The organism is Stenotrophomonas sp. YJH_SMC_25 (assembly GCF_059369595.1).
Map to the genome: position 1 here is coordinate 222,915 of NZ_JCAFSV010000004.1, position 111,876 is coordinate 334,790.

The 111,876-nt window shown below is 67.0% G+C and carries 88 protein-coding genes and 6 pseudogenes (1 of these 94 cut by a window edge); 34 read left to right on the top strand and 60 right to left on the bottom strand.

All coding sequences use genetic code 11. From position 1 onward, the window contains the following. Positions 1–1,016, bottom strand: partial view of a DUF2341 domain-containing protein gene (locus AC5P7E_RS07610; protein ID WP_114618341.1) — the 5' portion only. The gene continues 769 nt to the left of window position 1, outside the view; only the first 1,016 of its 1,785 coding nucleotides appear in the window; the start codon lies at positions 1,014–1,016; the stop codon falls past the left edge of the window. A 38-nt stretch (positions 1,017–1,054) separates the two neighbouring features. Then, positions 1,055–2,671 (bottom strand): ShlB/FhaC/HecB family hemolysin secretion/activation protein, encoded by a 1,617-nt coding sequence (locus tag AC5P7E_RS07615; RefSeq protein ID WP_049470199.1) that lies wholly within the window; start codon positions 2,669–2,671, stop codon positions 1,055–1,057. 201 nt (positions 2,672–2,872) lie between these two features. On the opposite strand from AC5P7E_RS07615, the gene AC5P7E_RS07620 reads away from it, so the two are divergent. After that, complete coding sequence (locus tag AC5P7E_RS07620) at positions 2,873–3,208, top strand: hypothetical protein (protein WP_114618339.1); 336 nt, start codon at positions 2,873–2,875, stop codon at positions 3,206–3,208. 100 nt (positions 3,209–3,308) lie between these two features. On the opposite strand, the gene AC5P7E_RS07625 is transcribed toward AC5P7E_RS07620, so the two are convergent. Beyond that, positions 3,309–3,770 (bottom strand): general secretion pathway protein, encoded by a 462-nt coding sequence (locus AC5P7E_RS07625; protein ID WP_197589593.1) that lies wholly within the window; start codon positions 3,768–3,770, stop codon positions 3,309–3,311. A gap of 103 nt (positions 3,771–3,873) precedes the next feature. Between AC5P7E_RS07625 and gspH the strand changes: the two genes are divergently transcribed. The 3 genes from gspH to AC5P7E_RS07640 are packed head-to-tail and all read left to right on the top strand — an operon-like array spanning position 3,874 to position 5,290. Next, positions 3,874–4,320, top strand: coding sequence for a type II secretion system minor pseudopilin GspH (gene gspH / locus AC5P7E_RS07630; protein WP_114618338.1), 447 nt, complete (start codon positions 3,874–3,876; stop codon positions 4,318–4,320). An 8-nt stretch (positions 4,321–4,328) separates the two neighbouring features. After that, positions 4,329–4,679 carry a type II secretion system minor pseudopilin GspI gene (gspI, locus tag AC5P7E_RS07635; RefSeq protein WP_171956704.1) on the top strand — a complete coding sequence of 117 codons (351 nt, stop codon included), beginning with the start codon at positions 4,329–4,331 and terminating at the stop codon, positions 4,677–4,679. After that, positions 4,676–5,290 carry a prepilin-type N-terminal cleavage/methylation domain-containing protein gene (locus tag AC5P7E_RS07640; RefSeq protein ID WP_012480441.1) on the top strand — a complete coding sequence of 205 codons (615 nt, stop codon included), beginning with the start codon at positions 4,676–4,678 and terminating at the stop codon, positions 5,288–5,290. The genes gspI and AC5P7E_RS07640 overlap by 4 nt, the downstream gene beginning before the upstream one ends. Before the next feature lie 541 nt (positions 5,291–5,831). Here the strand turns inward: AC5P7E_RS07640 and AC5P7E_RS07645 are convergent. From AC5P7E_RS07645 to AC5P7E_RS07715, 15 genes are all read right to left on the bottom strand, one after another. Then, entirely contained in the window at positions 5,832–18,215 is a 12,384-nt protein-coding gene (locus AC5P7E_RS07645) for a filamentous hemagglutinin family protein (RefSeq protein WP_114618337.1), read from the bottom strand. A 199-nt stretch (positions 18,216–18,414) separates the two neighbouring features. After that, the gene (locus tag AC5P7E_RS07650; protein ID WP_005409883.1) at positions 18,415–19,590 is read right to left on the bottom strand and encodes a substrate-binding domain-containing protein; all 1,176 of its coding nucleotides are present in this window, start codon (positions 19,588–19,590) and stop codon (positions 18,415–18,417) included. 396 nt (positions 19,591–19,986) lie between these two features. Then, complete coding sequence (gspF, locus tag AC5P7E_RS07655; protein ID WP_043033313.1) at positions 19,987–21,186, bottom strand: type II secretion system inner membrane protein GspF; 1,200 nt, start codon at positions 21,184–21,186, stop codon at positions 19,987–19,989. A gap of 7 nt (positions 21,187–21,193) precedes the next feature. Further along, positions 21,194–22,627, bottom strand: a complete 1,434-nt coding sequence (gspE, locus tag AC5P7E_RS07660; RefSeq protein ID WP_099473548.1) for a type II secretion system ATPase GspE — start codon at positions 22,625–22,627, stop codon at positions 21,194–21,196. Then, positions 22,624–25,002 carry a type II secretion system secretin GspD gene (gene gspD, locus AC5P7E_RS07665; protein ID WP_114618335.1) on the bottom strand — a complete coding sequence of 793 codons (2,379 nt, stop codon included), beginning with the start codon at positions 25,000–25,002 and terminating at the stop codon, positions 22,624–22,626. Before gspD ends, gspE begins: the two co-directional genes overlap by 4 nt. Next, a complete protein-coding gene (locus tag AC5P7E_RS07670) occupies positions 24,999–25,526 on the bottom strand; it encodes a type II secretion system protein M (RefSeq protein WP_033835066.1) in 528 nt (175 codons plus the stop codon). Before AC5P7E_RS07670 ends, gspD begins: the two co-directional genes overlap by 4 nt. Further along, positions 25,523–26,686 (bottom strand): type II secretion system protein GspL, encoded by a 1,164-nt coding sequence (gspL, locus tag AC5P7E_RS07675; protein WP_012480449.1) that lies wholly within the window; start codon positions 26,684–26,686, stop codon positions 25,523–25,525. The genes AC5P7E_RS07670 and gspL overlap by 4 nt, the downstream gene beginning before the upstream one ends. Further along, a complete protein-coding gene (gspK, locus tag AC5P7E_RS07680) occupies positions 26,683–27,588 on the bottom strand; it encodes a type II secretion system minor pseudopilin GspK (RefSeq protein WP_005409889.1) in 906 nt (301 codons plus the stop codon). The genes gspL and gspK overlap by 4 nt, the downstream gene beginning before the upstream one ends. A 9-nt stretch (positions 27,589–27,597) precedes the next feature. Continuing rightward, a complete protein-coding gene (gspG, locus tag AC5P7E_RS07685) occupies positions 27,598–28,035 on the bottom strand; it encodes a type II secretion system major pseudopilin GspG (RefSeq protein WP_114618334.1) in 438 nt (145 codons plus the stop codon). A gap of 57 nt (positions 28,036–28,092) precedes the next feature. Next, complete coding sequence (locus AC5P7E_RS07690) at positions 28,093–28,677, bottom strand: hypothetical protein (protein WP_049451120.1); 585 nt, start codon at positions 28,675–28,677, stop codon at positions 28,093–28,095. A 120-nt stretch (positions 28,678–28,797) separates the two neighbouring features. Further along, on the bottom strand, positions 28,798–29,349 hold the full coding sequence (locus AC5P7E_RS07695) for a hypothetical protein (protein WP_005409892.1): 552 nt from the start codon (positions 29,347–29,349) through the stop codon (positions 28,798–28,800). A 57-nt stretch (positions 29,350–29,406) separates the two neighbouring features. Further along, on the bottom strand, positions 29,407–30,387 hold the full coding sequence (locus tag AC5P7E_RS07700) for a FecR family protein (protein WP_065183858.1): 981 nt from the start codon (positions 30,385–30,387) through the stop codon (positions 29,407–29,409). Between the two features lie 69 nt (positions 30,388–30,456). Continuing rightward, the gene (locus AC5P7E_RS07705; RefSeq protein WP_019337777.1) at positions 30,457–30,987 is read right to left on the bottom strand and encodes an RNA polymerase sigma factor; all 531 of its coding nucleotides are present in this window, start codon (positions 30,985–30,987) and stop codon (positions 30,457–30,459) included. A gap of 16 nt (positions 30,988–31,003) precedes the next feature. Further along, positions 31,004–31,684, bottom strand: coding sequence for a TonB C-terminal domain-containing protein (locus tag AC5P7E_RS07710; RefSeq protein ID WP_111173948.1), 681 nt, complete (start codon positions 31,682–31,684; stop codon positions 31,004–31,006). Between the two features lie 540 nt (positions 31,685–32,224). Then, on the bottom strand, positions 32,225–32,689 hold the full coding sequence (locus AC5P7E_RS07715) for an Lrp/AsnC family transcriptional regulator (protein WP_005413654.1): 465 nt from the start codon (positions 32,687–32,689) through the stop codon (positions 32,225–32,227). Between the two features lie 127 nt (positions 32,690–32,816). Between AC5P7E_RS07715 and AC5P7E_RS07720 the strand changes: the two genes are divergently transcribed. Together AC5P7E_RS07720 and AC5P7E_RS07725 are read left to right on the top strand one after the other, a co-directional pair. Then, positions 32,817–33,548: an AzlC family ABC transporter permease gene (locus tag AC5P7E_RS07720; RefSeq protein ID WP_005409897.1), complete on the top strand. Its 732-nt coding sequence runs from the start codon at positions 32,817–32,819 to the stop codon at positions 33,546–33,548. After that, positions 33,545–33,859, top strand: coding sequence for an AzlD family protein (locus AC5P7E_RS07725; protein WP_114618332.1), 315 nt, complete (start codon positions 33,545–33,547; stop codon positions 33,857–33,859). The genes AC5P7E_RS07720 and AC5P7E_RS07725 overlap by 4 nt, the downstream gene beginning before the upstream one ends. A 52-nt stretch (positions 33,860–33,911) precedes the next feature. Here the strand turns inward: AC5P7E_RS07725 and glgX are convergent, their stop codons facing one another. From glgX to glgA, 7 genes and pseudogenes are all read right to left on the bottom strand, one after another. Further along, complete coding sequence (gene glgX / locus AC5P7E_RS07730) at positions 33,912–36,032, bottom strand: glycogen debranching protein GlgX (protein ID WP_114618331.1); 2,121 nt, start codon at positions 36,030–36,032, stop codon at positions 33,912–33,914. Next, positions 36,019–36,189 carry a DUF2934 domain-containing protein gene (locus AC5P7E_RS07735; RefSeq protein ID WP_005413658.1) on the bottom strand — a complete coding sequence of 57 codons (171 nt, stop codon included), beginning with the start codon at positions 36,187–36,189 and terminating at the stop codon, positions 36,019–36,021. Before AC5P7E_RS07735 ends, glgX begins: the two co-directional genes overlap by 14 nt. Continuing rightward, the gene (treY, locus tag AC5P7E_RS07740) at positions 36,158–38,731 is read right to left on the bottom strand and encodes a malto-oligosyltrehalose synthase (RefSeq protein WP_495222833.1); all 2,574 of its coding nucleotides are present in this window, start codon (positions 38,729–38,731) and stop codon (positions 36,158–36,160) included. Before treY ends, AC5P7E_RS07735 begins: the two co-directional genes overlap by 32 nt. After that, positions 38,728–40,572 (bottom strand): 4-alpha-glucanotransferase, encoded by a 1,845-nt coding sequence (locus AC5P7E_RS07745; RefSeq protein ID WP_114618329.1) that lies wholly within the window; start codon positions 40,570–40,572, stop codon positions 38,728–38,730. The genes treY and AC5P7E_RS07745 overlap by 4 nt, the downstream gene beginning before the upstream one ends. Beyond that, positions 40,569–42,287, bottom strand: a complete 1,719-nt coding sequence (treZ, locus tag AC5P7E_RS07750; RefSeq protein ID WP_111188879.1) for a malto-oligosyltrehalose trehalohydrolase — start codon at positions 42,285–42,287, stop codon at positions 40,569–40,571. The genes AC5P7E_RS07745 and treZ overlap by 4 nt, the downstream gene beginning before the upstream one ends. Beyond that, complete coding sequence (locus tag AC5P7E_RS07755; protein WP_111188878.1) at positions 42,284–44,521, bottom strand: 1,4-alpha-glucan branching enzyme; 2,238 nt, start codon at positions 44,519–44,521, stop codon at positions 42,284–42,286. Before AC5P7E_RS07755 ends, treZ begins: the two co-directional genes overlap by 4 nt. Continuing rightward, positions 44,518–45,908, bottom strand: a pseudogene (glgA, locus tag AC5P7E_RS07760) (glycogen synthase GlgA). The gene AC5P7E_RS07755 and the pseudogene glgA overlap by 4 nt, the downstream one beginning before the upstream one ends. Before the next feature lie 579 nt (positions 45,909–46,487). On the opposite strand from glgA, the gene AC5P7E_RS07765 reads away from it, so the two are divergent. Further along, on the top strand, positions 46,488–46,916 hold the full coding sequence (locus tag AC5P7E_RS07765) for a PAS domain-containing protein (protein WP_005409905.1): 429 nt from the start codon (positions 46,488–46,490) through the stop codon (positions 46,914–46,916). Next, on the top strand, positions 46,913–48,442 hold the full coding sequence (locus tag AC5P7E_RS07770) for a diflavin oxidoreductase (RefSeq protein WP_114618328.1): 1,530 nt from the start codon (positions 46,913–46,915) through the stop codon (positions 48,440–48,442). The genes AC5P7E_RS07765 and AC5P7E_RS07770 overlap by 4 nt, the downstream gene beginning before the upstream one ends. 199 nt (positions 48,443–48,641) lie before the next feature. Here the strand turns inward: AC5P7E_RS07770 and AC5P7E_RS07775 are convergent, their stop codons facing one another. From AC5P7E_RS07775 to moaA, 11 genes are all read right to left on the bottom strand, one after another. Beyond that, positions 48,642–49,310: a sulfate/molybdate ABC transporter ATP-binding protein gene (locus tag AC5P7E_RS07775; protein ID WP_099473568.1), complete on the bottom strand. Its 669-nt coding sequence runs from the start codon at positions 49,308–49,310 to the stop codon at positions 48,642–48,644. Continuing rightward, positions 49,300–49,983 (bottom strand): molybdate ABC transporter permease subunit, encoded by a 684-nt coding sequence (modB, locus tag AC5P7E_RS07780; protein ID WP_005409908.1) that lies wholly within the window; start codon positions 49,981–49,983, stop codon positions 49,300–49,302. Before modB ends, AC5P7E_RS07775 begins: the two co-directional genes overlap by 11 nt. Before the next feature lie 3 nt (positions 49,984–49,986). Further along, positions 49,987–50,730 carry a molybdate ABC transporter substrate-binding protein gene (gene modA / locus AC5P7E_RS07785; RefSeq protein WP_032966866.1) on the bottom strand — a complete coding sequence of 248 codons (744 nt, stop codon included), beginning with the start codon at positions 50,728–50,730 and terminating at the stop codon, positions 49,987–49,989. 23 nt (positions 50,731–50,753) lie between these two features. Next, positions 50,754–51,530: a helix-turn-helix domain-containing protein gene (locus AC5P7E_RS07790; RefSeq protein WP_005409910.1), complete on the bottom strand. Its 777-nt coding sequence runs from the start codon at positions 51,528–51,530 to the stop codon at positions 50,754–50,756. Positions 51,531–51,598: 68 nt separating this feature from the next. Further along, positions 51,599–51,964 (bottom strand): hypothetical protein, encoded by a 366-nt coding sequence (locus tag AC5P7E_RS07795; RefSeq protein WP_005413668.1) that lies wholly within the window; start codon positions 51,962–51,964, stop codon positions 51,599–51,601. After that, on the bottom strand, positions 51,961–52,509 hold the full coding sequence (gene mobA / locus AC5P7E_RS07800; RefSeq protein WP_114618327.1) for a molybdenum cofactor guanylyltransferase: 549 nt from the start codon (positions 52,507–52,509) through the stop codon (positions 51,961–51,963). The genes AC5P7E_RS07795 and mobA overlap by 4 nt, the downstream gene beginning before the upstream one ends. A 105-nt stretch (positions 52,510–52,614) precedes the next feature. Then, positions 52,615–53,115 carry a molybdenum cofactor biosynthesis protein MoaE gene (locus AC5P7E_RS07805; protein WP_114618326.1) on the bottom strand — a complete coding sequence of 167 codons (501 nt, stop codon included), beginning with the start codon at positions 53,113–53,115 and terminating at the stop codon, positions 52,615–52,617. A 3-nt stretch (positions 53,116–53,118) separates the two neighbouring features. Beyond that, on the bottom strand, positions 53,119–53,379 hold the full coding sequence (locus AC5P7E_RS07810; RefSeq protein ID WP_114618325.1) for a MoaD/ThiS family protein: 261 nt from the start codon (positions 53,377–53,379) through the stop codon (positions 53,119–53,121). Then, positions 53,379–54,632, bottom strand: a complete 1,254-nt coding sequence (locus AC5P7E_RS07815; RefSeq protein WP_114618324.1) for a molybdopterin molybdotransferase MoeA — start codon at positions 54,630–54,632, stop codon at positions 53,379–53,381. Before AC5P7E_RS07815 ends, AC5P7E_RS07810 begins: the two co-directional genes overlap by 1 nt. Beyond that, complete coding sequence (moaCB, locus tag AC5P7E_RS07820) at positions 54,629–55,627, bottom strand: bifunctional molybdenum cofactor biosynthesis protein MoaC/MoaB (RefSeq protein WP_114618323.1); 999 nt, start codon at positions 55,625–55,627, stop codon at positions 54,629–54,631. The genes AC5P7E_RS07815 and moaCB overlap by 4 nt, the downstream gene beginning before the upstream one ends. Before the next feature lie 8 nt (positions 55,628–55,635). Next, complete coding sequence (moaA, locus tag AC5P7E_RS07825; RefSeq protein ID WP_114618322.1) at positions 55,636–56,616, bottom strand: GTP 3',8-cyclase MoaA; 981 nt, start codon at positions 56,614–56,616, stop codon at positions 55,636–55,638. A gap of 566 nt (positions 56,617–57,182) precedes the next feature. Between moaA and AC5P7E_RS07830 the strand changes: the two genes are divergently transcribed. Next, on the top strand, positions 57,183–57,557 hold the full coding sequence (locus AC5P7E_RS07830) for a hypothetical protein (protein ID WP_111203805.1): 375 nt from the start codon (positions 57,183–57,185) through the stop codon (positions 57,555–57,557). Between the two features lie 45 nt (positions 57,558–57,602). Here AC5P7E_RS07830 and AC5P7E_RS07835 read toward each other — a convergent pair. From AC5P7E_RS07835 to AC5P7E_RS07870, 8 genes and pseudogenes are all read right to left on the bottom strand, one after another. Continuing rightward, a pseudogene (locus AC5P7E_RS07835) lies at positions 57,603–57,974 on the bottom strand (DUF6984 family protein); the annotation flags it as partial. Between the two features lie 479 nt (positions 57,975–58,453). Then, positions 58,454–58,794 (bottom strand): annotated as a pseudogene (locus AC5P7E_RS07840) (RHS repeat-associated core domain-containing protein); the annotation flags it as partial. Between the two features lie 494 nt (positions 58,795–59,288). Continuing rightward, positions 59,289–59,501 carry a hypothetical protein gene (locus tag AC5P7E_RS07845; protein WP_005409921.1) on the bottom strand — a complete coding sequence of 71 codons (213 nt, stop codon included), beginning with the start codon at positions 59,499–59,501 and terminating at the stop codon, positions 59,289–59,291. Positions 59,502–59,911: 410 nt separating this feature from the next. Next, a pseudogene (locus AC5P7E_RS07850) lies at positions 59,912–60,241 on the bottom strand (RHS repeat-associated core domain-containing protein); the annotation flags it as partial. A gap of 974 nt (positions 60,242–61,215) precedes the next feature. Further along, positions 61,216–61,431, bottom strand: coding sequence for a hypothetical protein (locus AC5P7E_RS07855; RefSeq protein ID WP_114618320.1), 216 nt, complete (start codon positions 61,429–61,431; stop codon positions 61,216–61,218). Positions 61,432–61,441: 10 nt separating this feature from the next. Continuing rightward, positions 61,442–62,513, bottom strand: a pseudogene (locus AC5P7E_RS07860) (RHS repeat-associated core domain-containing protein); the annotation flags it as partial. A gap of 14 nt (positions 62,514–62,527) precedes the next feature. Next, complete coding sequence (locus tag AC5P7E_RS07865; protein ID WP_076740096.1) at positions 62,528–63,076, bottom strand: hypothetical protein; 549 nt, start codon at positions 63,074–63,076, stop codon at positions 62,528–62,530. A gap of 25 nt (positions 63,077–63,101) precedes the next feature. Next, a complete protein-coding gene (locus AC5P7E_RS07870) occupies positions 63,102–67,814 on the bottom strand; it encodes an RHS repeat-associated core domain-containing protein (protein WP_114618319.1) in 4,713 nt (1,570 codons plus the stop codon). Between the two features lie 356 nt (positions 67,815–68,170). On the opposite strand from AC5P7E_RS07870, the gene AC5P7E_RS07875 reads away from it, so the two are divergent. Continuing rightward, positions 68,171–68,992, top strand: a complete 822-nt coding sequence (locus AC5P7E_RS07875; protein ID WP_012480490.1) for an alpha/beta fold hydrolase — start codon at positions 68,171–68,173, stop codon at positions 68,990–68,992. Between the two features lie 35 nt (positions 68,993–69,027). On the opposite strand, the gene AC5P7E_RS07880 is transcribed toward AC5P7E_RS07875, so the two are convergent. Beyond that, the gene (locus AC5P7E_RS07880) at positions 69,028–69,822 is read right to left on the bottom strand and encodes an AraC family transcriptional regulator (RefSeq protein WP_012480491.1); all 795 of its coding nucleotides are present in this window, start codon (positions 69,820–69,822) and stop codon (positions 69,028–69,030) included. Positions 69,823–69,988: 166 nt separating this feature from the next. Between AC5P7E_RS07880 and AC5P7E_RS07885 the strand changes: the two genes are divergently transcribed. The 10 genes from AC5P7E_RS07885 (at position 69,989) to AC5P7E_RS07930 (ending at position 79,819) form a co-directional block, all read left to right on the top strand. Next, on the top strand, positions 69,989–71,863 hold the full coding sequence (locus tag AC5P7E_RS07885; protein ID WP_099523719.1) for an FUSC family protein: 1,875 nt from the start codon (positions 69,989–69,991) through the stop codon (positions 71,861–71,863). Positions 71,864–71,867: 4 nt separating this feature from the next. Beyond that, positions 71,868–72,077, top strand: a complete 210-nt coding sequence (locus tag AC5P7E_RS07890; protein WP_044570365.1) for a DUF1656 domain-containing protein — start codon at positions 71,868–71,870, stop codon at positions 72,075–72,077. A 1-nt stretch (position 72,078) separates the two neighbouring features. Beyond that, a complete protein-coding gene (locus AC5P7E_RS07895) occupies positions 72,079–72,963 on the top strand; it encodes an HlyD family secretion protein (RefSeq protein WP_114618318.1) in 885 nt (294 codons plus the stop codon). Next, positions 72,960–74,396 carry an efflux transporter outer membrane subunit gene (locus tag AC5P7E_RS07900; RefSeq protein WP_114618317.1) on the top strand — a complete coding sequence of 479 codons (1,437 nt, stop codon included), beginning with the start codon at positions 72,960–72,962 and terminating at the stop codon, positions 74,394–74,396. Before AC5P7E_RS07895 ends, AC5P7E_RS07900 begins: the two co-directional genes overlap by 4 nt. 134 nt (positions 74,397–74,530) lie before the next feature. Then, entirely contained in the window at positions 74,531–74,878 is a 348-nt protein-coding gene (locus AC5P7E_RS07905) for an RcnB family protein (protein ID WP_005409930.1), read from the top strand. Between the two features lie 71 nt (positions 74,879–74,949). Next, positions 74,950–75,480: a Cif family virulence factor gene (locus tag AC5P7E_RS07910; RefSeq protein ID WP_099484246.1), complete on the top strand. Its 531-nt coding sequence runs from the start codon at positions 74,950–74,952 to the stop codon at positions 75,478–75,480. Between the two features lie 104 nt (positions 75,481–75,584). Next, positions 75,585–76,259: a response regulator transcription factor gene (locus AC5P7E_RS07915; RefSeq protein WP_032962486.1), complete on the top strand. Its 675-nt coding sequence runs from the start codon at positions 75,585–75,587 to the stop codon at positions 76,257–76,259. Then, positions 76,256–77,488 (top strand): sensor histidine kinase, encoded by a 1,233-nt coding sequence (locus tag AC5P7E_RS07920; protein WP_329761754.1) that lies wholly within the window; start codon positions 76,256–76,258, stop codon positions 77,486–77,488. Before AC5P7E_RS07915 ends, AC5P7E_RS07920 begins: the two co-directional genes overlap by 4 nt. Before the next feature lie 59 nt (positions 77,489–77,547). Next, a complete protein-coding gene (locus AC5P7E_RS07925) occupies positions 77,548–77,934 on the top strand; it encodes a diacylglycerol kinase (RefSeq protein WP_012480499.1) in 387 nt (128 codons plus the stop codon). Between the two features lie 73 nt (positions 77,935–78,007). Beyond that, positions 78,008–79,819: a phosphoethanolamine--lipid A transferase gene (locus tag AC5P7E_RS07930; protein ID WP_114618316.1), complete on the top strand. Its 1,812-nt coding sequence runs from the start codon at positions 78,008–78,010 to the stop codon at positions 79,817–79,819. Here AC5P7E_RS07930 and AC5P7E_RS07935 read toward each other — a convergent pair. Next, positions 79,723–80,643, bottom strand: a complete 921-nt coding sequence (locus tag AC5P7E_RS07935; protein ID WP_005409936.1) for a M14 family metallopeptidase — start codon at positions 80,641–80,643, stop codon at positions 79,723–79,725. The genes AC5P7E_RS07930 and AC5P7E_RS07935 overlap by 97 nt on opposite strands. 145 nt (positions 80,644–80,788) lie before the next feature. On the opposite strand from AC5P7E_RS07935, the gene AC5P7E_RS07940 reads away from it, so the two are divergent. The 4 genes from AC5P7E_RS07940 to AC5P7E_RS07955 are packed head-to-tail and all read left to right on the top strand — an operon-like array spanning position 80,789 to position 84,710. Further along, entirely contained in the window at positions 80,789–81,442 is a 654-nt protein-coding gene (locus AC5P7E_RS07940) for a DUF3348 family protein (protein ID WP_024958593.1), read from the top strand. A gap of 10 nt (positions 81,443–81,452) precedes the next feature. Next, positions 81,453–83,717, top strand: coding sequence for a DUF802 domain-containing protein (locus AC5P7E_RS07945; protein WP_111193486.1), 2,265 nt, complete (start codon positions 81,453–81,455; stop codon positions 83,715–83,717). After that, positions 83,714–84,352: an OmpA family protein gene (locus tag AC5P7E_RS07950; RefSeq protein ID WP_005409939.1), complete on the top strand. Its 639-nt coding sequence runs from the start codon at positions 83,714–83,716 to the stop codon at positions 84,350–84,352. The genes AC5P7E_RS07945 and AC5P7E_RS07950 overlap by 4 nt, the downstream gene beginning before the upstream one ends. Continuing rightward, positions 84,276–84,710, top strand: coding sequence for a DUF2894 domain-containing protein (locus AC5P7E_RS07955; RefSeq protein ID WP_338091938.1), 435 nt, complete (start codon positions 84,276–84,278; stop codon positions 84,708–84,710). Before AC5P7E_RS07950 ends, AC5P7E_RS07955 begins: the two co-directional genes overlap by 77 nt. Positions 84,711–85,442: 732 nt before the next feature. Here AC5P7E_RS07955 and AC5P7E_RS07960 read toward each other — a convergent pair. The 10 genes from AC5P7E_RS07960 to AC5P7E_RS08005 all read right to left on the bottom strand — a co-directional run bounded on the left by AC5P7E_RS07960 (position 85,443) and on the right by AC5P7E_RS08005 (position 97,109). Continuing rightward, a complete protein-coding gene (locus AC5P7E_RS07960) occupies positions 85,443–85,889 on the bottom strand; it encodes an REP-associated tyrosine transposase (RefSeq protein WP_495222834.1) in 447 nt (148 codons plus the stop codon). A 133-nt stretch (positions 85,890–86,022) separates the two neighbouring features. Then, positions 86,023–86,781, bottom strand: coding sequence for a 2,3-dihydro-2,3-dihydroxybenzoate dehydrogenase (locus tag AC5P7E_RS07965; protein WP_114618315.1), 759 nt, complete (start codon positions 86,779–86,781; stop codon positions 86,023–86,025). Further along, complete coding sequence (locus AC5P7E_RS07970; RefSeq protein WP_114618314.1) at positions 86,772–90,662, bottom strand: enterobactin synthase subunit F; 3,891 nt, start codon at positions 90,660–90,662, stop codon at positions 86,772–86,774. Before AC5P7E_RS07970 ends, AC5P7E_RS07965 begins: the two co-directional genes overlap by 10 nt. Continuing rightward, positions 90,659–90,916, bottom strand: a complete 258-nt coding sequence (locus tag AC5P7E_RS07975; RefSeq protein ID WP_111189327.1) for a phosphopantetheine-binding protein — start codon at positions 90,914–90,916, stop codon at positions 90,659–90,661. Before AC5P7E_RS07975 ends, AC5P7E_RS07970 begins: the two co-directional genes overlap by 4 nt. Further along, on the bottom strand, positions 90,916–91,548 hold the full coding sequence (locus tag AC5P7E_RS07980; protein WP_099527625.1) for an isochorismatase family protein: 633 nt from the start codon (positions 91,546–91,548) through the stop codon (positions 90,916–90,918). The genes AC5P7E_RS07975 and AC5P7E_RS07980 overlap by 1 nt, the downstream gene beginning before the upstream one ends. Further along, positions 91,548–93,200: a (2,3-dihydroxybenzoyl)adenylate synthase gene (locus AC5P7E_RS07985; protein WP_114618313.1), complete on the bottom strand. Its 1,653-nt coding sequence runs from the start codon at positions 93,198–93,200 to the stop codon at positions 91,548–91,550. Before AC5P7E_RS07985 ends, AC5P7E_RS07980 begins: the two co-directional genes overlap by 1 nt. Then, positions 93,197–94,390, bottom strand: a complete 1,194-nt coding sequence (locus AC5P7E_RS07990) for an isochorismate synthase (RefSeq protein WP_111117585.1) — start codon at positions 94,388–94,390, stop codon at positions 93,197–93,199. The genes AC5P7E_RS07985 and AC5P7E_RS07990 overlap by 4 nt, the downstream gene beginning before the upstream one ends. Next, positions 94,387–95,583 (bottom strand): MFS transporter, encoded by a 1,197-nt coding sequence (locus tag AC5P7E_RS07995; protein WP_111117586.1) that lies wholly within the window; start codon positions 95,581–95,583, stop codon positions 94,387–94,389. Before AC5P7E_RS07995 ends, AC5P7E_RS07990 begins: the two co-directional genes overlap by 4 nt. Positions 95,584–95,736: 153 nt before the next feature. Next, entirely contained in the window at positions 95,737–96,048 is a 312-nt protein-coding gene (locus tag AC5P7E_RS08000; protein ID WP_005413704.1) for a DUF3817 domain-containing protein, read from the bottom strand. A gap of 125 nt (positions 96,049–96,173) precedes the next feature. After that, entirely contained in the window at positions 96,174–97,109 is a 936-nt protein-coding gene (locus AC5P7E_RS08005; RefSeq protein WP_062606206.1) for a TIGR03571 family LLM class oxidoreductase, read from the bottom strand. 66 nt (positions 97,110–97,175) lie between these two features. On the opposite strand from AC5P7E_RS08005, the gene AC5P7E_RS08010 reads away from it, so the two are divergent. From AC5P7E_RS08010 to AC5P7E_RS08030, 5 genes are all read left to right on the top strand, one after another. Continuing rightward, positions 97,176–97,625, top strand: a complete 450-nt coding sequence (locus AC5P7E_RS08010) for a GNAT family N-acetyltransferase (RefSeq protein ID WP_062606207.1) — start codon at positions 97,176–97,178, stop codon at positions 97,623–97,625. A gap of 129 nt (positions 97,626–97,754) precedes the next feature. Next, positions 97,755–99,275: a thioredoxin family protein gene (locus tag AC5P7E_RS08015; RefSeq protein WP_114618312.1), complete on the top strand. Its 1,521-nt coding sequence runs from the start codon at positions 97,755–97,757 to the stop codon at positions 99,273–99,275. A gap of 247 nt (positions 99,276–99,522) precedes the next feature. Continuing rightward, positions 99,523–100,152, top strand: a complete 630-nt coding sequence (locus AC5P7E_RS08020) for a superoxide dismutase (RefSeq protein WP_049470596.1) — start codon at positions 99,523–99,525, stop codon at positions 100,150–100,152. After that, positions 100,149–100,724, top strand: a complete 576-nt coding sequence (locus AC5P7E_RS08025; RefSeq protein WP_033833194.1) for a flavin reductase family protein — start codon at positions 100,149–100,151, stop codon at positions 100,722–100,724. The genes AC5P7E_RS08020 and AC5P7E_RS08025 overlap by 4 nt, the downstream gene beginning before the upstream one ends. Next, complete coding sequence (locus tag AC5P7E_RS08030; protein WP_005409958.1) at positions 100,724–101,059, top strand: tetratricopeptide repeat protein; 336 nt, start codon at positions 100,724–100,726, stop codon at positions 101,057–101,059. Before AC5P7E_RS08025 ends, AC5P7E_RS08030 begins: the two co-directional genes overlap by 1 nt. Before the next feature lie 5 nt (positions 101,060–101,064). Here the strand turns inward: AC5P7E_RS08030 and AC5P7E_RS08035 are convergent, their stop codons facing one another. Both AC5P7E_RS08035 and AC5P7E_RS08040 read right to left on the bottom strand, forming a co-directional pair. Further along, positions 101,065–102,213: a fatty acid desaturase family protein gene (locus AC5P7E_RS08035; protein ID WP_024957648.1), complete on the bottom strand. Its 1,149-nt coding sequence runs from the start codon at positions 102,211–102,213 to the stop codon at positions 101,065–101,067. A gap of 11 nt (positions 102,214–102,224) precedes the next feature. Continuing rightward, complete coding sequence (locus AC5P7E_RS08040; RefSeq protein ID WP_197590817.1) at positions 102,225–103,295, bottom strand: ferredoxin reductase; 1,071 nt, start codon at positions 103,293–103,295, stop codon at positions 102,225–102,227. Between the two features lie 92 nt (positions 103,296–103,387). Between AC5P7E_RS08040 and fabR the strand changes: the two genes are divergently transcribed. The 4 genes from fabR (at position 103,388) to AC5P7E_RS08060 (ending at position 109,755) form a co-directional block, all read left to right on the top strand. Beyond that, positions 103,388–104,044, top strand: a complete 657-nt coding sequence (gene fabR, locus AC5P7E_RS08045; protein WP_005409961.1) for an HTH-type transcriptional repressor FabR — start codon at positions 103,388–103,390, stop codon at positions 104,042–104,044. A gap of 365 nt (positions 104,045–104,409) precedes the next feature. Further along, on the top strand, positions 104,410–106,797 hold the full coding sequence (locus AC5P7E_RS08050; protein ID WP_114618310.1) for an autotransporter family protein: 2,388 nt from the start codon (positions 104,410–104,412) through the stop codon (positions 106,795–106,797). Between the two features lie 260 nt (positions 106,798–107,057). Continuing rightward, on the top strand, positions 107,058–109,217 hold the full coding sequence (locus AC5P7E_RS08055) for a TonB-dependent receptor plug domain-containing protein (protein ID WP_099484262.1): 2,160 nt from the start codon (positions 107,058–107,060) through the stop codon (positions 109,215–109,217). Continuing rightward, positions 109,207–109,755, top strand: a complete 549-nt coding sequence (locus AC5P7E_RS08060) for a thioredoxin-like domain-containing protein (RefSeq protein ID WP_099484263.1) — start codon at positions 109,207–109,209, stop codon at positions 109,753–109,755. The genes AC5P7E_RS08055 and AC5P7E_RS08060 overlap by 11 nt, the downstream gene beginning before the upstream one ends. Before the next feature lie 40 nt (positions 109,756–109,795). Here the strand turns inward: AC5P7E_RS08060 and mntR are convergent, their stop codons facing one another. Further along, positions 109,796–110,266: a manganese-binding transcriptional regulator MntR gene (gene mntR, locus AC5P7E_RS08065; protein ID WP_005409965.1), complete on the bottom strand. Its 471-nt coding sequence runs from the start codon at positions 110,264–110,266 to the stop codon at positions 109,796–109,798. 117 nt (positions 110,267–110,383) lie between these two features. Between mntR and AC5P7E_RS08070 the strand changes: the two genes are divergently transcribed. Next, positions 110,384–111,715 carry an Nramp family divalent metal transporter gene (locus AC5P7E_RS08070; RefSeq protein WP_099484264.1) on the top strand — a complete coding sequence of 444 codons (1,332 nt, stop codon included), beginning with the start codon at positions 110,384–110,386 and terminating at the stop codon, positions 111,713–111,715. A gap of 39 nt (positions 111,716–111,754) precedes the next feature. On the opposite strand, the pseudogene AC5P7E_RS08075 reads toward AC5P7E_RS08070, so the two are convergent. Then, positions 111,755–111,876, bottom strand: a pseudogene (locus tag AC5P7E_RS08075) (IS110 family transposase); the annotation flags it as partial.

Consider the following 111,876-nt stretch of genomic DNA (forward strand, 5'->3'; position numbering starts at 1 on the left):
TGCGCAGTGGCATCGGCCAGCAGCAGCGCGGCCGGTCGTGCCACGCGCGAAATACGCAGCTCATCCAGCGCGCCTTCGAAGCTGGCCAGCGGCTGCACCGCGCCCGGCGCATCGGCGCCCACCACCGGCGCGGTGGTCAGCGCCGGCAGCTCGCCGCTCAGCTGGGCGACCACGCGGCCATTGAGGTACAACTGCAGTGCACCCTTCTCTGCGGTCAGCGCGACATGCGCCCACTGCCCTTCCGGAATCGGCTGCGCCAGCGTGCTGCGCTGGCCATTGAGCTGCACGAACGGCACCCGGTTTTCGATACCCAGCACCAGTTCGGACGCACCGTCGCGACGCGCGTAGATCGCCTGTGCAGCGTTGTTGCTGCCTGGCTTGATCCAGGCCGAAACAGTGAGCGGCGCGCCCGCCTCCTGCGCAAGCGATGCGCTGGCCGGCAGCGGCAGCGGGGCTGCACCCAACTGAACGCCGCGGCCGATCACCGAGCCTTCCGATGGCGGCACCACGGCACCGGCATTGTTGCCATAAGCGGTGGTGTCGCGTGCCGGCGCATTGGCCTCGGCGAAGTGGTAGACCAGCGTATAGTCCGGATCGAACACCTGCTGGCCGTTGCCGCTGGCGGGGGCCTTTTCATTGCCGTAGTACATCCAGATCGTCTGCGGTGCCGCAGCGCTGACCGCCGGCACGTCCACCCAGACCAGGGCCAGGCCCAGCTTGGGATCGAACTGTTCGATCTGGTGGGCCAGCACGGTGCGGCCATCACCCGAGACAAAGCGCAGGTCGTTGCCCGCATCCTGGGTGCCGTCGAAGCCGAAGTTGCCGGTGTGCAGGCGCAGCAGCAGCGGCGTGCGACCCGGATCACCGGCCAGGCCCGCGCCCTGCGGGCCGGCGTCGACAGTGATCGGCTTGCGGTACTTCCATTCGGCGTGCCACCAATTGGCATCGGCCGCAGCGACCGGCAGCGCAACCAGCGCGGCCAGCAGCAACAACACTCGGGAAAGCAAACGGTCCATGCGAAGGGTCTCCGGAGAACGCATGTTCAAGGGAAGGGTCAGTAACTGGTGCTGATGTTGAAATGCAGGCGTGGGTCGTCCTTGCGCGTGACCGGGCCATCGGCATACGGCCAGGCGTAGTCCAGGCGCAGTTGGAGGTGTTCACCCAGGCGCAGCTGCGCGCCCAGACCGACCGAGGCCAGGTTGTACTTGTCGCGCTGTTCGGGCAGCGGCTGGCGCAGGCGCAGGTAGGCCGCGTCGGCAAAGCTGTAGACACGCAGGTCGGTGCCGCTCCACAGCGACCACGCAGGCGTGCGCCATTCCAGGCTGGCCAGGCCGCCGTAATCGCCGATCGCCTCGGCCGACAGATAGCCGCGCACGGTGTACATGCCACCAGCGGCGAACTGCTCTGCCGACACCAGCGGCGCATCGGTCACCTGCAACGAGCCGCGTGCATACCACTGCCAGTCGCTGCTGAACGTGTGCGTGTTGGCGACTTCCGCCTTGAACGCGACAAAACTGGGGTCTGCCCAGTAGCGCTTCTGCCCGAACCCGATGGCATCACTGCCATAGCCGAACAGCCGACGGGTACCGGCCACCAGCTGCGTATTGATACTCAACTGATCCTGCTCGCCCTGGCGCACACCGACAAACCCCAGGGTGATCGGCGCGTACTTCAGCGGCGTCTTCAGGCTCTCCTTGCCCATCTGCGTGTCTTCCTCGGTGTCCTTGAAGTCCACGCCGAGGCTGAGCTGGCGCCACCACTGGCTGCTGCCGGCCAGTCGATAGTTGAGTTTGAGACCGATCGAATGGCCGTTGCCGATCACATTGGTTCCGGTGCCGGTACCGACCTGTCCGCCCGCGTTCAGCACGCGGCTGTCGGACTTGTAGCCGGAACCTTCCAGGCTCCACGGCGTGCCTTCGAACGGCATCGTGTACGAGGCCGAGAACACCTTGGCCTGCTTTGTATCTTCCGGCGCCAGGTACACGCCGATGTTGGCGCTGTGCCCCCGCTTCCACAGGTTGTCGTAGGCCAGCGACGCACTCAGGCGCAGCTTCTCGGTGTCGGCGCTGTGGTCGTTGTTGAGTGACGCGCTGGCACGCCACGGCGACTTCTCTTCGACCTGCAGGTCCACATCCATCGTGCCCGGCACCTGGCCTTCGCGCACCAGCGGCATCACCTGGCGACGCCCGCCCTCATTCAGTGCGGTCAGTTCCTTCTGCGCCTGGTCGAAGTCCGGCACCTTGCCCTCGGCAAGTGCCGGTACGCGTTCGCGGATGCGTTCGGGCGATTCGTGCTTCGTCCCCACGACCCGCAGCTGGCCAATCGGTGTCTGCTGTACCTTCAGCAGCACCACGCCGCCACTGACCTGCTGCTCGGGCAACTCCACGTAGACCGACTGGTACCCCGCCTGCTGGTACAGCGCATTGACGGCATCGCGTGCCTTCTCGACATCGGCCAGGGTCTTTCCCGGACCGAGGAAGGGCTCGACCGCGCGTTCGATCTGGCGCGGATCGAGCACGGTGTTGCCGCGCACGATGTACTCATTGATGTTCACGCTGGGCGCGGGTGCCGCCTCCTGCGCGAACAGCGGCAGCGGCAGCGCCGCCAGGGCCAGCACCAGCGGATGCAGGCGCAGCGGGAGGCGGACGGCTCGGCACGGAACAGGAGTCATCGAAGGCATCGCGTCGTATCGAAGGAAAGGGCCATGGAGCGGCGCGTGGGTCTACCAACAGGACGTGTACGTCGCGTCAAAACCGCCAACAGTTTTGTGACAGCACTGTCATCTTTTGACGGCACCGCAACGCACGCAGGCGGACCCTGCCTTCTCCACACGTCTTCATTGCAGAACGTCGACTGCTGCGGAAGATTCGAGATGCGTGAATCACTGATGGTGGAACTGCGCGCTGCCCTCGCCCTTGCCTTGCTGCTGGTGTTGACACCGGTGCGCGCCGACGAGGCGAAGAAGCACGAAGACGCCGCGCCCTGCATCGAAGTACAGGTCAATGGCGAGCGCATTCCGGCCTGGGACTGCCTGCAGCGCAAACTTGCGCCAGCATCGAAAGCGGCGAGATCACCGACGCTTCCCGAGGCCGAGCGCCTGATACGGCAGCCCGGTAACCAGCTGATGCAGTACAACCTGGAAGGCACACGACAGCGCATGGGCGATGCCTTTGGTCGTTCGGTGGTACCGCAGCGTCCGGCGCGCTGAACCTCCGCCGACGTGAAGCCGAGCCCACGCCCGGCAGGATTTTGTAGATTCGAGCCATGCTTGACTGTCCTTCCAGACGCAGCCGAGCGTAGGCTGGGCTCTATGGAGCGGCCGGCACGATGCCATCGCTCGGCACCGGCGGCAGCTCAGGCACCGGCAGGCTGCGCGATTGCCCGGCCTGGTTCAATTCGACCGCGCTGGCACTGATGCTGGCCAGCACCGTGCAGGGGCCGAGTCGTTGGCCGGGCGCATACGCTTCCGCCGGGCGTCCATCCACCGAAAGCAGGGCCAAAGGCGCGTGGTCACCGGCCATCACGCCTAGCACCACCACCTCGGTCTGCACTGCACCGGGGGACAGCAGCCGCACCAGCGGCAGGCTGGCCACTGCATCGAACATCGGCCGTACCGGCGCCACGGCTTTCGCCTCGCTGGCCGCGGCCGCTGGCGCCACCGCAGACAGGGTCACGCCCCAATAGGCCACCACCGCCAGCAGCAGCGTCGCCGCCAGCAGGGTCAACATGCGATTGCGATCCCAGCGCCTGCCATCCATGTTCCGCACCATCGCCACGTTCGTGTCTGCCCACGCTAGCAGCTGCCGCTGACGCTTTTGTTTCATCATGCGGGCCTACGCTGGCAGGCATCGACCTGGACAGGAGGCAACGTCGATGCAGCACGTGCCGCGTGGCTTTACCCTGCTGGAACTGATGGTGGTGCTGGTGATCATCGGCATCTGCACGGCGGGCATCGGCCTTGGCCTGGGCAGCCTGCTCGACCCCGCGCGCCAGCTGCGGCAGGAAGCTGAACGGCTGGCGCAGCGCCTGCAGGTGGCGCGCGACCAGGCGCGCATCGATGGCCGCCCCCTGCGCTGGCAGGCCGACGCCGCCGGCTACCGCTTCAGCTGCCGCGAAGGCACCCGCTGGGTTGACGTGCAGCGCGATGACCTTCTGCGTCCGCAGCAATGGCAACCGGCGGGCATCGCGGTGCAACCGACCACGCCGATTGAACTGAGCCCGGAGTGGATCGGCGTGGCGTGGGAGCTGAGGTTGTCGTTGCAGGGCCGCCAGCTGCGTCTTCGTGATGATGGCAGCGGACAGTTGCAGGTCGTGCAGTGAAGCGGAACATGCGCGGGTTCACCCTGATCGAAGTGCTGATCGCATTGGCGATCGTTTCGATTGCGCTGGCGGCGGTGATGCGTTCGGTGGCGGTGGCGACCGATGATCAATCGCGCCTGCGCGACCGTCGGCTGGCACTGATGTGTGCGCAGGACCGCTGGCAGGAGCTGCGCCTGGCCGGGCAGCCGCCGCAGAATGCACGGCAGCGCTGCGTGCAGGGGCGCAGCAGTTTCCTGGTGCTGCAGCATATCGGCACAGGGAGTGACGGACAGCCGCAACTGGAACTCAGCGTGGTGGCCGAAGATGCACCGCGGCAATCGCTGGCGCGGATGCAGCTGCCGTGGACGGCGGCGCAATGAAGCGTACCGCAGCAGGTTTCACACTGATCGAGGTGATGATCGCGATCACCATCATGGGCGTGCTGGCACTGATCTGCTGGCGTGCGCTGGACAGCGTGGCCAGCAGCGACCAACGCCTGCGCCGGGCCGATGCCGAGACCACGACGGCGCTGCGCGTGCTGCAGCAGTTCCAGCGCGACATCGAGATGCGTGCCGACGACGCGCTGATGAACGGCGCAGTGCGCCCGGCGGATCAGCCTCAGCGCCTGCTACCCCCTTCACTGGTGAGCGAACGGCATCCGGATGGAAGCTTCGCGCTGGAGATCACCCGCAGCTTGGGCAGCGACGGGTTGCGCTGGCAACGTGTTCGCTGGTGGCGACAGGGAAGCACGCTGTGGCGGGCCAGTGGCGCTGCGACGGATCGCTACCCTTTGCCCGCACCGGATCCGTCAAAGGGGATCGCGGTGGCGCAGGATGTGCAGCGATTCGAGGTACGCGCCTGGCAGCCGGGCGCCGGGTGGGCGCTGCTACCGAGCAAAGGCGAGGTGCTGCCGGCCACCGGGCTGGAACTGCGGTTGGGCCTGCGCGATGGGCGTGGGCCGTTGAGTTACCGGCGCGTGCTGGAGCTTTAGGATTCCTTCCAGGCAAAGCATCCACGCATGGCGTGGATCTACTGCCAAGCCCGCTCTGGTGGGTGCCGACCTTGGTCGGCACTGAAGCTGGCCCAGCCATCCACGCATGGCGTGGATCTACTGCCGAGCGGCTTCTACTGCCCGGCCTGCTTTGGTGGGTGCCGACCTTGGTCGGCACTGAGGCTGGCCCAGCCATCCACGCATGGCGTGGATCTACTGCCGAGCGGCTTCTACTGCCCGGCCTGCCCTGGTGGGTGCCGACCGTTGGTCGGCACTGAGGCTGGCCCAGCCATCCACGCATGGCGCGGATCTACTGCCGAGCCTGCCGCCGGGTGCTCTCCTGCACCCGGCGGCGCCGTGTTGGTGGTCCTCACCGCTGATGGCCGCTCCCTGCCCTCCGTGCCATCCTGGCTGGGGCCGCTGCCGTTCCGTGGCGGCTGGCCCGATGCTGTTCGTTCTTTCGGCCCGGTCGCATCCACGCATGGCGTGGATCTACTGCCGACCTTGGTGGGCAGCAACATGTGCCGACCAAGGTCCGCACCTACCGGCGCTGCGTGCCCTCGTCGCGACTTGCCTGCGGGAACTGGAAGGCACTGTTGGCGTCATAACCGCTGTTGGCAGTGTTGCCACGCGCCGGCGGGTTGATGCTGCTGGTGCCACTGCCGAAGCCGAGGATCTGCACGCTGATCACCGACGGCTGGTTGCGCCGTGCATCATCCTGGCTCTTGCGCATCACATCCTGTGCGGCCTGGCTGGCGCTGTTGGCTGCCGCACTGGCCGAAGCCAGCGCATTCACGTTCACCGTGGCCAGCACCGGCAGGCCCTTGCTCTCACCCTGCACCTGGATGTTGGCTGCATTGAGTACCTGCAACGCCGCTAGGTTGATGTTGCCGGAGACACGGATACCCGCTTCGCCCGCGTCGATGGTGCCCAGCGGCGCGATCAGGTCGACGTCGCCCGGTCGTACTTCGGCGATGGGGTTCAAGGTCGCGATGCCGGCGCCACTGGCGGGAGCCTGCGGCGACAGGATCACATTGCCCCAGCCGTCATAGACGCGACGCGGTGGCGTGTACAGCAGCGTCGTCTGCGAACCGCGACCGGCATTGATGTCACCCTGCTCCGACCACGCCAGGATGTCGCCGCCGAACGTGGTCATCACCCGCGACAGGCCCAGCAGCACGCTGTCCTGGCTGAACAGGCGGATATCGCCCTGCCCCTGGGTGACAAGGCCGGCACTGGCCGGCGGCACCACACCCTGCACACCCACCACGATCTGCCCGCCCGGCGCCATCAGCTCGATGTTGCCGCCGGCTTCGGTACGCACGCCGGAGCCGCCGTACATCACGATGTCGCCGGTGCGGTCGATGGCCGTTCCGGCAGCATTCCTGTCCGGCATCAGCGTGGCGATCGCCTCGCGCCCACGGAGGTACGAACCGAAGCGCGGGCCTTCGGCATCGGTGTACTCGCGGCCACCTTCACGCAGCTCGGCGTAGTAGATCTGGCGCAGGAAGATGCGCTGCTGTTCCTGCGGCAACGCATCGAACGCAGCCAGCGCCGCGTCGCCATCGGCGGCCACGCCGAAGCGCTGCTGCAGCCACTGCTTCAGCTCCTGGTTGTAGACCTTGACTGCCTTGCCCGGCTGCGATGCAAGCGATTGCGCGGGATCGGCAAGGTTGACTGGGTCCAGATAACGGGCACGCAGGGCCGCGAAGTCGATCTGCTGGTTGCCGGCCGTCAGCGCGATGCTGGCGCCGGGACGGGTGTCGCCCTGCACGATGCCACCGAGGCTGACGATGCTGCCCGCATCCTCCTGGCGCAGCTGGCGGCCGGCACTGATCTCGGTGTTGCCGGGGCCAGCGATGGTCGCGTTCAGATGCACGATGTCGCGGCCTGCCGCCGCCACCGTGATGTCGGTGGGCGCGGTGTTCAACGCGGTCATCGACACCCCGAGGATGTCCCGGCCTGCCCGCAGTTGCACGGCGCCGGCGGCCTCGGACCAGTTCAACTGCGTGCGCTGCCCCGCGTTGGGATTCAGCGTGCGCCGGGCGCCGGTGGCCAGGCCGATAATGTCGCCCTGCACCGCGTAGAAACGGCTCGGCGCCAGGGCCGCAGACACGGAGGACAGCGGAGTATTCGGACCGAACGCAAACAGCGGAAGCGACGCGTCCGGCGATGCAATGTTGCCGTCGACCGACAGGTTGTGCCGCGTGCGGGTCACATTGCCTGCGGAATCCCCCTGCTCGGCCATGAATGCCGGGTCGAAGGGTCCCGGCAGGCGCGCGTCACTGGCCGAGCGCGCGATCTGGGTCGCGCCAGGCTGGGCGAAGATGCCGCCACCGGCCAGGACGTCCAACCGTCCTGTCGCCGAGGGTGCCAGCAGGATCACATCCTGCGTCCCCGGCGTGGTGCTGATCCGGTCCAGCTTGATGTCACCCTGCGCAGCAATCGCGCTGAAGCGCGAAGGATAGAGCCAGTAATTCAGCAGATCATCACCGCCACGCACAACAAGCTGGACCTGCTCGCGCCACAGATTGCTGCCCGTCACGTTTTCCGGCCCGGCGAGGCCTGGCGCGAGGTCACCACCGGCACTGAACAGATCCACGGCCGTGTTGGCGGTCCACAGCGAGAACCACGTACTGCCTGCAGCGCGCGCGCCATCATCCAGCAGCACCGCGCTGTAGTTGGCCAGCGGAACCCGGCCGGCATCGGCGACGCCGCCGAGCACCACATCGCCCCGCGCCTGCAGCTGCGCGACCGCATCGCCCAGCACCAGCACCGGCCCGCCCATCGGGCGAGCGGCGTCGGCGGCGAACAGATCGGCCGCACGCAGCTGGCCCAGCGTCGCGTAGCTTTCCAGGGTGACGCCCATTGCACCGATGCGTCCCGCATCCAGCTGCAGGCTGCCACGCAGATTGCTGAAGGTACCGTTGAGGTCGAGATTCTGTCCCGCCCTGGAGGCATTGAGGCTGGAGAACGTCGCCCGCAGATTCGGATTCAGTGCGCCACCGATACGCAGTTGCAGGTCGCCGCCGCCGGTCAGGTGCAGCTGGCCATCGCTGACCCGGCCGGTCGATCCCACCGCCGCGATGATCGCTCCCGAGCGCGGTGCGATCGTCGAATCCAGCGCGTCACCTATCGCATCGCGCACGCCGGCGTCATGCCCGGCCTCCAGCGTCAGGTTGCCGCCGCCCAATGTGCCGAAACCGGTGAAGCCGACCATCCGCGGAGAGGCGCCAGCAGCAGCGGACACGTTGGTGTAGGCGCCAAAGTTCACCCACCAGCTGGTCGGCACCGGCTCCACGCCGGTGGTGCTGCCGGTTCCCTGCCGCCACAGCCAATTGCCGACCGCGGCACTGGAGTACAGCGCCCAGTCGCGCTCGCTGGTGCCCGACTCTGCGCGCGCGGTCCAGACGTCACCGACGATATCGCGCCCGGCTTCGACGCGCAGGTTGCCACCATGATCGGGATACCAGGCCCGGTAGCCGGCCAACGCAGCATCATAGCTGCCCGGCACCAGGTTCGGCCCCAGCAGTGCGGTGTTCCTGGGGGCTGCTGCACGGGGCGAATTGAAGGCAGCGTCGCGGCCCTCGCCCAGCGTGGTGGGAGTGCCCGCCGTGTACACACCGAAGCCGGACTTCATCACGACATCACCGGCAGCGAGCAGTTCCAGGTCACCCTTGCCGGTGCGCAGCACGCTCCAGGCCGGCGTGCCCGCGCGCTTGCCGTAGGTGGTCACTTCGGTCTGCGTGCCGCCGCCGGCGCAGTAGGTGGGCGCGGTGCTGCAGAACTCGTCTTCGGTCATGCCAAACATCGCGGCGAAGTCCTTCGCAGGGGTGCCTACGTAGGACTCGTCGCCCCAGTAATCCAGCGAGCCCTGCGCGGCCACCTGGCGGGGGGCCGGGCCGCAGTAGTCGGCCGACATCGCGCAGAACTCGTCTTCGGTGAAGCCGAACATGTCGGCCAGCTCCGCGATCGGACGGCCTGCATAGGAGGTGTCGCCGATCCAGTCCAGCGATGCCCGCTCAGTCAACGCACGATCACCCACCCAGATGATTTCGGTCTTGACCGTACCGATCGAGCCCTGGTGGGTGTCGGCCAGCACCACGCTGCCTTCACTGCCCCAGCGCCGGCTGCGTGGGTCGGCTGCCCCGGTATCGGCACCGGCAACCACGGTCAGGTCCCAGGAGGTGGTGCCCTCGGCCAGCATCGGCGCCAGCGCCCAGTTGCGCCCCTGGTTGCCGCCGGCATCGGCCGCCCGCAGATTCACCGGCCCGTTGCCGGGCAACTCCACCTTGGTCAACGATGGGATGTACGCGCCCACCTTGAGCTCGACTTCCCGTGCCAGGCGCAACGCAACCGGCAGCGTCGCGCCGGCGGGCCATTCCTGTGCCGCCATCTGTACGGCACTGCGCAGGCGGAAGCCGGCCCCCAGGCGCGCACCGGCCGCCAACACCAGCGGCTGCTGCAGCACGGTGCCCGCCGCCAGCGTCTGCCCGGAGTCGGTGGTCACCGCCGCACCCAGCACCGTGCCCGCTGGCAGGCGCAGGTTCTGCGAGATCACCATCGGCGCGGGCAGCACGGTACCGACCGGAAGCGTTACCGATTCGACCGGCACGTCATAGTTCAGGCGGGTGCCGGCCTGGAACTCGGTGCCGGGCTGCAGCTTCACTCCGTCCACCGGCACCACCAGGCCGCCGCCAAAGGGGGTTTGCCCCGCGCTGCCATTGCGACCCTCATACAGCTGCCAGCCACCCTCATCCGGCGTGGACGGCGGCGGTGCGAACCCATCGTTGATGCTGCCGTAGACGTTGATGTTGCCTTCGGCCCGCAGCACCAGCGAGGCCGATTCGCCGAAGCCACGCCGCGATGGATCGGCGCGGTTGGCTTCGGGCCCGTAGCGGTAGCCGGACAGATCGATGTCGCCGGCAATGGTCAGGTCGCCGTCCGGGTTGGCGTCGCTGCGCCGCGCCAGCACCTGCACGCCGGGACGAAGGCGGACATCGCCCAGCGCCCGCGTGCGCTGCTGCAGACCCGCGTTGTCCAGCGCAGCATCGATCCAGGCCACGCTGTGCGGATCGACCACCTGGTCCAGCCACTGCTGGGTGACCAGCTGCGCGCGGTTGCCGCGCACGTCAGCGGTGGCTGCCAGGGGCGCATCGTCGTAGCGGCGAACACCATTGAGCTGGATGTCGGCCGCGCCATCGATGCGCAGGCCGGTGGCCGCGGCAATCGCCGCGTCGTTGCTGCCCAGCCGCGGCACATCGATCTTCAGCGTGCCGCGCGGGGTGCCATCGTTCTGGCCAGGACGTCCACCGACGGTAACATCGCTGCCCGCACGCAGGTCCAGCTGCGCCGCGCTGCCCAGGCCGACGGCACCTTCGGCGCTGCCCAGCGTGATGGTGGCCCGGTTTGGACTGTCGATGATCTTGCCATGGCTGTCCACGCGAAGGCCGGTACCGTGCGCGTCCAGCGTGCCGTCCACCTGCAACTGATCGCGGGCGTACAGGCGGATGCTGCCGACCTGCTCGCCGCTGGCATCGATGCGGCCGGCCACGGTCAGGCTGCCCGCGTCGACACTGATGTCGACCCGGCGCGCCTTCACTTCGTCGCCGATCCGCAGATCGCCCTCACCGATCTGGAAGCTGCGACCGCCGACGACGCCGCCGGCGGTCAATCGCTGGTTGAGGCCGGCGAAGTCCTGCAGCTGGCGTGCCCGCACCACCAGTTCGCCACCGTCGTAGGGCACCAGCGTGCCACCGGCATCGTAGCGACCACTGGCGGCACCCTGCAGAACACCGGCCAGATCGGCTCGGCCGGCCATTGCGGTGACCGTCAGGCGTCCGCCGCGGTTGTTGCGTGCGGAAACATCGATGCGGGAGGCCGCATCGGCGCGGATGTCACCCGTGTCGCTGGACAGCAGGACATCGCCGCCCCAGCTGAACTTGTCCACGTCGTACAGCGAGACCTTGCGTCCGGCCAGATCCAACGCGGCCCGGCTGCCAAGCGTGATGCCCTGGCGTGCGTTCGCCGCCAGCCGTCCGGACGCCAGCGCGACCGTGCTGTCCAGCGTGATCCGGTTGGCGTCGATGCTCAGCTCACTGCCCAGTGCATCGCCACCCGCCTTGCCGGTGCCCCCCTGCAGGCGGAAGTCGCCGCCGGTGCGCACGCGCAGCCGCGCGGCGGGATCGGCCGTCAACAGCGGTGTATCGATACCCAGGCTGCCTCCGCTGTACTGCCAGCCCTTGTCGGCCAGATAGTCGCCGCGCTGCTGGAACACGTCCAGCGTGCCCTGCGCGGAGAACGACAGCTGCTCCGAAGCACTCAGGTTCAGCGCACTGAATCCGAGCACCTGCCGGTTCGCAGGTACTTCAGAACTGGGACGGCTGAATGGCGCCCGCCCCAGCTGCAGCTGGCGGGTAAAGATGTCCAGCTGCCCGGCGCCGAGCCGGTCCACCATCGGATCGGCCGGCGGCACCGACGCGTCACTGCCCGGCGCTTGACTCGCCGCCAATGAGCCGTCCCAGACCAGCGTGTCCACCAGGATGCGCGCCCGGTCAGTCGCAGCACCGTAGCCGCGGATGGCCTGCGCACCAAGCACGAGCGTCTGCAGGCCACTGCGGCCGGTGGCACTGTCGCGCGCGTCCAGGTCGACGCTGCCGAACACGTTGACAGAGTCCCGCGCGACCAGGCTCAGCGTGTCCAGCGCCGGCGCGCCGGTGGCATCATTGCCGCGCAGCAGTTGCTGCAGCACGGACTGGTTCATGGTCATGCCACTGGGCAGCGCCCCTGCCGCAGCGGCCAGGGCGATCGCTTCGGCACTGCCGAGGTTCAGCGCCGCCATGCTCAGGCCGAGCTGACGGGTGCCATAGCTGGCCGAGTCGCGCATCTGCAGCGCGCCATCGGTCGCTACCGCGATGCTGCCATCGGAAACCAGCCGGGTCTGGCCGTCGCACGCCGTCTGGCACCCCCCGATGTCGATCGCCACTGGACCGGCCTCCACCCCGGTGGTGCCGGTGATCAGGTTCAGGCGCTGGTTGGACACCGCCAGCAGGCCGCCGGAGACCTGGTAAGGCAGGGTCGCGCTGGCATTCGCGTTGGCGGATGCGAACGGCAGTGTATCGAGGGTCGCACCGGCCTCGACCAGCACGCCGCTGCCACCGGAGGCCGCTGCCACCAGCACTTCCGGTGCGTTCAAGGTGACGCCGGAACGGATCGCCACGCTGCGCGCCTGGCCGGTCACCGCCACCTGCGAGGCCTCCTGGTTGAACTGCCCGCCGATCATCATCCGCGCCGGCAGGAAGGCATTGAGCGCGTCGTCGCTGAAGGTGGCACCGCGATCACGCGCCTGCGATTGCGCACCGCCGTCGACGATCTCCAGTGAACCGACCGCCGGGCTGGCCAACGTGGCTGTCAGCGTGCCGCCTCGCCCGTTGTCGGTGGCGGCGCCGAACCGCGCGGTGCCGGCGAAGCGGATGGCAGGCGTGTCTGCACGACCTGCGCCTTCGCCCAACGCAAGGGTCAACCCGAGCGCATCGATGGTCTGCCAGCCACGCGACTCGCCGCGGCGGTCGGCCACCGATTGCGCGAAGCTGTTGTAGGAGGTTTCGTTGTAGCCCGAGTGCCGGCGTACTACTGCGGCGGGGGTCAGCAGGATGTCGGTGAGCAACGGCGAGATTGCCGCGCCCAGCGCCGTGCGCTGCTGCCCGGACACACGCCAGGTGCCGGTACCGGTCGCGATGGGTTGCGCGATGCCCGAGGTGCCGGTGGCGCCCAGCTCAACCCGGAATGCACCGGGCTGCAGCGCATAGCTGGCCGGCATCAGCGTGTAGGTGCCTGCCGCCAGGCCGGGCACGCCCGCCGGCACGGTGATCTGCTGGCCCACGGCCGGTGCGGCGAATCCTTCCTCGCCGCTGGGGGCAAATGTCCCGGCGCGTCCCGGCACGATCGCATACACCGGGTTGCCCGACGCACTGAATCCATAGCGCGGATTGGCGTCGGCCAACGCCGTTCGCAGCACGTCGACAGAGCCACCGCGTCCTGACACAAAGGCGGCACCGGTCAACTCACCACCGCCGGACATGTCCAGCAGGGCCCCCGGCGCCACCTCGATCTCATTCGCCTTCAGGGTCACCCCCATCGAGGAGATGCCGGCCGGCGTCAGCGAACCCAGGCTGCGCGTACCGATCCGCCAGTCGACACCATCGACGGTGCCACCATAGGGCAGCGACAAGCCGGCGCCACTGGTCGAGGTGACGCTGCCTGGCAGCAGTTCCACCCGGCTGCCGACGGTTCCGTTCTGGATAAGGCCACCCAGCTGCAGCGTGCCCATCGGCGCCTGTACGTTGCCGCCCTGCTGCACCGTGGCAGCCACCAGGCGAAGCGTACCCAGCACCGATTCCGGCGCCGGCTTCGTGGCCGCACCGGTGCCGTGGATGCGCAGCACGGCATCCGGATCGGCCCAGTAATCAGCGGTCTGCACGGTCTGCGCCGACGCGCCGGCCACCAGCGTGCCGACCGCGCCTGTGGTGGGGTACAGGCGCGCAGCGGTCACGTCCATCGAACCAGCCGTCATCAACGCGCTGGTGTTGCCACTGCTGGCAATGCCGTTGGTCAGGCGCACGTCACTGCGGCTTTCCAGCGCCACATGCTTGAAACCCGGCAGCCAGGTGACGTCGCGGATGTCGATCAGCTCGGCCTGCACCGCCAGCGCGTGATCTTCCGGCCCGGACGAAGCGACCGCGGCGGTGCCCTGCAGGTTCTCGCCCGGCATCTGGCGCCAGCGTGCCTGCGCCAGGCGAACATAGGGCGCACTCAGTCGCAGCCCAGACGATAGCCCGGCATCCACGGCCATGCCCAGGCTCGAAGTGCCCTGGCCATGGATGCGCAGGCTCTGGGCCAGGCGCAGGTCGACGTCGCCGACCGCGCGGATGTCACCGAACACGGACAGGTTGTCGAAACCGCCGGCTTGCAGCTGCTCGACCGACAACGCGGCGTGGCCATATTCCAATGCGGCCGGCAGTGGCTGCGCCGGTGCGCTGTGCTGGCTGAGGCTGATCGCACGCGCTCGCAGTACCTCGTCGCTGGCGCCACGTGCATGGATGCTCCCGCCAAAGGCCAGGCCAAGCGTGCCGCCGCGTGCGCCGGCACCACCGGCGGCCGCGTCCATCCCGCCCTCCAGGTACAGCGCGTTGGCCGAACGCAGCACGATCTGCCCGCCGTCGCTGTCCACGCGCACGCGGCCCTGGCCATCGATGTCCAGTTCGGCCGACGCGCCGCGCGCCTGCAGGCGCGCACCGCGTTCGACCACCACGAAGGCTTCCGGTGGTCGGTTGTCGACGAATGCGGTGGTCTCCCAGTCCAGCGCCCCGCCAATCTCGATGCGCCCACCTGCGCGCACCTGCCCGCGCAGGCGGCCGCTGGGATCGGGCAGCGACATCGCGTCTGCATCGGCATCCAGCAGCGCGCCCTCGGCGAAACGCCAGGTGCGTTCGGTGCGCTGCCCGGCGTACAGCGCGTTTTCCGGGCGCACATCGTCGATCAGGATGCGGCCGCCCTTCGCGCGCAGCGTGCCTTCAACATCGATGTTGCCTGCACCGAGCAGCGAGATCGTCTGCCCTGGATCAACCGCCACCAGTGCATCCTTGCCAACCCGCAGGTCACCGCCCACGCTGTTGCGCTCCGAACGCAGGCTGATGCTCGCACCCGCGCGCTGGCTGACGCGCCCGCTCGACGGATCGGCGCTGTACAGCGGCGCGTCCCACGCTGCCAGTGCGGACGCCCGGTCGGTCGCCATCCGCGCGTCCTGGGTCAGGCGCAGGCCTGGCAGGGCAGCGACCAGCCGCGCGCCATCGGCCACCTCCACACCGTGGTGGCCATTGATGTCGTACTGCGCGAAGCCACTGCCGAACAGGCCGGGGTCCAGTCGCAGCGATGTGCCCGCCAGGTCCGCATCGCCCAGCCGCACCTGGCCACCGGTCCCCAGCGAGAAGGAACCACCGCCCTGTCCTCGACCACTGAACCGGCTTCCGTCGCCCAGTTGCACCCGGCCACTGCCGTCGGTCGTCACCGTACTGCTGTTCGCCTGCAGGCTGACGCTGCCGCCTTTGCCGATATGGGCTTTGCCGCGCAGGTCCAGCGCAGCACCGGCCTCGACGTCAACCGTTGCCTTGGCGCCCACGGCCACGTCATGACTATTGCTCAAGCTCAGGCGGCCGCCATCCGTCCAGGCACCGCTCGCGTCGCGCGGCATCGCCAGTGACGCATTGCTCCATTCACCGGAGAGATCGATCCGCGTGCCGTCGGCGATGGCGGTGCGGGCGCGGCCATCGTGCAGCAACGCCGTCGGCCGGCCCTGCACATCCAGCAGGTTGCCCGCCGACAGCTGGCCGCCGGCGATGCCGATGTCGCCTGCCAGTTCCACCTCGCTGCCGGTCAGGTTGAGCTGTCCGCCTGCCTGAAGCCGAAGGCTGCCGTCGATGCGGATGCGATCAGCGGTCGCCAGGTCGATCCGTCCCCACTGCTGGGCACTCAGCTCTGCGATATCCAGCCACACGGTGCCACGCCGCTCTTCGTTGACCGGGGCCAGCAGCGACCACGCGGCCTTCGTCCGAGCCTTGTCATCCAGGCGCACATCCGAGCCAAACACACCGCTGCGGCCCTGGCCGTCGTAGCGCCCCAGGTACAGCTGCGCATTGCGCGCGACCGCCGTCTGCGCCTGCGCATAACCCTCCAGCGCGGTATCCGGCCTGCGGTTCTGCTGCGCGCCCTGGAAGGTAGCCGTCTCAACCTTTCCATCCAGCACCGCGGTCGGTGCGGAGATGATCAGGCGTCCTGCATCGCGGCCGACCGTGTATCCGTTATCGACACGCCGCGCCGCGAATACAATCGGATCACGGAAGGTCTCGGTGATGCCCCAGCGCTCCTGCTTTACTTCATGGCCGCTGTACAGGCCATCGAACCGCATCTCCGCCGGCGCGTCATCAAGGCGGTAGACCTGGCCATCGACGCCGCGCACCCAGCTCTGCCGGATCACGCCGCTCTGCACATCCAGGCTGCCACCGGCAAGGTTGATGCGTGAGCCGCCATGCGTGATCACCTCCCTGCCGCCCAGCAGGACGGTGCCTCCCTGCGCGGCCCATTCGCCGATCGAGTGCCCCTGGTTGTCAAGGTAGCCGCCCACTTCCAGCAGGCCACCCGCCGCGTACCAGCGCTCACCCGCGTAGCCCCCGGTACCGGCCGGAACGTGGACCAGCCTGCGGCGGTCGACCCAGACCTCGCTGCTGGTCAGCTTGCCGCTGTCGCGGTTGTCCAGGGCATCGCGCAGTTCGTTGCCCTGCACCTTGACCTGGACATTGTTGCTTTCCATCGACACCTGTACGCCCACTGCGCCGGAAACATCCACGCGTGCCGCGTCGTCTACGTAGCTGCGGGCTGCCGCGTCGGCGATGATCTGGCCGCCCGTGGCAACCGTCAGCGAATCCGCACTGAAATGGATGTTGCCACCCGAGACGATCTCCACCCGCGACTGGTCCCGGCGATCATTGTGCTGGGACAGATTGTCGAAGGTTGCCGAGCGCGCGCCGGCGCGGATCGCGTCCTGCTCTGCCGACTCCTTGATGAGGCTGTTGCGCTGCGTATCCAGCACCGTGGCCTTGCCATCGTCCTCGACCAGCACCGCCGTGGTGGCTCCATCGGCAAGCGTGACGCTGCTGCCGGCATCACTGGTCGAAGCCAGAAGATGCACGGTGCCGCGCTGCGCCAGCGTGGTGCTGGCCACGGCCACACCGGCCTGCTCGACGTTGCGCCCGGCCAGGGTCACGTCACCCTCGCGGGCGCGTAGCAGACCGGTGTTGCGCACGCTGCCCGCCGTGCTGCCAGCGACGAAGCGCGGCGCGATTTCATTGCCGCGGGTGGTGGAGCTGGTATTGGTCGCCGTACCCACGCCGCGCCGGATCACGAAACTGTCACCGGCAGCGAGTTGCACCTGGCCCTTGCGCGCCTCGATATGGCCAGCATTCTCCACGCTGTGCCCGGCCAGCAGCACGTAGCCACCGCCGCGCGTCGCGCTGGTCGGCTCATGGGTCGCGATGCGGGCACCCTGCTCCACCATCACCTTGCCAAATGCATCGCTGAGCGCGCTGCTGCTGGCGTCGGGGCTGTACAGGCCGTTGTCACGGAACTGCGCATCGCTGATCCGTGCTGCAGCCGCCAGCAGATTGCGTACATTGACCTGGCTGTTGTTGCCGAACACCACCCCGTTGCGGTTGGCCACGAACACCGTGCCATTGGCCTTCAGCTGGCCCAGGATATGGCTGGGCCGCGCCTGCGGATCATTGACGCGGTTCAGGACTGCCCAGTCAGGGTTCTGCAGGAAGTTCAGCGTGGTGTTGCCGCCGATATTGAACGTCTCCCAGTTCAGGATCGCCTTGTCCGCGGTCTGCTCGACCGTAACCTGCACCCGCCCGTCGCTGCCCTGCGACTGGATCGCGTCGCGCGCATTGAGCCAGCCGCGGGTCAGCGGGTTCTGGTCGACGCTCAGGCCATCCTTACCCAGGCCATCAGCAACGATGAAGCCAGCCTCGCGGCGCGCCTGCCGCGCCTGTTCCTGCAGGCGCTGCTGCAGGGCAATCGCCTGCGCAGCCGTACCGAGGTTGTCGATCGACTGCTGCAGCTTCTGCCGTGCTGCATCCTGCTGCTGGGCCGGCAACTGGAACTGGATCGGCACCCCGTTGGGCATCCGGCCGCTCTGTGCCGCGCTGCCCTGGGCCGCGCCCCGCTCGGCGAACCAGCCCGGGCTGAACGCCTGCTGCGCCTGGCTGACCGGGGCCACCATGCTGCCCAAGGCGACCGCGATGGCCCACGCCATCGGATGATTGCGGCGCATCGGCGCGGCCGGATGAACAGCGGACGGGAGCGGGTGCGACATCGGAACCTCATCAACCTGGTGGGCCGCGGCTGCGGCGACGATCGGGGAGGCACGCGCAACGCATGCCCTGCCACTGATAGACGGTTCACGTGACACGAAGCCGACAGCGAAACACTGCGGCGGCCGCACCGTCGCGGAAATGGCGACGCCGGCCCAGGGGCCGGCGTCGGGTCAAGCAGGATTCAACCCGTGCTGCGGATTACAGCGGACGACCGATGCCGGCGCAGGTGCTGGGATTGTTCAGGCCGGCAGTGCTGCTGGCCAGCACGAAACGGTTGCGGATCGCATCGCGCCAGGCCTTGGTCAGCGGGATGAAGCCGTGGTCGGTGATCGACTTCTCATACGCGACGGTGTAGGTCGCCGGATAGTGGCGGGCCAGGAAGCCGCGCAGGCTGGTGGCGACGCTCGAATCCTTGTAGCACTGGCCGATCACCAGGTTGGTGTAGCCGGCGATCGGATAGCCGGCCGACGGGTTGCCGAACACCGGCACCCAGTTGGCGGGGTCCTCGGCAGCGGTACCGGTCGGCGGAGCGACGGTGTCCAGGGTCGCCTGCACACTCACCTGATCCGGCGAGAAGCCCTTGACCTTGGCGACCTTGGTCGCGTCGGTCACGCTCGGGATCACGTCCGGGCCAACGTAACCGATACGGCCTTCAGCAGCGTAGACAGCGTTGTACAGCGAGGTGCCACCGGTGGCCGGCGCGGCCACCAGGAACGCCGGCAGGTTGCCGTTGGCATCGCGCTTGTACAGGTCGGCGAAGGTCGACTTGATGGCGAACTTGCCACCCACCAGGTTCGAGGTACCAGCGTTCTCAGCCGCACAGGCCGCAGTCAGGAAGCGGCTGAACATTTCGCTGGTGCCGCTGCTTTCCGGGCGGTACACCACCTGGATCGGGCCGCTGCGGTTGGCATCGATGGTCGACCAGTCGCTGATCGCACCCGAGAACACGCCGCAGATCTGCGCCACGCTCAGGTCCACCGCCGAACCGGCCTTGTTGAACGGAATGGTGACCGACGTGGCCACCGACGGCACCTGGATCAGCGCGCCGTAGCGGTTGGCGTTGGTCGGCTGGTTGAAGTTGGTGGTGTAGGTGCTCAGCTCGGTGCTGCTCAGCACCGAATCGCTGCCGGCGAAGTGCACGGTGCCGGTGGTCGAGAACAGCAGCGAGTTGTTTTCCAGGAAGGCCTTCTTGCCGGTGCCCGAACCGGTCACGGCGTAGGTGAAGTTCGCTGGCAGGATGCTGTCGGACGAACCCTTGTAGAGGTCGGCCGGCAGCGAAGCGCCGCCGCCGGTAACGGTCTGCGCGGAGGCGGCGCCAACGGTAGCGAGCAGCGCGGTGGCAACCAGCGCGGCCAGGGTCTTGTACTTGATCATGATCTTCTCCTGAAGGGTTTACTGCGAAGGGAAACGCCAAGGGAGGAACGGTCACTACACGCCTGCTGCCGCCGAGGGCCTCCCAGCCCACTCTGCGGCGACGTGTCCATGCTGGTCCGCGCCGATGACACGCCGCTTAAGAAACCTGTGGAAGATCGAAAAAAGGTGTGGAGGATTGTGTGGAGAATCGACCCATGCCACATTCCAACGACGCCGCCCGATCGACTGAATTGAATCAACTGAATTGAATCGACTGAATTGAATCGACCCGATGGGATCGACTGGGTAGAGTCGACTGTTAGTCGACTGCTTTTCGCACGCGGAAACGATCTGAATGCACTCGATCTCCGCGCTGGTCGACTAACAGTCGACTCTACCTGTGATGCGCGTTGCGCATCACTGCACCAACTGGTTCATTTCCATGATCGGCATCAGTACCGCCAGCACGATCGTCAGCACCACGCCGCCCATCACCAGGATCATGGCCGGCTCCAGCAAAGCAGTCAGTGCCATCGCGCGACGTTCGATCTCGCGCGAGATGGTCTGCGCGGCGCGATCCAGCAGCGGCGCCAGCGAACCGGTCTTCTCGCCACTTGCCACCAGATGCACCAGGATCGGCGGATACACCTTCTGTACCTTCAACGCAGCACCAAGCGCAGCACCTTCGCGCACGCGCGCGGACACATCGTCGGCACAGCGCGCCAGCAGCGCATTGCCCAGGGTCTGCCGCGCCGCCTCCAGTGCACGCAGCAGCGGCACGCCGGCATCCAGCAGGATCGCCAGCGTCGAGGCGAAGCGCGCACTGTTCACACCCAGCACGAATCGCCCGACCATCGGCACCCGCATGAGCATCGCGTCCCAGCGCAGGCGCAGCTCGGGCCTGCGCAGGGCCAACCGCCAGGCCACCACCAGCGCAGCGATGCCGAGCCCTACCCACACGCCCCAGCTGCGCACGAACGCGCTGGCGCCCAGCATCATCTGCGTGAGCATCGGTAGTGTCTGCCGCGCCTGCACGAACGCGGTCACCACCTGCGGCACCACGTAGCTGAGCAGGAAGATCACGATCGCCACCGATACCAGGCTGATCGCTGCTGGGTAGATGAAGGCGGTCAGTACCTTGGCCTGCAGCGCGTTGCGTTCTTCGATGTAGTCGGCAAGGCGCTCCATCACCCGCGCCAGGTCACCGGAGTCTTCACCTGCGCCCACCAGCGCCCGATAGATCGGCGGGAAATCGCGCGGCCGCGCGGCCAGCGCAACGGTCAGGCGCTGGCCGGCACGCACGTCGGCGCGCACGGCGGTAAGCGCCTGGGCCACGTGCGGGCGTTCGGCCTGCTCGATCACCGCACTCAATGCGCCTTCCAGCGGCAGGCTGGCCGCCAACAGGCTGGCCAGCTGGCGCGTAGCCCAGGCCAACTCGCTGGCGGACAACCGGCGAGCGCCCCAGCCACTGCCGGCACTGCGCGCCGCACTCACCTGCACAGGGGTCAGCCCGCGCCCGCGCAGCAGCTGGCGAGCACCGCGCGGGCTGTCGGCATCCAACTGGCCCTTTTCGATGCGGCCCTGCGCGTTGGCAGCCTGGTAGTCGAACAGTGCCATGCAGGCCTCAATCGTCGCCGGTGACGCGCAGGATCTCTTCCAGCGTGGTTACCCCGCTGTCGACCCAGCGCTGGCCATCCTGCCGCAGGGTCCGCATGCCGGCCCGCCGGGCCGCCTCGCGCAGCGCAGGCTCGCCCTGCCCTTCATGGATCAATGCGCGCACGCGGTCGTCGACCACGAATAGTTCATGGATGCCGGTTCGCCCCCGATAGCCGCTGTTGGCGCAGGCCGCGCAGCCCACCGCGCGCCATACGGTGCGACCCTCGCCGTCCACCTCGGCACGACGGCACTGCGTGCACAGCCGCCGCACCAACCGCTGCGCCAGCACGCCGCGCAGCGACGAGGCCAGCAGGAAGGGCTCCACGCCCATGTCAGCCAGGCGGGTCACCGCCGAGATCGCATCGTTGGTGTGCAGCGAGGCCAGCACGCCATGCCCGGTCAGCGACGACTGCACCGCAATCTGCGCGGTCTCCAGGTCGCGGATCTCACCGATCATGATGGTGTCCGGATCCTGGCGCAGGATCGCACGCAGCGCGGTGCCAAAGCTCATGCCGATGCGCGCGTTGACCTGGATCTGGCCGATGCCGGCGAAGTCGTACTCCACCGGGTCTTCCACAGTGAGGATGTTGCTGGTGCTGCTGTCGAGCTGGCCCAGTGCGGCGTACAGCGACGTGGTCTTGCCGCTGCCGGTCGGCCCGGTGACCAGCACGATGCCGTGCGGCTGACGGATCAACCCGGTGAACGTGGCCAGCGTGTCATCGGCCATGCCGAGGCGCTGCAGCTGCAGGCGACCGGCATCCTTTTCCAACAGGCGCAGCACAGCACGCTCGCCATGACCGGTCGGCACCGTGGAGACACGGATATCCAGCGGCCGCCCGCCCACGCGGATGGCGATGCGCCCGTCCTGCGGCAGGCGCTTCTCGGCAATATCCAGGTGCGCCATGATCTTGATGCGTGATACCAGCGCCGCATGCAGTGCGCGCCGTGGCTTCACCATGTCGCGCAGCGTGCCGTCCACGCGGTAGCGCACCACCGAATGAGTCTCGAACGGTTCGATATGCAGATCGCTGGCGCCATCGCGTGCGGCCTGTGCCAGCAGCGCGTTGATCATGCGGATCACCGGCGCATCGTCCTGAGCATCCAGCAGATCGGTGACCTCCGGCATGTCCTGCATCAGCCGGTCCAGATCGACTTCGCTTTCGGCGGCACCCACTACGGCAGCGGCATCGCCGCCGTCACGGTACTGCTCACTCAACCGCTGTTGCCACGTCGCAGCATCCAGCGCCTGGAACGGCAGCGGGCCATGCCGACGGCGCAGTTCGGCCACGGCCCACGCCGCAGTTTCGGCGGTGCCCAGCAACACGGGCTCGCCACCAACTTCGGACAGCATCACGCCATGGCTGCGCACCCAGGCGTACGGCAGAGCTGTGGCGGCGCTCACGGCCCGATCACCAGTTCCGGCGTGTAGCCCAGCCCGCGCAGCTGCTGCAGCGCAGGGTCCAGCGTCGCCGGATCGCGCGGCAATCTCACGCGCAGGCGTTGCCCGCTCTCGCCGGGCGTCGCTTCGGCATAGGCCTGCAGGCCCAGTGCACGCACCTGCGCCACGCCCTGGCTGGCACGCGCCGGGTCCAGCCCCTGCGCGAACTGCACCAGCTGCGCGTCGCCGTCACCGGACGGGTACAGCGCCGCCAGGCTGCTGCTCTGCAGCGGCTGGCCCTGGTCATCGCGTGCATTGCCCTGGCCGAGTACAGACAGGTCCTGCGGTGGCAGCTGCGGTGCCGACAGCGCCGGCAAGGCCCAGCTCTGTGCCGGCTGCGCGCCCGCCTGCGCGTTGCGCATGTAGTCGTAGCGGTCGCGGGTCAGGCGCTGGCCGGCGGCCGGGTCACGCACCACGTGCGGGCGCAGGAACACCATCAGGTTGGTCTTGGCGCGCTTGCGCGTGTCGCTGCGGAACAAGGCGCCCAGGACCGGGATCTTTCCCAGCCCCGGCACCGCATCACGGCCATGGCTGACGCTGTCTTCCAGCAGGCCACCCAGCACCATGATCTGGCCATCGTCCAGCAGCACGCTGGTATCCAGGGCGCGCTTGTTGGTGATGATGCCGGCCGTGCTGTTCGCGCTCTGCGCGTCGATGCTGCTGACTTCCTGGTAGATGTCCAGCTTCACCGTGCCGCCCTCGGAGATCTGCGGGCGCACCCGCAGCTTCAGGCCGACGTCCTCGCGCACGATGGTCTGGAACGGGTTGTTGCTGCCGCCGCCGCCGTCGGTCACGTAGCGGCCACTGACGAACGGCACGGTCTGGCCGACCATGATGCTGGCCGCTTCGTTGTCCAGCGTCATCAGGTTCGGCGTGGACAGGATGTTGGCACCGCCCTTGCTCTGCAGCGCGTTGGCCAACGCCTTCATGTTGAGGATCTGGCCGACGCCGGGCAGGTTGATGGTGCCGTCGATCACACCGATCTTCAGGCCATCCTTGGGCAGCACGTCCAGGGTGGTGCGTGCGTTGGTGTTCAACCCGCTGCCACCGGTGGTGCCGCCGAAGTGGGTGCCGCCGAAGGTGCGGCCATTGCCCAGCATCCACTGCACGCCCAGTTCGGCCGCGTCGGTCTGGTTGACCTCCACGATCAGGCTTTCCACCAGCACCTGTGCACGGCGCTGGTCGAGCTGGTCGATCACCCGGCGCAGGTTGCGGTACACCGGCTCGGGGGCGGAGATCAGCAGCGTGTTGGTGGCCACGTCCGCCTGTACCGAGATGCCGTTCTGGCTGAAGCCGGTGCTTCCTGCATCGATCGGGTCACGGCGGCTCGGGTCCAGGCGCTGCGATTCCAGCGCATTGCCTCCGGGCTTGGCCTGCTGCGGCTGCGACGGCTGCGCGGGGGTGGAGCGGCTGGCGTCGCCGGGCAGTGGTGTGATGCCTTCGTTGCTGCCCATCGCCGGTGCATCGCTCTGCCCGGCCACCACGCCACGCAGCACACCCGCGAGCTGGTTGGCCTGGGCATTGCGCAGGTAGACCACATGCAGGTTGCCGGATTCATCCTGGGCACGGTCCAGCTTCTCCACCAGCTGCCTAGCCAGGCGGGTGCGCCCGGGACTGCTCGACCGCAGCAGCACGCTGTTGCTGCGCGGGTCGGCCATCACCACCACCTTCTGGGTGGGCTCGGCGCCCTGCGCATCCAGCAGCGGCGCGACCATCGCCGCGACGTCAACGGCAATGCCCTGCTGCAGCTTCACCACATCGGTGTCCATGCCGGCCGGTGTATCCACGCTGGCGATCACACGCGCGATGCGCTCCAGGTTGTCGGCATAGTCGGTGATCACCAGCGTGTTGTTGCCCGGATTGGCAGTGATCGGATTGTCCGGGCTGATCATCGGCCGCAGCACCGCCACCAGCGCGGCCGCGTTCTCGTAGCGCAGCGCGAAGGTGCGCGTGGCGATCTCACCCCCCGCACCGCCGCTGCCAACGCGGCCACCGAGCAGCTTGGCATCGGCCTGCGGCACCACCCGGCTGACGCCGCCGTTCTCGACCACGGCGAAGCCGCGCATGCGCAGTGCGCCCAGCAGCAACTGGTAGGCCTGGGTACGGCTGACCGGACCATCGGAAACCACTGTCATCTTGCCGGTCACCCGTGGATCGACCAGGAACTGGCGCCCGGTGAAGCGCGCTGCCATGCGCAGTACGCCACCGATATCGGTGTCGACCAGGTTCAACTGCACCGGCTCATCACGGGCGTCCTGCGCCAGTACCAGCGCCGGTGCGTGGGCCATGCACACGATCAGGGCCAGTGCGGTACTGCAGGCAAGGCAACGCGCCCTCATGGATGGGCACCCGCGGTGGCCACCATCACGATGTTTCCGGAAATCCGTGCCGCCGGCATGTTCGCATCCCCTGTGCGTGTCAGTTGCAGCTGCTGCAGTTCGATGGCCGGATCGGCCAGCACGGGCAGCAGCCAGTTCCACAGCGCGTCGGCGGGCACTGCCTGCACCTGCAGGTGCCAACGCCCGTCGCGCGCTTCGATATGCAGGCCGGCGGCAAGGCCGGCGGTCTTGATGCCATCGCGCAGCCCGGCCAGTGTCGCGTGCTGGCTCTGCGCCAGCTGCTGGCGCTCACGGGCGCGTAGCAGCGGTGCCAGTGCGCGGGACTGCGCCTGCAGCCGCGGCAGCTCGGCCTGCCAATACGTGCGCTGCTTCAGCAGTGGCTCCAGCCACAACGACCACAGGCCCGCCACCAGCAGCGCCACCACCATCACCCACAGCATCAGCCGGTCGCGCGGTGGCAGGCGTTGCCAGCGGTGCTGCAGGCCCACCAGCCCCTCGCCCAGCCATAGGGTGCGGGTCGTCACTGCCCAGCTCCGCTCACTCGCAGGTGTCCACCGGCTTCGCGCGCCAGCTGCAGGCCCTGTGCCTGAACTGCTTGCTGCCAGTGCTCAAGCCGCTGCGGATCGTCGGCCAATGCCTGGGCATCGGCATCCAGCTCCATGTCCAGCTGCCCGGGTTGGTAATGCAGGCTGCGCACTTGCCCGGCCAGCTCCGGAACAGCCTGCAGCGTGCTGGCAACCTGACGCTGCAGCGCCGGCAACGGCGGCGCCGGCAGCGGCACCGCAAGTGCTCGCCTTGCCTGCAACACCGGGTCCACCACATCGGTGATCTCCGGGAAGCGCGCGCTGAACTGGCGCGCCATGTCCCGTTGCAGGGCCTCGCCCTCGATCCGCGAACGCGAGACCTGCAGCTGCAGGCCGAGTGCAGCCAGCAGCACTGCTGCCAGTGCCAGGCCGATCGCCAGTCGCGGTGCTTTCCGGCCTGCGCCGGGCAGCGGCAATGACCAGCCTGGCAAGGGGCCAGAGGTCTGCCGTTCATGCGTGACGGCGGTGGCCGGCAGGCTGTCCGGCCACGTCGGCGGCACACTATCGATCCACTGCACGGCCAGCACGCCCGCCTGTTGCAGGCGCACGGCCAGCGCCTGCATCACCACACAGGCATCACGTCCGCCATACCATTGAACGAAACCCCGATCGCGCCCGCTGCGTACCAGCAGATGCTCGCCGCTGACCTGCAGCGTGGCCTGGCCGTCCTGCCAGGGCAGCAGCAGTGGCGTCGGATACAGCGCCTGCAGCTGCAGCCCACACGAGCCCAGCAGCTGCTGCGCCTCCGCGATGGCCTGCTGGCCGAGCCAGGCCACCGGAACCGTGCCGTCTGCCGCCTGCGCGCCGTGGGCCAGCGCCACCTCCTGCAGGTCATCCAGCAGCATCGCCTCCACCTCACCCTGCAGCGCCGACTGCAGGCGGCGCCCGGACAACGGCGGCAGCTGCAGTTCCAGCAGGATCAGGTCGTTCGGATCGAGGCAGGCACGCACCGCAGCCTGCGGATGCCGCAGGCCCAGCGTCGCCAGTGTTTCGCGGCCATGCGCCAACACCTCGCCCTTGTGCAGCTGCGCCCAGTCCACCGCGCTGTCGGCGCGCAGGTGCTCCAGCGCCGGCAGGCGCACGCGAAGCTGCACATTCATGCGCCGATCCTCGTCCACACCCGTTGCACACGCACCCCATCGTCGCGGTATTCGCGCCACAACAGCGCGCGAAAATCGACCGCACTGCCGTCAGCCTGCACCTGGCCGACGGCCAGGAACCATTCGCTATGGATACCCAGGGGAAGCACGGCCATCTGTTCGTTGCTCAGTTGGAGTCGGTTGGCGATGTCGCCGCGATTGAGCAGCCAATGGCCAGCATCGCGCTCACCGAGCAGCGCCTGCAGCCGTGCCGGCTCGACCACGGGCGTCACCGCCTGCAGAACGCGCAGGTCGCTGGTGTTGGCGTTGACCAGGGTCTGCGCCGGCAACACCACGGTGCGCCGCGCCAGCGCCTGCAACGCCACCGGATCGGCACCAGGTAGCGCTTGTTCGATCAGTGATTCGCGCGGCAGCGGCGCCTGCGCCTGCATGTCGCCATCGCGCAGGCGCGCCTGGATGTGGTCGGCGGCGGATGCGCAGGCGCCCTGGCCCAGCCCCTGCCCGGCACACAACGCGATGAACGCGCGCCGCGCCTCGGGGTCCGGCCTGCCATGCGCAAGAAGGTTGCGCAGGTTGAACATCGACTGCGCATCGACCAGCTGCAGCTGCACCGGCAACGGCGCCTGCAGCTCCAATGGGCGCGCCCAGCGCCCGCTGCGCACCGTGGTCAGCTGTTCCTTTACATCCTCACGCAGCTGCTGTGCCGCACGCTCCAGCGTTGCGTCCACCGCCATGCGTACCTGTACGCGCAGCTGGTCGCCACGCAGCGCACGCAGCTGGGCCGACTGCCGGGTCAGCAGTGCGGTGGCAATCACCGCCACCAGTGCCACCACCAGCAGGGCGACGATCACCGCCATGCCACATTGGCGGACACTCGAAACAGAACGCATCCGGGCTGACATCGGCCTGCCTCACAGCTGCCAGGAACCGATGTCCGCATTCCCGGCGTCGCCACCGGGCTTGCTGTCCGCGCCCAGCGAGAACACATCGATGTCGCCATGGGTTCCGGGAATCTGGTACTGGTACGGATGGCCCCATGGATCATTGGGCAGGCGATCCAGATAGGGCGTGACCGGCATCGCGCCACCACCCTGCGGTGGCTTCACCAGCGCCCGCAGGCCCTGCTCGGCACTGGGATAGCGCCCGTTGTCCAGCTTGAACAGTTTCAACGCCTGCATCAATGCAGCGATGTCCTGGCGCGCTGCCACCACGCGCGCCTGGTCGGGACGGTCCATCAACCGCGGCACGATCAGTGCGGCGAGGATGCCGATGATCACCACTACCACCATGATTTCGATCAGGCTGAAACCCTGCTGCCGAGCCCTGCGACCACGAACCTGCCTTGCCATTGTTCCGCCCTCGTCATCCTGAAAGAGACCGCTGCGCCATGGTCAGCGGTGCATGTGTCAGTACGATAAACATCCGCTGGAAATCCGCTGCGCGGGTCCCTGTGCAGGCGCAATACGTGCAGCCGGGGCACATGCGGACTCGAACAGGTGCTGCGGCACGCTGGCCAGCGCATCGTCGATGCAGCCGCGCAGCAACGGGTGCGCGCAGGCCTGCAGCAGGCGCACGCACTGCATCGGCGACCATGCCGTTCCATGATCGAGGCCGATGAACATCCGATAGGCCTGGTGATAGCGCAGGTCGTCGTACACGCGCTGGGCACTGTTCAGATCGCGCACGACCACCAGCAGAGCCGCGCGCTGCAGCAGCCGCGCATCGCCTGCATCAAGCGGTAGCGGGCTCATCGCCGCCTCGGGCCAGGGCCGCAGCTGCAGGTCGAGGGCTTTTCGCAGCGCCGCCAGTGGGTGCGCACTACCATCCAGTGCCGCCCAGCGCGCCGCATCCGCCCAGGCGTCGCTGGACAGCACCCAGACCCACGAGCGCCCATAGCGCTGCACGTTCAATGGTGCATGCCGTGCCTGCTCCAGTGACTGGCTCAGGTGACGATCCAGCTCCAGCATGCTGATCCTGCGACTGTCTGCCATCGGCGCCGCCCGTGCTCCACGACGCGTGGTGCGTCGTACTCTGGAGAAGACGTCAGCAAGGCAGGTGAAGCGACAGCGCGCATGCAGCTCTGTGCACTGCGTGGCGCTTCATCGACAACGTCATCGCAGCGTCATCTGCCTGCAGGCTTCGCGTTCCAGCCGCGGCGCTTCGCCTCCACAACGCCGTGCCAGTATCGCCACGTCGCTGCGCGCGGCGAATGTTGCCAGCGCATTGGACATGTCCACGTCATCGAACCATGACGCCATCGCAACGCGCAGCGCCGGCAGCTGCCAGCCGTCCATCACACCATGGGTGCCTGCTACGAACCAATGCCAGAGGCGATGGTGAAGCACCTGGTCGTGCAGCTGTGCGAGATCCTCAATGCGATGCACGTCCATCAACAGCAGTGCGCGTGCAACCGCCGCGGGCGGCAACGCACCAGCTTCAGACAGCGGAAGCGACTGCTGCTGCAGGCGCAGCAGCATCGCCAGCGGGTGAGACTGCGGATCGAAATCCAGCAGCACCGCCTGTTGCTGCCACTGCGCATCGGACACCACGCACACCCAAGGTGAGCCATAGCGATGCACCATCAATGGCCGTCGCTGCGTGGTTTCCAGCAGCGCCGACAGATTGCGACGCAGATCCAGCACACCGATGGTCTCGTTGCGCATCCTTGGCCTCTCCTCGCTTGCAACAGCCTGCGCGGCGCGCAGGGCCAGCGTCTTCATCTATCCAAGGACGGCAATGCCACCCGGAAAGCGACGCAGATCCAGCGACATCGTCAGTCGCAGCTGCTCCAGTGCCGCGTCTGGATCATCAATACGGAAGCGACCGCTGACCGGCGCGCGCGCCAACGCCGATTCTCCCAGCAGCACCTTGCCGCGGCGATAACGGTTGATCTCCTCCACCACCTCACGCAGCGGTGCGCGGCGGAACACCAGCATGCCCTCCGTCCAGGCACTCACTTCCGAGGCCACGGCCTCGGCCACCACGCCACTGAGGCGCTCGTCGTACTGGGTCTGCTGACCCGCCTGCAGCTGCAGCCGGCCCTGCGGATGCTCGATGCGGGCGCTGCCCTGCAGGCAGGTCACCCGTACCTGACCGTGGGTGTTGCGCACATCCAGACGCACCGCGCCTTCATCGGCAATCACGCAACCCGGGCCCGCGAACAGCGCCAGGCGCAGGCCGGCCAGGGTCTCGATCGCGGCCTGGCCCTGCACCAGCTCGAAGCCTTCGCCCTGCGCATCGGCGCGGCGGCGCAGGCTGCTCTGCGTATCCAGTTCGATCTTCAGCTGTGGCAAGGGCGCGATCTGCAGACGTTCACCGGTGCCGGTGTGGAAATCAGCCGTCATCGCCGTCACCGAAGGCCACAGCCCCAGCGGCGGGCGGATTGCCGCCACCACCACCAGGCTGGCCGGGGCGGCAATCGCCGCGCCCAGGAAGGCGCGCCGGCTCCAGCGCTGGGCCGGCGTCGGCGCCACCGGTTGGCGCGCGGCGGCGGGCAACTGCTCGCCGGCCAGCCGTACCTGCTCCCATTGCCGGCGCGCACGGCCAAACGCTTCGCGATGGCGCGGGTCAGCCTCACACCAGGTACGGAACCTGCGCCCGTCGGCGGCGGTCGCCTCGCCCGAGGTCAGCCGCACCACCCACGCGTGCGCCTGACGCTCGACGGCATCCAGCGGGCGTTGCGGGCGATCGTCAGGATCCATGGGGGCTCATGCCGGACCCGCACGCTGCGGGGTTCTGCTCGGCGTCAAAGTGTAGACGGATGCCGCCGTTCAGAACCGCACCTGGCGCCCCTGCCCGCTGCGCTCGGCCAGGTAGTCCTGGGCCGCCTTCAGCTCACGCTGCACCAGCCGCAGCGACACACCGAGGTGATCGGCCACATCGCGCTGCTGCAGGCCATCGACGCGGATCGCCAGCAGGATGCGGCGACGGCGCTCGGGCATGCGCTGCAGCAGGCCGACCATGTCTTCCAGCGCGAAGTCCAGTTCGGCCGCCTGCGCCGGGCCGGGCGCAGGGTCGGCCATGTCCATCAGCGTATCCACCTCCTCCAGGCTCAGCAGGCGGTGGTCAGCACGTTGGCGGTCGATCACGGTATTCATTGCCATGCGCAGCAGGTAGGCCGCGGGGTTCTGCACGGCATCCAGGCGGTCACGCCGCGCGCTCAGGCGCATCCACGTGTCCTGCAGCGCGTCGCCGGCCAGCTCCTCCGAGCCCAGCTTGCGCACCAGCCGGCGCTTCAGCTCATCGTAGGCACCCAGAAGGTGGTCCATCAGGTCAACTGCCCCAGCCGTACCGTTGCTCATGTTCGAATCCTTGAAGTCATGGAAGGGGCGCGCGCCGGCCACAGTCGTGGTCGGTACCGGAAGGACGGATCTGCAGCGTCACCGGCTGCGGCAGCGCAGCGGCATCGGGCGCCAGCACCAGGCCCTGCAGCGCCTGCAGCAGGCGCGCATCGCGGCGGGCGCTGCCACTGCCTGACAGCAGCTCGGGCTCGCTCACCTGGCCCGCGCCGTCGATGCGGAAGCGCAGCGTCGCGGCATAGCGGCCGGGCGCGATCTCCGGGTCGTCACAGAACGCCGCACGCAGCCGCTGCTGCAGGCCGCCATAGCGACGCCGACGTTCGGCCTCGGGAAGTTCGGCGCCAACACCGGCCTCGCTGGCCGAGGGTGTACCCCGGCGCAGCACCACACGCTGCTCGCCAATCACCTCGGCCTCGATACCGGAGTCCTGCAACAGCACCTGCAAGGCAGGCAGCGGCGGCAGGCTGGCGCGCAGCGCATGGCTGCTGCGGCCCGCGGCAAGATCGCCCGGGTACATCACCGACCACCCGCTGATGACGCTGAAGCGCTCGACCGCCTGTTCCAGCGGCTGCGCAGGGATGTCGTAGGCATGCACAGCGTCCTGCGCGGCAGCGGCAAAGGACAGCAGCAGCCATGCGGCGATGGCCACCTTCCAAGTTCTGACCGCATGGTGTCCATTCAGCCCCCTGACGTAGAACACATGACCCTCGGCAGCGACAGCAGCTGCAGTGGACGCGCGCCACGACCGGAACCCCGGCCCGCGCGCGACCCGCAAGCGGGCTCAAACCGTACCGGCGCCACATGTCATTGCGATGACCGCTGCCCACGGCCTGGCATCGAGCCAGGCTCCGTAAAGCCAGTCACGCATCAGGAATCAATGAATCGAACAGACCTGTTCATTTGCTCACAGGGTCAGAGCCCGTTGCGCAGCAACGGGATCCGACCCCGTACCGACCCAAACGTGTCGACCAAGGTCGACACCCACCAGGAGCAGCTCATGCCGTTCCGGCAGATCGTGGAAATCTGTCGAAGGCGGGGTGGGTCCGGTTGCGGGGGCGTGAGCCGCATGGATGCGGCGACCGAGCTACATGGACGTACTTGCAGCGTCCCCCGCAACCGGACCCACTCCGCCATCCCTCAGCAGGCCCGCTGTTGCTGTTGCTGTTGCTTCTGAGGTTGCCGGCCAGCGGCCGGCACTACCCGCGGGTGCCGGGTGCAACCCGGCCGCAAACCCCATCCCTCAAAGCGGCAGCTGGGTCGTCTGCTTGATCCGCTGCATCGGAATCTCGGTCTTGGTGTTCTGCACCCCCGCAATCCGGTTCAGGTGCTGCATCTGGAACTGCCGGTAGGCATCCAGGTCGGCCACCGCCACCCGCAGCAGGAAATCGCAGTCACCGGCCATCAGATGGCATTCAAGCACTTCCGGGAAAGACTTGATGCTGTTGATGAAATGATTGGTGGTGTCCTCGTCCTGCCCGCGCAGCCACACCCGCACGAACACCGTGAAGCCACGGCCCACCTTGGCCTCGTTCAACAAGGCCACATAGCGGTCGATGTAGCCGCCCTCCTCCAGCAGACGCACCCGGCGCAGGCAGGCCGACGGCGACAGCCCGACCAGGCGTGCCAGCTCCAGGTTCTGCAGGCGGCCGTCGCGCTGCAGGGCGTCGAGGATGCGCCGATCGAGGTTGTCCAGCTGGTACTGCATGGAATTTCACCTCTTTCACTTCTGGCCGCATGAAATATCAATCATCCAGAATCAAGTGGTATCAACGCAACCCGATTTCGCGATTGGACCGCTAGCATGGGCCACCCCCACCTTGTTGTGCCGTTCGATGGACGCCCGTACCACCCTCCCCCTGCCTGACACCTGCGATACCGCGCCGCGTGCCGAATTCTTGCGCGGCCTGCGCGCCGCCGTGCCGGTGATGATCGGCTTCATTCCGTTCGCCCTGGTGCTCGGCGCGCAGGCGGCCCAGAAGGGCCTGAGCGCACTGGAAGTACCGCTGATGACCGGCCTCAACTTCGCTGGCGGCTCGGAGTTCGCCGCCGTCGAACTGTGGACCTCGCCACCGCACATTGCACTGATCGTGGCGATCACCGCGCTGGTCAACAGCCGTCACCTGCTGATGGGCGCCAGCCTGGCCCCGCTGCTCCAGCACCTGCCGCGCCGCCGGGTGCTGCCGGCGCTGTTCTTCATGTGCGACGAAAGCTGGGCGATGGGCGTGGCCGATGCGCGCAGACGCGCGCTTGGCTTCAGCCTGGCCTACTACCTGGGCGTATCGGCAGGCCTGTACACGGTCTGGGTGGCCTGCACCACGCTGGGCGCGATCGTTGGCCCGATGCTGGGCGACATCCACGCCTATGGTTTCGACATGGCCTTCCCTGCCGTGTTCCTGGTGCTGCTGCGTGGCATGTGGCAGGGCATGAAGGCCGCGCGACCGTGGCTGGTCAGCCTGGCTGTAGCCGCTGCTACCTACCTGCTGGTGCCAGGTGCGTGGTACGTGGCCAGCGGCGCACTGGCCGGCCTGGCCGCAGCCTGGCTGCTGGCGGAGGACGCAGCATGATCTTCAATGGCCTGATCCACTGGACCTCGGTACTGACCATCGTGCTGATGGCCGCCGCCACCTACCTGACCCGCGTCGTCGGCTTCCTCGCGCTGCGCAACCGCACACTGAGCAAACGCGCAGTGACGGTGATGGAAGCCGCGCCGGGCTGCGTGCTGATCTCGGTGATCGCCCCGGACTTCGTGGCCGACAAGCCGGCCGACCTGGCCGCACTGGCCATCACCCTGCTGGCCGCCACGCGGCTGTCGATGCTGCCGACCGTGCTGATCGGCGTGGTCTCGGCGGGTGTGTTGCGCTATCTGATGGGGTAGCTACCGGTACGCCGGGCAATGCCCGGCGCACCGTAGTGGCGCAGCAGAGCAATCACGCGCTGCTGCTTGCCGCCAGCAGGCACAGGCTGCGCGGCGGCAGCGTCCAGGCGCCTTCCTCATCCGGCTCCAACGTCGTTTCGTCGGTCTGCAGGAGTACGCGCCGGAACGACAGGGCGTCGTCTGACACACAGAACCGCTGCGGCTGCTCCCCGGCGTTCAACAGCAGGGCCAGGCTGACATGCCGCCCGGGCTCGCGCAGGCCACTGTCCGGACTGCGACCGTCCAGCACGATCGCCAGCGCACGCAGCCCTGCGTCATGCCAGTCCGCTTCCTCCATGCCGCGACCATCGGGATGCCGCCAGTCGATATCGCGCAGGCCCAGCGCCTCATCGTACTCGCCGCGCAGGAACCGGTTCCGGCGCAGCAGGCCGTAGCGCCGGCGCAGTGACAGCGCCCGCCGCACGAACGCCACCTGCGCCTGTGCAGCCGGCAATGCTGCGCGCTCCCAGTCGATCCAGCTCAGTGGATTGTCCTGGCAGTAGGCGTTGTTGTTGCCCTGCTGCGAATGGCCGAACTCATCGCCCGCCAGCAGCATCGGCGTCCCCTGCGCCAGCAGCAGCGTGGCCAGCAGATTGCGCATCTGCCGCGCACGCAACGAAAGGATCGCCGCATCATCGGTGTCTCCCTCCACGCCGTGGTTGCTGGAGAGGTTGTGCGAGTGGCCGTCACGGTTGTCCTCGCCGTTGGCCTCGTTGTGGCGATCGTTGTAGCTGACCAGATCGTGCAGGGTGAATCCATCATGCGCCGTCACCAGATTGATGCTGGCCGACGGTCGCCTGCCGTGGTGTTCGAACAGGTCGGCCGAGCCAGTGAAGCGCGTGGCAAACTCCGCCAGCTGCCCGCCATCGCCACGCCACAGCGCGCGCACCGTGTCGCGGAAGCGGTCGTTCCACTCGGCCCAGCCCGGCGGAAACTGGCCCAGCTGGTAGCCGCCCGGGCCGATGTCCCATGGCTCGGCAATCAGTTTCACCTGGCTCAGGATCGGGTCCTGGCGTACCGCATCGAGGAAGCTGCCCGAGGCGTCAAAGCCATGCCGTTCGCGGCCGAGGATGGTTGCCAGGTCGAAGCGGAACCCATCCACCCGCATCTCGGTCACCCAGTAGCGCAGGGAGTCCATGACCATGCGCAGCGCACCGGCATTGGTCAGGTCGAACGTATTGCCGGTACCCGTATCGTTGATGTAATAGCGGCGATCATCGGCCAAACGGTAGTAGCTGGCGTTGTCGATGCCCTTGAACGACAGCGTAGGGCCCAGCTCGTTGCCTTCGGCCGTGTGGTTGTAGACCACGTCCAGGATGACCTCGATGCCCGCGTTGTGCAGGCGCGCGACCATCTGCTTGAACTCGGCCACGGTGCCCAGCGACAGATAGCGTGCCTGCGGCGCGAAGAAGCCGATGGTGTTGTATCCCCAGTAGTTGCGCAGCCCGCGCTCGAGCAGCTGCTGGTCATCCACGTAGGCATGCACCGGCAGCAGCTCGATGGCGGTCACCCCCAGATGGCTGAGGTGGTCGACCACCGCATCGTGCCGCAACGCGGAGAAAGTACCGCGCTCGGCCTGCGGGACGTCGGGATGCTGCATGGTCAGTCCGCGCACGTGGGCTTCGTAGATCACGGTCCGGTCCCAGGGCGTGGCAGGTGCACGCTCGACGCCCCAGCTGAAAGCCGGATCGATCACGGCACAGCGTGGCATGTAACTGGCGCTGTCGCGGCGGTCGAAACTGAGATCGCCATCGCGGTGACCCAGGGTGTAGCCGAACAGGTGTGGGGCCCACTTCAGTTCGCCGACGATCTGCTTGGCGTAGGGGTCCAGCAGCAGCTTGTTGGGATTGAAGCGATGGCCCTCTTCCGGGGCATACGGGCCGTGCACCCGGTAGCCGTAACGTTGCCCGGGCCGCACGTCCGGCAGGTAGCCGTGCCAGATCTCGTTGGTGTACTCGGGCAGCGCGATACGCTCGACTTCACGGTTGCGCGCGTCGAACAGGCAGAGTTCCACCCGGGTGGCGTGCCGAGAGTACAGCGCGAAGTTCACACCCAAGCCGTCCCAGGTCGCTCCCAGCGGGAACGGCCGGCCTTCGCGCACCCGCGAGGTCTGCGTCCACTTACGGCTGGCCATCGGTTCCCTCCTCGTCGCGCGCAGCGGCAATCTCGGCTTCCACCAGGCGCTCGGCCATGTGCCAATGCCGCTGCTGCTGGTCGTCCGGGCGCCCTTCCGCTTCCCATATCTGATGGGCCAATGCCTCAATCCGCTGCCGTCGTTCCCTGCTGTCCATTCCTGTCCGTCTCCTCGTTGATCCATACCGCCAACGGGCTGCCAGCCAGAAGCCGTGCCGCGTCCCCGGTTGCCTTGAAATGTTCGATGCGCCCGTCCAGCAGGTTGCGCATGGGGCCTGTCGGCAGCCCGTGCAGCATCAGGCCAGTGCCGACGTCGTGTGCTGCGTGCAGGCCGGGCCCGGGCACGGCGGTGGGCGAACCACGCCGCACGATCACCAGCAGCACCTGCGCCTGATGCCTGCGCGCGAATGCCAGCCAGGGCGAACGCGCCGGTACGGACAGCGGCTGCAGTTGGCCGTGCAGGAACAGCTGCGGGTGCCTGCGGCGGCACTCCAGCAAGCGCCTGAGCAGAAATGCCTTGACGCCACCGTCCCGCCAGTCCTCCAGCAGGGCGGGCCAACCGCGCGTATCGCGCAGCCACGCCTGCCGCACTGGATAGTCCACGGCACGCCGGTTGTCCGGGTCCACCAGGCTCAGGTCCCAGCCTTCCCCGCCCTGGTAGAGGTCGGGCACGCCGGGCAGGCAGTGCTGCAGGCACAGCTGTGCCAGGCCGTTGCAGGCGCCGGCCGGCGCAATGCGCGCCACGAACGTCGCCAGCGCCTCCCGCACCGGCTGCAATGGCGCTCCATGCAGCAGCGCGTGCAGCCACTGCGCGGCGGCCTCCTCCACCGCCACGTTGGGATCGGACCAGCTGCTGACCCGTTTGCCCTCGCGCAACGCCTTGGTCAGCCATTGCACCATCCTCGATGCGAAGTCGGCGCCCGGGTTACCGTGCATCGGCCACGCGGCCACGAGCGCCTGCCACAGCGCATAGGCCTCGGCACCCGGCAACGGCATCGGCGCGCCCGCGCGGGTCGACATCCGGCTCCAGCGCCGCACAGCCTCCCGCCACGCGACCGTGCAGGTGCTGAGAACCGCCAGCCGGGCCCGGCTGTCGGCCCCGCGCTTGTGATCGTGGGTCGCCAGCGCAAGCAATGTCCGCGGATGGCGCTGCAGGCGTCTCACTGCGTGTTCCAGCAGCTCGCGTCCCTCCATGCCCAGCCGCTGCGGATCACTTCCGACTTCGTTGCGCGACAGCAGCCTGAAGTAACGATAGAAGCCTGTGTCCTCCACCGACTTGGCATTCAACGGCGCGGCCAATTGCCCGAATCTCACCCGCAGCGCGCGCTCGGCCTCCGCCTCGCCGGGAAGTGCCCGCAGCAGCAGATCCAGTGCCGCGTGTGCCGTACCGTCCAGTGCCTCGCGTGCTGCTACGGCAGCGTCCACCAAGGCCTTCCGTTCACCCGCATCCTGCAGCGAATAGGGGCGGTAGGTACGGTAGTGCCGCAGCAGCGCGGCCAATGCACGGGCCAGCGCAGCGGCTCCGATATCGGCTTCGGCCAGCCGGGGCTGCAGGACCCGCTGCGCGCTGCGCAGCAGCCGCTGGAAGTCGGCGTGGAGCGACGTGCGCAGCAGCATGCTGCGGGCGTCCTGCTGCAGGTCGTCAAAGCTGCGCGCGTCACCACTCGCCGCTTGCCAGGCGCGGGAAAGCGCGGGGGCAGCTGCCGGATCATGCAGCCATGCGCCGACCTGGTCCATGAAGTCATAGCCGGTCGTGCCGTCGCAGGCCCAGCCATCGGGCAGCTGTTCGTCCTCCGCCAGAATCTTCTCCACATGCAGGCTCACCGCCTGCGGGTCACGACCGCCGGCCGCGCAGGCCTCGACGAGCGACGCACGCAGATGTTGCAGGTAGGCTCCGGGCGACGACAGGCCATCCACATGGTCAATGCGCAGGCCATCCACCCAGCCCTCGCGTACCAGCCGCAGTGGCAGTGCGTGTACTGCCTCGAACACCTCGTTGCGCTCCACCCGTAACGCGGCCAGTTCGTTGATGTCGAAGAAGCGCCGGTAGTTCACCTGATCGCCCGCCGTGCGCCACCAAGCCAGCCGGTAGTGCTGCCGCCGCAGCAGCGTGTGCAACCGTTCGACGCTGCGGTTGCAGCGTTCCGCCCATGCCGGCCACTGCGCGGGTGCCAGCGGATGGCTGCGCGGAGACAACGGCAATGCCAGCCCGTGATGACGCAGCGTCGGCCGCTCATCGTCCACTGCTACGCGCAACACGCCATCGCGCACGGCGTCGTGCAGTGGCCGGTCCAGCACTGGCAGCCAGAGCCGGCCCTCGCAGCCCGGCGCCTCCCAGTCAATGTCGAACCATCCTGCATGGGGACTTCTGCACCCGTGCAGCAGCACATCGCTCCACCAGGGCGTCTGCGGGGATGCCGCAAGATGGTTGGGTACGATGTCCAGGATCAGGCCCATGCCATGCGCACGCGCCGCTGTCGCCAGCCGCTGGAAGGCTTCTTCGCCGCCCAGTTCCGGATTGATGCGGGCCGGGTCGATGCCATCGTAGCCATGCATGGACCCTGGCATCGCAGCGCTGATCGGCGACAGGTAAAGGTGGCTGAGGCCCAGCGCGGCGTAGTACGGCAGCTGCGCCGCAGCGGCCTCGAAGTTGAAGCCTGCATGCAGCTGCAGGCGTGCGGTGGCACGCAACCGGGTCATCGTCCCGCCTTGCGTCGCGTGGCGCTGAACCGGGCAATGCGCGCATCGGCCGCGTCCGGATCCCACGCAAGCGGCAAGCGTCGGCGCCAGTTCGGGTGACCATTGACGGTACCCGGCAGGTTCACCTGCGCGCGGCTGCCCAGCGCATCTTCCAGCGGGAGCAGCGCCAGCCGTGAAGGTGCGTGCGCCACCAGTGACAGCGCACGCGCTTCCAGCGTCGCGCCCTCGCCCCGGGCGACTGCGGACAGCGCCTGTACCTCGCTGGCACGCGCGTGCAGCGCCGCGGGAAGCTCGGTCAGCTCACCCAGGCGTGCACGCCAGCGCAGGTCGCGCCCACGCAGCCAGCCGGCCAGCGGCGGCAGATCATGGGTGGAGGGCATGGCCACCGCATCGCGGCGCCACCGTGGCGCCGGCAGGAAGCGCTCACCGTTGCGGGCGAACGGCAGCACCTCCAGCCCCAGCACGCCACGGGCTGCCAGTCGCTGGCGGATACCCGGAGGAACCACGCCCAGGTCTTCGCCAATCAGCACGCAGCGATGGCGCCACGATTCCAGCACCAGCAGGTTGATCAGATCATCGAACGGATAGCGCAGATACACCCCCTGCCCGGCGCCCGCGCCACGAGGCAGCACCCACAGCCGCTGCAGGCCCAGGATGTGGTCGATGCGCAATCCACCGCGACCCGCCATCACGGCGCGCAACACGCGGATGAACGGTTCAAACCCCTCGCGCTGCAACGCAGAGGGTGACCAGCTGGTGATACCCCAGGCCTGGCCCAGCGGATTGAACGCATCCGGCGGCGCGCCCAGCTCGAGGCCCTGCAGCAGGCGGTCGCCGCCGGTCCGGGCCTCGACGCCCTGCGGTGCACAACCCACTGCCAGATCCGCGATCAGTCCGATCGACGCGCCGTCGTTGCGCAGTCCCGCCTGCACCTGCGCCCAGCCTTGCCGCGCCAACCACTGCGCAAACGCATGGTCGTCGGCGCTTCCAGTGAATCGGTCGGCGGCGTGCTGGCAATACTGCAGCAGGGGTTCGCCCTGCGCATCGCACCACGTCTGCATCTGTTCGTACTGTGCCGGCGCCTGCTGCCGCAGCCATTGGCGCCCCTGGCGCAGCCAGCGCCACTTCACTGCCGCCGAGTGCGGCCAGTCGATGCGGCGTGCTGCGGTAGCCGCTTCAACGGCCATCGCCAGTGCTTCGTCCTCGCGCAACACGCTGCCGGCGGCCTCCGGCAAAACCTGCGGCAGCGACACCTGCAGCGGATCGAGCCAGCGCCGGTCGCTGGGCGAGTAAGGACTGTAGCCCGTGCCCGGTGCCAGGCCGGCGTGCAGCGGACTCAACGCCAGTGCATCGCCGCCGTGACGGTGCAGCAGCTCGCGCCACCGCGCACAGCCGGCGCTGTCACCGATGCCGGCATCACCGGGCGCGCGCAGGCTGTAGACCTGCGCCGACAGACCCCAACCGCGCAGCAGGCCCTGCGGCCACCAGGCACGCTGCGGTGCCACCGCAACCGCCTGTTGCTGCCCGCCCTGGCGCCACTGCCAATAGCCTGGCTGATCCGGAACCCGCCAGCGCCCTTGCGCATCCGCACGTGCAGGCAACGCTGCGCCCTGCTCATCCACCCAGCACGCCGCGCCCGTTGCCTCAGGCATGGCCAGGAGCTGACCACAGCAGGCGGTGAGCAACGGGTGGGCCACCGGCGCACCGTCGCACGCGAACTCCGACAGCACGGCGCGCAGCACGTCCGGCGCAACCTCGCGCTCTGCTCCGGCCACGTCGGTCCAGCGGACCAGCAGGCCCACACGGCGAGCCGCCTCCCGCACCGCCGCATCCGTATTCATGCGGCGATCCAGCGCGCAAGCGCACCGCCGCCTGCCGGCAGCATCGCGGCCGCGTCCGGCCCAACGACGCACTCGCCGGCCGGCACCGCATGCGCCACCGGCACAGGGCCCACGTTGATCGCGATCCACCATTGGCCCGAGGGCAACTGCCAGCCCGCCTGCACCGCGCCCTGGCCCAGCACGCGCGCGCCCAGCGACCGCGCCTGCAGCAGGCCAGGCTGCAGATAGCGCCTGCGCAGGCCGAGGAACTCACCCGTGCAGCGCAGCCAGTGCTGCGACCAGGGATCATCGCCGGGCGGCGGCGTGTACGACGCCTGCAGGGTCGCCGCATCGTTCGGGTCCGGAATACGCGCGCGCGCGGCGGCGTCGGCAAAGGCACTGAAACCGGAGAACTCACGGCGACGCCCTTCACGCACCGCCTCGTCCAGCGGTGGCGCGTAGTCGGTGAAGAACAGGAATGGCGATTGCGCCTGCCACGGTTCGCCCATGAACAGCAGCGGGATCATCGGCGTCAGCAGGGTCAGGGCCAGCGCCGCGCGCAGCGGGGCAGGATCGGTCAGCATCGACAGGCGCTCGCCGAAGGCGCGGTTGCCCACCTGGTCGTGGTTCTGCGCGAATACCACAAAACGCGCGGGCGACAGGTCGACGCTGGGCTCGCCACGGGGATGGCCGTGCAGGTCCGGCTCGCCCTGCCAGGCGAATCCTTCGGCCAGGCAGCGCGCCAGGAGTGCTTCGGCGCGCCCGGCATAGGCCGCGTAATAGCCTTCCTGCTCGCCGGTCAGCATCACATGCAGCGCGTTGTGGAAGTCGTCGTTCCACTGTCCCTGATAGGCGCCGCGCAGCCACCGCACCTGGTTGCGTTCGTTCTCCAGCACCAGGTGCGCGTGAGGGGCCACCGCACGTACCTCGTCGGCAAGCTGCTGCAGGAAACGGTCATCGTCAATGGCGTGCACCGCATCCAGGCGCAGGCCGTCGACGCCATAGTCGCGCAGCCACATCAGCGCATTGTCGATGAAGAACCGCCGCACCCAGGGCTGGCGGAAGTCGATGGCCTCGCCCCACGGCGTGCTGCGATCGTCACGGAAGAACCCACACGCGTAGTCGCGCAGACGGTTCCCCTGCGGCCCGAAGTGGTTGTAGACCACATCCAGCAGCACCGAGAGCCCTGCATCGTGCGCCGCGTCGACAAAGGCCTTCAGCGCGGACGGACCGCCATAGGCCAGCGCGGGTGCATACGGGAACACGCCGTCGTAGCCCCAGTTGCGGCCACCGGGAAACTGCGCGACCGGCATCAGTTCAATGGCGGTGATGCCCAGGGCCGCCAGCATCGGCAGCTGCGCGGTCAACGCCGCGAACCCGCCGCCGGCCTCGATGTGCACTTCATAGATCACCAGGTCCTGCCAGGCATGCCCCTGCCACGTGGGCTGTGCTCCATCCGTGCCAAGCACCACCGCGCTGTCACCATCGACGCCGTCCGGTTGCCAGCGCGAGGCGGGGTCGGGCACGTCCTGGCCGGACGGCAGGCGGAACCGGTAGCGGTCACCATGCGACGCCTGTGTCCGCAGCCAGTGGCAGCCGTCCGGGTCGCGGTGCATCGGCCGCAGCACGCCCTGCAGGCACAGCGCCACGGTGCCTGCATCCGGTGCCCACACGCGGAACTCGACACCTTCACCGGCCACCGGCCATGCGCCCAGGCGCGGCGCCACTGCGGTCATGCATCAACCTGCAGGTACAGCGTGGACAGCGGCGGCAGTGTGAGCCGCAGCGACTGCGGGTGACCATGCATCGGCCTCGGCTCGGTATGCACTGCGCCGAGGTTTCCCGCGTTGCCGCCACCGTAGTAACCGCTGTCGGTGTTGAGCCGTTCGGTCCAACACCCCGGTTGCGGCACACCGACCCGGTAGCCGTCGCGACGTACCGGAGTGAAGTTGCTCACTACCAGAAGGGTGCGGCCGCTACCGGCCGGATCCCGGCGGATGAAGGCGTAGACGCTGTTGCGGCTGTCGTCGGCCACGCTCCAGTCGAAACCGCGTTCGTCGCGTTCGTCGCGGTGCAACGCGGGTTCGGAGCGCAGCACGGCATTGAGGTCGCCCACCAGGCGCGACAGGCCCTGGCCCTCGTTGCTGGCCGCCCGTGCCCAGTCCAGTGCCGCATCGTGCGACCACTCCTGTCCCTGGCCGAACTCGCCGCCCATGAACAGCAGTTTGCTGCCCGGGTGCGCCCACATGAAACCGTAGTACGCGCGGAGCTGGGCCAGCCGCTGCGCCGGCTCGCCCGCCATCTTGGCCAGCAGCGCTCCCTTGCCGTGCACCACCTCGTCATGCGAAAGCGGAAGCACGAACCGTTCGGAGAAGGCGTAGACCAGGCCGAAGCTGATCTCACTATGGTGATGCTGGCGATGAACCGGATCGCGCCCGAGGTACTGCAGGGTGTCATGCATCCAGCCCATGTTCCATTTGTGGGTGAAACCAAGCCCGCCCTGCTCCACCGGCGCGGTCACCCCTGGCCATGCGGTGGATTCCTCGGCGATCACCAGCACATCCGGGAAGCGCTCCCTCAGCGTCTGGTTCATCCGCCGTAGAAAAGCGACCGCCTGCAGGTTCTCGCGCCCGCCCTGCTCGTTGGGTATCCACTGGCCCTCGGCACGGCTGTAATCCCGGTACAGCATCGACGCCACGGCATCCACGCGCAGACCATCGATGTGGAACCGCTCCACCCACTCCAATGCACTGCCGATCAGGTAGGCGGCCACTTCGTTGCGGCCATAGTTGTAGATCAGCGTGTCCCAGTCGGCGTGCACCCCTTCGCGCGGGTCGGCATGCTCGTACAGCGCGGTGCCATCGAACCCGGCCAGGCCATGCGCATCGTTCGGGAAGTGCGCGCTCACCCAGTCCACGATCACCCCTACGCCGGCCTGATGGCAGCGGTCCACGAAGCGTGCGAAGGCCTGTGGCGTGCCATGGCGCGCGGTTGGCGCGTAGATCCCCAGTGGCTGATAGCCCCAGGAACCGCCAAAGGGATGCTCGCTGACCGGCAGCAGCTCGATGTGGGTGAAACCAAGCCCTGCCACGTACGGAATCAACCGGTCGGCCAAGGCATCCCAGTCCAGCGGCGAACCATCGTCGCTGCGCTGCCAGGAGCCCGCATGCACTTCGTAGATGGACAGCGGCGTGCAGGTTCCGGCCTGCCGCCGCGCCGCCAACCATGCGTCATCGTGCCACTGCATCGGCGCTGCCGAAGGCACCCGCGAGGCGGTGGCCGGTGGCAGCTCGGCCCAGCGCGCCATCGGATCGAACTTGTCGGGCATCACCCGGCCGTCGGCGCCGACGATGCGGAATTTGTAGCGGGCACCGGCCTGCACGCCAGGCAGGAACAGCTCCCACACGCCAGCGGTGTGGCGCAGCCGCATCGGATGGCGCCGGCCATCCCACCCGTTGAAATCGCCGACCACGGCAACCCTTCGTGCGTTGGGGGCCCACACCGCGAAGCGCACGCCGTCGATACCCTGTACCTGCATCGCTACTGCGCCCAACTGGCGCGCTGCATCAGCGTCACCGGCATGGAAATGCTGCAGCAGCGCCTCATCCAGCAGCGGACCGAAGGAATAGGCATCGTGCACCTGCTCCACACCCTGCTCGAAATGCAGGGCGAGCAGCGGCACGGGCGCTTCACCTGCTGCACCTTCGAACAGGCCGGGCAAGGGACCCGGTTGCAGATCCCAGCGCCGCTCCGGGCCCGCAATCACCTCCACGCGACGCGCGTGGGGCACCAGAACGCGCAGCTGGCGCTGGCCATCGGGCTGTTGGTGCGGCCCGAGCCAGGCAAACGCATCGGCCGCCCGTGCATGAACCAGGTCGTCCAGGACCGGAGCCACCACGCCCTCCTCCCGTCCGGCGGTCGCCATGGGCTCGTCCTCGAGGGCGACCGGCTGCAGGCTGTCGTGACTCATGCGGCCACCTGGCAGGTCTGCTGGTATAGCGCCAGATATGCGCGCCCCGCCGCATCCCAACCGCCCGGCCGCAGCATGGCCGCGCGGCGCATGGCCTGCAGCAGGCCGGGCAGGCGGAAGGTGCGCATCGCCCGTTCCACACAGCGGCGCAAGCCATCGGCATTCGCGCCGTGGAACAGGAATCCGGTCACGCCATCCTCAACGGTATCGACCAGCCCGCCGGTCGCGTGCGCGATTGGCAGGCAGCCGAAGCGCTGCGCGTACATCTGGCTCAACCCACAGGGTTCGAAACGCGAAGGCATCAGCAGGAAATCGGCGCCAGCAAACATCTGGCGGGCCAGCGCCTCTTCGAAGCCGATGAATGCGCCCACCCGTCCGGGGTAGCGCCGGGCCAGCGCCTGCACCTGCGCTTCCACCTGCGGCTCGCCGCCACCGATGATGACCAGCTGGCCGCCGGCCGCCACGATCTGCGGCGCCACGTCGCATGTGATGTCCAGGCCTTTCTGGTGCACCAGGCGGGAGACCACCGCGAACAGCGGGCCGGCCGAGGGCGCCAGGCCGAATGCACTGCGCACCGCGTGCGCATTGGTGGCGCGCCCGGTCCATTCGCCGATGCCGAAATGGGCCTTGAGGTGGATGTCGCGGCGTGGATCCCAGCTGGCGTCGATGCCGTTGACGATGCCACTCAGGTGTCCGCCGGCCGCCCGGCGCGCCAACAGGTCATGCAGCCCGCAGCCGTCATCCGGGGCGGTGATCTGTTGCGCGTAGCGCAGGCTGACCGTGTTCAGGCGCGTGGCATTGGTGATCCCGCCCTGCAGGAACGACATCTGCCCGTGGAAGTGCAGTTCATCCAGGTGTTCGACCGGTACGCCCAGCACAGGTGCAAGCGCATACGGAAACAGCCCCTGGTAAGCCAGGTTGTGGATGGTCAGCAGGGTCGGCACGGTGGTCCGGTCCCAACGCACGTAGGCTGCCGCCATGGCCACAGGCCAATCATTCAGGTGCAGCAGCTGCGGCGACCAGTCCAGCCCGGCACGCCCGGCCGCAATCTCCGTCGCCGCGTGTGAGAGCGTGGCGAAGCGAACCGCGTTGTCCTTCCACTCCTGGCCCTGCCCATCAACGTATGGCGAACCTTCGCGCTCGTACAGCTCTGGCGAGAGCAGCACGTAGATCGGAAGGCCGTCTGCCTGCACTGCCATGCCGATCCCGCACGCAGGCAGGCCCGCCCTCGCGCTGACCTGTCCCACCCGCTGCAGCTGTGGCAGGCGCTGCAGTACCTCCGGGTAGCCGGGCAGCAGCACGCGCGAATCACAGGCGCCGCGTACCGCACGCGGCAGGGCTGCGGCCACGTCGCCCAGGCCCCCGGCCTTGATGAAGTCGGCCCCATCTCGGTCGCGACGAACAACACACGCTGTACCAGCTCCGGCAGCTGCAGAGGCTGCGAGTGGCCACGCCGGGTGCCGATCGGCACGAGCGAACCGGGAGAGGTCGCAACAGATGAAGCGGACTGGACAGCGCGGGCCATGGGAGGGTCTCTCGGGTATTTCAGGCAGACGGACGCCAGCGGCGCCCGGACGGGCGCTGATGGTGGGAAGGAAGTCGACGCAGGACGTGGGGGACGTCAGCGAGAGGCTCAGGACGACAATAGCCCTGCATGCGATCAATCAACCGTGAAGCCATGGCGATTTCTTTGTGACAACACGTCATGAGCTCAGTACACATGACATGCGCCCGCCTCCTGCCCGTGTCTCCTGCGATGGGGCCGAGCCCACGCCCGGCTGTTGGCAATCCCACGTGCCGCCTGAGCCGAGCTGGATTGGTCTTTAAGAGACTCACCCTGCGACACCCGGTCGCAGGCCTTCGCGCTACGCGCTTGACCAATGTCAAACCGCCCGCCGCCGCGCGGGCGTATTCCTATGCAGGACCCGAACACGCCGGCGCGGCCGGCATCCACAAGGACCCTGCGATGAGCTACACCCCCGACAACGCCCAGCTGCTGAACGCCATGCAGAACGTCATGGTGATCTCCACCACCGACCTGCAGGGCAACATCACCTACGCCAATGACCTGTTCTGCACGCTCACCGGCTTCGCCCGCGAAGAGCTGATCGGCCAGCCGCACAGCATCGTGCGCCACCCGGACGTGCCCAAGGCCGTATACAAGGACATGTGGGACACCATCAAGGCCGGCAAGACCTGGACCGGCATCGTGCCCAACCTCGGCAAGGGCGGCGTGCTCTACGTGGTCGACACCACCGTGCAGCCGCTGTTCGACGCAGACGGCAACATCACCTCCTACATCAGCATCCGCCGCGTGGTGAACGACCTGATGCAGAACTATGACCTGGTTGAGTTCAGCAAGGAAAAGTTCGACGACTTCTACGAGGCCGCGTGAACGCTCTCCCGACCAGTACGCCCTTCAGCCGTCTGCTGGTGGGTTTCGCGTCCGAGTCGGGCAACGCCCGCGCCCTGGCCCAGCGCCTGGGCGCGGAACTGCAGCCGCATGGGCCGCAGGTGCTCCCGTTCAACGACATCGACGTAGCCAGTCTCGGCCAAGGCGATGTGCTGCTGGCGATCTCCAGTTCCTTCGGTGACGGTGAGCCGCCAGCCAATGGCGAGCAGTTCTTCGAAACGCTGCGCCAGATCCCGACGCTGAGCGGCCTGCGCTATGCAGTGTTCGGGCTCGGTGATACCGGCTACCCGAGCTTCTGCGGCTTCACCAAGGCGCTGGATGCCGCGCTGAGCGAGCGCCAGGCGCAGCCGCTGCTGCATCGGGTGGACGCCGACCTGGGCTACGAGCAGTTCTTCCAGCAATGGCAGCCGGTGCTCGGCCAGGTGCTGGATGGCGACCTCAGCGCTGGCCAGCACCTGCACCTGCAGGTCACCGCCTATGGCGAAGACAATGCCTTTGCCGCTCCCATCCTCGAACGCCGCCGCTTGAACAGCAGCGACCCGGCCGCCTGGCACCTGCAACTGGACATTGCCGGCAGTGGCATGGCCTACCGCGCGGGGGACACCCTGCACGTGGTACCCGAGAACGACCCTGCCTTGCTGCAGGCATTGGCTACCTGGTACGGCGACACCGCCGCCGTGGCCGCCCTGCACGACCGCGAGCTGCGCCTGCTGAGCAAGGGCGTGCTGCGCGAACTGGCCAAGCTCGGCAGTAGTGAGGTACTGAAGGGCCTGTTGAAGGTCAGCCAGAAGCGCGAGCTGGAAGCCTACCTGCACGGCCTGGACTTGCTGGACGTGCTGCAGGACCACGCCACGCCGGACAGCGTGCCGCTTGCCCGGCTGCGCGAACTGCTGTCACCGCGGCTGCCGCGTGCCTATTCGATCGCCTCGCACCCGTGCGACGACCAGCTGAGCCTGTGCGTGCGCGAAGTGCGCTACACCCTGCGCGGCCGCGAACGCTTCGGCACTGCCACCGGCAGCCTGCTGCATGGCGGCGAGCACGCCCGTGTGTACTGCCGCTCCAACCCTGGCTTCCACCTGCCCGATACCGGCCAGGCGCCGCTGCTGCTGGTCGGCACCGGCACCGGCATCGCACCGCTGATGGGCCTGATGCAGGAGCTGCAGGCCAACGGCTGCGAACGCGAGGTGCACCTGGTGTTTGGCGAGAAGCACCGCCAGCACGATTACCTGTATCGCGACCAGCTGCAGGACTGGCACGCGCGTGGCGTGCTGGCCGGCCTGCATACCGCGTTCTCGCGCGATGGCGCTGAAAAGATCTATGTGCAGCACGTGCTGCAGCAGCGCGCCAGCGAAGTGCGCGACGTCCTGGCCCGTGGCGGGCATCTTTACCTGTGCGGCAACAAGCACCATCTGGAAGGCGCGGTGCGCGAGGCCATCGATGCCATCGGTGGCGAAGGACACTGGGACGCGCTGCGGGGTGAAGGCCGCACGCACTGTGAGTTGTATTGATCCCTCCCACTGGACTGCACGAATCCTGGACCGGTAGAGCCGGCCGCTGGCCGGCATTACCAGAATATGTAGCCAACCATCGCCCGTGCATCACGGTAGAGCCGGCCGCTGGCCGGCTGCCCAGTATCCCTTGGTTGCCGGCCAGCGGCCGGCACTACCATCAGATGTGACCCACCGTCGCCGGTGCGTCCATCACGGGTCAATTGCCGACAATGCGGCCGTCCACCATGCGCGCCACCTGCTGACCGAACATCGCCACGTCCTGTGGATCGTGGCTGATCAACAGCAGCGGAATGCCGGTCTTGTCCAGCACGGTCTCCAGCTCCTGGCGCAGATGCTGGCGCAGGTCATGGTCCAGTGCGGAGAACGGCTCATCCAGCAGCAGCGCCTGCGGCTGCGTCACCAGGGCGCGCGCCAATGCAGTGCGCTGGCGCTGGCCACCGGAGACCTGCGACGGCAGCAGATCGCCCACCGTGTCGATGCGGAATGCGTGCAGCCACTGCTCCACCGCATCGAAACGCTGGCCGACCCGCGGATTCAGCCATCCCTTCTGCAGCCCGAACGCCACGTTCTGGCGCACGCTCAGGTGCGGGAACAACGCGTAGTCCTGGAACACGTAGCCCAGCCGGCGGCGCTGCGGCGGCAGATCCACAGCGGTGGCCGCGTCGAACAGGGTCTGCCCCTGCAGGCGCACATGGCCCTGGCCCGGCCGCAGCAGCCCGGCCACCGCCTTCAGGGTCAGGCTCTTGCCGGCGCCTGAAGGCCCGAACAGCACCACCTGCCGCTGCGTGCACTGCAGCGATACGTCCAACACGAAATCCTGGCCGGCCGCCTGCAGGCGGCGCTGCACTTGCAGGTCAAGCCACATCACGCAGCTCCCGGCGACGTCCGCCCACCAGCCGCGCTGCCAGCAACAGGATCACGATGCACACCACCGAAGTCAGGATCACCAGCGCATTGGCCTTGCCATCCTGGCCGGCCTGCACCGCCTCGTAGATGGCGATCGACAGCGTCTGCGTGCGTCCCGGAATGCTGCCCGCCACCATCAATGTCGCGCCGAATTCACCCATCGCGCGTGCGAAGGCCAGCAGCAGACCGGCAAGAATGCCGCGCCACGCCAGCGGCAGCGTGACGCGGAAGAACACCGCCGCTTCGGACACACCCAGCGTGCGCGCGGCCTGCTCCAGCTGCCCGTCCACTTCTTCGAACGCCGCGCGTGCCGGCTTGAACACCAGCGGCAGCGAAGCCACCGCCGCGGCGATCACCGCGGCCTGCCAGGTGAACACCAGGTTGATGCCGAACCACGACTGCAGCCACGCGCCGATCGGGCCGTTGCGGCCGATCAGCACCAGCAGGTAATAGCCCAGTACCGTCGGTGGCAGCACCATCGGCAGGGTCAGCAGCGAATCCAGCAGCTCGCGCCCGGGAAAGCGCCGCCGCGCCAGCAGCGCGCCCAGTGCCACGCCCAGCACCAGATTGATCGCGGTGGCCCAGCCGGCCACCTTCAGCGACAACCCCAGTGCGCTCCAGTCCAGATCCATGCGTCAGGGCTTGCCGAACCCGTGCTTGGCCAGGATCGCCTGGCCCGGCGCCGAACGCACGAAGGCGGTGAAGCGCCTGGCTTCGGCCGACTGCGCGCTGGCCCTGGTCACCGCCAGCGGATAGGCAATGCGCCCCGCCACCGGAACCGCGAAGGCGCGGCGCACCCGGTCGGGCATCGCCTGTGCATCGGTGGCATAGACGAAGCCGGCATCCACTTCACCGCGCGCCACGTAATCCAGCGACTGGCGCACGTTCTGCGTCGTGATGATCCTGCCCTGCACCGACGGCCACAGGCCCGCCGCTTCCAGCGCGCCCTTGGCATAGCGGCCGACCGGCACGCTGTCCGGGTTGCCCAGCGCAACGCGCTGCACACCGGCACCAGCCAGGTCCTTCAAGGTGCGCGGCGCGGCCTTGGCCTGCGGTGGCACCACCACCCACAGCGCGTTCACCGCGAACACCTCGCGGGTACCGGCCGCCAGCAGGTCCTGCTGCTGGGCCTGGTCCATCGTGGTTTCATCGGCCGACGCGAACACATCCACCGGTGCGCCACGGCTGATCTGCTGCAGCAGCACGCCGGATGCGGCGAAGTTGAAATCGACCTTGGTTCCCGGGTGCGCCCTCTCATACGCCGCGCCCAGCTCGCGGAAGCTCTCGGTCAGGCTCGAAGCCGCCGACACCGTCAGGTCGGCCGCCCAGGCCGGTACTGCAGCCAGCATTCCCAGCACCAACAGCCCCGCTCGCATCATGGGTCGGCCCCTCGCTTGCCTGATCAGTCCAGTCCGGATTCCCGAGCCACGGCCAACGCCGCCAGCCGTTCGGGTTGCAGCAACAGCATCTCACGTTGGTTCACCGCAATCACACCCTCGTCGCTCAAGCGGCGCAGTACCCGGCTCACCGTCTCCGGCGCCATCCGCAGGTAGTTGGCGATCTCGGTACGGGCCATGCTCAGGTTGAACCGGGTGGCGGAGAATCCGCGCCGGGCGTAGCGCTCGGAAAGATCCAGCAGGAATGCCGCCATGCGCTCCTCGGTGCGATGGTTGGCAGCCAGCGTGGCCACCTTGCCGATCTCGGCACTGAGCAGGCTGAACAGCCGCGCCTGCAACCCCGGCATGCGGGTGGCCAGCAGGCTCAATCGCGGGAACGAGATCCGGCACAGGTAGACGGTGTCCAGGGCCACGGCGTTGCAGGGAAAGCGCGCACCATGGATGGCATTGAGCCCGATCACCTCGCCCGGCAGGCTGAAACCCAGCACCTGCTCGTTGCCCTGGCTGTCATCGACAAAGGTCTTGACCATGCCCGCGCGGACCGCTGCGATCGAGTCGAACGGATCGCCCGCACGGAAAAGATAGTCGCCGGCCTGGAACGGGCCGACGTGGTCGACCAGCACATGCAGTTCGCCCAGCGCGGTCTTGTCGTAGCCCTGCGACATGCAGGCATCGGAGAACGCGCAGGTGCTGCAGAAGTGCAGCGCGTCTCCGTCGTCGGCCGCTGCCGGATTGGGCGTGGCCGGTCGGGACGCGGGCGGAGCGGAGGGGTTCAGGGGCATTGCAGCGACGCAGTAACGAAGGCCCTCATCATACGACAGCGCACCACCCGGCCCTGCGCAACCTGCGCCTACTCGGGCGCAGGTTCAGAACGCCGCTGCGGGCCACGCTGCCGCATGCTGTCGCGCACGTCCACGTCGAACTGCAGCTGCAGCATGCTGTCGTCATCCAACGCGATACCGAAGCCCAGGCCATCGCGGCAGGGCAGCCTCCCCGCCAGCGACTCGACGGCCTGGCGCGGCAGTACCAACCGGCAGAATGTACCGCCATCGAGCAGCACGGCCTGGTCGCCGGCATGCAGCGACAGCGCCACGCCCCAGCCACCGCTGCCACCAAAGCGCGTCAGGTTCTCCACCGATTCACCGGCCAGCAATCGTGCCAGTTCTTCTTCATCCACGCGCAGGCGCATCGATTGCTGTTGCAGCTGGACCTTCATGCTGTGATGGACTCCCATTCCGACGGGGTATTGCAGTTGAGCAGCAACGCCTGATCCTCCGGCGCCAGTGGCAACCGTGTCACGCCGAGGCGTTCCTGCAGGGCGCGCAGTGAACGGCGCGCCGTCGGGTCATCGATCAAGGCCTGCAGCACGCGGCGGCAATGATCATCGATCTGCAACCGCATCGGCAACGGTTCATCGTCGAATACCGTGCAGGCGCGCGCTTGATCGGCCTGCAGGCGCTGCAACAGCGCGGGTGTCACCCGCGGCGTATCGACCGGCACCACCCAGGCAGGGCCATCCGTCATCTGCATCGCCACACTGTAGAGGCCGCCCAGTGGGCCGCAGCGTGCAACCCGATCCGGGATTCCGCCAAACGCAGGGTAGTTGCCGCTGACCCAGACCTCGCGCGCGCCCGCCTGCTCCAACAGGCCGCGCATGTGTTCCAGCAATGTGCGGCCCTGCCAGGGCAGCAGTGCCTTGTCGCGACCCATGCGGGCGGACAGGCCACCGGCCAACACGATGCCGTTGATGGTTCCATTCATGGTAGAGCCACGCCATGCGTGGCTGTGTCGGCCGGACGCGCGGGAAAGGCCTCATCCACGCATGGCGTGGATCTACTGAGTCCCGCGCCCCTCCGAAGGGCGCGGTCAATGCCCGTGGTCATGCGTATGGCCATGGGAGTGCGAAGGTTCACTTTCCGCATGGCAAAGGCTGCAACCTTCGCTCCACTGGCTGTCGCCGTCCTCGTAATGCTCCTGCTTCCAGATCGGGCACTGGTGCTTGACCACCTCGATCAACTGCCGGCAGGCGCGGAACGCCTCGTCGCGGTGCGGGCTGCCTGCGGCCACCACCACCGCCACATCGCCGATGCCGAGTCGCCCCTTGGCATGGGCCACATACAGTTTCAACTTCGGACCGAACGTCGCCTCGACCTCGGCGGCCAGGCGCTTGAACTCGTTCAGCACCAGCGGTTCGAACAGATCGTAGGTAATCCCGGTCACCCGCCGGCCCACATTGACGTCGCGCACCTTGCCGATGAACACGTCGATGCCGCCGAAGCCAGGATCGGACACTGCCGCGATGCCCTCGGCCGGATCGATCGCCGCCTGCGCGCGGTCCACCACCTTGGCGATGATCATCTCGCTCATCGCTCAGCCCCCGCTCACCGGCGGCAGGATCGCCACACGGCCATCGTCGGGCAGCGCCTCGTGGTCGCGCAGCACGCGTTGCTGGTCGGCGAACGCCGAGTAATCCAGCAAACCGGCACGGAATTCCGGCCAACGCAACGGGAGCAGCTCGCGCAGCGCCTCGCGCAGATCGGCCACGGTCCCACCGGCCACATCCACGGCGATCTCGCGGCTGGCATCCAGATCGGAAAACGCACCGAACAACTGCACATTCACCTGTTTCATCACGGCTCCTGGCTCGCCAGCTGCACCGGGTCCTGATGACCCCAGCCCTGCACACGCACCGGCATGCCGGCAGGGGCGAGACCGCCCTCGCCTTCCAGCACCACCCAGGCGTTGGCCTGCAGCATGGACATCAAACGGAACGACTCCTGCCCAGCCAGCACGCGCGCACTCAGCCGGCCCTGCGCGTCCACTTCCACCCGGGCCCGCGCATGGAAGCGCAGGCCGGGCGGCGTGCGCACGTCGGCCTGCAGCGGCAACGTCAGCACCGGCTCCGGCGCCAGCCCCAGCAGGCGGCGCAGCACCGGCTCGACGAAGAAACGCTGCCCCACGGCGGCCGACACCGGGTTGCCCGGCAGGCCGAAGTACAGCGCGCCATTGGGCAGCACGGCGAACAGCAGCGGCTTGCCCGGGCGGATCGCCACCTTGTGGAACACGATGCGCGCACCGCGGCCGCGCAGCGCATCGGGAACGAAGTCGTAGCGGCCGGCCGACACCGCCCCGGTGCTGATCAACAGCTGCGCACCCGCGTCCAGCGCTTCATCCAGCACCGCGTTGAACGCGGCCACGTCGTCGCCCACCGTGCCCTGCCAGACCACTTCGGCACCGGCGGCCTGCAGGCGCCCGACCAGGTACGGCCGGTTGCTGTCACGGATCTGACCGGATTCCAGCGTCTGCGCCGCCTCGGTCACCAGCTCCTTGCCGGTAGCAATCACCGCCGCCTTTGGCCGCGCCACCACCGCCACCTCGCCCACGCCGATGGCATGCAGCAGGGTGCGCGCGTTGATGTCCAGCACCTGCCCGGCCTGCAGCACGCGCTCGCCGTCGCTTACATCCTCGCCGCGCAGGCGCACGTTCTGGCCCGGCTTCACCAATGCCTTCAGGGCAATGCGGGTCGGGCGGCCATCCTCGCTGGCGAGGATCTCCACGTTCTCGACCGGTACCACCGTATCCAGCCCGGCCGGCATGCGCGCACCGGTCATGATTTCCCAGACACCCTCGCCGCCTTCGGCGCCAGCATCGCCGGCCGCCTGCCAACCCTGCACGGCAAATTCGGTACCGGCCTCGAACGTCGCGCCGTTGGCGCGCAGCGCGAAGCCGTCCATCGCCGAATTGTCGAACGGCGGCAGCGACTGCCCACTGAGGATGTCGCTGGCCAGGGTACGGCCGCTGGCCTCATGCAGCGGCAGATGCTCGGCCGGCAGCGGCGTGGCCGCGTCCAGCAGGTGCTGCAGGGCTTCGCTGTAGGGGATCATGCGTGGCCATCCCCCTCGACCATCGCCAGGGCGTGGCCCAGTACCGGCGCCAGGATGTCCAGGCACTGCGCCGCCGCCTTCGGGCTGCCCGGCAATGCAAACACCAGCATATTGCCCAGCTGCACCACCTCGGCGCGGCTCAGCCAGGCCATCGGCGTGTGCTGTGCGCTCAGTGCCCGCACCATCTGCGCCAGGCCATGCACCGGCCGCGCATTCAACGAACGCAGCGCCTCCGGGGTCAGATCACGCGGGCCCAGCCCGGTACCACCGGTACACAGGCACAGGCGCACGCCCTCGGCGGCCAAGGCCTGCAGGCGGCCCGCCAACGGCTCGATGCCATCGGGCAACACTTCGGCGGCCACCACCTCTCCGCCCAGTGTGTTCAACCCGGTCACCAGGGTCGGGCCAGAGAGATCTTCATAGGTGCCGTCGCTGGCGCGGTCGCTCAGCGTGATCACCGCGCAGGCCGCGCCCTCCAGGCCCTTCGGCGCACGCGGCTTGAAACGCGCGCGCTCGGCCTCGTCCATGCCGTCCGGGTGCAGCCAGACACCGCGCTTGCCGCCCTCCTTGAACAGCAGGCGGATGCCTTCGATGCGCAGGGCCGGTTCCACCGGCTTGCTCAGGTCGTACAGGGTCAGCAGTGCCGCGTTGACGCCGGCCAGTGCCTCCATCTCCACGCCGGTGCGCGCCTCGCTGGCGCACTCGCACCACACGCGGATCGCCTGCCGTTCCGGCACCGGCGCGCAGAACACCTGCACCAGTTCCAGCGGCAGCGGATGGCACAGCGGCATCAGCATCGACGCCATCTTGGCGCCCTGCAGGCCGGCAATCTCGGCCATCACCAGCGCATCGCCCTTGGGCAAGCGGCGCTCGACGATCAGCGGATAGGCCACCGGACCGGCATGCAACTCGCCCACCGCCACCGCACGGCGGCGGGTAATGCGCTTGTCGCGGACATCGGCCATGTGGAAGGCCGCATTCAATTCCCCACTCATCGTGTTGCTCATCCTCCGATGGAGGCCAGGTGCGGGGTCAGCCCGGTCTGGCCCTGGTGCAGTCCATGCCCGGCCGCTTTCAGGCCAAGCTGGGTGGTGATGCGTGCCAGCAGCGCGTCATGGTCATCGTCGCTCTGCAGCAGCGGGCGCAGCGGCACGCCGAACTCGCCGAACAGGCACAGCCGCAGGTCGCCCTTGGCGGTCACCCGCAGGCGGTTGCAGCCCTTGCAGAAGTCACGCGAATACGGGGCGATGATGCCAATGCTGCCGCGATGGTCAGGGTGGCTGAACTCGCGCGCCGGGCCCGCATCGGCCGCGCGCGGGCGTTCGCGCCATCCGGCGGCCAGCAGCTGCTCGATCACCACGTCGGCGCGCAGGTGGTGGCGCTGGAAATAGGCTTCGTTGTCGCCGGTACGCATCAGTTCGATGAAGCGCACGCTGAAGGGGCGGTCGCGCAGGTAGTCCATCCACTGCGGCAGCTCGTCGTCGTTCAGGCCACGCAGCAGCACCGCATTGAGCTTGATCGCCGGCAGGCCCAGCGCCTGCGCCAGCGCCAGGCCCTGTTCGATCTCCGGCAGGCGGTCGTGGCCGGTGATGGTGTGGAAACGCTCGCGCTGCAGGCTGTCCATGCTCACGTTCAGCGCGGTCAGGCCGGCCCGGTGCCAACCCGGCAGGCGCCGCGGCAGCAGCGTGCCATTGGTGGTGATGGCCACCTTGCGGATGCCCGGCACCGCCGCCACGGTGGCGATGATCTCGTCCAGATCCTTGCGCAGGCTGGGCTCGCCGCCGGTCAGGCGGATCTTGCTCATGCCCAACGCCGCGAAGGCCCGCACCAGGCGGCCGATCTCATCCACCTGCAGGAAACGCGGGCGGCCGTCGGCCTGGTAGCCGTCGGGCAGGCAGTAGCTGCACCGGAAGTTGCAGGCTTCGGTGAGCGACAAGCGCAGGTACGGAAAGCTGCGTCCGAAGCTGTCGGTGAGTTGGCTCATGGCTGTTCCGCCTCCTGGTACCACCCTGCAGCCCTGCCCCTGAACGGGTTGTCGACCCCAACCCGCAGAGTGCGCTGGGGCGTTGAAAGCGTCAACCCGGGAGGCACGCAGCCTGAATTGGCGCCGCCTGTCGTGATAGGCCCTTCCCGCCCGTCCCGTTCGCCGTGACAACCTCGACACCTGTCGCAGATTGCACGGTGCGGGCGGATCACTACGCCAGCCAGCGCTGGCGGTGCTTAGCTGCATGGGAGAATGCCAAAAGCGTCTCCAATCGAGTGATGTTTGCAACTCTTCTGATTGGCATTGCACAGCGCCAGGGGCTCAGATGGCGTGCCACCGGAAAAGGGTGGCCGGGCTTCGAACACCCGAGTTGATGTTGATGTATGCGCTTGCCAGCCGGCGCCACCTTAGCGTGGCGCCGGCTGGCAATCCGTCTGCCGGCTATGGCGGACGGTGCGTGGGGGCCTTCGGGCCCGCCGGACTGACATCAACCCGGTGTTCGAACCACGTACCGTCCGCCACTTTTATGGGTGGCGGCTACCGATTGCCCTGCACGGAGCCTTGCCATGAACGAATCGGACTTTCCTCATCTGCACGCCTACCGCAGCACCGCCGGCGACGACGGTTCGCCACAGGCTGCGCCAACAGAGGACAGGAACACCTTCATTGCCAATCTCCACCGCATCGGCTCCGGTGCGGCGGCCGATGGACAGCCCTGGCCCGAGCGGCATCAACTGCCCGGGCGCTGCCTGGCCCTGGCCGATGCCGATTGCGCGTTGAACGGGTTGCGGGTGGTGCTGGAAATGCTGCTGGCGGCGGAGCGCACCCGGCAGAATGGCGAACCGGAAGAGTACGTGGGCGACCGGGTGATGGAGGGGTTGGTCATGGCCTGCCAGTCGTTGTGCGCGCAGGCGGTGGGGCGGTTGCAGCCCGAAGGGTGAATGCCATGTGCCACGCCCTTCAGGGAGGATCGCTTTCAGCAGGCGTCAGTGATCGCTGAAAGCGCTCCTCAGATCGACGCCGATGATCGGCGAGAAGTCCACCTTGCACAGCTCCAGCTCGAAGAGCTGATCCTGATTGTCCAGGCACAGGGTGACTCTCACCGGCACGCCGTCGGCATCGGCAAGCATCGCCGTGGCAATGTCGCTTCCGAAGACCTGGGTCGTGCTGGACAGGAACACCACGCCCCCGAATCCGACGACTTCCACGTTCTCCACCTGGACGCTGGTGGTGTTGCCCGCTGCGTCATGGCTGCGTACCTCGCCATCCACCGCAGCCAAGCGATGGCTGGTTGGGGGAAAGGTGTAGCTGGCGGTGCCTGCCGAAGTGGTCAGCGGGGTGCGATTACCGGTGGAGTCACAATTCTCAAGCCCCCTCCTCGAAGAGAGGGCCGAGAAGGAGCGCTACTCTTGTGATCTACCAGCCAAATGCTGCTTTCTCCTCAAGGCAACCAGAAAGAAGGCTGCCGCAGCCAGGAACGCGCCACACGCATCCCAGATTCGGTCAAGCCACAGCATCAAGGCCGAAAGTGCTAGCCAAATCCCAGAAAATGTAAGAAGCCACCCGCGTGTCAGTTTCATAGGGCTCACTGCAGAGTTTGAATTCCAGCCATAGCGCAGACTATAGCGGCTCCAACCTCATAGCTCGCCAGCGCTCCTCCTCCCACTGTTGCAACACCGGCAACAAAGGGCACTTCAACAAACAATGTCAGAACGGCTGCACTAGACACCGGCAAAGTCAACCATGTCGGAGGCTGAACGTAAGACATGCATGACTTGAAGTACTTGCCATATGTCTTTTGATGAATGGACGCATCAGAGCCATTATCGTCTTCGCACAATCCCAGAGAATCGGACTGTGAAATAGGATTCCCACCAACATACGCAAAGCTTGCAATCCCCCAAAGTAGTCCAATGCGATCACTCTGCGAATACAGCCCCACTGCAGGGATGTATTCCGCTGATAGTTGTAGAACAACCCACTCGCATCCGTCGCCTGCTGGCCCGGGAAGCGCAACGCAAGCTCGAACGCCACACCATCCCCATCCGGATCGGCACTCGGAATCTGGTTGCCGAACACTTCGCTCTTGTTGCTCCAATCCCAGATCGCGACATCACGCAGCGGGTCGCTGCAGGTAAACGATCTGCTGCCAGAGCGTGGTATTCCCTGCTGCGTTGGGGCTGCGCCCAGCGAGACAATTCGCTACCGTCCGCTGCCCCAGGAGCTGCCGCCGACCAATCGAGCCGTCTGAACAGACCACGTCTCCAGAAGATGCTGCGCTCCCGGTTCACCACCATTCTTCAGTACAGAATGAATCGCATTTAATCTATTTTGAATAGCATTGGACATTGGCAACTTCAAAAGCCTCTCACGCATTCCACGGAAAAAAACTCTATCCACTTCCGCACCTGCAATCCTCTGACCTAGAGATATGTGCAGGCAGGGAAAATCATCATATGTGGGAATTACGAAGGTCCATAAGTAGATAGTAGACGGTGCAGGAGCTATCGCATACCCAGAGACCACATCTCGCGTATACAAGGCAATCAAGAAATTTTCAACGGCCCGCATTCCGCTTTTCTCGGCGTCCTTTTTCAAACACCGCAGATCAAACGCTCTCATGCTATGCCACGGACCTTCCTGGAGGGCTGAGGAGCTCCCTGTTTCATGTCTCACACATTGAGAATCCGCCGGATCACCGGAGAGTCGATCAGCAGGTTCTCGCCGAGCGCTTTCGCAAGATCCTGCAACTCGGCAGACCATCCCTCAACCTGCGGAAGCGCCACCCTGGTGAACAAGGTCCTCTTCCCATCTGCCCCCACCCGAAAAACAACCAATTCCTTTGCATCTTCATCAACACAGACGAGATGGTCATACGTATTCATTGTCAATTGTTCCATGTATTCAATGGCGGAATAGGGCTTCCGCTAAGACACGCAGCATATCTCTGCGTCGCCGACGCATGACAGACCGCACCAGCTCTTGCGCCACGCACCCTGGTGATTCCATTGCAGGTATCCGTGTCAGTCCGTAGCAGGGCCTCACAATCTTCTCCCTCCTCGTCCGAACACATCGCCTGACCGGCGATATTGCCCAGAAACCCGCCGACCACCGAACCCGCGGCACCGCCGAGAGCACTCCCGCCAGCCGCGCCGCCGATGGCGCAGACTGCTGCCCCTGGGCCTGATGGACTGCAAGCCGCCGCGCCGCTGATGCCTCCCACAGCGCCTCCTCCGTAGTAGCCCGCCGCACCGCCGCAAACCGCACCTCCAGCGATGTAGGCCGCGACACACGCTCTCTTCTTTGCCAGCCCCTTCGGATCGGTAGCAATGGTTGGATTCGAATCGACATAAGCGTAAGCGCTGATGCCCCCCTTCAATCCAATAGCATCACTCTGCGAGTACCGCCCCACCGCCGGGTCGTACTCGCGCTAATAGTTGTAGAACAACCCACTCGCATCCGTGGCCTGCTGGCCCGGGAAGCGCAGCGCCAGCTCGACTGCCACACCATCCCCGTCCGGGTCGGCACTCGGAATCTGGTTGCCAAACACTTCGCTCTTTCTGCTCCGCGCCCAAGCCGGGACATCGGGCGACCGAGCGATTGCCACGCGCGGTCCACCCGGATGACATCAAGTGAGCGCGACTTCGCCTTAGCTGACCTATTGCGCAGGCGCGCTGGCCCGATGCGTGAGCATCAGAGCGCCGACATCAAGGGAGGTCCGTACTGACGGAAACAGAGCCGTCTTCCCTCAGCCAGACGTTCATGTAGGTATCTGGGGGAGGTATCCGATTGATCGACGCCCCTGCAGGAAGGATCTCCCAGCTGGTGATCGAGCCGCAAACTGTTTTATGGATCAACCTGCGACTGTCCAACCCCCGTCTGGCCAGTTCGGTAACAACCACTTCGGGAGGCTGGCGATCAAAGCCTTTGAAGGCAGTGCAAGTCTTTCCAGTCTGACCCATGGGGTACGTTGAACTCTCAGCATCATCCCGGCACCCCAGCTGGCCCAGAACGAGCGAGAAGATGGCCAGTATCCGAATGCATCGCATTGCGTGTTGCTCCTTCCTTTACTGCCCTGCTGTAGGCCTTGTCTACTGCGGCGCCTCCGAGTCCTCCATCGCGCAGCCGAGTTGCGCAGATCATCCGCTCTTGATATGCGCGACACTCAAGCTCATTGGCCAGCTGCCGTTGCTCGATCCCACCATATTCCCAGTCCTATGGGAATGCGCTTGCACCTTTAGGCCTACCCACGCAGGGCATTAGGAACCCTCTTTTCCAATAACGCCTTATGGTTTCGCTTCGGCGTCCTTTTTCAAACACCGCAGATCAAACGCTCTCATGCTATGCCACGGACCTTCCTGGAGGGCTGAGGAGCTCCATGTTTCATGTTTCATATCTTACACATCAATAATCCGGCGGATCACCGGAGAGTCGACCAGCAGGTTCTCGCTGAGCGCTCTCGCAAGATCCTGCAATCGAACAGAGAACCATTCACACCTGACACCGGATCAAGACGAATTCCAGCTAGCTGTAAATCGTGAAGTGATACCCATACAATCTGCCGCAACCATACGTCGCGCGCGAGCCCCCAGGCGGAGCTTACCGATTGGCTTTCACTCCTTTAATAATAATTGCCATAAACATGACGCAGATCAGGAGCGACCCCAGCGCCATAGGCAACATTACAAAATAATCGCCCCTCTCAAGGCGGCCAATCGCATACACCTTCAATACAAGATAGGACGAGGACCTCAAGAAGATTAGCGCAAAGAACAACAAACCAAGCCAATTAAATATTTTCTTGCGCATATTCATATCATCTCCATTATTTGCAATTGCACCCGGACCCACCCGAAACATCCCTCACCGCCTTCATGGCATCCAGTGCATCCTTGTCAGTGGCTACGCGTTGCAACAGTTTCCGTGTGGCCTTAAGGTGCCCGCTGAACGTCAAGCCAAACGACAACAGCTCTCCCGTCTTCGCGCCAACTGGCCCCAGCAACTCCCCGCCCACCTCGGTGTAGATGGATTCTCTTTCCTTTCCATCTTGAGCGGTTTGTATCGCTGACACTCCATCGTACGCCGTTGCTCCACCATTCACCATTACCAGGAATCCGGGGATTGCAACTTCGGGCTGCAGAGACAAAACACCGGCAATGGTGGCTCCTGCGCCATTCACAGCTTCCAAGCCTCCAAAGGTGACGTCTGCCACACCGAACGTCATGCCAAAGTAGTCGACGCACTCGCAGGGACACAAACCAAGTGGATCTATCAAAGACGACGGGACGCCACCTGCGTATCCGTATGTGCTGATCCCGCCCCTGAGTCCAATGCGATCACTCTGCGAATACCGCCCCACTGCAGGGTCGTATTCCCGCTGATAGTTGTAGAACAACCCACTCGCATCCGTCGCCTGCTGGCCCGGGAAGCGCAACGCAAGCTCGAACGCCACACCATCCCCATCAGGATCGGCACTCGGAATCTGGTTGCCGAACACTTCGCTCTTGTTGCTCCACTCCCAGATTGCAACATTCCGCACCGGATCGATCACCACGCGCGGCGTACCCAGATGATCTGGTTGGACGTAGGCCAGCTCCGGCACGCCGGTAGCCGGCACATTGATCAGCGCCACCGGGTAGTTATCCAGCCAGATGGCCTACTGCTGCGCCTGGCCCGTGGCCGAGTAGTTGCCCAGCCACAGCCCTACCTCGTCATACAGGGTGATCTGCGCTGCGCCACCGGCCGGGGTACGCAGCACGCGCTCACCGCGATGATTGCAGGCGTAGCTTTCCAGTACGGAATTGCCCTGCTTCACCGCGTTCATGCGGTTGGTATCGCTGCAGGTAAACGATCTGCTTCCAGAGCGTGGTATTCCCTGCTGCGTTAGGGCTGCGTGCAGCGAGACGATTCGCTACCGTCCGCTGCCCCAGGAGCTACCGCCGACTAATTGATTCGTCTGGAAAGACCACGTCTCCAAAAGATGCTGCGCGCCCGATTCACCATCATTCTTCAGCACAGAAAGAATCGCATCTAATCTACTTCTAATAGCATTGGACATTGGCAACTTCAAAAGCGTCTTCAGCGTCGCATCCGCTCCCACGAAATCGCCAAGCCGGATGGCGGATATGTATTTTACCCATTCTGAATAATCGCTTGTGAAGTCAAGACTGTCGACATAGAGCAACAAGTCTGCCGCCGTCCTCACTGCCTCAAGCTTTTTGACATGCGCCTCATGCATTCCACGGAAAAAAACTTTATCCACTTCCGCGCTTGCAATCCTCTGACCTAGAGACATGTGCAGGTAGGGCAAATCATCATATGTCGGAATTACGAAGGTCCATATATAGGTAGAGGATGGCGCAGGATCCAATGTGAAGCCTGAGATAACATCGCGCGTATGTAACGCGATCAAAAAATTGCCAACGACTCGCAGACCGCTCCTCTTGGCCTCGCGCTTCATTCTCCAAAGTGCAATGGATCTCATGCTAGGGCACCGACCTTTCCAGAACACCGCAAAGTATAGTTCCCTTGGGCAGGTGTGTGTAGTAATTGCGAATTTCTGCCGCGGTCAGACCAGCCGCTCCCGATTTCAACTCGACCACATACTTTGGGTACGCCCTGGGTCCATATATGCCGTCGGCGCGAACTGATCCTGGAGTTCCATAATCTACAACGATGCCGTTCAAGTAAGAAACTTCGGAATCGTACGGACCACCAAGGGCCTTTACATTAAATGCAAACTGTACATGAATTCGCGTTCCACGCAGCACACTGAAAGGCCATATTTTGTCGAGGGGAGAGGACGGATTCGCCAAGTAAGCAGCTCGCGCAGCCTCGCTAAATCCTGACATGCCAGGTAGCGTTCGACAAACCGATGTCTGCTCGCAAAGGCCTAGTGAATCCAAGCCAATAAGAGGGTTGCCTCCCACATAGGAATAGGTGCCAATTCCTCCCAGCAACCCAATCGGATCACTCTGTGAGTACCGCCCCACCGCAGGGTCATACTCCCGCTGATAGTTGTAGAACAGCCCACTCGCATCCGTGGCCTGCTGGCCCGGGAATCGCAGCGCCAGCTCGAACACCACACCATCGCCATCCGGGTCAGCACTCGGAATCTGGTTGCCGAATACCTCGCTCTTGTTGCTCCACTCCCAGATTGCAACATTCCGCACCGGATCGATCACTACGCGCGGCGTACCCAGATGATCTGGTTGGACGTAGGCCAGCTCCGGCACGCCGGTCGCCGGCACATTGATCAGCGCCACAGGATAGTCGTCCAGCCAGATGGCCTGCTGCTGCGCTTGGCCCGTGGCCGAGTAGTTGCCCAGCCACTGCCCGGCCTCATCGTACAGCGTGATCTGAGCTGCGCCACCGGCTGGAGTACGCAGCACGCGCTCGCCGAGATGGTTGTAACCGTAGCTTTCCAGCACGGCATCGCCCTGCTTCACCGCGTTCAGGCGGTTGGCATCGCTGTAGGTGAAGGTCTTGCTGCCGATGCTGGTGGTATTGCCCGCTGCGTCATGGGTGCGCGCTTCGCCGTCCACGGCGGTCAGCCGGTGGCTGGTTGCGGGATAGCTGTAGCTGGCGGTGCCTGCCGAGGTGGTCAGCGCGGTGCGATTGCCGGTGGCGTCATACGCATAGGTTTCAATCGGCGTGCCGGTCGCGCCGTCTTGGGTCTGGGTCAGGCGGCCCAGCGTGTCGTAGGCGTACTTGGCCAGCACCGTCGGACCTGCGCCGTTCTTCAGCTCGGTGATCGAACCGACCGGGTCGTAGCCATAGCCCAGCGACAGGCCACCTGCGGCCGAGTCATGTACCGCCTGCGGGCGGTAATCCAGATCCAACGGACGCTGCAGCTGGCGGCCGTTGCCGTAGGTCCAGCCCGTCGCCGAGCCGAAGGCCGCATAGGTCACGTTGTTCACCACGATCTGGCGCGCCTGGCCGGGGCGGGTCAGGCCGATCTGGCTGATGCGGCCCTGGGTATCGCGCACGTAGTCAGCCACGCTGCCGTCGGGGTAGGTCAACGCGGTCAGGCGGCCCGACTTGCTATAGGCGTAGCGCAGCGTGCTGGCAACGCCGTTGACGGTCTGTACCTTGCGGGTGACCTGGCCGAAGCGGTCATGGCAGTACTGGGTGCTGCCATTGGCATGCAGCACCTGCCCAAGCCGTCCCTTGGCGAAGCGCTCGTCGGCGGCACAGGCGGCAGGCGCCACGTCATAGCTGTAGCCCACGTCCAGATTGGGGTCCAGATAGGCGATGCCGATCAGGCGGTTGAGTGCATCATAGTGATAGGTGGCGGTGACGCCGCGTGCATCGGTGGCCGTCTTGCGATTGCCGGCGGCATCCACGGTGAAGCTGCTGGCACCGCTGTCCGGGCTGACTTGCCCGGTCAGATCACCGAAACCGTTATAGGCATAAGTGGTGTGCAGACCCTTCGGGTCGGTGACCTGGGTGACCTGATCCAGCGCGTTGTACTGGCTGCGGATCTCCGCCGCCACGCCGCCCACGTCCTGCAGGGTCTGCGCCAAGCGGTTCAACGGGTCGTACTGCTGGCTGGTCACGCGCTGCAGTGCGTCGGTCACGGTCTGCGGGTTGCCGTTGGCATCGTAGGCAAAGCCGGTGGCGTGATTGCTCGCGTCCTTCAGTGCGGTCAGCTGGCCGAGCGTGTTGAACGTCCGTGCCAGGGTGCGGCGCAGGGTACCGCCTGCATCGAGCGTGTCTTCCTTGAGGCGATTGCCGGCATTGTCCAGCGTGTAGTGAATCGTGTTGCCCGCGTTGTCCTCGATATCGGTCAAGCGCAGCGCCGCATCGTAGACATAGGAAACGCTGCTGCCGTCGGGCTCGGTGATCTGTTGCACCTGGCCGGTCGGCCAGTAGCTGATCTGGGTGACCCGATTCTCGGCAGTGGTCGCGCCACGCACGGTGACCGAGGTTGGCCAGCCGCGGGCATGGTAGGTGTAGTCGGTGACCACGCCGTTGGCATCCTTGACCGACAACGGCCGCCCGAACGCGTCGTAGGCCAGAGTCTCGACCGTCTGGCCCAGCGCATTGGTCACACTGCGCAGGTCGCCCTTGCGATAGGTGCAGGCGCCTCCGATCGCGCACCCTGCATCATCCGCCGAGTAATAGGCATAGGTAACGGCATCGGCCACATCCGTGCGCGGGCCATCCACACTCTTCAGCAGCCCCTCCACCGGGCAGCTGCCTGCCGCTGCCACATCAGCGGCTTCGCAGTACGTGTAGCTGGTGATGCGCGTCTGACCGGAAGCGGTGTCGGTCACCGTGTTGGCCGTCGGCTGGCGTCGGGAATTGAAGGCCGTGCGGGTTTCGCGGCTACCGATCCGGGTGGTCAGTACCGCATTGGTTTCGACGTCGCGCGCCGTGGTCGCCACACGCTGCTCGGGCAAGCCGACCGCTTCGGTCACGGTATGGATGCTGACGGCACGACCGCTTACCGGATCGGTGCCCTGCGCATAGGTGTGCTTGGTCTGGATGCCGCGGCGATCGGTGTAGGTATCCAGACGCCGGCGGAAGTCGACACTCTGGTCGTAGTAGGTCCGGCTGACGGTTCCCTGCGAATCCGTCAGGCCGGTCACCTTGCGCGACGGAGCGCTATCGCCGCCGGGTGTCAGGGTGTAGTCGGTCTGCCGCCCCAGCGCGTCGGTCACCACCGCACCGCCATTGGGGCTGTAGGCCAGTGTCACGCCATCGGCACCGCCGGCATGCTGACTGGAGATCACACGACCGATGGAATCGTAGGTGAAGGTGCTGTAGCGGCGACCGTCCTCAGCGGTGATGCCCGTCAGGTGCTGGGGGAAAGCCTGGTTCTCGTAGTGATATGTCCGCACACCGCCACCCGCATAGGTCACCGTGGCGACCTGGTTCTGCGGCGTGTAGGTATAGGTGGCGAGCGCAATGCCTTCGACCAGCACCGAACTGATCAACGCCTCATAGTCGTTTGACTGGTAAACGAACTCCAGTGTGCGGCCACTGCTGTGGGTGACCGCCGCAAGGCGGTCGCTGTCGTCGTAGATGTAGGTCAGCGACGTGCCGTCCGGGAAGCGCTTGGCGGCAAGACGCCCGTCCGCGCCGAAGGTAGAGATGGAATCCGCCGAGTACAGTGTCCAGTTGCCGTTCTGGACCAGACGGTCACCACTGTCGTCGTCCGCCTCATAGGCTTGGCCGATCTTCTTGAATGCCCGCTGGAAACCGGTGCTTTCAATGATGCCCACACTGTCAACGCCATCCAGTGCCAGGTGGGCGCCCAGCGAATGGGTCCAGCCATAGCCGAAGCCACCGGATGAGGTGGAGATGCCGGAGTGATAGAAGCGCGTCAGCGCGATCCAGCCCAGATCAAAGTCCTGCGCGATCTCATACTTCTCGCCCGTTTTAACATCACATGGGTTGCCGACATTGCCGTCGCAGGTACCGCCGTTGGAGGCCGGGTCCTTGTCGGGAATCGGACTCATGTTCGCCGCTGTATCGTTGCGGGGCATGGGGCAGCTACCGTTGCCGCCGTCCTTGTCGCACTTCTGCGACTTCGAGGTGATGGTCGCAACGAATTCCTCGTTGACGCAGGCGTTGTGCTTGTTGGACCACTGCGTAAGTGGAACAGGGCAATCAAGCCGGCGTTTGCGGCCGAAGGCCATCTGGCTCACGTAGGGAGCGCAGGGCGATTCGGCCGTGTTCTCCCCGATCATATCGGTGATTTGATAGAACCTGGACTCGACTACGCCTTCCATTTCGGGCACGCCGGAGAACCAGTCACCCTGTGGTGTAACAGCAGCACCCGGACACACAGGGTTACTTGCCTGGACTTCAGCGAGATAACTCGCGACCATCGCCTCTTCGGTCGAAAACTCCGCTGTACTCAGATAGGTCCAGTCTGGATCGGAGGGTTGTGCCTTCCCCATCCAGTAGGTGATCGACGTATTTCCGTTCAAGTCCACGACTTTCGACTTGATCTTGTCGACAGACTGCCAACCGAACTGGAACTCCGGCGGGAACGGACTCGGTGCGGGCAGGCTCTTGATCGCCTGCACCGCCTGCTGCTGGGTCTTGTACTGCGTCGAATTGCCGCCGGGCTGCGAAATACGCCAGGTGATCTTGCTTTCCTGCGCCTGTACAACAGCCGGCGCAATGCAGCCAACGGCAACGATCGCCAGCACGGCACACAAAATGGTCTTCAGTCGTTCCAACATCCCTGTTCTCCTTCCTGGACGAACACAGCGCCGGCGGGAACGAGAACGCGGAGCTGTGCCCCGCGTCATGCTTCGGATCGTCCCTGGTCCGGAATGCGGCAGTGCCACATGCCGCCTTTATCGTTGAGGACGCTTGCACGTTCAAGTGTGGAGCCGCGTAACCGATCACAGATTCAAGCATCCAACGCCATTCAGCGGTCTACGCCCCGTCCCCATGACTTTCTGCACAGGGAGTCGGTGTTATACCTCACTACATTACCAACACGACCTGTCGCGAGGTCGGCAGGCTGTGGCACTCCGCTGCAGACCTGACCCATCGGAAGGGCTGGCACGCGTCACGGCCCAGGAGAATGGCAATGAAGATCAGCCGAGTGACGTTGTGGGCGCTGGCCGCCATGATGGCCGCAGTGGGCACCGCGCACGCAGGGGAAATCCAGGTGGATCGAGGCGCTTACACACTGCAGGCCGAAGAGATGGGGGCCGGCCCGATCACCGTGGTCTTTGAATCCGGTTTCGGGCAGGGCGCGGGGGCCTGGAAGGAGGTGGTTGCCGGTCTGGGGCGCGACTACCACAGCATCACCTACGCCCGTGCGGGACTCGGCAAGTCCGGCAGCGACGGTCATCCCAAGCGCATCGATGCGCATCTGGCCGACCTCACGGCCGTGATCGATACGCTCGCTCCCGGTCGCCGCGTTGTGCTGGTGGGTCACTCCTATGGCGGCCTGCTGGCCACGGAGTTTGCACGCCGCCATCCGGAGCGCCTGCAGGGCCTGGTGCTGGTGGACCCGGCCACAATGGGGCAGCGCCATGCGTTCAAGCAGGCCGACAGTGCCCGCGTGCAGGCAGATGATGCCCAGCTGCGGGCGATGCTGCCGCCAGCCATGGCCGCCGACTACGCCGTGCTGACCGAACAGCTGGATGCACCCGGTGCGGAAACCCCGCGCACGATGCCGGACGTGCCGGTAGCGCTGCTGACTGCAACCCAGCTGGCTGCCGAACCGCTGTTCTTCGAGGAAACCGCAGCGGGCAAGGCGCTCTGGAAAGCACAGCACGCCCTGCTCTTCTCGGGATTCACGCGCGGCTCGCACCGCTACCTGGCAACCGGCCACACCCTCCAGCGCGAGGAACCCGCTGCGGTGGTGGCAGCGATTCAATCGGTCTCCGGCACCTCGAAGTAGCTGTTCCAGGCAGGGGCTTCCCGGGCTGTCCCCGGCTACTGCCCACGCAGGCGCACCGCAAAGTACCGCGCCGGGGAAAGGCCAAGCGCTTTCTTGAACATCGTGATGAAGGCCGTCACCGACTCATAGCCCAGCGTCTCGGAAACGCGTTGTACGGGTGCACCGGCGGCGAGTTCCCGAATGGCGATGAGCAGGTGCAGTTGCTGCCGCCAGCGCCCGAAGGACAGTCCCGTTTCCCGTTCGATGAGGCGGGTCAACGTGCGCTCGCCCAGGGCCAGGCGCACGGCCCACTGGCCGATGGTGCTGCGGTCTGCCGGATCCGCCGACAGCGCCGCAGCCAGCGCGCGCACCTTCGGGTGATGGCTGACCGGCAGCGACAGATGCTCAGCCGGCGTCTGCACCAGTTCGTCCAGCAGCACCCGCGCCAGCCGGTCGGTGTGGCTGCCATGCGGATAGTCCAGCGGCGCGTCGGCCAGGTGCAGGATCATCTCGCGCAGCATCGGCGAGATGGCCAGCGTCACGCACTGCGCCGGCAGGTCGACGATGCCGGGCTCGACGAACAGGTAGCACAGGCGCGCGTTGGCGGTGGCGCGGTTGCTGTGCGGCATGCCGCCCGGAATCCAGACGCCACACTGGGGCGGCACGATCCACAGCGCATTGGCCACTTCGCAGGTCACCGCCCCATGCAGCGCAAGAATGAGCTGACCCTTTCGATGCTCATGCACCGGAATTTCCGCGTCGTGCTCGGCCACCTGCAGGCGGCTGGCAACCGCCGGGCGATCGGTCTCGTCCGGGTCCAGGTCAAAGCCGGGGAGCGAAATGCGAGCCATTCTCACATTGACCGGTTTTAGCGATTGATTGTCATTGTAGCGAAATTCGCCAGTGCGGCCGGTCACTAGCATGAGCTGCATGCACTCCCCCACCCCGCTCCGCCCCCACCTGCTCCAGGCATTTGCCCGGTTTAAAAGCCCTGCCCTCAGGACCGACCAGGAGGCGGTGCTGTTCTCGCTCAAATGCCTGCTCGCCGCGTCGTTGGGGCTGTATGTCTCTCTGCGGATCGGCCTGAACCGCCCGTTCTGGGTGGTCGGCACGGTCTATCTGGTGTCGCAGCCCCTTTCCGGGGCGACACTCAGCCGCGGCCTGTTCCGCCTGCTGGGTACCGTGGGCGGGGCCGTCGCCACCGTCGCGCTGGTGCCACGTTTCGCCAATGCACCCTTGGTGCTGAGCGCCACACTCGCCACCTGGATGGCGCTGTGCCTGTACCTGGCGATGCTCGACCGCACGCCACGTGCGTACGCGTTCCTGCTGGCCGGCTATACCACCAGCCTGATCGGGTTTCCTGCGGTGATGGTGCCGGGAGAGGTGTTCACCATTGCCATCACGCGGGTGCAGGAAATCGCCATCGGCATCCTGGCCGCCACGCTGGTACATGGGTTGGTGCTGCCGCGCCGGGTCTCGATGCGCGTGCACGCACGGGTTGCTGCCGTGCTGGAGGATGCGGAACGATGGACACGCGACATGCGCGCCAGTGCATCGGACACGGTACTGGCGACGGACCGCTCGAAAGTGGCCGCCGACCTGCTCGAGCTGCATGTGCTGTCGATCCACCTGCCCTTCGACAGCGCCCACGGCGTCGCCCAGGTGCAGATCCTGCGTGCCCTGCATGACCGGATGCTGGACGTACTGATGCTGTCCAGCGCGGTGGAAGATTCCATCGCCCGGCTGCGCTCACCACAGGCCAGCGCGATGGATGCAACAGACTGGCGCGATCTGCTGCGGGCCGGCCTGGTCGCGCAACAGGCCGAGATCGACCTTGCCCACGCCGATTGCCGCGTACTGCAGGCGGAGCTGCACACTGCCCGGCCCGACTGGCGCCGGCATGTACCTGCCCGCCTTGCGCGACATACGCAGGGTGCGGCACTTCACCGGGATCATCGGCTTGCCCTGCGCAGCGCGCTGGGCGCGTTCGTCGGCATCCTGCTGAGCTGCGTTCTGTGGATCGTTACCGGCTGGTCGGACGGCGCCACGGCGGTGTCCATCATCGGCACGGCGTGCGTGCTGTTCGGCACGATCGAAGCGCCTGCGCCGCATGTCATGCGCTATCTGGTGGGGTCGTTGATCGGCGTTGGCGTCGGCCTGCTCTACGGTCTACTGATCTTCCCCGCGCTCTCCGATTTCGTCGGCCTGATGGCCGCGCTGGCGCCGGTGCTGCTGCTGTGCGGATCGTTCCTGGCCCGGCCGCCCTTCATCATGGCTGCGCTGGGCGTGGTGCTGACGTTTCCGCTCATCGCCGGCCTGGGCGCGACCAATTCGACCAACATCGTCGGCGCACTCAACAACGGCGTTGCGTTGTTCATCGGTACGACGGTGGCACTGTGCAGCATGCAGCTGTTCCAGACCGCCGATGCGGGCCGCAACCGCGCACGGCTGGAGCGTTCGATCCGTCGGGACATTGCGCGACACGCCGCCGGACAAGGCGGTGCGACCCGCGCCTGGCTCAGCCGCATGCTGGATCGAATCGGGCTGCTCGCTCCCAGGTTGCAGGGCCGTTCCAGTGCCGCACACGATCTGCGGGAATTGTTTGCGGACGTTCGTGCGGCACGTGCATCCAGCCAACTCCGCGCGCTGGAAAGGCGGCTGCACAACCCGAAGGTTCGGGCGCTTCATGCGGCGCTGGTCGAACGCATCGCTGCACATTTCAGGGTTCGCGCCCACTCGCCACGCAGTGTCGACACCCATCTTCTGGAGCTGCTGGACCGCATGCGCGAGGCAGCGGCGGCCAGCAGCGAGGCTGATCAGAGGTATCTGTCGCACCTGCTCTGCGGGTTGCGCCGTGACCTGCTGGCATCCCCGCTTACCCATCGGCACTGACCTCATGTTTTCTGACCATTCCATTGATGGCGTGCTGATCCCCGGCCTGCTCGCCGTGGCCGCCGCCGCGCTGGTGCTGTCGATGCTGAGCTCACGCCTGCTCGCCAGCCTCGGCCTGTACCGGTTGTTCGCCGCGCGGCCCTTGGTGGGCCTGTCCCTGTTCGTGATCCTGGCGGAGCTGATGATCCGGCTCTCGCCCCTGCTCGAGAAATGAAATGAAACACCTGCTTGCTGTCATCGGGCGCTGGAGCGCTACGCTGGTTGTATTCGCGATTGCTGTCGTCGCCGCACTGTCCATCTGGAAGCGTTACGAAATGCGCCCGTGGACGCGGGATGGGCGGGTGCGCGCCGATGTGGTGCGCGTTGCATCGGACATGGGGGGGCTGGTCACCCAGGTGCTGGTGCACGACAACCAGCGGGTCAGCGCCGGACAGCTGCTGCTGGTACTGGATCAACCGCGCTTCGCTGCCGCGCTTGAGAAGGCCGATGCAGCGGTCAGCAGCGCTCGCGCCACGCTGGCGCTGGACCGCCGCGAATCGACACGGGACAACGCACTTGGCAACCTGGTCGCCTCGGAGACACGCGAACGCAATGCCGCCAAGGTCGATACCGAGTTGGCAGCGCTGGCGCAGGCACAGGCCGAACAGCGCGTCGCCCAGCTCAACGTGCAACGCACCGAGGTGCGCGCAACCACCGACGGCATCGTCACCAACCTGGACCTGCACGCGGGCGACTACCTGCAACCCGGTGCGCAGGCACTGGCGCTGATCGACACCCGCAGCCTGCGTATCGAGGGCTACTTCGAGGAAACCAAACTGGGCTGCATCACCGAGGGCGATGCCGCCGTGGCGCGGCTGATGGGCGACGACCACGACGTCCGCGGACACGTGGATACCATCGCCGCCGGCATCGCCGACGATCAGCGCTCAAGCACCCACAACCTGCTGCCCGCCGTGGCGCCGACCTATACCTGGGTGAGGCTGGCACAGCGCATCCCGGTACGCATCCGTATCGATGATGCGCCGCCGGATACCCGGCTGATCGTAGGTCGCACTGCGAGTGTGACCATCACCCCCTCGGCGCAGAGAGCCTGCAAGTGAGCGTGCGGACAGTACGTGGCGGGCTGCTTGCCCTGCTGCTGCCGATGACGGCCTGCGTGTCCGGCCCCGACTATCACTTGCCGGCGAGCGCTGTCGCAGCCTCCCCACGGGCGGCGCGGGCGTTCGTCTCGGGCCAGGAGGCATCGTTCAGCCACGACGCGCCACCGGATCGATGGTGGCAACTGTATGGCGACCCCCAGCTTGACGCCTACGTACGCGATGCTCTGGCGGCCAATACCGACCTGCGCGCCGCCGATGCCAACCTCCGGCGCGCCAGCGCGACCGTGATGGAGTACCGCGCGCGCGGTGCCGTGCAAGGGGACGTGGATGCATCGGGCACGCTCGTCCATGCCGGTGGCTACACCCAGGCGTCGGCCGCGCCGCAGTCGTACGCGCTGGGCCTCCACCTCTCCTATCCGCTGGATCTCGCAGGTGGCATCCGCCGCGGCATCGAAGCCGCCAACGCGGACACGGAGGCGATTGCTGCGGCACGCGACCAGGTTCGCGTGGTCGTCGCTGCGGCCGTCACCCGTGCCTATCTCCAGGTGTGCACAAGCAATCACACGCTCGCTGCAACCCGGCAGGTGCTGGCGATACAGCGCGCCACGCTGGAGGCAACCCGACGGCTGGCTGCCGGCGGGCGCGGAACGGACTTCGATGTCAGCCGTGCCGGTGCCGCCGTCAACCGCAGCGCGGCGGGGATACCGCGCCTGCTGGCCGAACGCCAGGCCGCACTGTTCGAACTGGCCGCATTGATGGGCAGGCTCCCGGCAGACTATCCCAGGGAGGCCGAAGCATGCCCGCAGCCCCCTGAGCTGGAGCAGGCGCTACCGGTCGGTGACGGCTGGCAACTGCTCCAGCGGCGCCCTGACATACGCGCAGCCGAACGCAGGCTGGCCGCCGCAACTGCAATGATCGGCGCTGAGACGGCGGGTCTCTATCCGCAGATCACCCTGGGCGCCTCTTCGGGCGTGGCCGGCACACCGGCGCATCTGCTGTCGGCTGACGGCTTCGGTGCGAGCATCGGCCCCGTGCTGTCATGGCACTGGCCCAACCGCCGCGCGGCCAAGGCCCGCATCGCAGCGGCCGGTGCCAATGCAGATTCAGTTCTCGCGTCCTTTGACGGCATCGTGCTGCAGGCATTGCGCCAGACCGAGACCGCGCTTTCTGTCTGCACACAGGAGCTCGAACGCGAGCACAGCCTGGCGCAGGCGCGGATGGACGCAGCGCGGGCCGCCGGGCAGGCACAGCAACTCTACCGTTTCGGCAGGATCGATTTTCTCGACGTGCTTTCGGCCCAGGCCGCGCTGGCAGATGCGGAGTCCGCATTGGCTGCATCGCGCGCGGAGCGCATTGACCGGCAAATGGATCTTTTTCTGTCGTTGGGCGGAGGCTGGGCCGCAACGGACTCGGCCCCGGGCGCGGTCCAATGATCCGCTGCCTGGCGGCGACTGCAGGCCGCGCCGTCTGTTCAGAAAAGCACCGCCTACACCCGCATTCATTCACATGGATTGCCCTATATTCCCGCCACAGCGCCGCATGCTGCGGCCATGACGGAGGCATCCCCATGAAGACCACACGTTTGCTTGCCATCGCATTGAGCGCAGCCACCGCGTTGGCCGCGGCCCCCGCCTTCGCCGATCCGCCGCACCACGCCCGAGGCAACGGCCCGCCGCCGCACGCAGGCGGCCCGCACCACCGCGATGCGCCGCCGCCGGGCTGGCAGAAGAAGGCCTGGCGACGTGGCGAGCGCCTGCCGTGGGCCGAAGTGGACCGCCGCTACTGGGTAGACGATTACGCGCGCTATGACCTGCGCGAGCCGGGCCGCGACCGACGCTGGGTGCGCCAGTCCGATAACGAGTACCTGCTGGTGGAGATCGCCACCGGCTTGATTGTTGACGCGCTGCATCGTTGAATGCGGAGCGCGCCGGGGCCCTGTAGCCGTGGCCCTGGCGCGCTCCCACCACACTGCGGCCGAAATGAATGATGCGAACCACCGGATTCCAGAGCGCGTTTCTCATTGTTGGCCTCATCGCAGGCCAGCCGGCCCACGCAAGCCAGCAGCCATCAGCGGCGGATGTAAAAGCGATCGAACAGGTGGTCGAATCGTTCCGCACCTCGCTGATCAACAAGGACAAGCCGACCTACATGGGCCTGTTCTTCTCCGACAAACCGGAAGACATCGGCTGGCAGTTCGTTTCCGAGGATGTGCGCCTGCAGGACATCCGCAAGGCCAAGCCCGATGCAATCAAGGCACGGCAGATTCCCGCCAACAACTTCATCGCGCTGATCGACGGGGTGGTCGCCTCGCCGAAGCCGAAGGAGGAGACATTCTCCAACACGAAGATCGAGACGGATGGCGATGTGGCTTCGGTGTCGTTTGACTACAGCTTCCACGACGATGGGGTGAAGACCAACTGGGGCAAGGAGATGTGGCAGTTGATCCGCACCGAACAAGGCTGGAAGATCTTCTCGGTGATCTACTCGGTCCGCGATTCACGCAGCCCGGCCGATTGAACGTCGCTTGACGGGGCCGAACCCAGGCCGCGATCCATTCAGCAAGGGCATTGGCATTCGGCCAGCGATCGGGCAGAGTTCGGCCACGCGCAAGGACGCATGCCATGACCCGCCTGCTGATCATCGAAGACAACCCCGAGCTGGTTGCCAACCTGTATGCCTTCTTTGAACCGCTGGGTTACGTACTGGACGACGCCCGCGACGGCGCCAGCGGCCTGCGCCGGGCCACGCAGCACGACTACGACGCCATCCTGCTGGACCTGATGCTGCCGCGCCTGGATGGCATGACGCTGTGCCAGAAGCTGCGCCAGGAGTTCCAGAACCCGGTGCCGATCCTGATGCTGACCGCGCGCGATCCGGTCGAAGACCGCGTGCAGGGCCTGGCCTTGGGCGCGGATGACTACCTGGTCAAACCGTTCTCGCTGACGGAACTGGATGCGCGGATCAAGGCCCTGGTACGACGGGCGCAGGGTCGCCAGGTCCAGAGCGTGCTGGCGTGGAAGGACCTGCAGGTGGACACGCGCTCGCCACAAGCCTGGCGGCAAGGCCGCTGCATTGCGCTGACGCCCACGTCGCACAAGCTGCTGATGTGCCTGGTGCGTGCGGCGCCGGCCGTGGTGCGCAAGCAGGAGATGGAATACCTGGTCTGGGGCGACGAGCCACCGGACAGCGGCGCGCTGCGAACCCACATCCATGAGCTGCGCCTGCAGGTGGACCGCAGCTTCGACACCGCGCTGATCACCACGGTGCACAGCGTCGGCTGGCGCATGCAGGCGTGACCCGTGCCTCCCTCTACCGCCGCCTGAGCCTGCGCACCCGCATCACGATCTCGTTCGTGCTGTTGATGGCCGGTGCCATGGGCTTCATCGTACTGGCCGAACAGGTGGACTACGATCAGGTCCGGGCCGCTGTCGTCGCGCGGACCCAGGACAATGAAGTACGCCGTCTGCAGGACGAACTCGCCCGTGGTCGGCGTCCCGACCTGCCCGCCGGCAGCGCACTGTTCGATGCCCAGGACGTGCCTGTCGTACTGCGCCAATATGGCCCGGGATATCACGGCGAAGCAGCACCCAACGAGTGGCACCTGCGCGTGTTCGACAGTGCCGGCCAACGTTACTACCTGCTGCAGGACGCAGCGCCCTATGGCTATCTGGAATACCTGATCAATGCCTTTGCGGCACTGGTCATTTCGATCTGCGTGCTTGGCGCCTTCCTGATCGGTCGCAAGGTAGCGACCCACGTCATCGCGCCCATCACACGATTGGCCGATGCGGTGCAGGACGGCCACAAGCCCTTTCCCTACCAGGACGCACGCGATGAGATCGGCGTGCTCGCGCGCGCCTTTGCCCGCCATAGTGACGAGCTCGAACGGTTCCTGCATCGCGAACAGTGCTTCAGCGGCGATGCCAGCCACGAGCTGCGCACGCCCTTGGCCATCATCGGTGGTGCTGCCGAGACGCTGGCCTGCCAGCTTCCGGCCGACAGCCACCTGGTTCCCAGTGCCGAGCGCATCCTGCGCACCACCCAGGAGATGCAGCGCCAGCTGACCTGCCTGCTGCTGCTCTCTCGCGCCCCCAGCACCGTGCCACGCAACGAGGTGGCCCTGCGTGCGCTGATTGAATGCTGCATGGATCGCTGCCAGCCCTGGCTTTCCGGCAAGCCGGTGATCGTTGCGTTTGATGCCCTGCATGACACCGTGCTGCACACCAACGCGGATCTTGCGCGCAGCGTGATCTGGAACCTTCTGCGCAACGCCTGCCAGTACACCGAAAGCGGCGAAGTCCGGATCTCCCTCCACGACGCCGCACTCATCGTCGCCGACACGGGGCCCGGCCTGCCCTCCAGTATCGATCCACAGCTGTTCCAGCGCTTCGTACCCGCTAGCGTGCACAGCGGCGAGGGGCTGGGGTTGTCGATCGTGCAGCGCATCGTCGAGCACCTGGGTTGGAGGATGACGGTGCATTCATCGCAGCAGGGATGCCGGTTCAGCCTGGAGTGGCCCCTCTGACGATTTCCTGACGCACGCGTGCACATGCTGGGGATTGCTCACTTCACGGCGGAAACCGCATGCAGCACCCCAAGGACAGCGGCAAGTACCCGCACGGGAAGACCGGCCTGAGCCGCATCTTCCACACCCTCATCCATTCGCGTGATGGCTTCGTCGCCACCTTCCGCGGCGAGGCTGCCTTTCGCCAGCTGCTGCTTCTGCACGCGCTGTTGATCATTGCAGCGTTCGTACTGGACATCAGCGCGGTCGAGCGCGCGATAGTGCTGGCGGTCTGCTTCATCAGCCTGCTGGTGGAACTGCTCAACTCGGCGATCGAAGCGGTGGTTGATCGCATCTCCCTTGAACAGCATCCGCTGTCAAAGAACGCCAAGGATATGGGCAGCGCCGCGCAGACCACCGCACTGTTGATGGTGGGTGCTGTGTGGGGCCTCATCCTGCTGGGCTAGTCCGCCCAACCTGACAACTTCCTGATAAAGCGGTTTCGATACTGCGCGCACTCCCGCTCCACGGAACCTGCTCGTGCGTCAATGCCGCCGTTTTCCACGGCCCCATCCGATCGTTCTGGTCTGGGCCGTCGCACTGTTCTTCACCACGATTGGAAACATCGCCCTCTGGAAGACGCTGTGGGGGCTGGTCGACCTCAACAGCGTGCGCAGCGTGCTGTTCCTGGCCAGCCTGCCGGTGGTGCTGTTCTGCCTGTTCAACCTGTTGCTGACGCCACTGCTGGCACTGCCATTCCTGCGCAGGTCGCTGCTGGTGCTGCTCGTTGTCGTCAGCGCCGCCTGCAGCTACTTCATGCTGCACTACAACGTGCTGATCGATCGCAGCATGGTGCAGAACGTGTTCGAGACCAACCAGGCCGAACTGAACGCCTATCTGTCGCTGCCACTACTGTTGACCCTGCTGGCGCTGGGCGTGCTACCTGCTGCCGGGCTCGCCCTGGTGCGCACCACCAGCGGGGCCGGTTCGATACGTTCGCTGCTGGTGTGGCCGGCCAGCGCTCTGGCGTCATTGCTGGTACTGCTGGCAATCGGCTTCGCGTTCTACAAGGACTACTCCTCGCTGCTGCGCAACAACCGCTATCTCCGTGACCAGGTGCTGCCGTTGAATGTCGTGCGCCATACCCACGGTTATCTGAAAGGCCTCTACAGCGCCCGCCAGCAACCCTTGCGCCCGATCGGCATGGACGCACGGCGCGTACCGGGCCCGCGTCCGAAGCTGGTGGTCATGGTCGTCGGCGAGACCGCGCGATCACAGAACTTCCAGCTCAACGGCTACCCGCGCGCGACCAATCCCCGGCTCTCGCGCAAGGAAGGCGTCATCAGCTTCAGTGATGTTTCCTCATGCGGAACCGCAACGGCGATCTCGGTGCCGTGCATGTTCTCGCAGATGACCCGCCGCCAGTATGACGATGTACGCGCAGCGACCGAGGAGAACGTGCTCGACATCCTGCAGCGCACCGGCATCAGCGTGCTCTGGCGCAACAACAACAACGGTGGCTGCAAAGGCGTGTGCGAACGCGTGCCGACCGAGGACATGCCCGCGCTGAAGGTGGCCGGCCAATGTGTCAATGCCGACGGCACCTGCTATGACGAGGTGCTGCTGCATCAGCTCGGTACACGCATTGACGCCATGAACGGTGACGCCCTGGTCGTGCTGCACCAGCTTGGCAGCCACGGCCCGACCTACTTCGAACGCTACCCGGCACAGTCGCGGGCATTCAGTCCGACCTGCGACAGCAACCAGATCCAGCGTTGCAGCAACGAGGCGCTGATCAACACCTACGACAACACCCTGGTCCATACCGACCGCATGCTTGGCAAGACCATCGACCTGCTGCAGGGTTATGCGGACCAGCGTGATGTCGCACTGATCTATGTGTCAGACCATGGTGAGTCGCTGGGCGAACGCGGAATGTACCTGCACGGCACGCCCTACTTCATCGCCCCGCGCGAGCAGACCCAGGTGCCGATGGTGATGTGGTTCTCACCGGACTTCGGCCGCAACGCAGGCCTTGATGGGGCATGCCAGCGCGACAACGCCCTGCACAGGGCATACAGCCACGACAACGTTTTCCACTCGCTGCTGGGCCTGTTTGGCGTCAGCAGCGCGGTGTACCAACGCGATCTGGATGTCTTCGCCGGTTGCCGGACGGCGGCCACGCCATCGGTGGTCGCCTTACCGGTCAGAAAACGGCGCCGGTTGATGCCGGTCGCTGCCCGCAAAGTGGCGCGTTACTGCGCCGCCAGGGCGAAATCCAGGCCCGCACACACCGCCGCCACCTGGGCGTCGTTGCATTCCTGCGGGTTGGTGCGCGGGCTGTCCGGGTAGACCTCGGTGGTGGTGGCAAAGCGCGCGTCGGTGAAGCCGGCGCAGGCGCCGATCGACCGCGACTCACCCCACACCACGCCCGGTGACTGCAGCGGCAAGCCGACCAGGTTGCCCTCGGCGTCGGCCGGGGCGATATGGGTGACTGGCGCGACCGCAGCGATCAGGGCCTTCTGGAACTCGGCCTGCGGGTCTTCGCTGTTGCCGATCACGTAGAAGCCATCCGGAATGGTGTCGCGCTCGAACGGCTTGCCGTCGCGGGCGCAGCGCGCCGGATCGAACTCGTGCAGGTCGCTGTCGGTGGTCTCGTGCAGGTCCAGGTGCACCAGCAGGTTCGGTTTGCGCTCGGCCACCCAGGCCATCAGCGCGGCCGCTTCCTCGATCTGGCCGCCGTCACGGAAGCTGCGGTTGGGGTCGATGGCATCCGGGTTCCAGCGCTGGATGCGTTCGTAGCCCCACGGGCTGACGCACGGTGCCACGATCAGGTTCAGCCGGCCCAGGTAACGCTCAGCCTGCTGTTCCAGGAACTGCAGGGCGCCATGCACGCCGCTGGTCTCGTAGCCATGCACGCCACCGGTGATCAGTGCGGTCGGCAGCGCCGGGTTCCAGTCGTGGTTGACCACGGCGAACAGCGGGTAATGGTCCGGCGCATAGTCCAGCTGGCCGTACTGGATCACATCGAAGCTGTCGTCCAGGCGCTCGAGCGCTGCCACAACGTCATCGTGGTAGCTGCGCTGGCGCTGCTGGCGGGCCCGCCACTGTGCGCGTTCCGCGTCGCCCCAGGGCTGTCCGGGGGTGCCGATCGGGTAGAACTGCGCAACAGTCATTGGGTACTCCAGGGGTCGAACGGGATGGGTGCAGCCGGTCATTCTAAGCCTTGTCGCGCCCGCGGGTCCCCTCCCCCGGCCCCGCCTTCATCCAGCCAAGGTCATCTGGTTGTAAAATCAATGGTTTTTGGCCCCTCACCCCTTGATGGCGAAAGCAGCGCAGCCGGTCCTGGGTGGACCGGAATTCCTCCGCCTGCTCGCCCGTCTCAGCGACGGCGCGATGCCGGCCAGCAGTCCCGCCCTGACCGATCGGCTCGGCCAGTGGGTGGACTGGAGCCGTGCCGTGGCCCTGTCCGGGGCGCTCGGCGGACGCTTGCCCGAGCCCGGTGAAGCCGCCGAAGCCGTCGAGGATGTGCTGGCCGACTGCGTCCAGGCGCACACCAGCCTGCTGGCCTCGATCAGTGAGGACGCCGAGGCCGAGCGCCTGCTGGATCTGGCCGAAGCTGCCGCTGCACCCAACTTCGCCTCGCTGCGCCAGCGCTACCGGGTACTGCAGCAGGCCATCCAGACCGCCACCGGGCGCCTGCGCGGCCGCCTGCGCGACCAGCTGGTGCAGGTTTCGCCCGAGCTGGCGCGGCTGGCCGAGGTCGACGCGGTGATGGAACAGACCCTCACCCCGCGCGAGCACAGCCTGCTGGCCACTGCGCCGGCCGTGCTCGGCGCCCGTTTTGAACGCGTGCACGGCCAGCCCGGCTGGCGCGCGGCCTTCCGCCATGACATGCGCACCCTGCTGCTCGCCGAGCTGCAGCTGCGCTTCCACCCGATCGAAGGGCTGCAAGACGCCCTGCGCTCCCACTAACCGGAACACCATGTCCAGAACTGCTTTCCATGTCGTTGTTTTCCTTGTCGGCCTGCTGGCCGTGTGCTGGATCGGCATTGGCTATGTTTCGGTGCATCCGCTGGGTGCAGCGGTGGCGGCGATCATCGCGGCCTGCTACATCGCCGGTGGCGTGGAGCTGTACCGCTACCGCCAGGCCAGCAACGGCCTGCGCAGTGCACTGAACGACCTGTCCAGTGCGAAGGAGAGCCTCACTCCCTGGCTGGAGCGCGTGCCCGCAGGCCTGCGCAATGCCGTGCGCCTGCGCGTGGAGGGCGAGCGCACTGCCCTGCCCGCTCCGGTGCTGACCCCTTACCTGGTCGGCCTGCTGGTGCTGCTGGGCATGCTCGGCACCCTGCTGGGCATGATGGACACGCTGCGTGGCACCGGACTGGCCCTGCAGAGCGCGACCGACATGGCCGCGATCCGCGGCTCGCTGGCCTCGCCGGTGCAGGGCCTGGCGGTGGCATTCGGCACCTCGATCGCCGGTGTGGCCAGCTCGGCCATGCTCGGCCTGCTGGCGGCGCTGCTGCGTCGTGACCGCCTGCAGGCCGTGCAGCAGCTGGATCGCGCCATTTCCGGCGACCTGCATCCGTACTCGCAGGCCTGGCAGCGCGCCGAGTCGCTGCGCCTGCTGCAGGCACAGTCCGCGGCGCTGCCGGCGCTGGTCGACCGCCTGCAGGCGATGACCAGCACCTTTGAACAGCACAGTGCGGCCGCCAATGAGCGCCTGCTGGCCGGCCAGGCCGAGTTCCTGACCCAGAGCCAGGCACTGCAGGAACGCCTGGCGGTCTCGCTGCAGCAGTCGCTGCGCGAAGGAGCTGAAGCCAGCGCCGCCGCCATCGGTGGCGCGCTGCAGCCGATGGCCGAGACCACCCTGGCTGGCCTGGCCCATCACGGCGAAGCACTGCATGCCCGCGTCGAGCAGGCCGTGCAGCAGCAGCTGGCCGGCCTGAGCGACGGTTTTGAGCGCAGCCGCGTCGCAACCGAGGCCAGCTGGGCCAAGGTGGTGAGTGAACAGACCCAGGCACAGCAGGCACTGGTGAGCGACCTGCGCCAGCACCTGCAGGCCTTCAGCGATGGCCAGGCCACGCATGCCGAAGCGCTGGTCACACGTATCGGCGAGCGCCTGCAGGCCGATGCACAGGACAATGCGGAGGCCTTGCGTGCTGCCGCCGAACAGCAGCAGGCCCTGAATACTGCGCTGGTCGAACGTCAGCAGCAGGCGTTGATCGCCGCCAGCGAGCATCTGGACGCGCGTGCGCAGGCGCTGCTGCAGGCACTGGAGCAGCAGCACAGCGCCAGCCAGTCGCTGCTGCAGGATCACGAACTGCAGCGTTCACAGCAGTGGCAGGCAGCGCAGGCCACCGCCGCGACCGCCCACGCCGAACTGCAGGCCAGCCTGGACAGCCGCGAGCAGCAACGCCAGGCGCGCTGGGACGCGGTCAGCGCCGAGTTGCAGCAGGCCCACGCCGCCCTGCAGGCGCAGTTGCAGGCCGGCGACGAACAGCGCCTGCAGCGCTGGAGCGATGCTCTGCAGCACGTTTCCACCGAGCTGGCCGAGCGCCTGCAGGCCAATGGCGAACGCCTGGCCGCGCAGCAGCAGCGCGTCTGCGACACGCTGGCGGAGACCGCACAGCAGATCGGCGAGAACGGTCGCGCACAGGCCAGCGCCACGCTGGCCGAAGTGTCCACCCTGCTGCAGACCGCCGCCGCCGCGCCCAAGGCCGCAGCCGACGTCATCAACGAGCTGCGCAGCACGCTGTCCGAGAGCCTGGTGCGTGACAACGCGATGCTGGAAGAACGCGGACGCCTGCTGGCCACCGTGCAGACCCTGCTGGATGCGATCAACCACGCCTCGCACGAACAGCGCACCGCTGTGGACGCACTGGTCGGTGGCTCGGCCGAGTTGCTGGAACGCGTCGGCAACCGCTTCACCGACCATATCGCCGCCGAGACCGGAAAGCTGGACGGTATCGCCGCAGCGCTCCACGGCAGCGCCGGTGAAGTCGGCCAGCTGGCCAGCAGCTTCGGCGAAGCGGTCGCGCAGTTCGGCAGCGCCTCCACCGAGCTGTCCGGCCGCCTGGAACAGATCGGCGGCGCACTGGATGCCTCGCTGGCCCGCAGCGACGAGCAGCTGGCCTACTACGTGGCGCAGGCGCGCGAGGTGGTCGACCTCAGCCTGCTGTCGCAGAAGCAGGTGATGGAAGAACTGCAGCAGCTGGCCACGCGCCGCGGCAAGGCCGGTAGCGCATGAGCGACGAGCTGGAGGTCGATGGCGGTTCGCACGCCCCGATCTGGGCCGCCTTCGGCGACCTGATGTCGGTGCTACTGGGCGCGTTCGTGCTGATACTGGTCGGTGTGGTCGCGGTGCAGCTGGAGCTGTCGCAGCGGCTGGACCAGGAAGTGAAGCAGCGCCAGGCCGAAGCCAAGCGCCTGCAGACCCTCGAACAGGCGCTGGCCGGCCCGTTGGCCGCCGGTCGCGTGACGCTGGTGGATGGCCGCATCGGCATCAGCGGCAGCGTGCTGTTCGCGCTGAACTCCGACCAGCTGCAGCCGGAAGGCCAGGAGCTGCTGCGCAGCCTGGCCGCACCGCTGGCCGCCTATCTGGGCAGCCGCGAAGAGATCCTGATGGTCAGCGGCTTCACCGATGACGCACCGGTGCGCGAAGGCAACCGGCGTTTCGCCGACAACTGGGAGCTGTCCGCGCAGCGCTCGCTGACCGTAACCCGCACCCTGATCGCCGATGGCGTACCGGCTGACGCCGTGTTCGCCGCCGCGTTCGGCAGCGAGCAGCCGGTCAGTTCCAATGCCAATGAGGAAGGCCGCGCACGCAACCGCCGCGTGGAGATCGCGCCGATTCCCAAGCCCAAGGCCCCGGATGCCAAGTAAGCTTTCAGCGCTCGAAGGCCTGCGCGCACTGGTGCGCGACCTCGATGCGGGGTCGCGCTCGCTGCCGCATTACCCGCAGGTGCCGATGCTGCAGCAGGTGCAGCGCGAGTGGTCGGAGCTGCGCAGCGAACTGCAGGTGCGCCGCTCACTGCGCACCGAGGCCCCGGCCGACGGCGGCCCGCTGAACTCGGCGGTGCTGGTGCAGCGCATGCTGGACACGATGCAGGCCACCAGTCCCGGCTACCTGCGGCACTTCATCGACTATGTGGATACGTTGTCGTGGCTGCAGGCGCTGCAGGACGGCGCCGCCAGCGGTGCAGATACCGCGAAGCCGAAGCGGACACGCAAGCCGCGCTGAACATTCACTGGTAGTGCCGGCCGCTGGCCGGCATCAAACCGGACCGACCACGGCCGAAGCGCGCGCAAGCGGCGCTGAGCAGCGAATGGCCGTGCTGAACATTGACTGGTAGTGCCGGCCGCTGGCCGGCAGCTATGCATCTCCGCGCGGGTCATGGGGTTGCCGGCCAGCGGCCGGCACTACAACCGAGGGTGCTCTGTGCGCCGGAACGCATCTGCGCTGCGCTTCGCCCTTGCTTTGGTAGTGCCGGCCGCTGGCCGGCATCACAACCAGACCGACCACGGCCGAGGCGCGCGCAAGCGGCGCTGAACAGCGAATGGCTGCGCTGAACATTCACTGGTAGTGCCGGCTGCCGGCCGGCAGCCATGCATCTCCGCGCGAGTCATGGGGTTGCCGGCCAGCGGCCGGCACTACCATCGAGGGTGCTCTCTGCGCCGGAACGCAATCTGCGCTGCGCTTCGGCTTTGCTTTGGTAGCGCCGGCCGCTGGCCGGCAGCTATGCATCTCCGCGTGGGTCATGGGGTTGCCGGCCAGCGGCCGGCACTACCGTCGAGGGTGCTCTGTGCGCCGGAACGCAATCTGAGCTGCGCTGCGCTTCGCCTTTGCTGTGGTAGTGCCGGCCGCTGGCCTGCATCACAACCAGGCCGACCACGGCCGAGGCGCGCGCAAGCGGCGCTGAACAGCGAATGGCTGCGCTGAACATTCACTGGTAGTGCCGGCCGCTGGCCGGCATCACAACCAGACCGACCATGCATACGGATACTCGCCAATCTGCCCAGCAAGACCGGCGCGCACCGGATTCCCCAGGGTGTACAGCGCTTGCTGCGCCAGCGACTCCTCGGCCCTCACGGCATGATCAAAGTAGCCAGACTGCCAGACCGTACATCGACGCCCCACCAGGCGATTCAGCGCAAGCGCGCTCGACGATTTCATCCGGCGCGCGATGTCGGGAAGGTTAGCTGCGCGCAGCTCGAACATCCAGTGGACGTGATCCGGCATGACGACCCATGCGTGTGACTTTACGAGCCCGCGCTGTTCGATGTAGTGGAACTGGTCGATTACACATGCTGCTGCAGCTTCGCTTTCAAAGAGCCGGCGGCGCTGGTGTGTCGTGGTTGTCAGAACGTAGGACTGGCCGATGATCGAGTGACGGCCCAGGCGGAGGCGATGGCTGCTCATGCGCCATGGTGGGTCGATCATTGGGCGTTGGCTGTCGGGCCATGCCTCGATGGAGGTTGGGAGATGTCTGAAGTTGAATGAGGTTGCCGGCCAGCGGCCGGCACTACCATTGCCGGCAGGCGGCGGTCGGGGCTCAGGCGCGCAGGGTGGCGCCGCCGTCCACGTACAGGTCGCTCATCGCCACGTGCCCGGCCTGTTCCGAGAGCAGGAACATCACTGAGTGCGCAATGTCCTCGGGGGTGGCCAGCTTGCGCAGTGGAATGCCGGCCTTGTAGGTCTCCAGGCTGCCGGCGATTACCCGCTCGGCACCGCGCTCGTCCTGCCACATGCCGGTCTGCATCGGGGTCAACGTGGACCCCGGGGCGACGATGTTGCAGCGGATGCCCAGCGGCGCCAGCTCCAGCCCGAGGCAGCGGGTGAACATGGTGGCGGCGGCCTTGGACGCGGCATACGCCGCCATGCCATGCCGCGGCACACCGGCCGCATTCGAGCTGACGGTGACGATCGCGCCCTGGCCACGCGGTGACATCACCCGCGCCAGCGCACGCCCAACGTGGAACACGCCATCGGCGTTGACCGCGAACACCCGGCGCCAATCGGTATCGGTGGTCTCCGCAACAGCTCCCACATGCAGAACACCCGCCACGTTGGAGGCAAGGCCAATGGGCCCGATGCCGGCTTCCACACGATCCACCAGGGCGTCCACCGCTGCGCTGTCGGTCACGTCGAGTGCGAACGACCTGACCCGCGTATCGGCCACGTGTGGCGCCTCACGATCGGTCGCCACCACCGTGCAGCCGGCCTCGACCAACAGCCGTACCAGTGCCTCGCCGATGCCGCCGGAGGCACCGGTCACCAATGCCACGCGGCCTTCAAAACCGGTCAACTGCATGTTGCGATCTCCTGTTGCTCGTCCCATTGGCGCAGCCGCGCCGACAACCATGGCGCCAGCTGCGCCACCGCATCGCGGCCGGTAAGTTCGGCGTGTAGGAACGGCAGTTCCAGCGCCTGCACCTTGCGCGCGTGGGTCCGCCACAACGCCGACTGCAGCTGTGGCCGCGCCTGGTGATCCCGGCCCGCGCGGACGTGCACCAGCGTGCCGTCGAACGGTTGGTGGATGTGCTCGCGGATCAGTCGATTGGTGCCGGTCACTGCGCGCACCACGCCATCGAGCACCACATCCGGCAGGCTGCCGAGTGCACTGCCACCACGTCGCAGGAACGCCAGAATGCGTTCACGGCTGTCCAGCTCCGGATGCGCATCCGGATCGTGGCCGGCAATCGCCAGCAGTGCCCGCAATGCAGCGATGGCATCGGGTTCCGGCTCGGCCCGCCAGCACTCGCTGGGATAAGCGTCCAGCAGTACCAGCTCGCCGACCTCGCGGCCGATCTCATGCAGGCGCACCGCCATCGCCTGGGCCAGGATGCCGCCCACCGACCAGCCCAGCAGATGCACCGGCCCCTTCGGCTGCAGTGCGACCACGCGCTGTACGTAGTCGTTGGCCATCGCCTCGATGCTGCTCGGCAGCGGCTGCCGCGCGTCCAGTGCCGGCGACTGCAGGCCATACACCGGGCGTGCCGGCTGCAGTGCACGGGCCAGGGTGCGGTAGTTCCAGGCGATGCCACCGGCCGGATGCAGCACGAACAGCGGCGTGGGCCCGGCAGCGTCGGTCGCGGCCAGCGCGATCACTGGCCCCAGTGCGTGATCGGCCAGCGCCGGCGGCTCGGCAATACGAACCGCCAGCGCGGCCACGGTGGGCTGCGCGAACAAGGCACCCAGACCCAGATCACAGCGCCAGCGCTGCTCGATGGCCAGCAGCAGGTGCACCGCCGAAAGCGAGTCACCGCCGAGACTGAAGAAGTCCGCATCCACCGCCACCGGGGCCTCACGCCCAAGCGCCTGGGCGAACAGCAACGCCAACTCCTGTTCCAATGGCGTGCGCGGCGCCAAGCCGGCAACTTCAAGTTGCGGTGGCTTCGGCAACGCGTTGCGGTCGAGCTTGCCGTTGGCGGTCACCGGCCAGTGGTCCACGCCGACAAACGCCGAGGGCACCATATAGTCCGGCACGCGCGTGGCCAGGTGGCTGCGCAGCATCACGGCATCGGCAAGCGCGGTCGGCACATACGCCACCAGACGCGCTTCGCCGGGAGCATCCTGGCGCAGCAGCACTTCCACCCGCTCCATGCCAGGCAGCTCGCGCAGTGCCGCCTCGATCTCGCCCAGCTCGATGCGCAGGCCGCGCAGTTTCACCTGATGGTCGCTGCGGCCCAGATACTCCACCGCACCATCGCGGCGCCAGCGCGCCACGTCGCCGGTGCGGTAGATGCGCTCGGCCGCCAGGAAAGGATCGGCCAGGAAGCGTTCGGTAGTCAGGTCATCGCGACCCAGATAGCCACGTGCCAGTTGTACGCCACCCAGGTACAGGTCACCGGCCACACCGACCGGCACCGGCTGCATCCGGGCGTCCAGCACGTACAGGCGGGTGTTCCAGACCGGGAACCCGATCGGCACCGGCCGCGAGCGATCCTGCGCCGACGCCGGCCAGTAGCTGACATCCACCGCAGCTTCGGTCGGGCCATACAGGTTGTGCAGCTCTGCGTGCACGCGCGTGTGGAAACGATCGCGCAGCGATGCGTCCAGCGCTTCGCCACTGGTGAACACGCGGCGCAGCTGCAGGCCCTCGGAGGCTGGTGAGGCGAGGAAGGCATCGAGCATCGACGGCACGAAATGCGCCGTGGTGATGCCATGCCCACGGATCAAGCGCGCCAGTTCGGTAGGATCACGATGCGCGTCCGGCCCGGCGACCACCAGCGTGGCTCCACACAGCAGCGGCAGGAAGAACTCCCAGACCGAGACATCGAAGGTTGCCGGGGTCTTCTGCAGCACGCGGTCATCGGCGCGGATGCCGTAGTGCTCGCGCATCCACAGCAGGCGGTTGACGATGGCACGATGTTCGACGACCACGCCCTTCGGCTCGCCGGTCGAACCGGAGGTATAGATCACATAAGCCGCATCGCTGGGCGCAGGATCGGCCCATGGCGCGGCGAAACTCAGCGCAGTCCACTGCTCCGGCGCAAGCACCGGCACACCGGCCATGCGCGCCGATACGTCCGCCGCAGCCAGGACGCAGACAGGCTGTGCCGAGGCGAGAATGCGCGCCAGCCGCTCATCGGGATGGGCAAGGTCCAGCGGAAGATAGGCCGCGCCTGCGCGCAGCACTGCGACCAGCGCGATCACCAGCTCCAGCGAGCGCGGCAATGCCACCGCCACCACGCGGCCCGGGCCGACATCCATCGCCCGCAGCTGTGCCGCCAGCGCGAAACTGCGCGCTTCCAGCGTTGCGTAGTCCAGCGTAGTGTCGCCGAACACCAGTGCCGGCGCGTGCGGATCCCGATCCATGCCCTGCTGCAACAGCTCGACCAGGGTCGTCTCCGGCAGCGCGTGCGCGGTGGCATTGAAGCCCTGCAGCACCTGCTGCGCCTCCTCGGGCGTCGCCAGAGGTACGGCTGCGATATCGTCAGCCTGCAGTGCCGCGGACACGAAATGCAGCAGCCGCGCCGCGTGCGCCTCGACATCCTCGCGACTGTACAGCGCAGGATTGGCCTCGATCTCCAGATCCAGCAGACGCTGGCCATCGCCACGGAAGCCCAGCGTCAGGTCATCCACCGGCCCGGTGCACAGCACCTCCAGCGTCGCCTGCACGCCAGTCAGCGCCAGCGGCTTGTAGAACGGCTGCACATTCACCAGCGGACCGTGCAGGCGCTGTTGCGCGCCGACCAGGCCCAGGTCCCGGCGCAGCTGCTCGCCGCGGTAGCGGCCATGCTTGCGGCCCTGGCTGAGCTGCCGCCCCAGGCCGCGGGTAAAGGCCTCGACGCTGCCCTCACCGGCCGCCACGCGCAGCGGCAACACATTCATCACCATCGCCGGTACCCGCGCCGACGCGTTGCCGAGCCGCCCCATGTAGGGCAGGCCCAGCACCACTTCATCGGCCGTGCTCATCCGCCGCAGGTACTCGGCCGACAACGCGGCCAGCACGTCCGGCCAGGGCTGCAACCAACGTACCGACGCCTGCAACAACTGCTCACGGAAGGCCGTATCGAGCGGCTGCACCCAGCGCAGCGCGTCCTCACTGGCTGGGAGCGTACCGGCCAGACCGACGCCCGCCGGTGCGCCCTGCATGTGCTCGCGCCAACATTGCCCGGCCTGCGTGCGGCGCGGGTCGGCACGATAGGCGGCATCATCGGCCAGCACGCCCGCCAGTCCGGGCAGTGGCTCACCCATGCGGCCGGCATACAACGCGCACACGCGATCAGTGAACAGCGCCATGCCGTAGCCATCGGCGGCCAGATGATGCACCCGCAGGTACCAGACCCAGCGCTGCCCGCCCAGCTCAAGCAGCACCTGCTGGCTGATCCGGTCGCGGGTGGGGTCGACCGGGCTCATCCGGTCGGCGTGCATCAGGCTGCGTGCCGCAGCAGCAGCGTCCGCCTCGGCGGAAACATCACGCACCGAAAGCAGCGGCACGTGTGCCGGGTCATGCCACTGCAGCGGCTGGCCATCGGCCCCTTCGGCAAAGCGCAGTGCAAAGGCCTCGGCCTCGCCCGCAGCCTGGTCTGCCGCTGCGACGAACGCGGTCACGTCCAGCGGGCCGTCGATCCACACCGCGTGCGCGGTATTGAATGACGGGTTGTCCGCTGCCAGCCGCTGTGCGAACCACAGTCCAGCCTGGGCCTCGGTCAATGCCACCGGCGTGGCCAGCGCGACGGCGTTCATGCGTTCTGCGCGGCCTGCAGCGTCTGCACCACGTTCCACCACTGGCGCAGCGTGGTGTATTCGGCCAACTGCGAGAACTCCAGCGGCAGGCCGGTGTTGCCCCAGGCCAGGACCAGGCCGAGCATGCGCATCGAATCCAGATCCAGGTCGATCAGGTTGTCGTCGTCACCGATCTCGGCCGGCGTGCACTCCAGCACGCGCGCCACATCGGCACGCATCCGCTCCAGATCCAGCACCTCACCGGTGGCTGCCATCACAGCACCTCCAGCAGCTGGTCGGTGGTCATCGGCACACCACAGGTGCGCGCAATCCAGTGCAGCGCCTGATCGTGGTCGGCGCGCGAGAAGTCCGCCACCGCATCGGCGGCGATGAAGGCCTCGATATCACGCTGGAAGGCTTCGACCACGGTCGCGGTGCAGCCGATATGGGCGTACACGCCGGTCACCAGCAGCTGGTCCCGCCCACGTACCCGCATCAGCGTCTCCAGGTTGCTGCGCTGGAACGCGCTGTAGCGGTGCTTCACCAGCACGTGCTCGCCCGGCTGGGGTGCCAGCGCCTCGATGATCGGTTCGTGATCGGCGCTGCGGCGCATGCCCGGCCCCCACAGGTCGGCCTGCAGGCCACGGTCACGGCGATCCTGGTCGCCATGCTGGGCGGTGTAGAACACCGGAATGCCGTGCGCGCGGCAATGCGCCAACAAGCGTGCGATGTTGTCCACGGCCGGCCGCAGCGGCGCGTTGCCAGCGTCGAATGCGGCCAGGAAGTAACGTTGCATGTCGTGCACCAGCAGCGCAATGCGATCGCGCTGGGGGCGCCACGGGCCACGCGCCTGCGGGAGTTCAGCGGCGGTCGGCAAGGGGTAATCGGTGATACGGGGCAGCGCCATCAGCGCGTTCCTCCTGTCTGTTGCAGATGACGCGCACGCAGCTGCGCGCGCAGTTCGCGGCGGCTGATCTTGCCAACCGCGGTGGTATCGAAGCTGTCGACGAACACGATCTGGTCCGGCACCTTGAACGCCGCCAGGCCGCGCCCGCGCATCCAGGATTTCAGAGCCGGCGCCTTGAACGGTTCGCCCTGCGGAATCACGAAGGCGCAGCTGCGCTCACCCAGATACTCATCGGGAATGGAGACCACGGCGGCGTCGAACACGCCGGGGTGGGCCAGCAGATGATCTTCAATCTCTTCGGCGGAGATCTTCTCGCCGGCTCGGTTGATGTGGTCACCCGCACGTCCCTGCACCACCAGGTAGCCTCCGGGCAGCTGCTGCACACGGTCGCCGGTGCGATAGAAGCCGTCGTCGGTGAACGAGCGTGCATTGGCCACCGCGTCGTTGTGGTAGCCGCGGATGGTGTACGGGCCACGGGTGAGCAGATGCCCCACCTCGCCTTCGGCTACCGGCTGGTCATGGTCATCGACCACGCGCACTTCGTCATCCGGGCTGATCGGCCGGCCCTGGCAGGCCACGATCAGTTCCTCAGGATCATCCAGCCGCGTGTAGTTGACCAGGCCTTCGGCCATGCCGAACACCTGTTGCAGCGTGCAGCCAAGGCCGTCGATCACCCGTCGTGCGGCTTCCGGCACCAGTTTGGCGCCGCCCACCTGCAGTACCTGCAGGCTGGACAGGTCATGCCTGCTGGTGGCGGCCGCCTGCGCCCACAGCAGCGCCAGCGGCGGCACCAGCCCACAGCAGGTCACCTGCTCGCGGGCGATCAGCGGGAAAGCCGCATCCGGACCGGGGCCGGGACTGAGCACCACGCGGGCACCGGCATACAGCGCGCCGAAGAAACCGGGCGAGCTCATCGGGAAATTGTGTGCGGCCGGCAGCGCGACCAGATAGACGCTGTCGCGGTCGATGCCGCAGAGGTCATTGCTGGCGCGGAACGAGTAGATGTAGTCGTCGTGGGTACGCGGAATCAGCTTGGACAGCCCGGTGCTGCCTCCGGATATCTGCAGGAACGCCACCGACTGCGGGTCCGGATCGGACGGCAGCTGGCTGCGATCGCCCTGCAGTGCCTCCAGCGCGATGAACTCCGCCGCATCGCCGTCGATCACCACATGGCGAACCGCCGGCACTTCGGCCTGCAGCGCCCTTGCCAACCCGCGATGATCGAAGCCATCGTGCAGTGTGGTGGTGATGTAGGCACTGGCTTCCGCCTTGTTGGCGAAGTGGACCAGCTCGGTGATGCGGTGCGCCGGCAACGCATACACCGGCACCAGGCCGGCGCGGAACAGGCCGCAGACGGTGGTGATGAACCCGGCGGTATTGCCCAGCTGCACCAGCACCCGTTCGCCAGGCTGCAGGCCGAGCGCCAGCAGGCCCGCACCGATGCGGCCTGCCTCATGCCACAGCTGCGCATAGCTCAGGCGTACGTCGCCGGCGACCACCGCGATGTCATCGGCATAGCGTTCTGCACGCTCGCGCAGGAAACCCGGGAAGGTCTCGCCACGCCAGTGACCGGCGTCGCGATAGCGCGCCACCAGCGTGTCGGGCCACACCTGCTGCAGCGGCAGGCGGGAAGAGTCAGTGGAGGTACTCATGCGGCAGGCTCGATGGCGGGCGCGGATTCATGGACACCCAGCGCGTTCAACAGGGCAGCGAACTTCGCTGCGGTTTCGGCCACCTCGGCCTCGGGGTGTGACTCGGCGACGATGCCGGCACCGGCATACAGGCGCAGCTGCGTGCCCTGCAGGCGCGCGCAGCGGATCGCCACGTACCAGTCGCCGTCACCCTGCGCGTCCAACCAGCCCACGGCACCGGCGTAGAAGCCGCGCGGCACCGGTTCCAGCTCGCGGATGCGCTGCAGCGCCGCCAACCGTGGCGTACCGCAGACTGCCGGCGTGGGGTGCAGCTGCGCCAGCAGTTCGGCGGCAGACGCCTGCGGATCCTTCAGGGTGGCGTGGATGCGGGTGCCCAGGTGCCACATACTGGCGGTGGCATGCAGCACCGGGCGCGGCTGCGCATCGATGTGGCTGCAGTACGGTGCCAAGCCCTCGACGATGGCTTCGACCACGTGGCGGTGCTCGTCGTGGTCCTTGGCCGAGGCCAGCAGCGCCTGCGCCGCACGCTCGTCCTCGGCGGCATCGGCGCTGCGCCGCGCGGAACCGGCCAGCGGATGCGACAACAGCTCGGCGCCGCGCTTGCGCAGCAGCAGTTCCGGCGTCGCCCCCACCAGCCAGGCCGGTGCCTGGCCCAGCTCCACCGGCAACGGCACCGCGTAGGTCGCCACCGACGGATCTGCGCCCAGGCGTGCCAGCAGCACGTCCGGAGACAGCGCCTGGCGGGTGCGTGCCAGCAGGCTGCGCGCCAGCACCACCTTCTGCAGGTTCAGTTCGGGCGCGCGCAGTACCTGCACCGCCGCGGCAACCGCTGACGCATAGTCCTGCGGCGCAGGCTCGGCCTTCAGGGAACCGTCCAGCGGCGGTGCGGCCTGCGGCTGCAGTGCCAGCGCCGGCAGCAGGCGCTCGGGCTGGAATAGCGCATCGTCCGCACGCGGTTCGAACGGCACTGCGCCAACCAGCAGGCCCGGGCCGCCACGCTGCCGGGCAAAGAACGCCGAGACGCGTTCTGCCAACGTCGCCAGTGCACCGGCCGGCAGCGTGGCGCGGCAGCCGCGTGCATGCACGTGCTGGCCGGCATGCTGCAGCAGGAACAGCGACGCGTCGTCGGTGCTGTCCAGTGACGCTGACGCAGCCTCCGGCCACGCGCCCTGCATCAGGGAATCGTTCATGGGGTCTCCTTCGTCCGATGCGCTGCAGCCAGCGCGCACAGCAACAGCAGCAGCGCACCGACCAGCAGGTAAGGCAGGCTCGGCCCGCCGCGATACAACAGCGTGCCGAGCATCGGCCCGGCCACCATGCCCAGCCCCTGCGCGGCAGCGACGGTGCCGGCGGCGGCGCCCTGCTCGTGCGCCTCCACCGCATCGGCGGCCAGCGCCTGGAACGAGGGGAATACGAAGCCCATGCCAAACGCAGCCAGCGCGTACGCCGCCGGCAACTGCCAGCCCTGCTGCACGCCCGCCACCGAAGCAAAGCCAATGCCGGAAATCAGGGCGCCAAGGGCGATCCAACGGCGTGGATGCACCTCCAGCTTCATCACCAGCGCCTGCGCCAGGATCAGGCCGACACCAACGGCGGTAAGTGCGATGCCGGCCATGCGTGCACCGGCCGCCGCATCCAGGCCCAGGCGATCAATCGCGAAGAAGCCGACCGTGACCTGCGCGATGGTCACCGAGACCATCGCGATGAACGCTGCCAGCTGCGGCAGGCGCAGGCGCGCGTCGAGACGGCTCATCGGCGTGCGGCGCTGTGCGGACGCGCCCACCACCGGTGGTGTAGCCGGCAGCCGCCAGGCCAGCAATGCCAGTGCCAGCAACGGCAGCAACGCGGCCACGTACAGCGCCAGCGAAAGATTGGTATAGGCCAGCCAGCCGGCAGCGGCCGGACCCAGTACCATGCCCAGCGCGTTGGCACTGCCCAGCCGGGCTAGGAAACTGGCGCGCTGCCCGGTCGGTGCCTTGTCGGCAATCAGCGCAGCGGCCGTGGGCGGCACGGCCGCGTAGAACAGCCCGATCAAGCCGCGCGCGCCCACCAGCACCAGCACCGACACCAGTACCGGCGGCACCGCCTGCAGGGCGACGTCGATGAACACCGCCAGTGCGATGTAGACCGCCGTATAGGCACTCATCGCCAGGATCAGCACGCGCTTGCGCCCAATGCGGTCGCTGAGCTGGCCCCAGGGGCGCGCGGCCAGCATCCACAACACGCCTGCGGCGGTGACCGACAGGCCGGCATGCCACTCGGACAAGCCGAGCATGCGGACCACCGGGCCGATCACGGCGACGAAGGACATCATCGCCATGGTGCCGATCAGGGCAGCCAACACCAGCGCCGGCAAGCCGGGAACGACGGGACGTGCGTGCATGGAACACCAGCCGTAACAGGAAAGGATGGCCGGGCACGCCTGCGCACCCCGCCCGGCACCGGCCCTGCTCAGGACCGGACGCCGCCCTTAAATGATAACGGCTCGTATTTGCATTTGATACCCATTCTCTTGAATGGGCGCGCAACAGTGGGTTCAGCGCATTGCATGCAGGCCGAGCAAGCCACGGCGCTTGAACCACCACTCCAGCGGCAGCGTCACCAGCGGCGGGATGGCTGCCAGCAGCGCCAGCGCACTGGCCCACCACGGCCAGCGCAGGCGCACCGCCGCGAACAGGGTGACTGCCACATAGACCAGGAAGGCCACGCCGTGCAGCGGCCCGAACAGCTTCACCAGCGCCACGTTGGCCATCGGGCCGTACTTCATCCACATGCCGATGAGCAGGCCGGCCCAGGTCACGGCCTCGATGAAAGCGACCGCGGCGAACAGACGTCCGGTCGGGTGCATGGGGGAACGTTGGGTCACGCGGGGCTCCAGCATCGGGGTATCAAATGCGAATGATACGCAGATGCGAACCCCATGTAGAGTCGAGCCGTGCTCGACTGCTGGAGCGTGCCCACCGAGGTGGACAGCTACCGGAGCGTGTGTGGCAGAACGTGCTCCCCGATCTCACGCAGCATCGCGTCCATCGGCCGCCCGTTGTCGACCAGGTTGAACATCACGTGCGCCACGCCCTGCGCACGCACGCGCAGCAGGTAGTCACGCAGGCCATCGCGGCCGACCTTCAGGCCCAGCGGCAGCGGCTCGGCTGGCGCCTGCGGATCGGCCTGCAGGTCCAGCAGCATCGACTGCACGAACGGCTTGGCTGGCCCACCACGCTGCACCAGCGCCTGCTGCCACAGGCCGATGCGCCCTTCCTGCGCGGCCTCCTCGCGGTGATAGGTGGCCCAGCCTTCGGCCTCGCGCGCGATCCACTGCAGGCTCTGCCGCGCGGTACCCACCACCAGCATCGGGATGCGGGTTGCCGGCGCCGGCAGCACGTCGAAGCCACCCGTCGCCTGCAGTACGGCGGTCCGCTCATCGGCCTCCGGTGACAGCGCCGCGCGCAGCAACGTCCAGCGCGCACGGAAGGTCGCCGCCCTGCCCTCCAGATCCTCGCCGAATGCGGCGAACTCTTCGGGGCGGTCCCCCGAACCCAGGCCCAGCACGAACCGTCCGCCGCTGATCCGGTCCAGGCTCAAGGCCGACTTCGCCACCTGCAGCGGCTGCCGCAATGGCAGCACGATGGCCGCGCTGCCGACCACGATGCGTCCGGTCGCGGCAGCCAGCATGCCCAGCCACAGGAACGGGTCATCCAGCGCGCTTGCTGTCGCGTCCGGACCCTGCGGCACCATCAGTGGTACATCACGCGTCCACAATGCGGCAAAGCCCAGATCATCGGCCAGTCGCGCAATGCGCCGCGCCTCATTCGGATCGGCCAGTCCATGCGCGGCGACAGGCGTCATCAGGCCCAGGCTCAGGCCCTGTTGCGGAAACAAGGCAGCGTAAGCAGGATTGAACTCACTCATGCCGCCAGCTTAGCGTGCAGGCCTGCGGCAACGATGACGCGCCGCCCACTACCGGAAGAACACTGCATGCCGACGATCCGCCCTGCCCACGTCGATGACCTGCCTGCGATCAGCGCGGTGTGCCTGGCCGCGTTCACTGCGGCGGTCGCGCCTTCGCTCAGCGCGGCCGGCATCGCCACCTTCGGCAGTGTCGCCGCTGCCGAAGCATTCGGCGCGCGCCTGCACGGTGACAGCCACATCCTGGTGGCCGAGCAGGACGGCCGTGTCGTCGGCGTGATCGAACTGAAGGAGGGCCGGCACCTTGCGATGCTGTTCGTCGATCCCGCCTGCCAGGGCCAGGGCATCGGCTATGCCTTGTTCGAGGCGGTGGTTCCACAGGTGCGCGAGCCGGTCATGACCGTGCGCGCCTCGCTCAATGCAGTACCGACCTACCTGCGCTATGGCTTTGCGCTGGACGGTGACGTCGGCGAGTTCAATGGGTTGGTGTATCAGCAGATGGTGCGGGCAGCGGCCTGAAGGCATCCGCCCGGCGTTGCCCGGCAATGCCCGGTGGGCGTCATGCCCTGCAGCACGCCCGTCATAAGCAAACTGAATCAGCGGGCTCCCCGGCGGTTCCTACAATGGCCTGTCACCCTGCCCTTCGAGATGCTGCCGATGCGCGTCGCGCTTTCCGTGTTGCTGCTGGCTTCGGCGCTGAGCGCCTGCACCCCGGCCCCGGTTTCCACCGCCAACTCCGCCGAGGCACCCGCGCCGGCGTCCGCCATTGCCTGGCGCCAGGGCGATGTGGACGATGCCTTCGCCGAAGCCGCCGACAGCGGCAAGCCGGTGCTGCTGTACTGGGGCGCGGTCTGGTGCCCTCCGTGCAACCAGCTCAAGGCGGGCCTGTTCAAGGACCCGGCCTTCATCGCGCTGACCAGCAAATTCGTTCCCGTCTATCTGGATGGCGACGAGGAAGGTGCGCAGGCCTGGGGCGAGCGCTTCGGCGTACGCGGCTATCCGACCCTGATCGTGCTGGACCCACAGCGCAACGAAATCACCCGCGTGGCCGGCGGCAATGACGCCGCCGAACTGACCCGGGCACTGACCGTTGCCGCAGGCCGCCGCAGTGCTGTTGCCGCCACCCTGGCCACCGCGTTGGCAACGCCGGACCGACTGGCCACCGAAGACTGGCAGGTACTGGGCGACTACGGCTGGGAAGTGGACGCAAACCGCCTGGCCGGCGAGCGCAGGAGCCAGGACGTACTGCGCCAGTTGTCCAAGGCCGCACCGGATGCCGCCCTGCAGCGCCGCTTCGCTCTGCTTGCCTTGGCAACGGCCGAAAAACCCGCTGCCTCGCCCACCGAAGTACGCGAGCTGCTGCAGGCAGTGCTGGCGCAACCGGCAGAAGTACGCCGCAACCGTGAGTTGCTGGGCTATGCAGGCGTGCAGCTGGTCAAGCAGGCCAGCGCTGGGCCAGCCACCAGCAACACGCTGGGACAGCAGCTGCTGGTCGCACTGGAGCGCGCGGACGCCGAGCGCGGTGATCGCGCGGACGACGCGTTGTCGCGTGCGCTGACCGAAGTATCGCTGGCCCGCCAGCAGCAGCCGAAGGGCGCACTGCCCGCGGCCCTGGTTGAGCGGGTCAAGCAGCGCGTGGCCGCTGCCGATGCCGCCGCCACCGATGCGCATGCGCGCCAGGCCACAATCAGCAGCGCGGTCTATGCCCTGCGTGAGGTCGGCGACGACGCGGGTGCCGAGGCGCTGTTGCTGGCCGAGCTGAAGCGCAGCGAACAGCCCTACTACTACATGCCCGAGCTGGCCGAACTGGCCGAGCAGCGCGGCGACACCGCCGGTGCGCTGGAGTGGCTGAAGCGTGCCTACGACGGTGCCCAGGGCCCGGCCACCCGCGTGCAATGGGGCGTGCTGTACGTGGAGGGCCTGCTGAAGCTGGCGCCGGACGATGCACCACGCATCGAGCAGGCCACCACCTCGCTGATCGCCGAACTGGAAGCGCAGCCGTCGGGCTACCACCAGCGCACCCGCCAGCGCTTCGAGCGGCTGGCCGGGCAGTTGAAGACGTGGAGTGGCAAGCACCAGGGTGCGGAGACACTGGCGCGGCTGCAGCAGCGGATGCAGCAGGTATGCGGTGACCAGGTGGATGGTGCGTGCAAGGACTGGTTGAGTTGAGTTGATGAAAACGCTGGCAGCGGGCACGTCAGCGCGCCGGTGAGGTTCGAAAAGCGGGTTCTGGTAGTGCCGGCCGCTGGCCGGCAACCCGACCTTCGCTGATTGCCGGCCAGCGCCCGGCACTACCATGCCGCTCCTGCTCCCTTTCACGCATTTCAATCCTTCCCCTTGACCTCAACCAATGTTGAGGTGCGATAACGATCTCCCCACGGCCAGCCCTCTGGCCTTCCCCACGGAGATTGCTTCGATGTCGTACTCGCTTCCCCCGCTCCCCTACGCCTACGACGCCCTCGAGCCGCATTTCGATGCGCGCACGATGGAGATCCACCACAGCAAGCACCACCAGACCTACGTCAACAATCTCAACGCCGCCATCGAGCAGTCCGGCATCGCCGAGCAGCCGGTCGAGGCGCTGATCGCCAACCTGGATGCCGTGCCCGAGGCCCAGCGTGGCGCGGTCCGCAACAACGGCGGTGGCCACGCCAACCACAGCCTGTTCTGGACCGTACTCAGCACCCACGGTGGTGCACCCGATGGTGAGCTGGCCGCCGCCATCGACCGCGATCTTGGCGGCTTCGATGCCTTCAAGGACGCCTTCACCAAGGCGGCGCAGACCCGCTTCGGCAGCGGCTGGGCCTGGCTGACCAGCGATCGCGATGGCCGCCTGCAGGTGGAAAGCAGCGCCAACCAGGACAGCCCGTTGATGGGTGCAGCCGTGGGCCTGTCGGGCAACACCCCGATCCTCGCACTGGATGTCTGGGAACACGCCTACTACCTGCACTACCAGAACCGTCGCCCGGACTACATCGGTGCGTTCTTCAACATCATCAACTGGGCCGAGGTCGGCCGGCGCTACCGCCAGGCCAGGGCCTCATGAGCGGCGAGACACTGCCGTACGCCGGGCCGTGGGCGGGGGTGTTCCCCGCCCCGGCCCCGGTGCCGTCGGTCGAGATGCCGCCGCGCGCACTGCGGCGGCTGCTCGGCCACTTTCCTACCGGCGTGGCCATCGTCTGCGCACGCGATGCGCAGGGCAAGCCCATCGGCCTGACCATCAATTCGTTCGTGCCGGTGTCATTGCAGCCGCCGCTGGTGCTGTGGAACCTGGCATTGCACGCGCAGAGCCTGTCCACCTTCCAGCGCGCCACCCGCTTTGCGATCAGCGTGCTGGCGGCCGACCAGGAAGCGCTGGCCCGGCGCTTTGCCGATCCGCAGGTACGCAACCGCTTCGACGGCCTGGCATTGCTGGATGACGATGAGGACGCCCCACCGCGCATCGCCGGTGCGGTCGCCCATCTCACCTGTACCCGCCACGCACAGTGGCCGGTGGGTGATCACCTGCTGCTGGCCGGCCGCATCATCGAAGTGCACGAGAACGGCGGCGCGCCGCTGCTGTTCCATCGCGGCCGCTTCCAGCCCGGCCCAGCCGAGCTGCTGGTGGAGGTGCGCTGATGAACATTGAAGCTCTGGAATGCATGCTTGCCGCCGGCAAGGACGGCGCGCTGCTGCGCTTCGGCCTGGGCAAGGGCTGGCTGGATGCCGGCAACCCGGTGCGCGCGGCCACCCATCTGGGCCGTTGCGTGGTGCTTGATCCGCAGTACTCGGCGGCCTGGAAGCTCCTGGGCAAGGCCTGGCTGGCCAGTGGCCAGCCGCAGGCGGCGCGCGAAGCATGGCAACGCGGCCTGAGCGTGGCCGGCAGCAAGGGCGACCAGCAGGCACGCAAGGAAATGCAGGTGTTCCTGCGACGCCTGGACCGCGAGCAGGCGGACCTGGCGAAAGCGGGCTGAGTCGATCAGCCCGCGTTGGCCGATGCCGGTGCGGACATGATGTCCGACATCGGCAGGCGGCGCGGCTTGCTCGGGAACGCGTGACGCAGGATGCGCCAGACCACCTGGCCGAACTGGCGCGGCAGCGAGCCGTTGTTGTAGTGCTGGCCGTAGCGGCGGCAGATGTCCTTCACTTCCTTGGCGATGGCCGCATAGCGGTTGGCCGGCAGGTCCGGGTAGAAGTGGTGCTCGATCTGGTGGCTGAGGTTGCCCGACAGCACGTTGATCAGGAAGCCGCCGCTGATGTTGGACGAACCCCGCAGCTGGCGCAGGTACCAGTGGCCGCGCGATTCATTGCGCAGGCATTCCTTCGGGAAGGTTTCCGATTCGGCTGTGAAGTGGCCGCAGAAGATGATCACGTAGGTCCAGATGTTGCGCAGGCCGTTGGCGACCAGGTTGCCCAGCATCACGGTGAGGAAGAACGGGCCGGCCAACAGCGGGAAGAACACGTAGTCCTTCAGCACCTGGCGGGCCATTTTCCGCGCCACCGGGCGGGTCTGCATCCACATCGCACGGCCGCTGATGCGGCCCTTCAGCCAACGGCCCAGGCGCAGGTCCTGCGCGGCCACGCCCCACTGGAACAGCAGCGCGAAGATCGGTGCGATGATCGGCTGCAGCAGGTAGAACGGCTTCCAGCGCTGTTCCGGGAAGATGCGTAGCAGGCCGTAGCCGATGTCATCGTCCATGCCACGCACGTTGGTGTAGGTGTGGTGGCGGAAATTGTGGGTCTTGCGCCAGTTGTCGGCGGTGGCAACGATGTCCCACTCATAGGTGTTGCCGTTGAGCTTGGGGTCGCCGGTCCAGTCGAACTGGCCGTGCATGACGTTGTGGCCCAGCTCCATGTTCTCCAGGATCTTTGACAGCGCCAGCAGCAGCGTGCCGGTGATCGCAGCCGGCCACAGCAGCGGCATCCAGAACAGTGGCGAGAACGCCGCCAGGAACAGCAGGCCACGGCCGCCCACGCCGAACCAGCGCACGGCGGCGGCAACGCGGCGGATATAGCGGGTGTCGGAGGCGCCGAGGCTGCCGATCACACGGTCGCGGATCGCGTCGAGTTCCTCACCGAAGGCATGCATCTCGGCAGTACTCAGGGCACGGTCGGTAGCGCGGGTCATGGCAGGCGTCCTCAGAGATCCAAAGTCAGGTCGGTGGTCGGTGCGCTCACGCAGATCCGCACCGGCTGTGCCGATTCGGACTGCAGGTCGCCAGTGCGCAGATGGCGGGTGGCGCCACTGACGCGATCACAGGTGCAGGTATTGCAGATGCCCATGCGGCAACCATGCTTGGGCTTGATGCCATGGGCTTCCAGGCTTTCCAGCAGCGAGCGGCCACGCGGCACGCTCAGCTGGCGGCCACTGCGCGCGAGCGTCAGCGACACCTCGCCTTCGCTGCTGGCATCGCGCAGCGGCGCCGGCGGGGTGAAGGCTTCGGCCTGGAAGCCAGCCACCTGGTGCGCCAGGCGCTCACGCGCGGCAGCAACGAAGCCGTCCGGGCCGCAGGCCAGCACATGGCGCTGCGCCAGCGGCGTGTCATCGCCGGCCACCTGCAGATCATGGGTATCGATTCGCGCGGCCGGCGCCTCACCCTCGCGGGTGGTCAGCAGGTGCACGCGCAGGTTCGGATGGGCCGCGGCCAGCGCCTGCAGTTCATCACGGAACTGCAGATGGGCGGCGGTGCGCTCCCAGTAGAACAGGTCCACCGGCGCTGCCGGCGGGCGCTGGCAGGCGTCGCGCAACAGGCTGCGCATCGGCGTGATGCCACTGCCAGCCGCCAGCAGCAGCACCGGCGCCGCGGCCGGCATATGGAACTCGCCGAAGGCGGCATCGAGGCGGAACAGTTCGCCCGGCTGCGCGTGGTTGACCAGATGCTGGCTGACCCGGCCGCCGTCGATCGCCTTGACGGTGATCGCCAGCTCGCGCCGACCCAGCGCGGTGGGGCTGTAGCTGCGCTGCCACAGGCGTCCTTCAATCTCGACGCCGAGGGTGACGTGCTGGCCGGCACGCATGCCGGCCCAGTGCCGGTTGGTGCGCAGGATCAGGGTCGCCGCGCCCTCGCCGGCCGGCTCACGCCGGACCAGGCTGGCCACCGGCTCACGCAGGGTCCACAGGGGATTGAGCTGGCCCGCCCAGAAATCGAACAGCGACGGCGAGACCCAGCGGTACGGAGAGAACAGGGACGGACGGACGACAGCGCTCATGAGCGAACTATACGGGCGCACATACACCTGTGTATACATGTGTATATTGAACCGGATTGGGTATGATTCAGCCTCGCCCCACCGGAACCCCCATGGCCGCCGCCACCGCCTTGTCGACGCCCGAAGATGCCAACAGCCCGGCCCGCCGTACGGTGAGCCGCGAGGATCTGCTGGCCGCCGCCCTGAAACTGATCGGGCCGCACCGCAGCCTGTCGACGCTCAGCCTGCGCGAAGTGGCACGTGAGGCCGGCATCGCGCCGAACAGCTTCTACCGTCAGTTCCGCGACATGGATGAACTGGCCGTGGCGCTGATCGACGCCGCCGGCCGCTCGCTGCGCACCATCATCGGCGAGGCCCGCCAGCGCGCCACCTCCACCGCCACCAGCGTGGTGCGCGTTTCCGTGGAGACCTTCATGGAGCAGCTGCGCGCCGACGACAAGCTGCTGCACGTGCTGCTGCGCGAAGGCGCGGTCGGCTCGGACGACTTCAAGCACGCGGTCGAACGCGAACTGCACTACTTCGAGGAAGAGCTGCAGCACGACCTGGTGCGTCTGGCCGCACTGGATGGCGCCGTACTGCATGCCCCGGAACTGGTGGCCAAGGCCATCACCCGGCTGGTGTTCGCGATGGGCGCCACCGCCATGGACCTGCCGCCGGAGAAGGATCCGGAGCTGGTCGAACAGATCTCCACGATGATCCGCATGATCATCGTCGGCGCCCGCACCCCCGCCGCGTTCCGCCGCGGCTGATCAATCTCTCCCTGGGCCGGATCCCTTTCCGCAGGAAAGGGCCCTGCCCCGCACACCCCGACTCCAGCCTCCCACACGGCACCGCCGTGCCGGTGAACTGCGGGCGCCATCACAGATCTGTGTCGCAAATGCGCAGGTTGGACATCCTGCACGCGCCATTCACTGCGCTCTCACGCACGCTGAATTATTCAGACCGCGCGCTCCATTCAGTTTGGTGAGTTATTGAACGACGTTTGAATCCGGCAAGTGCCGCTGCAGTCGTTTCAGATTAATTGCATGGCCCAGGCAAGACCCGATCCGCACAGTGCCGCCTCCGGCCCTGCGGATGCAGGTCCCACCCCAATGAGCTTCAAGGAGAAACACCCATGCGCATGATGCAGTTCACGCCGATGCTTGCTTCCACTCCCCCGGTGCGCTCACGACTTGGCCTGGCCGCAGTCGCCTCCTTGCTCTTCAGTGCCGCAGGCGTAACCGGCGCAGCAACCGTCAACCCCGGGCAGACAGTAACTGTCACGCCTGGCAGCACGCTGGAAGGTGAGGCCTTCTCCGTCAATGGTGGAGCGCTGATCGTCCAGAACGCCAGAACTTCCACGATCACCGGTCGCTACGCGGGCAGCGCCCCTGCTTCCATCGCGCTGCAGGACGCCACGGTCACCGGCGGAGGCATAAACAGCCTGGTCAACAGCAACGCCGTCATCCAGGACTCGAATATTGACGGCCGTATCACGCTGTCCACGACTGTGGGCGCTTCTGCGCTTCCACGCTCTCACGTGTCGTTGATTCGAAGCACCGTTGCCGGATCCGGAGGCATCTCTTTCGCCGCATCGGCGGGTGGTCGCCTCGATAGCGAAGCCACCCTGTTCAACAATCGAATTCTCGTCACCGGCGCCACGGTCAATCTCAACGCCGGGACGTCCGTCAAAGGGGATACCAACGGCATCTCCGTCAATTACAACGGTGATACAAGATTTGCGGAGAACTTCAGCGAGTGGGGACTGACAATCGATGGATCCTCGGTCGCCGGAACCGCAGGGAGTGCGATCCTCGTCACCCGCGGTAGCGGTGACGAGACCGTACGCATCACCGCTCAGAACGGCGCCACGCTCACGGGCGGCAACGGCGTAATGATCGAAGCGCGCGACAACGCCCTGCTCGACTTCACCGCCCGCACCTCCACACTCAAGGGCGATATCACCATTGCCGATACCGCCACCGCAAAGGTCAGGCTGCTTGACGGCCTCGACCTCACCGGCCGCATCCTCGGCCCGGCCGACGTCATCGTCGACCAGGGCGGCCGCTGGACACTGTCCGGCGACAGCAACACCGGCAACCTCACCCTGGGTGCAGGCAGCAACATCTTCCTCGGTGCAGCGGGCACTGCGGCCTATCCGCAGCTGACCGTCAACGGCAACTACAGCGGCAATGGCGGCACCCTGCACTTCAACACCGTGCTGGCCGGCGACGACGCAGCAAGCTCGCGCGTGCATGTCACCGGCGATACCAGCGGCACCACCCAGGTCACCGTCAACAACATTGCCGGTGCTGGCGCACAGACCGTCAACGGTATTCCGCTGGTGCAGGTGGACGGTGCCAGCAATGGCCACCTCGCGCTGCAGGGCCGCGCCATCGGTGGCATGTACGAGTATTTCCTGCGCAAGGGCACTCCGGGCGCGACCAACGGCAACTGGTACCTGACCTCGGCCTACACCGGCAATCCGTGCGATATCAATCCGTCGCTGCCGGAGTGCCAGGGCACTGGTCCGGTGGATCCGGTCGATCCTGTGGACCCGGTCGATCCGGTGGACCCGGTCAATCCCGTCGATCCGGTCCCCGTGCTGCGTCCGGAGCCGGGCGCGTACCTGGCCAATCAGGCCGCGGCCGTGCAGATGTTCCAGCTGCGCCGCCATGACCGCGGCGAGCCCGGTTTCGACCGCGCCCGCATCGGCACCTGGGTGCGCGCCGGGCGTGACCAGCTGCAGGCCAACGTGGCCGGCCAGGTCGATGCCCGTACCCACATCAACACCCTGCAGCTGGGCAGCGATGTCTGGCGCTGGGGCGATGGCCGTGGCCAGGTCGGCGTGATGCTCGGCACCGGCGACGCGACCACACAGGCGGTGTCGACGCTGAGCGGTTATGGCACCCGCGGCAAGGTCAAGGGCAAGTCGGCCGGTGTCTACCTGGGCTGGGTGCAGGATGCACAGAGCAGTGCCGGCCTGTATGTGGACGGCTGGCTGCAGGCGGCGCGCTTCGACAACGAAGTGCAGGGCGAAGGCATCGCCCGTGAAACCTACGACTCCAGGACCCGCAGTGCATCGCTGGAAGCCGGTTATGCCTGGGCCATCCGCAGCAGTGAGGCCAGCACGCTGTACCTGCAGCCGCAGGCGCAGCTGACCTGGACCGACTACGACGGCGACAGTCTGGTTGAAAACAATGGCACCACGGTCGAAGACGGTCGCGGCGGCGGCCTCAACAGCCGCCTCGGCGTACGCCTGTTTGGCCAGGGCACGCTGCAGGGCAACCGCGTGCAGCCGTTCCTGGCGGCGAACTGGCTGCGCGGGCAGCGCGATGAGGCCATGCGCTTCAACAGTGAGTCGTTGAGCGCGAAGACGCCGGAGAACCGCTACGAAGTGCAGGCCGGTGCCCAGCTGCAGCTGGGCCAGCTTTGGAGCGCATGGGGTGACCTGCGTGTGCAGCGCGGCGACAGCGGCTACCGCAACCATGGTGCTCAGGTGGGTCTGCGCGCCGCCTGGTAAGGCCAACGCCGCCCCGGGCCCAGGCCCGGGGCGGCGTTCCTCAACTCCCCTCGCACCCTGCCGGGCATGACATCCGGCAGGGTTCTGGCGCTTACTTGTAATGTTATAACATCGTCGTCCGCGATGTTCTGATCCCGCTTTCGGCTTCGTGATTGCACGGACTTATTTATATAGCCGTTGCTATATCTATAACCCTCTGCTTTCATATGCGTCAGCCAGGTCGCCCTCGCCGCCTTTCCTCTCCCAAGGACGACGCCTTCATGCCCGTTGCCACACCCCTCTTCCATCGGCTGCCCCTGGCCGCCGCCATCGCCCTGACCCTGCCGCTGCCCGCACTGGCCGCCACACCGAAGCCGACCGAGCTGGACCGCGTGCAGGTGAAGGTCAGCACCGCCACCCGCAGCGAACGCCTGCTGTCCGATGTCCCGATCCGCACCGAAGTGCTGCGCAAGGAAGACATCGCGTTGCGCGCGGCCACCGACTTCTCCCGTGCCGCCGAGCTGATCAACGGCCTGCGCGTGGAAAGCAACTGCCAGAACTGCAACACCAGCGAAGTACAGCTGCTGGGCCTGCCCGGTGCCTACAACCAGCTGCTGTTCGATGGCATCCCGCTGCTGTCCACGCTGGGCAGCGTGTACGGCCTGGAACAGATCCCGGCCGGGTTCGTCGACCGCATCGAAGTGGTCAAGGGCGGTGGCTCGGCGCTGTACGGCCCGGGTGCGGTTGCCGGTGTGATCAACCTGATTCCGCCGCTGCCGGCGCGCAGCGGTGGCCATGTGCAGGCCGGCGTGGATGTCCTGAAAGGCACGCCGCAGAAGAACGCCGACGTGCGGCTGGACCTGGTGGCCAAGGAAGCAGACGCCGGCCTGTCGGTGATTGCCCAGCGCAACTGGAACAGCGGCATCGACTACAACGGTGACGGCTACACCGAAATCACCCGCAAGAACCTCAAGGTCGGCGGGCTGCAGGCCTGGTACGCACCGACGCCGGGAACGCGGCTGCGCCTGGACCTGCAGGTGACCGATGAAACCCGGCGTGGCGGCAACCGCCTGGACCAGCCGGAATACCTGGCCAACATCGCCGAATCGCTGGATACGAAATACCGCCGCGGCAGCGTGTCGTGGGACCAGGAAGTCAATGCCGACGTCGATTTCCGCCTGGCCTACGCCTTCGCCGACATTGACCGCGACAGCTTCTATGGCGGTCTGGGCGACGTCGTTACCGATCCGTCCGCGCCGGGCTATGACCCGTCGCAGCTGGACCCGAACGTGGCCGGCAGCGCGGCCTCGCGTTCGTGGCGCCAGTACGGCCGCACCCACAACCCGCTGCACTACATCGACAGCCAGTTGAACTGGCGGCTGGGCGCGCACGCGCTGGCCTTCGGCGTGCAGTACAAGCATGAGGCGCTGCGCGACGACAACCGCACCGGGGATGGCCAGCGCCTTGCGGTGCTGGAAGACGCCACCTTCCACAACCTGGGCGCCTTCATCCAGGACGAATGGAGTCTGCGCGACAACGTCGACGTGGTGCTGGGTGCACGCGTGGACAAGAGCTCGGAGCTGGACAGCGCGGTGTTCTCGCCGCGCATCGCGCTGGCCTGGCAGGCCACGCCGAACCTGAAGTGGCGTGCCGGCATCGCCACCGGCTTCCGTGCACCGGAAATCTTCGTCGAGGACGTGCATGTCGACACGCTGGGTGGCGAACAGGTGCGCGTGCGCAACACCGACGGCCTGAAGGAGGAGCGCGCGTTGACCACCCTGTTCGGCTTCGACTGGCGCTCGGACCCGGCCAATCCGGTATGGAGCTGGGATGCCACCGCCTCCTATGCACGCATCCGCGACACCTTCGCGCTGGGCGAGATCCAGCGTGGCGATGACGGACAGCTGAGCCAGCTGCGCTACAACGCTTCCGGCTCCAACGTGCTGGGCGCGGAAACCAACCTGGGCTGGCAGCCGTCGCCGCAGTGGCGCCTGACCGCGGGTGCCTCGTGGTACCGCTCACGCTTCCGCGAACCACAGCGCATCTTCGACGACACCGGCGATGGAGGCGACACCGTGATCGAAAGCCGCGACTACCTGAAGACCCCGCGCTGGACCGGCCTGGCCCAGCTCAGCTGGATGCCCGCCGAGCCGTGGGAAACCTTCGTCGCGCTGCGCCACACCGGCCCGATGTCGGTGCTGAACAACCGGCTGGGCGAGCTGCACCGTACGCGCTCGTTCCTGGTCACCGATCTCGGGGCGCGCTGGCACCGGCATCTGGGCGCGCAGGCGCAGCAGGAAGTGTCGGTAGCCGCTGGCGTCAAGAACGTGTTCGATCAGCGCCAGAAGGATCTGGAAGTGGGCGCGCTGCGTGACAGCGACTATGTCTACGGGCCGCGCTTCGCGCGCTCGTGGTACGTCAACCTGCGCTATGCGTTCTGAAGCACTGCGAGCGCTGCTGCTGGCCTGTGCCGTGCTGCTGGCCGCTCCGGCGATGGCTGCGGACCTGCACGCGCAGGTTTCGGCCTCGTTGATGCGGCCGGAACAGCGCTCGCTGCGGCCGATGCAATGGACGCCGCCGCCGAAGCTGGTGGCGCTGTACTTTGGTGCCGACTGGTGTGCACCGTGCCATGCCTTTGTACCCACCTTGCGCAGCGTGCGCGACGCGTTGCGCGAGGCCGGCGCCGATACCGAAGTGGTGTACGTCAGCCTGGATGAGAGCGAGGCCGCGCTGCGCCGCTACATGCACGCGCAGGACATGCCGTGGCCGGTGCTGGACCCGCGCCGCACCGCGCGCATGCCGGCACTGCAGGCGTTGGCTGGGCTGGCACCGCCGAATCTGGTACTGATCGATGCCGACGGCACGGTGCTGGCCAATGGCTGGCAAGGGCGACGCTACGACGGCCTGCAGCCAGTGCTGAAGGAATGGACGAAACGGGCGTGCGCGCAGGAACAGGCACGCTGCCCGCCTGGATTGTAGGGTCGCGCGAAATGCCGCCGGGCATGGCCCGGCGCTACCGTTACAGCGCCCCGCCCTCGGCCTTGCGCACGAACGCTTCAAACAACGCCAGCGTCTGCTCGCTCACATGGTGCTCGATGCCCTCGGCATCGCGCCGCGCGGTATCCGCGTCCACGCCCAGCGCCAGCAGGAAACGCTCCACGGTCTGGTGGCGCTGGCGGCTGGCGTGGGCCAGCGCCTCGCCTTCCGGGGTCAGGAACACGCCACGGTACGGCCGCTGTACCACCCAGCCATCACGGGCCAGGCGCCGCAGCATCTTCGCCACGGTGGGCTGGGCCACGCCCAGGCGGGTGGCGATGTCGACCTGGCGGGCCTCGCCGCCGTCGGCCAGCAGGTCCGAAATCAGCTCGACATAGTCCTCCACTAGCTCCATCCGGTGCGCCTCGCGCACTTGCCGGAAGCTCTCGACCTGGCGCTCGGCCTCGATCAAGGGGGTGCTTTTCAGCGATGTCGAATCGTCGGTCTTGCCCACGCCTGCGCCTGTCCTTCCGGGGTGATCCGGTGTTGAACCTGAATTCTGGACCAGTAACGCGATAAAGACGATTGTTTCACATTGCTAATGACTATAGCAGGTGCTATATTCGGACCCATGAACACCCTGGCACCCCGCGACCCTTCGGCCTCCACTGCGGCCAGCCTGGGTGCGCTCAACGCCTCGGTGGCGGTGCCCGACAAGGGTCACTGGTGGTTCCGCTTGCTGGCCTTCCTCGGCCCGGGCTACATGATCTCGGTCGGCTACATGGACCCGGGCAACTGGGCCACCGACCTCGCCGGCGGTTCGCGCTTCGGCTACCTGTTGTTGTCGGTCATCCTCATTTCCAACCTGATGGCGGTGATCCTGCAGGCGCTGTCTGCGCGGCTCGGTATCGCCACCGGCATGGACCTGGCCCAGGCCTGCCGCGCGCGTTACCCGAAGCCGGTGAACCTGGCGCTGTGGGCGCTGTGCGAGGCGGCGATCATCGCCTGCGACCTGGCCGAAGTGATCGGCACCGCGATCGCATTGAAGCTGCTGTTCGACCTGCCGCTGCTGTGGGGCGCGGTGATCACCGCCCTGGACACGCTGCTGGTACTGCTGCTGATGAACCGCGGCTTCCGTGCGCTGGAGGCCTTCGTGATCGCGCTGCTGATGGTGATCTTCGCCTGCTTCGTGGTGCAGATCGCGATGGCTGCGCCGCCGGTGATGGCAGTGCTGGGCGGCTTCATTCCGCGCGCGCAGGTGGTGACCGATCCGCACGCGCTGTACATCGCGATCGGCATCATTGGTGCCACGGTGATGCCGCACAACCTGTACCTGCATTCGTCCATCGTGCAGACCCGTGCCTACCCGCGCACCGATGAGGGCCGTCGCAGCGCGCTGCGCTGGGCGGTGACCGACAGCACCCTTGCGCTGACCCTGGCACTGTTCATCAACGCCAGCATCCTGATCCTGGCGGCGGCGGTGTTCCATGCCAATGGCCGTTTCGACGTGGAAGACATCGAGCAGGCCCACCAGCTGCTGGCGCCAATGCTGGGCGTGGGCGCGGCGGCGACGTTGTTCGCGGTGGCCCTGCTGGCCTCGGGCCTGAATTCGACAGTGACCGCCACGCTGGCCGGCCAGATCGTAATGGAAGGTTTCCTGCACCTGCGCCTGCCGCCGTGGCTGCGGCGGCTGATCACGCGCGCACTGGCAATCATTCCGGTGGTGGTGGTGATCATGCTGTTCGGCGACCAGGGCGCGGTAAAGCTGCTGGTGCTGAGCCAGGTGGTGCTGTCGATGCAGCTGCCGTTCGCGATCATCCCACTGGTGCGGATCGTGACCGACAAGGTGACGATGGGCGCGTTGGTAGCCCCGCGCTGGCTGGGCGCGATCGCCTGGGTGATCGCGCTGGTGATCGTGGGGTTGAACGTGAAGCTGCTGGTCGACACCTTCAGCGGCGGGTAATGCCAGATCCAGGGGTTGGACCCAGTAGCAACTGTCTTGTCAGGGGCAGCCGAGGGCCACCTCGGCGTCTCGCTTACGGGCGTTGAGGATCACCAGCATTTTGCGCATGACCGCCACGAGCGCCACCTTGCTCGCTTTGCCCTTGGCCTTCAGGCCAGCGT

Excerpts from the sequence above, each read along its gene's own strand:
- AC5P7E_RS07615 (WP_049470199.1), bottom strand. The coding sequence starts at position 2,671 with ATGACTCCTGTTCCGTGCCGAGCCGTCCGCCTCCCGCTGCGCCTGCAT.
- AC5P7E_RS07620 (WP_114618339.1), top strand. The coding sequence starts at position 2,873 with ATGCGTGAATCACTGATGGTGGAACTGCGCGCTGCCCTCGCCCTTGCC.
- AC5P7E_RS07625 (WP_197589593.1), bottom strand. The coding sequence starts at position 3,770 with ATGGTGCGGAACATGGATGGCAGGCGCTGGGATCGCAATCGCATGTTG.
- gspH (WP_114618338.1), top strand. The coding sequence starts at position 3,874 with ATGCAGCACGTGCCGCGTGGCTTTACCCTGCTGGAACTGATGGTGGTG.
- gspI (WP_171956704.1), top strand. The coding sequence starts at position 4,329 with ATGCGCGGGTTCACCCTGATCGAAGTGCTGATCGCATTGGCGATCGTT.
- AC5P7E_RS07640 (WP_012480441.1), top strand. The coding sequence starts at position 4,676 with ATGAAGCGTACCGCAGCAGGTTTCACACTGATCGAGGTGATGATCGCG.
- AC5P7E_RS07645 (WP_114618337.1), bottom strand. The coding sequence starts at position 18,215 with ATGTCGCACCCGCTCCCGTCCGCTGTTCATCCGGCCGCGCCGATGCGC.
- AC5P7E_RS07650 (WP_005409883.1), bottom strand. The coding sequence starts at position 19,590 with ATGATCAAGTACAAGACCCTGGCCGCGCTGGTTGCCACCGCGCTGCTC.
- gspF (WP_043033313.1), bottom strand. The coding sequence starts at position 21,186 with ATGGCACTGTTCGACTACCAGGCTGCCAACGCGCAGGGCCGCATCGAA.
- gspD (WP_114618335.1), bottom strand. The coding sequence starts at position 25,002 with ATGAGGGCGCGTTGCCTTGCCTGCAGTACCGCACTGGCCCTGATCGTG.
- gspL (WP_012480449.1), bottom strand. The coding sequence starts at position 26,686 with ATGAATGTGCAGCTTCGCGTGCGCCTGCCGGCGCTGGAGCACCTGCGC.
- gspK (WP_005409889.1), bottom strand. The coding sequence starts at position 27,588 with ATGTCAGCCCGGATGCGTTCTGTTTCGAGTGTCCGCCAATGTGGCATG.
- gspG (WP_114618334.1), bottom strand. The coding sequence starts at position 28,035 with ATGGCAAGGCAGGTTCGTGGTCGCAGGGCTCGGCAGCAGGGTTTCAGC.
- AC5P7E_RS07690 (WP_049451120.1), bottom strand. The coding sequence starts at position 28,677 with ATGGCAGACAGTCGCAGGATCAGCATGCTGGAGCTGGATCGTCACCTG.
- AC5P7E_RS07695 (WP_005409892.1), bottom strand. The coding sequence starts at position 29,349 with ATGCGCAACGAGACCATCGGTGTGCTGGATCTGCGTCGCAATCTGTCG.
- AC5P7E_RS07700 (WP_065183858.1), bottom strand. The coding sequence starts at position 30,387 with ATGGATCCTGACGATCGCCCGCAACGCCCGCTGGATGCCGTCGAGCGT.
- AC5P7E_RS07705 (WP_019337777.1), bottom strand. The coding sequence starts at position 30,987 with ATGAGCAACGGTACGGCTGGGGCAGTTGACCTGATGGACCACCTTCTG.
- AC5P7E_RS07715 (WP_005413654.1), bottom strand. The coding sequence starts at position 32,689 with ATGCAGTACCAGCTGGACAACCTCGATCGGCGCATCCTCGACGCCCTG.
- AC5P7E_RS07720 (WP_005409897.1), top strand. The coding sequence starts at position 32,817 with ATGGACGCCCGTACCACCCTCCCCCTGCCTGACACCTGCGATACCGCG.
- AC5P7E_RS07725 (WP_114618332.1), top strand. The coding sequence starts at position 33,545 with ATGATCTTCAATGGCCTGATCCACTGGACCTCGGTACTGACCATCGTG.
- glgX (WP_114618331.1), bottom strand. The coding sequence starts at position 36,032 with ATGGCCAGCCGTAAGTGGACGCAGACCTCGCGGGTGCGCGAAGGCCGG.
- AC5P7E_RS07735 (WP_005413658.1), bottom strand. The coding sequence starts at position 36,189 with ATGGACAGCAGGGAACGACGGCAGCGGATTGAGGCATTGGCCCATCAG.
- treY (WP_495222833.1), bottom strand. The coding sequence starts at position 38,731 with ATGACCCGGTTGCGTGCCACCGCACGCCTGCAGCTGCATGCAGGCTTC.
- AC5P7E_RS07745 (WP_114618329.1), bottom strand. The coding sequence starts at position 40,572 with ATGAATACGGATGCGGCGGTGCGGGAGGCGGCTCGCCGTGTGGGCCTG.
- treZ (WP_111188879.1), bottom strand. The coding sequence starts at position 42,287 with ATGACCGCAGTGGCGCCGCGCCTGGGCGCATGGCCGGTGGCCGGTGAA.
- AC5P7E_RS07755 (WP_111188878.1), bottom strand. The coding sequence starts at position 44,521 with ATGAGTCACGACAGCCTGCAGCCGGTCGCCCTCGAGGACGAGCCCATG.
- AC5P7E_RS07765 (WP_005409905.1), top strand. The coding sequence starts at position 46,488 with ATGAGCTACACCCCCGACAACGCCCAGCTGCTGAACGCCATGCAGAAC.
- AC5P7E_RS07775 (WP_099473568.1), bottom strand. The coding sequence starts at position 49,310 with ATGTGGCTTGACCTGCAAGTGCAGCGCCGCCTGCAGGCGGCCGGCCAG.
- modB (WP_005409908.1), bottom strand. The coding sequence starts at position 49,983 with ATGGATCTGGACTGGAGCGCACTGGGGTTGTCGCTGAAGGTGGCCGGC.
- modA (WP_032966866.1), bottom strand. The coding sequence starts at position 50,730 with ATGATGCGAGCGGGGCTGTTGGTGCTGGGAATGCTGGCTGCAGTACCG.
- AC5P7E_RS07790 (WP_005409910.1), bottom strand. The coding sequence starts at position 51,530 with ATGCCCCTGAACCCCTCCGCTCCGCCCGCGTCCCGACCGGCCACGCCC.
- AC5P7E_RS07795 (WP_005413668.1), bottom strand. The coding sequence starts at position 51,964 with ATGAAGGTCCAGCTGCAACAGCAATCGATGCGCCTGCGCGTGGATGAA.
- mobA (WP_114618327.1), bottom strand. The coding sequence starts at position 52,509 with ATGAATGGAACCATCAACGGCATCGTGTTGGCCGGTGGCCTGTCCGCC.
- AC5P7E_RS07805 (WP_114618326.1), bottom strand. The coding sequence starts at position 53,115 with ATGAGCGAGATGATCATCGCCAAGGTGGTGGACCGCGCGCAGGCGGCG.
- AC5P7E_RS07810 (WP_114618325.1), bottom strand. The coding sequence starts at position 53,379 with ATGAAACAGGTGAATGTGCAGTTGTTCGGTGCGTTTTCCGATCTGGAT.
- AC5P7E_RS07815 (WP_114618324.1), bottom strand. The coding sequence starts at position 54,632 with ATGATCCCCTACAGCGAAGCCCTGCAGCACCTGCTGGACGCGGCCACG.
- moaCB (WP_114618323.1), bottom strand. The coding sequence starts at position 55,627 with ATGAGTGGGGAATTGAATGCGGCCTTCCACATGGCCGATGTCCGCGAC.
- moaA (WP_114618322.1), bottom strand. The coding sequence starts at position 56,616 with ATGAGCCAACTCACCGACAGCTTCGGACGCAGCTTTCCGTACCTGCGC.
- AC5P7E_RS07830 (WP_111203805.1), top strand. The coding sequence starts at position 57,183 with ATGAACGAATCGGACTTTCCTCATCTGCACGCCTACCGCAGCACCGCC.
- AC5P7E_RS07845 (WP_005409921.1), bottom strand. The coding sequence starts at position 59,501 with ATGAATACGTATGACCATCTCGTCTGTGTTGATGAAGATGCAAAGGAA.
- AC5P7E_RS07855 (WP_114618320.1), bottom strand. The coding sequence starts at position 61,431 with ATGAATATGCGCAAGAAAATATTTAATTGGCTTGGTTTGTTGTTCTTT.
- AC5P7E_RS07865 (WP_076740096.1), bottom strand. The coding sequence starts at position 63,076 with ATGAAGCGCGAGGCCAAGAGGAGCGGTCTGCGAGTCGTTGGCAATTTT.
- AC5P7E_RS07870 (WP_114618319.1), bottom strand. The coding sequence starts at position 67,814 with ATGTTGGAACGACTGAAGACCATTTTGTGTGCCGTGCTGGCGATCGTT.
- AC5P7E_RS07875 (WP_012480490.1), top strand. The coding sequence starts at position 68,171 with ATGAAGATCAGCCGAGTGACGTTGTGGGCGCTGGCCGCCATGATGGCC.
- AC5P7E_RS07880 (WP_012480491.1), bottom strand. The coding sequence starts at position 69,822 with ATGGCTCGCATTTCGCTCCCCGGCTTTGACCTGGACCCGGACGAGACC.
- AC5P7E_RS07890 (WP_044570365.1), top strand. The coding sequence starts at position 71,868 with ATGTTTTCTGACCATTCCATTGATGGCGTGCTGATCCCCGGCCTGCTC.
- AC5P7E_RS07895 (WP_114618318.1), top strand. The coding sequence starts at position 72,079 with ATGAAACACCTGCTTGCTGTCATCGGGCGCTGGAGCGCTACGCTGGTT.
- AC5P7E_RS07905 (WP_005409930.1), top strand. The coding sequence starts at position 74,531 with ATGAAGACCACACGTTTGCTTGCCATCGCATTGAGCGCAGCCACCGCG.
- AC5P7E_RS07910 (WP_099484246.1), top strand. The coding sequence starts at position 74,950 with ATGCGAACCACCGGATTCCAGAGCGCGTTTCTCATTGTTGGCCTCATC.
- AC5P7E_RS07915 (WP_032962486.1), top strand. The coding sequence starts at position 75,585 with ATGACCCGCCTGCTGATCATCGAAGACAACCCCGAGCTGGTTGCCAAC.
- AC5P7E_RS07925 (WP_012480499.1), top strand. The coding sequence starts at position 77,548 with ATGCAGCACCCCAAGGACAGCGGCAAGTACCCGCACGGGAAGACCGGC.
- AC5P7E_RS07935 (WP_005409936.1), bottom strand. The coding sequence starts at position 80,643 with ATGACTGTTGCGCAGTTCTACCCGATCGGCACCCCCGGACAGCCCTGG.
- AC5P7E_RS07940 (WP_024958593.1), top strand. The coding sequence starts at position 80,789 with ATGGCGAAAGCAGCGCAGCCGGTCCTGGGTGGACCGGAATTCCTCCGC.
- AC5P7E_RS07945 (WP_111193486.1), top strand. The coding sequence starts at position 81,453 with ATGTCCAGAACTGCTTTCCATGTCGTTGTTTTCCTTGTCGGCCTGCTG.
- AC5P7E_RS07950 (WP_005409939.1), top strand. The coding sequence starts at position 83,714 with ATGAGCGACGAGCTGGAGGTCGATGGCGGTTCGCACGCCCCGATCTGG.
- AC5P7E_RS07955 (WP_338091938.1), top strand. The coding sequence starts at position 84,276 with ATGAGGAAGGCCGCGCACGCAACCGCCGCGTGGAGATCGCGCCGATTC.
- AC5P7E_RS07960 (WP_495222834.1), bottom strand. The coding sequence starts at position 85,889 with ATGAGCAGCCATCGCCTCCGCCTGGGCCGTCACTCGATCATCGGCCAG.
- AC5P7E_RS07965 (WP_114618315.1), bottom strand. The coding sequence starts at position 86,781 with ATGCAGTTGACCGGTTTTGAAGGCCGCGTGGCATTGGTGACCGGTGCC.
- AC5P7E_RS07970 (WP_114618314.1), bottom strand. The coding sequence starts at position 90,662 with ATGAACGCCGTCGCGCTGGCCACGCCGGTGGCATTGACCGAGGCCCAG.
- AC5P7E_RS07975 (WP_111189327.1), bottom strand. The coding sequence starts at position 90,916 with ATGGCAGCCACCGGTGAGGTGCTGGATCTGGAGCGGATGCGTGCCGAT.
- AC5P7E_RS07980 (WP_099527625.1), bottom strand. The coding sequence starts at position 91,548 with ATGGCGCTGCCCCGTATCACCGATTACCCCTTGCCGACCGCCGCTGAA.
- AC5P7E_RS07985 (WP_114618313.1), bottom strand. The coding sequence starts at position 93,200 with ATGAGTACCTCCACTGACTCTTCCCGCCTGCCGCTGCAGCAGGTGTGG.
- AC5P7E_RS07990 (WP_111117585.1), bottom strand. The coding sequence starts at position 94,390 with ATGAACGATTCCCTGATGCAGGGCGCGTGGCCGGAGGCTGCGTCAGCG.
- AC5P7E_RS07995 (WP_111117586.1), bottom strand. The coding sequence starts at position 95,583 with ATGCACGCACGTCCCGTCGTTCCCGGCTTGCCGGCGCTGGTGTTGGCT.
- AC5P7E_RS08000 (WP_005413704.1), bottom strand. The coding sequence starts at position 96,048 with ATGCACCCGACCGGACGTCTGTTCGCCGCGGTCGCTTTCATCGAGGCC.
- AC5P7E_RS08005 (WP_062606206.1), bottom strand. The coding sequence starts at position 97,109 with ATGAGTGAGTTCAATCCTGCTTACGCTGCCTTGTTTCCGCAACAGGGC.
- AC5P7E_RS08010 (WP_062606207.1), top strand. The coding sequence starts at position 97,176 with ATGCCGACGATCCGCCCTGCCCACGTCGATGACCTGCCTGCGATCAGC.
- AC5P7E_RS08015 (WP_114618312.1), top strand. The coding sequence starts at position 97,755 with ATGCTGCCGATGCGCGTCGCGCTTTCCGTGTTGCTGCTGGCTTCGGCG.
- AC5P7E_RS08020 (WP_049470596.1), top strand. The coding sequence starts at position 99,523 with ATGTCGTACTCGCTTCCCCCGCTCCCCTACGCCTACGACGCCCTCGAG.
- AC5P7E_RS08025 (WP_033833194.1), top strand. The coding sequence starts at position 100,149 with ATGAGCGGCGAGACACTGCCGTACGCCGGGCCGTGGGCGGGGGTGTTC.
- AC5P7E_RS08030 (WP_005409958.1), top strand. The coding sequence starts at position 100,724 with ATGAACATTGAAGCTCTGGAATGCATGCTTGCCGCCGGCAAGGACGGC.
- AC5P7E_RS08035 (WP_024957648.1), bottom strand. The coding sequence starts at position 102,213 with ATGACCCGCGCTACCGACCGTGCCCTGAGTACTGCCGAGATGCATGCC.
- AC5P7E_RS08040 (WP_197590817.1), bottom strand. The coding sequence starts at position 103,295 with ATGAGCGCTGTCGTCCGTCCGTCCCTGTTCTCTCCGTACCGCTGGGTC.
- fabR (WP_005409961.1), top strand. The coding sequence starts at position 103,388 with ATGGCCGCCGCCACCGCCTTGTCGACGCCCGAAGATGCCAACAGCCCG.
- AC5P7E_RS08050 (WP_114618310.1), top strand. The coding sequence starts at position 104,410 with ATGCGCATGATGCAGTTCACGCCGATGCTTGCTTCCACTCCCCCGGTG.
- AC5P7E_RS08055 (WP_099484262.1), top strand. The coding sequence starts at position 107,058 with ATGCCCGTTGCCACACCCCTCTTCCATCGGCTGCCCCTGGCCGCCGCC.
- AC5P7E_RS08060 (WP_099484263.1), top strand. The coding sequence starts at position 109,207 with ATGCGTTCTGAAGCACTGCGAGCGCTGCTGCTGGCCTGTGCCGTGCTG.
- AC5P7E_RS08070 (WP_099484264.1), top strand. The coding sequence starts at position 110,384 with ATGAACACCCTGGCACCCCGCGACCCTTCGGCCTCCACTGCGGCCAGC.